This window comes from Pseudomonas sp. FP2338, from assembly GCF_030687515.1.
GTDB lineage: Bacteria > Pseudomonadota > Gammaproteobacteria > Pseudomonadales > Pseudomonadaceae > Aquipseudomonas > Aquipseudomonas salomonii.
This window is the reverse complement of record NZ_CP117436.1, coordinates 2,585,025-2,700,367: the sequence shown is the minus strand read 5'-3', so window position 1 is coordinate 2,700,367 and position 115,343 is coordinate 2,585,025. Positions and strand designations below refer to the sequence as shown.

The 115,343-nt window shown below is 60.5% G+C and carries 91 protein-coding genes and 2 pseudogenes (2 of these 93 cut by a window edge); 50 read left to right on the top strand and 43 right to left on the bottom strand.

The features are described from left to right. Positions 1–5,551 carry the 5' portion of an NEL-type E3 ubiquitin ligase domain-containing protein gene (locus PSH96_RS12360; protein WP_305459492.1) on the bottom strand. It extends 1,682 nt beyond the left edge of the window, so the window shows 5,551 of its 7,233 coding nt (coding positions 1–5,551); it begins with the start codon at positions 5,549–5,551; its stop codon lies beyond the left edge, outside the window. A 199-nt stretch (positions 5,552–5,750) separates the two neighbouring features. Here PSH96_RS12360 and PSH96_RS12355 point away from each other — a divergent pair, with 199 nt between their 5' ends. The 6 genes and pseudogenes from PSH96_RS12355 to PSH96_RS12330 all read left to right on the top strand — a co-directional run. Next, the gene (locus PSH96_RS12355) at positions 5,751–10,634 is read left to right on the top strand and encodes a hypothetical protein (RefSeq protein WP_305459491.1); all 4,884 of its coding nucleotides are present in this window, start codon (positions 5,751–5,753) and stop codon (positions 10,632–10,634) included. 294 nt (positions 10,635–10,928) lie between these two features. After that, positions 10,929–11,147 carry a DUF2970 domain-containing protein gene (locus tag PSH96_RS12350; protein WP_305459490.1) on the top strand — a complete coding sequence of 73 codons (219 nt, stop codon included), beginning with the start codon at positions 10,929–10,931 and terminating at the stop codon, positions 11,145–11,147. Positions 11,148–11,563: 416 nt separating this feature from the next. After that, positions 11,564–13,222 (top strand): nitrite/sulfite reductase, encoded by a 1,659-nt coding sequence (locus PSH96_RS12345; protein ID WP_003190712.1) that lies wholly within the window; start codon positions 11,564–11,566, stop codon positions 13,220–13,222. Continuing rightward, entirely contained in the window at positions 13,206–13,700 is a 495-nt protein-coding gene (locus PSH96_RS12340; protein ID WP_017136920.1) for a DUF934 domain-containing protein, read from the top strand. The genes PSH96_RS12345 and PSH96_RS12340 overlap by 17 nt, the downstream gene beginning before the upstream one ends. Before the next feature lie 162 nt (positions 13,701–13,862). Continuing rightward, positions 13,863–15,587 carry a ubiquinone-dependent pyruvate dehydrogenase gene (gene poxB / locus PSH96_RS12335; protein ID WP_305459489.1) on the top strand — a complete coding sequence of 575 codons (1,725 nt, stop codon included), beginning with the start codon at positions 13,863–13,865 and terminating at the stop codon, positions 15,585–15,587. Positions 15,588–15,674: 87 nt separating this feature from the next. After that, positions 15,675–15,896: pseudogene (locus tag PSH96_RS12330) on the top strand (NAD(P)H-dependent oxidoreductase); the annotation flags it as partial. Positions 15,897–16,247: 351 nt separating this feature from the next. Here PSH96_RS12330 and PSH96_RS12325 read toward each other — a convergent pair. Further along, positions 16,248–16,376 carry a hypothetical protein gene (locus tag PSH96_RS12325; protein ID WP_305459488.1) on the bottom strand — a complete coding sequence of 43 codons (129 nt, stop codon included), beginning with the start codon at positions 16,374–16,376 and terminating at the stop codon, positions 16,248–16,250. Positions 16,377–16,890: 514 nt separating this feature from the next. Beyond that, on the bottom strand, positions 16,891–17,448 hold the full coding sequence (locus tag PSH96_RS12320; protein WP_305459487.1) for an NADPH-dependent FMN reductase: 558 nt from the start codon (positions 17,446–17,448) through the stop codon (positions 16,891–16,893). Between the two features lie 227 nt (positions 17,449–17,675). On the opposite strand from PSH96_RS12320, the gene PSH96_RS12315 reads away from it, so the two are divergent. After that, complete coding sequence (locus PSH96_RS12315; protein ID WP_305459486.1) at positions 17,676–17,912, top strand: hypothetical protein; 237 nt, start codon at positions 17,676–17,678, stop codon at positions 17,910–17,912. Positions 17,913–17,973: 61 nt separating this feature from the next. Here the strand turns inward: PSH96_RS12315 and PSH96_RS12310 are convergent, their stop codons facing one another. Together PSH96_RS12310 and gspG are read right to left on the bottom strand one after the other, a co-directional pair. Further along, entirely contained in the window at positions 17,974–18,318 is a 345-nt protein-coding gene (locus PSH96_RS12310) for a hypothetical protein (RefSeq protein WP_305459485.1), read from the bottom strand. A gap of 103 nt (positions 18,319–18,421) precedes the next feature. After that, positions 18,422–18,868 (bottom strand): type II secretion system major pseudopilin GspG, encoded by a 447-nt coding sequence (gspG, locus tag PSH96_RS12305; RefSeq protein ID WP_305459484.1) that lies wholly within the window; start codon positions 18,866–18,868, stop codon positions 18,422–18,424. 154 nt (positions 18,869–19,022) lie between these two features. Between gspG and PSH96_RS12300 the strand changes: the two genes are divergently transcribed. Beyond that, entirely contained in the window at positions 19,023–19,928 is a 906-nt protein-coding gene (locus tag PSH96_RS12300; protein WP_305459483.1) for a LysR substrate-binding domain-containing protein, read from the top strand. Between the two features lie 156 nt (positions 19,929–20,084). Beyond that, on the top strand, positions 20,085–24,302 hold the full coding sequence (locus PSH96_RS12295; protein WP_305459482.1) for a glycosyltransferase: 4,218 nt from the start codon (positions 20,085–20,087) through the stop codon (positions 24,300–24,302). Between the two features lie 50 nt (positions 24,303–24,352). Here the strand turns inward: PSH96_RS12295 and PSH96_RS12290 are convergent, their stop codons facing one another. From PSH96_RS12290 to PSH96_RS12270, 5 genes are all read right to left on the bottom strand, one after another. Further along, positions 24,353–24,934 (bottom strand): GNAT family N-acetyltransferase, encoded by a 582-nt coding sequence (locus PSH96_RS12290; RefSeq protein WP_305459481.1) that lies wholly within the window; start codon positions 24,932–24,934, stop codon positions 24,353–24,355. Between the two features lie 8 nt (positions 24,935–24,942). After that, a complete protein-coding gene (locus tag PSH96_RS12285; protein ID WP_305459480.1) occupies positions 24,943–27,198 on the bottom strand; it encodes an arginine/lysine/ornithine decarboxylase in 2,256 nt (751 codons plus the stop codon). Between the two features lie 203 nt (positions 27,199–27,401). Then, entirely contained in the window at positions 27,402–28,142 is a 741-nt protein-coding gene (gene dnaQ / locus PSH96_RS12280; protein ID WP_163005484.1) for a DNA polymerase III subunit epsilon, read from the bottom strand. Between the two features lie 79 nt (positions 28,143–28,221). Next, complete coding sequence (rnhA, locus tag PSH96_RS12275) at positions 28,222–28,674, bottom strand: ribonuclease HI (RefSeq protein ID WP_003207474.1); 453 nt, start codon at positions 28,672–28,674, stop codon at positions 28,222–28,224. A gap of 32 nt (positions 28,675–28,706) precedes the next feature. Further along, entirely contained in the window at positions 28,707–29,465 is a 759-nt protein-coding gene (locus PSH96_RS12270; protein ID WP_305459479.1) for a class I SAM-dependent methyltransferase, read from the bottom strand. Positions 29,466–29,530: 65 nt separating this feature from the next. Here PSH96_RS12270 and gloB point away from each other — a divergent pair, with 65 nt between their 5' ends. The 18 genes from gloB to PSH96_RS12180 all read left to right on the top strand — a co-directional run bounded on the left by gloB (position 29,531) and on the right by PSH96_RS12180 (position 55,631). Then, positions 29,531–30,298 carry a hydroxyacylglutathione hydrolase gene (gloB, locus tag PSH96_RS12265; protein ID WP_305459478.1) on the top strand — a complete coding sequence of 256 codons (768 nt, stop codon included), beginning with the start codon at positions 29,531–29,533 and terminating at the stop codon, positions 30,296–30,298. A gap of 98 nt (positions 30,299–30,396) precedes the next feature. Further along, positions 30,397–31,803: a transglycosylase SLT domain-containing protein gene (locus tag PSH96_RS12260; protein WP_056859491.1), complete on the top strand. Its 1,407-nt coding sequence runs from the start codon at positions 30,397–30,399 to the stop codon at positions 31,801–31,803. A gap of 303 nt (positions 31,804–32,106) precedes the next feature. Further along, a complete protein-coding gene (locus PSH96_RS12255; protein ID WP_305459477.1) occupies positions 32,107–33,936 on the top strand; it encodes an extracellular solute-binding protein in 1,830 nt (609 codons plus the stop codon). After that, positions 33,933–35,765 (top strand): extracellular solute-binding protein, encoded by a 1,833-nt coding sequence (locus PSH96_RS12250; protein ID WP_305459476.1) that lies wholly within the window; start codon positions 33,933–33,935, stop codon positions 35,763–35,765. The genes PSH96_RS12255 and PSH96_RS12250 overlap by 4 nt, the downstream gene beginning before the upstream one ends. Next, a complete protein-coding gene (locus tag PSH96_RS12245; protein WP_305459475.1) occupies positions 35,766–36,839 on the top strand; it encodes a microcin C ABC transporter permease YejB in 1,074 nt (357 codons plus the stop codon). It begins immediately after the preceding gene. Position 36,840: 1 nt separating this feature from the next. Then, positions 36,841–37,860: an ABC transporter permease gene (locus PSH96_RS12240; protein WP_016972786.1), complete on the top strand. Its 1,020-nt coding sequence runs from the start codon at positions 36,841–36,843 to the stop codon at positions 37,858–37,860. 1 nt (position 37,861) lies between these two features. Continuing rightward, on the top strand, positions 37,862–39,472 hold the full coding sequence (locus tag PSH96_RS12235) for an ABC transporter ATP-binding protein (RefSeq protein WP_305459474.1): 1,611 nt from the start codon (positions 37,862–37,864) through the stop codon (positions 39,470–39,472). Positions 39,473–40,611: 1,139 nt separating this feature from the next. Beyond that, positions 40,612–40,893, top strand: coding sequence for a peptidylprolyl isomerase (locus PSH96_RS12230; protein ID WP_005788801.1), 282 nt, complete (start codon positions 40,612–40,614; stop codon positions 40,891–40,893). A gap of 130 nt (positions 40,894–41,023) precedes the next feature. After that, a complete protein-coding gene (locus tag PSH96_RS12225) occupies positions 41,024–42,886 on the top strand; it encodes an extracellular solute-binding protein (RefSeq protein ID WP_305459473.1) in 1,863 nt (620 codons plus the stop codon). Continuing rightward, the gene (locus PSH96_RS12220; RefSeq protein ID WP_069788428.1) at positions 42,886–43,944 is read left to right on the top strand and encodes a microcin C ABC transporter permease YejB; all 1,059 of its coding nucleotides are present in this window, start codon (positions 42,886–42,888) and stop codon (positions 43,942–43,944) included. Before PSH96_RS12225 ends, PSH96_RS12220 begins: the two co-directional genes overlap by 1 nt. Next, on the top strand, positions 43,944–44,966 hold the full coding sequence (locus tag PSH96_RS12215) for an ABC transporter permease (protein ID WP_056859498.1): 1,023 nt from the start codon (positions 43,944–43,946) through the stop codon (positions 44,964–44,966). The genes PSH96_RS12220 and PSH96_RS12215 overlap by 1 nt, the downstream gene beginning before the upstream one ends. A gap of 10 nt (positions 44,967–44,976) precedes the next feature. Continuing rightward, positions 44,977–46,548, top strand: a complete 1,572-nt coding sequence (locus tag PSH96_RS12210; protein ID WP_122257423.1) for an ABC transporter ATP-binding protein — start codon at positions 44,977–44,979, stop codon at positions 46,546–46,548. Positions 46,549–46,649: 101 nt separating this feature from the next. Next, entirely contained in the window at positions 46,650–48,056 is a 1,407-nt protein-coding gene (locus PSH96_RS12205) for a sigma-54-dependent Fis family transcriptional regulator (protein ID WP_305459472.1), read from the top strand. 289 nt (positions 48,057–48,345) lie between these two features. Beyond that, a complete protein-coding gene (locus PSH96_RS12200; protein ID WP_058421914.1) occupies positions 48,346–49,737 on the top strand; it encodes a GntP family permease in 1,392 nt (463 codons plus the stop codon). A gap of 7 nt (positions 49,738–49,744) precedes the next feature. Continuing rightward, positions 49,745–50,518 (top strand): 3-hydroxybutyrate dehydrogenase, encoded by a 774-nt coding sequence (gene hbdH, locus PSH96_RS12195; RefSeq protein ID WP_305459471.1) that lies wholly within the window; start codon positions 49,745–49,747, stop codon positions 50,516–50,518. Positions 50,519–50,678: 160 nt separating this feature from the next. Further along, complete coding sequence (locus tag PSH96_RS12190; RefSeq protein ID WP_305459470.1) at positions 50,679–52,637, top strand: acetoacetate--CoA ligase; 1,959 nt, start codon at positions 50,679–50,681, stop codon at positions 52,635–52,637. Positions 52,638–52,774: 137 nt separating this feature from the next. After that, on the top strand, positions 52,775–55,312 hold the full coding sequence (locus PSH96_RS12185) for a PAS domain-containing sensor histidine kinase (protein WP_305459469.1): 2,538 nt from the start codon (positions 52,775–52,777) through the stop codon (positions 55,310–55,312). Between the two features lie 43 nt (positions 55,313–55,355). Then, positions 55,356–55,631, top strand: coding sequence for a peptidylprolyl isomerase (locus tag PSH96_RS12180; protein WP_003174397.1), 276 nt, complete (start codon positions 55,356–55,358; stop codon positions 55,629–55,631). A gap of 120 nt (positions 55,632–55,751) precedes the next feature. On the opposite strand, the gene PSH96_RS12175 is transcribed toward PSH96_RS12180, so the two are convergent. The 8 genes from PSH96_RS12175 to PSH96_RS12140 form a co-directional block, all read right to left on the bottom strand. After that, complete coding sequence (locus PSH96_RS12175; RefSeq protein WP_305459468.1) at positions 55,752–56,657, bottom strand: sugar kinase; 906 nt, start codon at positions 56,655–56,657, stop codon at positions 55,752–55,754. A 128-nt stretch (positions 56,658–56,785) separates the two neighbouring features. Continuing rightward, a complete protein-coding gene (locus PSH96_RS12170; protein ID WP_305459467.1) occupies positions 56,786–57,994 on the bottom strand; it encodes an amino acid deaminase in 1,209 nt (402 codons plus the stop codon). 9 nt (positions 57,995–58,003) lie between these two features. After that, entirely contained in the window at positions 58,004–58,768 is a 765-nt protein-coding gene (locus PSH96_RS12165; protein WP_305459466.1) for an IclR family transcriptional regulator, read from the bottom strand. Positions 58,769–58,931: 163 nt separating this feature from the next. Next, positions 58,932–59,318: a RidA family protein gene (locus tag PSH96_RS12160; protein WP_016976584.1), complete on the bottom strand. Its 387-nt coding sequence runs from the start codon at positions 59,316–59,318 to the stop codon at positions 58,932–58,934. 15 nt (positions 59,319–59,333) lie between these two features. Beyond that, entirely contained in the window at positions 59,334–60,116 is a 783-nt protein-coding gene (locus PSH96_RS12155; RefSeq protein ID WP_305459465.1) for an amino acid ABC transporter ATP-binding protein, read from the bottom strand. Further along, positions 60,113–60,775, bottom strand: a complete 663-nt coding sequence (locus PSH96_RS12150) for an amino acid ABC transporter permease (protein ID WP_056859509.1) — start codon at positions 60,773–60,775, stop codon at positions 60,113–60,115. Before PSH96_RS12150 ends, PSH96_RS12155 begins: the two co-directional genes overlap by 4 nt. Before the next feature lie 11 nt (positions 60,776–60,786). Next, positions 60,787–61,449: an amino acid ABC transporter permease gene (locus PSH96_RS12145; RefSeq protein WP_305459464.1), complete on the bottom strand. Its 663-nt coding sequence runs from the start codon at positions 61,447–61,449 to the stop codon at positions 60,787–60,789. Positions 61,450–61,501: 52 nt separating this feature from the next. Beyond that, the gene (locus PSH96_RS12140) at positions 61,502–62,350 is read right to left on the bottom strand and encodes a transporter substrate-binding domain-containing protein (RefSeq protein WP_065929539.1); all 849 of its coding nucleotides are present in this window, start codon (positions 62,348–62,350) and stop codon (positions 61,502–61,504) included. Between the two features lie 334 nt (positions 62,351–62,684). Here PSH96_RS12140 and PSH96_RS12135 point away from each other — a divergent pair, with 334 nt between their 5' ends. Next, positions 62,685–62,933, top strand: coding sequence for a hypothetical protein (locus PSH96_RS12135; RefSeq protein ID WP_305459463.1), 249 nt, complete (start codon positions 62,685–62,687; stop codon positions 62,931–62,933). A gap of 95 nt (positions 62,934–63,028) precedes the next feature. Next, complete coding sequence (locus tag PSH96_RS12130; RefSeq protein ID WP_305459462.1) at positions 63,029–63,406, top strand: co-chaperone YbbN; 378 nt, start codon at positions 63,029–63,031, stop codon at positions 63,404–63,406. On the opposite strand, the gene PSH96_RS12125 is transcribed toward PSH96_RS12130, so the two are convergent. From PSH96_RS12125 to rpiB, 3 genes are all read right to left on the bottom strand, one after another. Continuing rightward, positions 63,401–64,984, bottom strand: coding sequence for a TerC family protein (locus tag PSH96_RS12125; protein WP_305459461.1), 1,584 nt, complete (start codon positions 64,982–64,984; stop codon positions 63,401–63,403). The two genes, PSH96_RS12130 and PSH96_RS12125, sit on opposite strands and share 6 nt — an antisense overlap. A 369-nt stretch (positions 64,985–65,353) precedes the next feature. Further along, a complete protein-coding gene (locus PSH96_RS12120; protein ID WP_017527998.1) occupies positions 65,354–66,334 on the bottom strand; it encodes a sugar-binding transcriptional regulator in 981 nt (326 codons plus the stop codon). Positions 66,335–66,397: 63 nt separating this feature from the next. Beyond that, the gene (gene rpiB / locus PSH96_RS12115; RefSeq protein ID WP_016969738.1) at positions 66,398–66,859 is read right to left on the bottom strand and encodes a ribose 5-phosphate isomerase B; all 462 of its coding nucleotides are present in this window, start codon (positions 66,857–66,859) and stop codon (positions 66,398–66,400) included. Positions 66,860–67,142: 283 nt separating this feature from the next. Between rpiB and PSH96_RS12110 the strand changes: the two genes are divergently transcribed. The 7 genes from PSH96_RS12110 (at position 67,143) to dhaL (ending at position 74,485) form a co-directional block, all read left to right on the top strand. Beyond that, positions 67,143–68,630 carry a sugar ABC transporter ATP-binding protein gene (locus tag PSH96_RS12110; protein WP_305459460.1) on the top strand — a complete coding sequence of 496 codons (1,488 nt, stop codon included), beginning with the start codon at positions 67,143–67,145 and terminating at the stop codon, positions 68,628–68,630. Continuing rightward, a complete protein-coding gene (locus PSH96_RS12105) occupies positions 68,627–69,604 on the top strand; it encodes an ABC transporter permease (RefSeq protein WP_017135922.1) in 978 nt (325 codons plus the stop codon). Before PSH96_RS12110 ends, PSH96_RS12105 begins: the two co-directional genes overlap by 4 nt. A 34-nt stretch (positions 69,605–69,638) precedes the next feature. Next, positions 69,639–70,646: a substrate-binding domain-containing protein gene (locus tag PSH96_RS12100; RefSeq protein ID WP_305459459.1), complete on the top strand. Its 1,008-nt coding sequence runs from the start codon at positions 69,639–69,641 to the stop codon at positions 70,644–70,646. 178 nt (positions 70,647–70,824) lie between these two features. Further along, complete coding sequence (locus PSH96_RS12095; protein ID WP_305459458.1) at positions 70,825–71,580, top strand: SDR family oxidoreductase; 756 nt, start codon at positions 70,825–70,827, stop codon at positions 71,578–71,580. A gap of 27 nt (positions 71,581–71,607) precedes the next feature. Next, entirely contained in the window at positions 71,608–72,723 is a 1,116-nt protein-coding gene (locus PSH96_RS12090) for an alcohol dehydrogenase catalytic domain-containing protein (protein WP_305459457.1), read from the top strand. Positions 72,724–72,832: 109 nt separating this feature from the next. Beyond that, a complete protein-coding gene (locus tag PSH96_RS12085; RefSeq protein ID WP_305459456.1) occupies positions 72,833–73,834 on the top strand; it encodes a dihydroxyacetone kinase subunit DhaK in 1,002 nt (333 codons plus the stop codon). Between the two features lie 3 nt (positions 73,835–73,837). Further along, positions 73,838–74,485 carry a dihydroxyacetone kinase subunit DhaL gene (dhaL, locus tag PSH96_RS12080; protein ID WP_305459455.1) on the top strand — a complete coding sequence of 216 codons (648 nt, stop codon included), beginning with the start codon at positions 73,838–73,840 and terminating at the stop codon, positions 74,483–74,485. Here the strand turns inward: dhaL and PSH96_RS12075 are convergent. Further along, entirely contained in the window at positions 74,442–75,341 is a 900-nt protein-coding gene (locus tag PSH96_RS12075) for a LysR family transcriptional regulator (RefSeq protein ID WP_305459454.1), read from the bottom strand. The genes dhaL and PSH96_RS12075 overlap by 44 nt on opposite strands. A gap of 150 nt (positions 75,342–75,491) precedes the next feature. On the opposite strand from PSH96_RS12075, the gene PSH96_RS12070 reads away from it, so the two are divergent. Continuing rightward, positions 75,492–77,006: an MFS transporter gene (locus PSH96_RS12070; RefSeq protein WP_305459453.1), complete on the top strand. Its 1,515-nt coding sequence runs from the start codon at positions 75,492–75,494 to the stop codon at positions 77,004–77,006. 167 nt (positions 77,007–77,173) lie between these two features. Here PSH96_RS12070 and sohB read toward each other — a convergent pair whose 3' ends face one another. After that, entirely contained in the window at positions 77,174–78,199 is a 1,026-nt protein-coding gene (gene sohB, locus PSH96_RS12065) for a protease SohB (protein ID WP_083357982.1), read from the bottom strand. Between the two features lie 193 nt (positions 78,200–78,392). Here sohB and PSH96_RS12060 point away from each other — a divergent pair, with 193 nt between their 5' ends. Further along, positions 78,393–79,103 carry a histidine phosphatase family protein gene (locus PSH96_RS12060; RefSeq protein ID WP_305459452.1) on the top strand — a complete coding sequence of 237 codons (711 nt, stop codon included), beginning with the start codon at positions 78,393–78,395 and terminating at the stop codon, positions 79,101–79,103. A gap of 56 nt (positions 79,104–79,159) precedes the next feature. Then, complete coding sequence (locus PSH96_RS12055; protein WP_016969749.1) at positions 79,160–79,474, top strand: SCP2 sterol-binding domain-containing protein; 315 nt, start codon at positions 79,160–79,162, stop codon at positions 79,472–79,474. Between the two features lie 63 nt (positions 79,475–79,537). On the opposite strand, the gene PSH96_RS12050 is transcribed toward PSH96_RS12055, so the two are convergent. Then, complete coding sequence (locus PSH96_RS12050; RefSeq protein ID WP_305459451.1) at positions 79,538–80,131, bottom strand: hypothetical protein; 594 nt, start codon at positions 80,129–80,131, stop codon at positions 79,538–79,540. A gap of 323 nt (positions 80,132–80,454) precedes the next feature. Between PSH96_RS12050 and PSH96_RS12045 the strand changes: the two genes are divergently transcribed. Then, positions 80,455–81,633, top strand: coding sequence for an IS481 family transposase (locus PSH96_RS12045; protein ID WP_305454243.1), 1,179 nt, complete (start codon positions 80,455–80,457; stop codon positions 81,631–81,633). A 602-nt stretch (positions 81,634–82,235) separates the two neighbouring features. On the opposite strand, the gene PSH96_RS12040 is transcribed toward PSH96_RS12045, so the two are convergent. Together PSH96_RS12040 and PSH96_RS12035 are read right to left on the bottom strand one after the other, a co-directional pair. Then, positions 82,236–84,872 carry a glucosidase gene (locus tag PSH96_RS12040; RefSeq protein WP_305459450.1) on the bottom strand — a complete coding sequence of 879 codons (2,637 nt, stop codon included), beginning with the start codon at positions 84,870–84,872 and terminating at the stop codon, positions 82,236–82,238. Between the two features lie 131 nt (positions 84,873–85,003). Then, complete coding sequence (locus PSH96_RS12035; RefSeq protein ID WP_305459449.1) at positions 85,004–86,413, bottom strand: OprD family outer membrane porin; 1,410 nt, start codon at positions 86,411–86,413, stop codon at positions 85,004–85,006. Positions 86,414–86,701: 288 nt separating this feature from the next. Between PSH96_RS12035 and PSH96_RS12030 the strand changes: the two genes are divergently transcribed. After that, a complete protein-coding gene (locus PSH96_RS12030; protein WP_305459448.1) occupies positions 86,702–88,078 on the top strand; it encodes a VOC family protein in 1,377 nt (458 codons plus the stop codon). Positions 88,079–88,224: 146 nt separating this feature from the next. On the opposite strand, the gene PSH96_RS12025 is transcribed toward PSH96_RS12030, so the two are convergent. Continuing rightward, complete coding sequence (locus PSH96_RS12025) at positions 88,225–88,449, bottom strand: DUF465 domain-containing protein (RefSeq protein ID WP_305459447.1); 225 nt, start codon at positions 88,447–88,449, stop codon at positions 88,225–88,227. A 174-nt stretch (positions 88,450–88,623) separates the two neighbouring features. Between PSH96_RS12025 and tkt the strand changes: the two genes are divergently transcribed. Further along, positions 88,624–90,687 carry a transketolase gene (gene tkt / locus PSH96_RS12020; RefSeq protein ID WP_305459446.1) on the top strand — a complete coding sequence of 688 codons (2,064 nt, stop codon included), beginning with the start codon at positions 88,624–88,626 and terminating at the stop codon, positions 90,685–90,687. Positions 90,688–91,677: 990 nt separating this feature from the next. Here the strand turns inward: tkt and uvrA are convergent. From uvrA to PSH96_RS11980, 8 genes are all read right to left on the bottom strand, one after another. Continuing rightward, positions 91,678–94,197: an excinuclease ABC subunit UvrA gene (gene uvrA / locus PSH96_RS12015; protein ID WP_305459445.1), complete on the bottom strand. Its 2,520-nt coding sequence runs from the start codon at positions 94,195–94,197 to the stop codon at positions 91,678–91,680. Continuing rightward, complete coding sequence (locus PSH96_RS12010) at positions 94,194–95,906, bottom strand: ATP-binding protein (protein ID WP_305459444.1); 1,713 nt, start codon at positions 95,904–95,906, stop codon at positions 94,194–94,196. The genes uvrA and PSH96_RS12010 overlap by 4 nt, the downstream gene beginning before the upstream one ends. 110 nt (positions 95,907–96,016) lie before the next feature. Then, the gene (locus tag PSH96_RS12005) at positions 96,017–99,088 is read right to left on the bottom strand and encodes an error-prone DNA polymerase (RefSeq protein WP_305459443.1); all 3,072 of its coding nucleotides are present in this window, start codon (positions 99,086–99,088) and stop codon (positions 96,017–96,019) included. Further along, positions 99,085–100,497 (bottom strand): DNA polymerase Y family protein, encoded by a 1,413-nt coding sequence (locus PSH96_RS12000; protein WP_305459442.1) that lies wholly within the window; start codon positions 100,495–100,497, stop codon positions 99,085–99,087. Before PSH96_RS12000 ends, PSH96_RS12005 begins: the two co-directional genes overlap by 4 nt. Before the next feature lie 7 nt (positions 100,498–100,504). Next, a complete protein-coding gene (imuA, locus tag PSH96_RS11995) occupies positions 100,505–101,119 on the bottom strand; it encodes a translesion DNA synthesis-associated protein ImuA (RefSeq protein WP_305459441.1) in 615 nt (204 codons plus the stop codon). After that, positions 101,119–101,736 (bottom strand): transcriptional repressor LexA, encoded by a 618-nt coding sequence (lexA, locus tag PSH96_RS11990; protein ID WP_058422526.1) that lies wholly within the window; start codon positions 101,734–101,736, stop codon positions 101,119–101,121. The genes imuA and lexA overlap by 1 nt, the downstream gene beginning before the upstream one ends. Positions 101,737–102,754: 1,018 nt before the next feature. Then, on the bottom strand, positions 102,755–103,342 hold the full coding sequence (locus PSH96_RS11985; RefSeq protein WP_305460051.1) for an NUDIX domain-containing protein: 588 nt from the start codon (positions 103,340–103,342) through the stop codon (positions 102,755–102,757). A 111-nt stretch (positions 103,343–103,453) separates the two neighbouring features. Then, positions 103,454–104,323, bottom strand: a complete 870-nt coding sequence (locus PSH96_RS11980; RefSeq protein ID WP_305459440.1) for an SDR family NAD(P)-dependent oxidoreductase — start codon at positions 104,321–104,323, stop codon at positions 103,454–103,456. 162 nt (positions 104,324–104,485) lie between these two features. Between PSH96_RS11980 and PSH96_RS11975 the strand changes: the two genes are divergently transcribed. After that, on the top strand, positions 104,486–105,412 hold the full coding sequence (locus PSH96_RS11975; RefSeq protein WP_305459439.1) for an alpha/beta hydrolase: 927 nt from the start codon (positions 104,486–104,488) through the stop codon (positions 105,410–105,412). Between the two features lie 192 nt (positions 105,413–105,604). On the opposite strand, the gene PSH96_RS11970 is transcribed toward PSH96_RS11975, so the two are convergent. After that, positions 105,605–106,765 carry an alpha-hydroxy acid oxidase gene (locus PSH96_RS11970; RefSeq protein WP_305459438.1) on the bottom strand — a complete coding sequence of 387 codons (1,161 nt, stop codon included), beginning with the start codon at positions 106,763–106,765 and terminating at the stop codon, positions 105,605–105,607. A gap of 121 nt (positions 106,766–106,886) precedes the next feature. Here PSH96_RS11970 and PSH96_RS11965 point away from each other — a divergent pair, with 121 nt between their 5' ends. Continuing rightward, entirely contained in the window at positions 106,887–107,672 is a 786-nt protein-coding gene (locus PSH96_RS11965; protein WP_056859560.1) for a DeoR/GlpR family DNA-binding transcription regulator, read from the top strand. Here the strand turns inward: PSH96_RS11965 and PSH96_RS11960 are convergent. The 3 genes from PSH96_RS11960 to PSH96_RS11950 are packed head-to-tail and all read right to left on the bottom strand — an operon-like array spanning position 107,637 to position 109,020. Beyond that, positions 107,637–108,365, bottom strand: coding sequence for a DUF72 domain-containing protein (locus tag PSH96_RS11960; protein ID WP_305459437.1), 729 nt, complete (start codon positions 108,363–108,365; stop codon positions 107,637–107,639). The two genes, PSH96_RS11965 and PSH96_RS11960, sit on opposite strands and share 36 nt — an antisense overlap. Next, a complete protein-coding gene (locus PSH96_RS11955) occupies positions 108,362–108,793 on the bottom strand; it encodes a DNA methylase (protein WP_305459436.1) in 432 nt (143 codons plus the stop codon). The genes PSH96_RS11960 and PSH96_RS11955 overlap by 4 nt, the downstream gene beginning before the upstream one ends. A gap of 2 nt (positions 108,794–108,795) precedes the next feature. Further along, positions 108,796–109,020: a hypothetical protein gene (locus PSH96_RS11950; RefSeq protein WP_305459435.1), complete on the bottom strand. Its 225-nt coding sequence runs from the start codon at positions 109,018–109,020 to the stop codon at positions 108,796–108,798. Positions 109,021–109,233: 213 nt separating this feature from the next. Between PSH96_RS11950 and PSH96_RS11945 the strand changes: the two genes are divergently transcribed. Beyond that, positions 109,234–109,794 carry a type 1 glutamine amidotransferase domain-containing protein gene (locus tag PSH96_RS11945; protein WP_056859556.1) on the top strand — a complete coding sequence of 187 codons (561 nt, stop codon included), beginning with the start codon at positions 109,234–109,236 and terminating at the stop codon, positions 109,792–109,794. 78 nt (positions 109,795–109,872) lie between these two features. Here PSH96_RS11945 and PSH96_RS11940 read toward each other — a convergent pair whose 3' ends face one another. After that, positions 109,873–110,076: a hypothetical protein gene (locus tag PSH96_RS11940; protein WP_138815709.1), complete on the bottom strand. Its 204-nt coding sequence runs from the start codon at positions 110,074–110,076 to the stop codon at positions 109,873–109,875. A 201-nt stretch (positions 110,077–110,277) separates the two neighbouring features. Between PSH96_RS11940 and PSH96_RS11935 the strand changes: the two genes are divergently transcribed. Further along, positions 110,278–110,532, top strand: a complete 255-nt coding sequence (locus PSH96_RS11935; protein WP_305459434.1) for a hypothetical protein — start codon at positions 110,278–110,280, stop codon at positions 110,530–110,532. Between the two features lie 82 nt (positions 110,533–110,614). On the opposite strand, the pseudogene PSH96_RS11930 reads toward PSH96_RS11935, so the two are convergent. From PSH96_RS11930 to PSH96_RS11920, 3 genes and pseudogenes are all read right to left on the bottom strand, one after another. Beyond that, positions 110,615–110,815 (bottom strand): annotated as a pseudogene (locus tag PSH96_RS11930) (cytochrome b); the annotation flags it as partial. A gap of 138 nt (positions 110,816–110,953) precedes the next feature. Then, a complete protein-coding gene (locus tag PSH96_RS11925) occupies positions 110,954–111,496 on the bottom strand; it encodes a putative natural product biosynthesis protein (protein ID WP_305459433.1) in 543 nt (180 codons plus the stop codon). Between the two features lie 62 nt (positions 111,497–111,558). Then, entirely contained in the window at positions 111,559–111,942 is a 384-nt protein-coding gene (locus PSH96_RS11920) for a DUF2946 domain-containing protein (RefSeq protein WP_305459432.1), read from the bottom strand. Positions 111,943–112,122: 180 nt separating this feature from the next. On the opposite strand from PSH96_RS11920, the gene PSH96_RS11915 reads away from it, so the two are divergent. From PSH96_RS11915 to PSH96_RS11900, 4 genes are all read left to right on the top strand, one after another. Further along, on the top strand, positions 112,123–112,731 hold the full coding sequence (locus PSH96_RS11915) for an SCO family protein (RefSeq protein ID WP_017134494.1): 609 nt from the start codon (positions 112,123–112,125) through the stop codon (positions 112,729–112,731). Beyond that, on the top strand, positions 112,731–113,207 hold the full coding sequence (locus tag PSH96_RS11910; protein ID WP_305459431.1) for a copper chaperone PCu(A)C: 477 nt from the start codon (positions 112,731–112,733) through the stop codon (positions 113,205–113,207). The genes PSH96_RS11915 and PSH96_RS11910 overlap by 1 nt, the downstream gene beginning before the upstream one ends. A gap of 314 nt (positions 113,208–113,521) precedes the next feature. Then, positions 113,522–115,147, top strand: coding sequence for an argininosuccinate lyase (locus PSH96_RS11905; protein ID WP_305460049.1), 1,626 nt, complete (start codon positions 113,522–113,524; stop codon positions 115,145–115,147). A 91-nt stretch (positions 115,148–115,238) separates the two neighbouring features. Then, a protein-coding gene (locus PSH96_RS11900) for a LysR substrate-binding domain-containing protein (RefSeq protein ID WP_305459430.1) crosses the window boundary here: on the top strand, positions 115,239–115,343 show its start. Its footprint extends 810 nt past the window's final position; the window shows 105 of its 915 coding nt (coding positions 1–105); it begins with the start codon at positions 115,239–115,241; the stop codon falls past the right edge of the window.

The window sequence follows — 115,343 nt, the reverse complement described above, 5'->3', positions numbered from 1 at the left end:
AGCCTTGCAGGCTCAGGCTTTCAACCGCGGCGCCGGTGCGGCCCGCGACCACGCCCTGCTGCCAGGAGGAGCGGATGGTGGCTGCAGCCTGGCTGCGACTCTGGGCGCTAATCAGCCCATTGGCCGTGCGCACCTGGCGGGTAAAGATCCAGCCATTCAACTGGCGCGTCAGCTCATCATGATCCCGGGACCATTGGTTGATCTGTGTGTCTATCGCCTCGGCGTCCATTCCCGTGTTGCGCAACTGTTCGAGCCTCAGCGCGGCCTGTTCGGGGGTCAATGTCGAATTCAACCGTAACAAGCGTTCGGCAGGTCCCATTGCGCCCTCGATTGCCGGAAGCGGCGGCAACAAATGAGCGGCAATCGAGGCCGCCGTTTCCGTCGGCGCAAACACCGGCGGCGCCGGCTCTTGGGCAAAACGACTCAATGTACCGCCAGGCAACCCCCTGGTCGTCTCGATTTGCCCCCGCGCGGTGTTCAGCGCAGCCTCACCCTCGGGGCTGAATCGGTTGCCTGCAAGTTCAGTGCACAGCAGTACGTCCGGGTGACTGAGGACGGCCGGTGTGAGCGTGGTCAACTGGTTGTCACGCAAATCCAGGCCGGTCAGTTGCCCCAGGCGCTCGACGCCCGTCGGCCATGCCTGCAGATGGGTCTGGCGCAGGTTCAACGCCGTCAACTTGGTCAGCTCGCTGACGTCTAGTGTGCCCAGCAGATTACTTTGCAGATTCAACACTTGCAGGTTTTTCAACTGATTGAGTCGAGCCTGTACGGCGGGCGTGACCACAATGGAGTTATCCGACAGATCCAGTCGCGCCAGTTCTGGCAGGCCAGCTGCGGGCGTCGGTATTTCGGTGAGACGACTGTAGCGTATCGACAGGTTCTCGACGCCTTCGAATGCCCGGACGAAACCGCTGACCTGGGCCTCGGGCAAGCCGTCCAACCAACTGAGATTCAAGGTTTTTACATGGGAAAAGGTACCGGCCGGCAATACCGGCAACTCGGTAATGCGCTCCTCGTTCAGATCCACGAGCGTCAGGTTATCATCGGGCAGTTGGAGCGTCGTAATGTCGTTATCAACCTCCAAGCCATAGCGTTTGCGCACGACGTCACGCCAGTTGCTCTCAAGGGCGCGCAATACCTTGGCATTGACGCCTGTCCTCCAGCCGTCCACCGCGAACTGGTTGCGGAACCCGGCGACAGGGGATTTGCGGTAGAACTTTCCGAAGATGCCTGCGTACTCAGCGCGCAGCACCTCAACGGCCGCCATCCGCGTTTGCGCGGTGTCCCACCGGGCCATCACGGCGTTCGTCAAACGCTCGCTGATCATGTTCATGTTCATCAGCACTGCCAGTTCTCCACGGGCAAACCCTCTGACCATCTCGTCCAGGTTCACCACGTGCAGCCCTGGCGTGCCTTTGTAGGTGGTGATGTAGCCGTAAGCAGGCATGAATGCCTCATGCGTGAACTTCGACCAGTCCAGGGACAGCCCCGCCCACAGCCATTCATGCCGGGTATATAGCGAAATGGGCAGCTCACAGATGGCTGTCTGCCCCAGGTCCAGGCGTTCAAGCGACCTGAGCTGCTGGACATACGCCGGCCAGCGCATCGGCACATTGGGAGCCTTTATGGTGAGCTTTTTCAACTGCCGCAATGGCGTTAGATCCAGGGCGTTGAACGAGTCGCCACTGAAGCCGAAGTAACCGACTTCAAGGCTTTCGAGCCGGGTCAATGCCGCCAGCCTCGAGGGCAACTCGGGTGCCAGGCGCGCGGCATTGAAATACAGGTCCAAATGCTTGAGGCCCTGCAGTTCACTCAGCGCCTGGGGTACGTTGGCCAGCGTCGGACTCGTCATTCGCGGTGGATCGATCGAGAGTTTTTCAACCTTGGGGAAACTGCTCAGCAGCCCATCGACACTACCGTCGTGTATGCCGGCGCCCCCTACCCATAACTCCCGCACATGGGAAAAATCCGCCGTCAGTGGCGGTAGAGGGTCAGCCAGCGTCATGGTCAGCACATCCGCGCCCGGCTCCTTGCCGGCGAGAAAAGACCTGCTCCAGCTGCGCTTGAGCATGTACGCGGCCGCTTCATTGTAGACCCGGTTAGATCCTGAGTTATTGGCCCATTGCTCAAGTGTCGACTCCAACTGGACCCGTTCGTTAAAACGCTCACGCAACAGAGTGGCAATCTCCCGGCCATTCTTGCCGGCCTTGGCTTGCTCGAAGAGAAACTGGCGGACGTGCTCTTCCTGCATGTCCGGATAAACTTTGTTCACTTCACGCGTGATCGCCGGGTTCAGGCCCGGACCACGTCCACTGGCGTAGTAACCCAGCAATGTGGCGCTGACCCTGACCGGTGGCTTGAAGGTGCGCCCGGGTGTTTCCAGCCAACCTGGCGCCTCAATACGATGCCGATCGGCCAACTCGATGATTTTTTGTTGCAACTCTGCATGCTGACTGACCTGCGGCAGCCCCAGACTCTGGCGGGCCTCGTCGGGCATGGCGTGCATCAGCGAAGCGAAGAAATTGTCGCCGACCCTGGGTATGCTGTTCAGCGCTTGCCGCTGTTCGTCGAACGCTTGAAAGGTGGGGCCTTGTTTGACCACATATTTTTTCTCGCTCGCGGTGTCTGCCCCAATACTGTCGAGCAATGTGCCGTGGGTACTACCGTCACGCACTTCCAGGCGTAACGTGCTCGGCCAGCCCGGAAGTTTTTCCAGCGCCCGCAGCGCCAATCGTCGACTGTCCCTTTGGCCCATGACCTCGCTGCGCAGCCCCGCATAGGCACGCGTCACCCGCCCTTCCCGTGCATACCAACGCGCCTCCTCCAACAGGTTCAAAGGCACGCGCTGCGTGGTGTCAAACCGCACGATTTCATCGGGGAGGGCATGGTCGATGACCGTTTGAGCGGCGGCCTCGCTGAGCCCCGGGCAAACACGCTGCAACCGTTGGATACGGCTGTTCACCGGTTCGGTGCCCTTGTAGATACTGTCAAAAATCGCCGGTTGGCGCTGGCGTGCGTAATCGACGAGCTGCTTGTCGAACTCCTGTGGCCTCGATTCGTAGACCCGTGCCGGCTCGGCTCCGAGTAACTGCACGACTTCGGTCTCATCGAGCCCTGCCAGCACCTGCCGGGACAGATTGCCGCCAAGCACGTCAGCGCGATGCACCTTGATGGAAGGTTTTACAGCAGCGCCCTTGGACGCCTGTCGAGCGGTGTACTTGCCCGATTTCCCCGACAGCTCATTGCCTTCGAACACCTCCAAAACCCGACCCGATGGCCATCTGGGCATATCCGTGATCAGCGGCAACGCATACAGGTACAGATCATCAATCGGCTGCGCCCCTTCCAGCTGCTTGATCACCCGTGCGACGTCCGCATCGGCTTTGAACAGGCGCAGACTGTCTTGCAGCTCAGGGGGTGCAACGGTGTGGTCCACATGCATCTTGCGCAGAGTGTTGTCGCTGACACCACTGACATCCGCGATCTTGAGTAACTCCTGATCGGTAAACATCTCGGTTTCATGCCCCATGCGACGCAACAACGTCGTGCGATCCCACTCCAAAGGCCGCTCCAGTGTATGCTGCCAGGCGCCTCGGCCGTTGTGATTGAGGATCGGTTGGTACGCCTCAGAGTCGCTGGGGTGCTTGATCCGCCACTTCTTCAGCGAGTCGTCGAAGTACTGCTCATACACCTTGCTGCCTTCACGAATATAGGTCCTGCCCTCTTTCACGTATTGGCCCATGGTATTGGGGCGCAGCTCGGCGCCCAAGGTTACCGGGCTCTCATAGCGGCTCAGGCTCGGCTTCCACAGCCGTACCTGTCCGTCGGGCTGCTTGACTTGGCTCAGCGCTTCAATCACCGGTTCAGGGTTGGCCGCTTTCCACTTGTTGACCCCGGCGCCTACACCCGCCATCAGGGCAATCTGTGCGAGGTTCTCGGCCACATCGATCAGGTGCGCTTTGGCTGCCTTCAGGTCGCCCTCGCCCCATTCAATCGCCCCCTCCAGGGTTTCGTAGAGCAATTGCCCGGCCATTACCACCATCATGACCTCTCCCAGGACCGGGACGAACATCGAGATCATGTTCAAGCCCAGCATGCCCAGCTCCAGCAAATGCGCAAGCTTGGCTTCGCGCGCGCGGGCATCGACATCCGCCGTAGGCACTGCGTGAGCGCGGGCGTCGGCGATGAGCCGCTCGCGATGTTGTTCGTAGGAGTACTTCCAGAGGTCGATATTTTCAGCCCATATGCCATGCCCGCGCCGCACCAGCGTCGAGGGCGAGAGGTACGGGTTGTTGTTCGGCTCCAGTTTCGCGGGCTTTTCGGGAGGCAGCTCTTTAATCCCGGTAATGGAGTGCGGCGTGACGAAGTCGATAATTTTCCTCCACGGCGAGCGCCAGACGTCTGTCGGTGAATCAGCGGCCTTCTGAGTGAACTGGCTGAAGTAATAGCCTCTCTTTTCGTAAGGCACGAACTGACTGAAAAACACCTGGTAAGGCGTCGGCGACGGATCATCGGGCTTTGCCGCGTCGCGGGCGGTGAACAGGCGCTTGAACTCGGCCTCCATCTGCGACCAGCGGTAGCGCTTGAGCGGATGCTCCGGATCCTGGGGGATATACAGAATCAGTTCATCGGGATAGGTGTATTTTTTGCAGATGACGAAGGCTATGCAGCCGGTCATCCTGAGCTTCATCAGGCTAAATGTCCTGAACCAGACTTGCTTGTCACCCATCCAGGGATGAACTTCACCATTGATCACCGACACAATCATCCGATGGTCCGCAGGCTCGATATCGCCCTTGAGCAGCGCCTGTTCGGCGGCTGCCTTAACAGCAGCCTTGTGGCTGGCGACAAAGTGCTCACGCAAGGTGACTTGCGTCGCGCCTTCCTCAGGGTAGAAAAAGCCCTGCAAATACGCCTGGTACTTGGCGCCGATATCCAGGCTGCGGCACAGGCTCAGAAACTGGCTGACCGTCAGGTTGACGGTCACTGCATGGTAGGTGCCGGGCGTAGGGGTGGCCTCGATAAAACCCGAGGTATTGTGGTACGCCCCTTCCTCGCACTCATAAGCCTCGAAGTTATGCAGGGCAGCGTCGAGCATGGACAATTTCAGGAAATCGAAGGACGCAAGTTCTATTTCGGCAATCCCGATTGCCAGGGGACGCCGCAGACAAAGCAGGGTTTTATCGACATCGACCTGGACCTGGACCTGGTATTGGTCCTTCAAGGCTTTAAGCAGCAAGGGCCTGGCAAAGTCATTGATGTCCTGGAAGGTGGACATCGTTTTGTCCAACCGGGTCTGCGCGATGAAACTGTCGAGCACACTGCTGGTTACCACACTGCGCTGTTCGGGCGAAGCGTTCTGGAAAAAGGCAGGCATTTTCGTGCCGGCTTCCTTGAGCGCTTGTTTGCGTGCCGGCGTGGCATCGATCAGCCATTGCGGGCTGGCTTTCTCAAGGAAGTCGCCGTGCAAGCTCTCGGTGGCATGAAGTTTTAAATGGGTTGCTTCGCCCGTTGGCGGAACGGGCGAAGCAGACTCGGGTGAATCGACCATGTTGTCACTCCTTTGAAATGGAATGACAGAACATCACGCCGCTCGCCGCGCCCGGTGGTGCATATGTGACGGCGTTTTCTGTGTATCTGCACGTACCCCATTACCGCCTGCCGAATCGTCCAGTGGGGTTTGCTGTGCCGCACCGATCACTGGAACCGGTGGCCGATACACCGGATACCCACAGAAAAAGGATTTCGTTATGCCCACCCCCACTACGTCCCCCATGCCCAGCGGCCTGGAGCAATTACCCGCGCAGGCTATCCACGCCCGTTTCGCCACGCGCCCAGCCTTGTTTTCAGTGGTGCTCAATGCACTGCGCAGCCGTATCCTGGAGCGCTATCCCTCGCTGAAACTGAACTTGCCAGCCACCCAACTGGGCATCCCGACGCCCTCTGGCCATTACACGTTCAAGGCGTTGATGGAGGTCGCTATCGAACATGTGTTGAAACCGCAACTGCTCGAGCTGCACAGTCAACGCGAGCTGCCGTACTTCCTCACTCAAAACCCACCCAAAATCCTCAAGCCCGAGACCCCGCCCCTCATCGACATGCAGGTCATTGCGAAGATCATCGACGAGTTGCCCTCTTCAATTTACCTGCATTTCCAGAACGACCTGGCCGCCTACTGGAGCACTCTCGATAGCCATGGCAGCAGCCGTTGGCAATGGCTGAGCGAATTTCTCAACTGTCAAATGACCGCCGCGGCAGCCGGCCCCTCGGACCTGACCGAAACACAGCGGGACATGCTGGCGGTGACCGCCGCCTGGCCGGAGCGCGTTGAACGCCTACCCCGCTCCACTCCTGCCACCTATGCCTATTTCATTGAAACTACCTTCTCCAAAGCCGGGCAAGACCAACGCCTGCTGACACCGGACCTGCTGCTAGTACGTGATAAACAGGTGCTGCTGTGCAGTGTGGCCGGGGTTATCGAGCCGTTTGACTCCATTGATGCCTTCGGTGACGCCTGGGGCAGCAGAATGCAGCTTCAGTTCCAGTGCGACAGCATCACCTGGGCCCGCAATGAGCCCGAAGCCAACGTGTTCGAACAGCAGGCCGGGCTTATTCTCAATCAGCAGCTCGAAGACCTGGCGACCCTGTCATTTCAGGGGCAAGACGAAGCCACGCTCGGACGCGCCCTGGAAAAACTGACGGACCCGGCCCTGCTTTTCATCAAGGCGCCCGTGGCCCCCACGGCGGTGCTGCAAAAGGTCAACGATCAACTGCCCGATTGGCTCAAACAGGCCAATGTCGACGACCGCTTTGCCTATCACCGCCATCTGCAGGACATGTCGCGGGTGATGAAACAGAACCAGGGGCGCTCTTTCAACGAGGGCATTGAAAACATCCACGACTTCACTCGCGACGCATTGCGCAAACAGATGCAGGTCGACCACGCAGATTACGACCCTGACACGGTGGAGGTGGACTTCGCCGTGTCTACCGGCACCCCTGACGGTTTCGGCATTACCGAGCATGTGATCATGTCGCTGACGGAGCTGGCCGTGAAAAACCTCTCCGATAAACCCAGAGGTACGCCGACGTACTCTTCGACAAGCGCCGAGCCGCTGCCGGACTGGTTGAACGACGACTACGTGTCGGGCAGCGATGGGCTGATCCAGCGTGTCGACATTGGTACGATCTACCCGCGGAAAATCAAGGACCTGCTGCTGTCCGACACCGACGAGGCGCACCGACGAGAGGCCGTGTTTACCCGCGAACTCAAGGTCAAACTGCCGATGCAGGCGCTGGAATACAGCATCAGGCAGCAGTACGGCGTCACCACCACCGGCTATCGTTATGTGAAGGCGCTGATGGGCGAAACACCCGCAGACCGACTTGTAGACGATCAAGAGGTCGTCCTGCGCCCATTGGCTCTGTGCCGCAAGCTGGGCGCCACACCCGATACCGTCAATAATATGTTCGTGATCGAGCCCAGGGACGCCAACATCGGCCCGCACCTGCTTTATCGACCGCTGTATACCGAATGCCTGTATCAATACCCGACGCGCCAGGCGCTGCTGGATGCAATTGCAGCCCCGGGCGCATTGCAAGACAGCGTATTGACTTGGCTAACGGAAAAAGCCCGTCCCATTTACGCTCATGGCGGTTTTAAAGAGCCGCATATCATTCGCTTTCTGCCTGGGGATGAATTCGATACAGCTGAACAGCCCGCCCCCGCAACACTGACCGTCGATGAAGGCGCCGACGAATGGCTGCAATCGCAGGTCAACGGCAAGCTGCTCAATCATTTGTTCGGCAGTGCCGCACGCGCCATGGTCGACCTGGCGGATCGCGAGTCGGTCTCCAACAGCGAAAGTCGTTGGGCCATTATGAAAGAAGGTTTCTGGCTGCTGTTCAGTATCGTACTGCCGCTGCTGCCGGAGCCAGCGATGTTGGCGGGTTGGCTCCTGACCCTGGCCAACAGCATGGAACAAGACGTGGCGGGGCTGGCCAGCACTGACCCGGCCACCCGTGAACTGGCGCTGATTGATCTGTTTCTCAATATCGCGCAGGTGCTACTGCATGTCGCCACGCCTTCCACCCGAGCACGACAGCCGCTAGTGAAACTTGGCCCGCAAGACAGTGCCCTGCACCTGAAATCCTGGCGCCGCCCCGAGGGTACGTCTGATGCGCAGGGTACTGTGCGGTTTCGACAGGGCGCGGTGACCCTGCCGGGCGAGCCTCTGGCGACAGGCCAGACCACAGTGGACTTGCGCAGCTCGCTGGCCAGCCCCAAGGCTGGCGCGACACTGCTCAAGGACTTGTTCGATGCGCGCGTGCCGTGGCCCGAGCCTCTGCCCACCCCAGAGCCCAGCGGGCGTCTCAGGGGCTTGTATAAAATTGGCAATGCCTGGCACGCCAGCGTCGGCGGGCTGTTGTTCCGGGTCAGTGTGGTGCCTGGCTTCGGCGAGGTTTTTCTGGCTGATCCACGGCGCCCGCGGCATCCCGGCTTCAAGCTGACCAACGATGGTCAAGGCCATTGGCGGTTGGACCGAAAGGTCAGACTGGAGGGGGGCATGCCTAAGGATCGGATCAATAAATTGATCAAAAAACGCGAAGATCGCATCAACCAGCTGAAGTCAGAGTTGACAATTTCCGATGCAATAACGGAAAAATTGAAATCTAAGGTCCAACCGTTTTTCGACGCCATAAAAAATGCCCAGGATGTATTGACTCGACGCAAGGCCGCGCTGAGAGCGGATTGGCAAATGCTCAACCGCACCGACTTGCAGCCGCAAGAGCGCGACAACGTCGTTACGCGTCATCAACAAAGACAACAGTCGGCGGCCCAAGCCGAGACCGAGTGGAACCGCGCAATCGCCAAGCACCGGGAAGAAACCCAAGCGCTGGTATCCGCACTTGAGCGAAGCGAAACAGCGGCGCGAGAACTCGAAGACCTGGATAGAAAGCAAACGCAAATACGATACGGGACAACTCGAGATAACGCCGCAGAAAACCTTTTCGGTCACTGGTTATCGACCTATAACACCCTGCTTGAAAGACTCATATTTCTTCAGGAAAACCGGCTCGGCGAGAACTACGTTGAAACGCTGCGCCGTGTCGACACAGAATTGTCCGGCGGCGGCACTAACGCCTACGTGGAGTTCATCGACGACGAGATGAAACGACTGGAGGCCCTCAATGGACTCTTCGAGGCCGCAGAAAAAATCGAAGCCGTCCTGCAGCGATCGACCACGGCACTGCGCGAGAAGCTTGTAAAAAATTTTACACCTGGGCGCACGGTATCCTCAGTTCTCATAAAACAACAAAAACTGATACCGCTTTTTGAGTTGATACTCAACCGCGCGCTTGGCTCCGGTACAGCAGAGGAACGTCCTTTCGTTGATACACTCGCCGATCGCCACGCAACTATCCGCACAATAAACGCGCATACGGAAATGCGTACAGCCAATGGTTACACAGCGGCCGAGCAAATTGCTGTGCTCAACGATGTGCTCCACCTGTATGAGCGACTGGAGAACGCCGTTAACTCGTTGACTGAAATGGATTCTGTGCTGTTGCGAGCGCGCTATCGAACGCTTTTCATGGAGCAACTCGGCGAGAGCCGAGCAAGTCTTGAAGCCCAACTGACGAGCTTGATCCTGGCCGAAGAAAAACTTGCCCCTCAACCGGCTCCCGACAAAGCCAAACGCTCGAAAAAACCTGATCGCAGAGTGATCAAAACCAGCGCCAATCGGAATCTGATTGGCGACTTGCGCCCCAGTCAGCCTGAGACACCCGGCAACTTCGTCGATATTCAAGATCCCATCACCGGGCAAACGCTCGCCACTTACCATGAACACGCCAATGATGGGCTTTGGCACAGCGTTGAGCCTGCCGCCCCAACGAGACCGGTTACCCCGCGTACGGTGCGTTCATTGAACACGATAAAACGCAGCGCGGAGACTGTGATAGCCCAAAGGGCGGGAATTGAAAGCACGATACGCGCCCAGAAGCAAAAACTCGGTGACCCCACCCGCAGAGAAGCCCTAAGCCCGCTGGATTGGGATGACATGTTGACCCAGCACGCCAACAAGGTGTCGGCCCTGGCCGATGAAGTCGAACGCGACCACAGTGTCAACCCGGCGTCCGCCGCACTGATAAAAACATACCGTGACGAGGCGAATAACCTGATAAAACTCGCCCATAAGGAATGCGCTGAGGGGTACATGCAACAGCGCCCCGAAGCCTTCAAGGTTGCCTATCTGTGGAGACACGGATTTGTCGATATCAATATCGTCCAACGTCGTAAAAAATTGAAGACCGGCTACCTTGACGAATACACGATCCGGGTTAAAAGCAAAATAAAAGCAGGCCTACCGATCGAGGACACCATCTTGTGGTACGCACACTTCCATTACCCGGACGTCAAGACCCCCGCATCGGAATCCAGCTTCGGTCACCTGAAGACTAAAGCCGAGCAGCTCGTTACACGTAGACAATTGATCGAGCAGGCACGCACGGACAATCGTGAAGTGATCAACCTGGCTAAAGCCACGATCAAGCCACCGCTGGATCGCGAACTCTTCCTGAATCTGGAAATCGCGCGGGAAGCACGGGAAGCTGCCCTGAATAAGCCCTGATACGCAAGATAGCCGCAAAAAATCCGATGCCATTTCTGTGGCATCGGATTCTTATGGCAACCCATCAAGCCCCATGCGCTTTCCGACCGTTGAAGGAAGTCGCTATCGCACACGTGCTAAGCCCACAACCGCTTGACCTGCACTCAAAACGTGAGCTGCCGTACTTCCTCACTCAACAAATCCCCAATATCCTCAAACCCGCAAATCCACCACCGGATCTGCTACTTGTGCGTGATAAACACACGTTGACAGATTGTCTATGCTCTTTTAGGAAACCTTCCTGACGAGGGCTATATGGACGATCCAATCGGCAACAAACCGCCAACCTTCTGGCAGATGCTTCACAGCGTGATGGCTGCAGCCTTCGGTGTACAAAGCGGCAAGAACCGTACCCGCGACTTCACCCATGGCAAACCCAGCCATTTCGTTGCCCTGGGCATTCTGTTCACGCTGGTATTCGCGCTGACGCTGTATGGCATCGTCACGCTGGTAGTGCACTTGGCGGGGGTGTAGCGCAAATAAGACGAGGGAGCGGTGTGATCGCTCCCTCATTTGCCTTACCTCAGGAGCTCGCCCTCTTCCCTATTGATGGCTTACCCAGAATACGGCGGTCCCGACCACCAGGATGATCAGAAACAAAATCGCCCAGGCATCCACGGTACTGTCGGGTTTACGGGCTTTAGTCGGATTGCTCATCGCATCGCCTCTTATCGGTTTTGTAGGTGATTGCACTCAAACACGCTCACAGTAAAGTCGATGATTGCCCGCATGACAAATGTGGGTATGGCGATAACGGTTCTCATTAGTCAGTTTGGTTATTTACATATACCCAAACATCACTTTTGCGCATATACGCAAACTGGTATCGTGCGCCGGCTCCGTTGGGAGTGCGCGGCCGTGCGCGCAGATTTGCCGAGAACAGGACCTATATGTACGTATACGACGAATACGATCAGCGCATCATCGAGGACCGCGTCAAGCAGTTCCGTGATCAGACCCGACGCTACCTAGCAGGTGAACTGAGCGAAGAAGAGTTCCGCCCTCTGCGCCTGCAAAATGGCCTTTATGTTCAGCGCTTTGCGCCGATGCTGCGGGTGGCCGTGCCTTATGGCCAGCTGACCTCGCGCCAGACGCGCATGATGGCCAAGATTGCCCGCGACTTCGACAAAGGCTACGCCCACATCAGTACCCGCCAGAACGTGCAGTTCAACTGGCCGGCGCTCGAAGACGTGCCGGACATCCTCGCTGAGCTGGCGACCGTGCAGATGCACGCCATTCAGACCAGCGGTAACTGCCTGCGCAACGTGACCACCGACCAATTCGCCGGCGTTGCCGCTGACGAGCTGATCGACCCACGCCCGTGGTGCGAAATCGTGCGCCAGTGGACCACCTTCCACCCGGAATTCGCCTACCTGCCGCGCAAGTTCAAGATCGCCATCAATGGCTCGACCTCGGACCGCGCAGCGATCGAAGTGCACGATATTGGCCTTGAGCCGGTGTACAACGCTGCCGGTGAGCTGGGTTTCCGCGTGCTGGTGGGTGGTGGATTGGGCCGTACCCCGGTGGTCGGCGCGTTCATCAACGAGTTCCTGCCGTGGCAGGACCTGTTGAGCTATCTCGACGCCATCCTCCGGGTCTATAACCGCTATGGCCGTCGTGACAACAAGTACAAGGCCCGGATCAAGATCCTGGTCAAGGCGCTGACCCCTGAGGTGTTCGCCCAGAAAGTCGACGCCGAGATGGAACACCTGCGCGGCGGCCAGACTACCCTGACCGAAGCCGAAGTACACCGTGTGGCCAAGCACTTCGTCGACCCTGAGTACAAAGCCCTGAGCAATCAGGACGCCGAACTGGCTGCCCTCGACCAGCAACACCCAGGTTTCGCCCGATGGCGCACGCGCAACACCCTGGCGCACAAAAAGCCGGGCTATGTGGCCGTGACCCTGTCGCTCAAGCCTACCGGTGTTGCCCCGGGCGATATCACCGACAAGCAGCTGGACGCCGTCGCCGACCTGGCCGAGCGCTACAGCTTCGGCCAACTGCGCACCTCCCACGAGCAGAACATCATCCTCGCGGACGTCGAGCAGAGCCAACTGTTCACCCTGTGGGGCGAGCTGCGCGAAGGCGGTTTTGCCACGCCGAACATCGGCCTGCTGACCGACATCATCTGCTGCCCGGGTGGCGACTTCTGCTCCCTGGCCAACGCCAAGTCGATCCCGATTGCCGAATCCATCCAGCGCCGTTTCGACGACCTGGACTACCTGTTCGACATCGGCGAGCTGGACCTGAACATCTCCGGTTGCATGAACGCCTGTGGTCACCACCACGTCGGCCACATCGGCATCCTGGGCGTGGACAAGAAAGGCGAAGAATTCTACCAAGTGTCCCTGGGTGGCAGCGCCAGCCGCGATGCGAGCCTGGGCAAGATCCTCGGCCCGTCCTTCGCCCAGGAAGCCATGCCCGAGGTGATCGGCAAGCTGATCGACGTGTACATCGAACAGCGCACCGAAGATGAGCGTTTCATCGACACCTACCAACGCATTGGCATCGACCTGTTCAAGGAGCGCGTCTATGCAGCGAATCATTAAGAACAACGAAGTCCTCGACGAAACCTGGCACCTGCTGCCCAAGGACGCGAGCTTCGACGGCATTTCCAACTGCGACGACCTGATTGTGCCGCTGGCCCTTTGGCGCGAACACGGACACGCCCTCAAGGCCCGCGACGGCGGCCTGGGTGTGTGGCTGGACGCCGACGAGGAAGCCGAAGAGATCGGCGACGACGTGCAGCACTTCCAGGTCATCGCCCTGAACTTCCCGGCCTTCACCGATGGCCGCAACTACTCCAACGCGCGCCTGCTGCGTGACCGTTATGGTTACAAGGGCGAATTGCGCGCGATTGGCGATGTGCTGCGCGACCAGCTGTTCTACCTGCGCCGTTGCGGGTTCGATGCCTTCGCCTTGCGCGCCGACAAAGACCCGTATGAAGCGCTGGAAAGCCTCAAGGATTTCTCGGTGACCTACCAGGCCGCCACGGATGAACCGTTGCCGCTGTTCCGTCGCCGCTGAGCCTGTTGCTGTGAAAAACCCTGGCTTGCCAGGGTTTTTTTATGGGCGGCGTTTAGTCGGCCCCATGACGCAATCTTCACATTTAAGGGTGAACATCCGTCGTGTTCGAACTGTCCTCTACTGATCAGCAGCCTTTAACCTCACTGACGATTGGAGTTCTTCATGGCGAAAATCAACCTGGCCCAGCAGTTGGCGACCACCCTTGAACAGGCGGGCATCAAGCGCATCTGGGGCCTGACCGGCGACAGCCTCAACGGCCTCACCGACGCCCTGCGTACCATGGACAGCATCGAGTGGATGCACGTGCGCCACGAAGAAGTGGCCGCCTTCGCCGCCGGCGCCGAGGCCGCTGCCACCGGCGAGTTGACGGTGTGTGCCGGCAGCTGCGGGCCGGGCAACCTGCATTTGATCAATGGCCTGTTCGACTGTCATCGCAACCATGTGCCGGTATTGGCCATCGCCGCGCAAATCCCCTCCTCCGAGATTGGCCTGAACTACTTTCAGGAAACCCATCCGCAGGAACTGTTCAAAGAGTGCAGCCACTTTATCGAGTTGGTCACCAACCCGGCGCAGATGCCCCAGGTGCTGCACCGCGCCATGCGCTCGGCGATCCTCAACCGTGGCGTGGCGGTGGTGGTGATCCCGGGCGATATCTCGCTGCTGGAAGTGGAAGACAAACTCAAGCCTTGGCCGGCCCTGCACGCGCCGCGCACCTTGCCGGCGGAACAAGACCTGCAGCGCCTCAGCGAGATCCTGCACAGCAGCGAGAAAGTCACCCTGTTGTGCGGCAGCGGCTGCGCCGACGCCCACGACCAGGTGGTAGCCCTGGCCGATGCCCTGGGCGCGCCAGTGGTGCATGCCTTGCGCGGCAAGGAGCATGTGGAGTGGGACAACCCGTTTGATGTGGGCATGACCGGCCTGATCGGCTTCAGCTCCGGTTACCACGCGATGCTCAACTGCGACACCCTGATCATGCTCGGCACCGACTTCCCGTATCGCCAGTTCTACCCGACCGATGCCAAGATCATTCAGGTCGACCGTAACCCGCAGGCGCTGGGCCGTCGCGCCACGCTGGACCTGGGCATCGCTGCCGATGTGAGCGAAACCATCGACGCGCTGTTGCCACGCCTGACACGCAAGACCGACCGCAGCTTCCTCGACACCTCGCTCAAGCACTATGAGAAAGCCCGCCAAGGTCTGGATGACCTGGCGCAGCCATCGAAGGCCGACCGACCGATTCACCCGCAGTACGTGGCGCGCTTGCTCAGCGAGCTGGCCGACGACGATGCGATCTTCACCGCCGACGTCGGCTCGCCCACCGTCTGGGCTGCACGCTATTTGAAGATGAACGGCAAACGTCGCCTGATCGGCTCGTTCAACCACGGCTCGATGGCCAATGCCATGCCCCAGGCCATTGGCGCGCAGGCCGCGTTCCCCGGGCGCCAAGTGATCTCGATGTCCGGCGACGGCGGCTTTGCCATGTTGATGGGCGACTTCATCTCGCTGGCGCAATTGAAATTGCCGGTGAAAGTCATCGTGTTTGATAACTCGTCACTCGGGTTTGTCGCCATGGAGATGAAGGCCGCCGGTTACCTGGACACCGGTACCGAGCTGAAAAACCCGGACTTTGCCGCCATGTCCAACGCCATGGGCATCCTCGGCATTCGCGTGGAGCAGTCCGAAGACCTGGAACCGGCCTTGCGCCGCGCCCTGGCCCATGACGGCCCGGTGCTGGTGGACGTGGTCACCGCTACCCAGGAACTGGTGATGCCGCCGACCATCAAGCTGGAACAGGCCAAGGGGTTCAGCCTGTACATGCTCAAGGCGGTGATGAGCGGGCGTGGCGATGAAGTGCTCGAACTGGCGCGCACCAACTGGTTGCGCTGAGCCTCAGTGGCGACGAACAGCGCCGTAGCGGACCACCACCTGGGTGATTATCTCAACCAGGCGCGGGTCCGCCTCCGGCGCGCTGAACAAAGCGCGGCCTGGACCACCCTCAAAGCGCTGGCGGCTCACCTGCATCAGGCCGATGTGCTGGTGTTTTCGGTGCCGCTGTGGAATTTCGCGATTCCCTACAAGCTCAAGCACTTTATCGACGTGGTGTCGCAGAAGGACGTGCTGTTTGAGTTCAGCCCGGAGCATGGGGTGCGGGGCTTGCTGCACAACAAGATCGCGGTGAATGTGTATGCGCGGGGGTGGCGCTTAAGCTTGCTGATCGATTGGGGGTTAGGATCTGCTGAGTGTATATCCGTTATTTAGGTAACGGCGGCTTATGGTTCCGCTCTTACAGCGGCTCACTTTTTGAAGGACCAAAAAGTAAGCAAAAAGTCCTCGCCCCAACACTCGGTGCCTCGCTGTGGCTCGGCATGCCCGCAATCCGACAGTGATTTGGGGGGCCGCCGCCACGCGCCATCCATGGCGCGGGGCGGCTAAACCGGCATCCCTGCCGGTTTACCCCCCAAATCACTGTCAGATTCCGGCCATCGTGTTTGACGGGGCGATTTCAGATCAAGATCAAAAGCGCAGATCAAAAGACCGCTGACTTCGTCATCGAAAAGGATGTAAGGGCCGGAGCAACAACAACAACAACAACAACAACAGCAACAGCAACAGCAACAGCAACAGCAACAGCAACAGCAACAGCAACAGCAACAGCAACAGCAACAGCAGAGCCATACTCGGTCAAAGGTGGGAGCGGGCTTGCTCGCGAATGCGGTGGGCCAGTGACAGATAAATTGACTGACCCACCGCATTCGCGAGCAAGCCCGCTCCCACATTTAGACCGCGTTGCATCAGGTAGATAGGCTTTTGACTTGCACTTGATCTGGCCTTTGATTCAACCACTCAGGTCGGCTTTCAGGCCGCCGTGCTCTGTTTTTGATCTTGATCTGCTTTTGATCTGAGGCGCCCCGTCAACCACGCTGGCCGAACGCAGGCTTGAATCCGTGGGTAACCCGGCAGGACGCCGGGTTAGCCGCGCTGGGCCAAGGATGGCCCATCGCGGCGGCCCACGGATTCAAGCCGGAGTGAGGGCATGCCGAGCCTAGGCGAGGCACCGAGTGGTGGGGCGAAGACCTTTTGGTTACTTTTGGGGCGTTTGCCAAAAGTGACCCGCCGTAAGGGCGGAACCCTAAGCAGCCGTTACCGCAGCAACGGATATGCCCCCAACCACCACGCCCTAACCCCCCCATCAGCCCAACTGTTTCTCAACCCACTTACCATACCCATCAATAAACGCCTGCAAAAACGGCCGGGTCTTCTCAGACACCTTACCCGCCTCATCAAACACACTCCCCGCCCCGCCCAGGTACGCCTCGGGCTGCTGCATGCAAGGCACATCCAGAAACACCAGCGACTGGCGCAGATGGTGGTTGGCACCAAACCCACCAATGGCCCCCGGCGACACACTGATAATCGCCCCAGGCTTACCCCCATAGGCACTTTGCCCATAAGGACGCGACCCAACGTCAATGGCATTCTTCAACGGGGCGGGCACGGAGCGGTTGTATTCCGGGGTCACAAACAACACCGCGTCGGATGAACGTACTTGCTGACGGAAAGTACTGTAGGCTGCCGGCGGTGCTGCACCGTCGATGTCCTCGTTGTAGAGCGGCAAATCGCCAATTTCCACAATGCTCAACTTGAGATTGGCGGGGGCCAGTTCGGCCAGTGCCAACGCGACCTTACGGTTGATCGAGTCTTTTCTAAGGCTGCCAACCAGGACGGCAATCGTGTAGACCTTGCTCATGAGGTTTTCCCGACGTCTGACTAAAGGAGCTTGTAGTTATAGAGACTTCACGACAGCTTCACCAGTGAGTTTTGATAATCTCAACGCCGTTTGCCACGCACTCACCAGCGTAGGAAACGTCGAAAAACATCAAAGAATAGTATTTTTTTTCCATAGGTAAACTACCCCGCTCCATGACGGTCTACAGAACCGCAAATCGAGTGTTTATCTCCAGAGGTTCTAAACAGATGGCTGCAGTACTTGTCGGACAGTTCCATGCCAGAGACGCGGAAGGACGCGTGTATTCCGTGCATGAGTTCCAGGAATCCAACCCGGCGCAGGACAGCCAGGCTGGCTCGCCGCCTACCACCACCTACAAGCTGGCCATTGGCGACCGTGTAGAAAAATTGGAAGGCGATGAATTCAAATTGATCCAGTCGGGGACCATCATCACCCGCGAATCGCAAACCATCCTCGCTTCATAAGATCCCGCCTTATCGACCTGCTCAGTCCTGGCCATTACTGGCGTTGACTGGGCCGGGGGGATCACGGGCGCCGCATCTGCGTCACCTCCACGTCCTGCTCGCCGTCCAGTTGCTTGAGCGTTACCAGCAACCGCCCCCGCTCGCCTTCAACGGCATACAGCGAACGCCTGTAGCCCGGCGTGCCGTAAGCGGGATACGCCACCACCTGCCTGACCAGCGCAATCTCCAGCACCGCCCCCACCTGCTCGCTCACCTGTTCCTGAGAACGGATAAACGCCTCAAGGGCGTGGTTTTCCGGGGTGCGTTCGTCTTGATTATTGAGGAGATAAGCAGCCACGCAACCAATGGTCACCAAGACCAGCAGTTGTTTGGCCCTTATCCCGAAAAACGTCGAGGGTAGAGGCATGTGAGACCAGACCTGTTGTTGTTTTAAGTGCCGTGCGAGCGGCATTGGTCGTTGATGATCAGCTGCGTCATTCTAATCGGGTCGATGGGGAATGCCAGGTGCTTCAGTGGTCGCCGTAAGTAATATCCTTGTTATCGCCGACGCCGCCGAGGGTCCGGTCCTTGCCGAATGAAAACAGATCGAAGGCGGTGTTGGGCTGGGTCGCCGGGTAGTGGTACTGATAGGCAATGCCCCAAGGGTCGGTCAATAGCTCTTCCTTGACATAGGGGCCTTTGCCGTTGGCCGACGGCGCAGATTGCGCGGTCAACACCTCCAGGCCCTCCTCATCCGTAGGATAGCGGCCGGTGTCCTGATGGAACTGCTCGACAGCCTTGCCCAGCTCAGCCACCTGAGCCTTGGCGGTAGCGATCTCTGCCAGCGTCACATCCCCGAACAGGCGTGGCCCCAGCGCCAGGGCCAACAAGCCAATGATGACCAGCACCACCAGCACAGCCCAGCGCGTGAAGCCACGCTGGGTGGGTATTTTTGCGGTTACAAGACTTGCCGGCATGATGAGGCTCCCCCTTTCCCTCGATTGATACATTCTTTGTATACCCTGCCCGTGACAGTGACATACACACTGACGGTAGCCAACACTCACCCAGGCCTGTGCTCTTTTTTACCCAGCCATTGAAACCCCACCACACTGAACATAGACTCCGGCGATGCGTTTACGTCATATCGAAGTGATTCAGGCCATTTTGCAGACCGGAAACCCAGGCTTGGCCGCCGAGTGGTTGCAACTCTCCGTGGGCGATGTGGACGCAACCCTCAAGGAGGCCGAGCAGCAACTGGGCTTCATGCTGTTTGCCAGCGTGCGCGGGCGTTTGCAAGCCACGCGCGAAACCCTTGAGTTGCAGGCTGAAATCGCCCACCTCTATGAGGCGCTGGAGCCGGTGCAGCGCCTGGCCAGCCGCCTGAAACACCATCATGCGCCGACTTTACGCACGCTGTGCACGCCGCCCCTGGCCAATCAACTCTTGCCGCAAAGCTTGGCGCTGCTGCGCCGGCGCTTTCAGGACACACCGTGCAACCTGTCGAGCCAGCCGACGCGGGAGATCGTCAGGAGCTTGTTATTGCGTGAAGCCGACGTGGGCCTTAGCTTGCATGATCCGCAACACCCGCAAATCCAAAGCACCGTACTGGCCCAGGGCAAGTTGCAACTGCTCGCGCCCCATGGCTGGCTCAAACCCAAACAAAAGTACATTGCGCTGCAGGACCTGGCCGGGCAGTCGATAATCGGGCTGGAAGGCCACGACCCCCTAAGCCGTGTGTTGGACGCCAAACTGCAAGCCCTGCGCCCGCTGCCGGTGGTGCAAACACGGGTGCAGACCTACCAGATGATGCGCAGCATGGTAGAGGCCGGAGAAGGTCTGGCGATTGTCGACCCGTTCACTGCCTACGGGGCTCGGGAAGCTGGGCTGGATGCGTGCCCGTTGTCACCGCCGATACCTGTGGTCCTTTACGCATTGACGCTGAAGGCGTCTGAAACCGCCCCAGCGCTGAATGCACTGCTGGAAATCGTCGCCTCTAAGGCCGACGCCTTGCTGGCGGGCACAGCTGCCACCTGACCCGTACTGCGCAACTTTTTGTATACCCTTTCACCGACACAAACGCTAAATAATCACGTAGGAACCTTGTTCTAGAGACGTCGCACTCACAGAGGCAGAAAGCACAGCTGCGTGCTTTCTACTGGACGACATACTCTAACCAAGGAAGCGTTTTCTATGACAACCCTCCAACCTGCCCTTTCTCATCAAGCGCTACAGAACTCTGCCAACCTCACTGCGTCGCAGGGCACCGGTGCGCTGATTACCGCTGAGCCGGCTTTGATTGAAGACTCAGCCAACGACGCAACACCTGATGAACTGGACAACCCGGCAGCGCTTAAAAAAGCCTTTGCCGATCGGTGTAACTGGGGAACCCTGGCGGCAAAACTGCGCACGATCCTGGAAGATCTGCACACCGCCTTCCCGCCCCCCGTTTCCAGTGAGCAGCAAAGCCTGCTTGAGGCCCAACTGACGTCGCACTTGAACAGCGCCTCAGTACCGGTCTGCGAAGGCTCCAGCTACTATCAGCAGCACAATCTGGCGCCCACCAGCATCGTCAAACTGGGCACCTTTCTCAGCGGCAGCGACCTGCCCCTTCCCAAAACCCTGGACGCGTTGCAGGCGCTTTATCAGTTAGCGACAAAGCACGTTCAGACACCGCCCCTGGGCAACTTCAGCGGCGCGCTGTCCTGGCCGACGCCGATTTCGGCGCAGGAAAAACAAGCCATCGTCGATCTGTTGAGCGCCCCTGATCCAACGCTGCCCGACCTGCCATTGACTGACAAACAAGGCCTGTTGGGCTATCTGTTATCTGCCTGCGAACTGTCCAACAGTGACTTCAAATTTCCCAGCAGCGCAGTCGAGACACTGCTCGGGTCAGCCAAGGCGCAAGCCCTGGGCCAGGCGATTGAGACCCGATTGGGCGGCATTGCCACCAATACCAGCGTCAATGACTACCTGCTCGCCGCAATCCAGCTGGGGCTTGACCCGCAATCCACCGGCACACCGGCGCGTAACAGCGTTGGCGGCTTTGATCTGGGCCAACAGTCACTCTGGAATCAAGCGCCCAGCGCAGTGATCGAGGGTTTGAGCCGTCACTTGGTCCAGGAAGGCCGGGCCTCTGCGGCATCGGCTGAACTGGCTGCGCGTATGTTGCTGGCTCGCACTGCGCCTGAATATCTGGTCAAGGACATTCCGGCCACCGTGACCTACGGCAGCATTCCCTGGACACAGCTGACTATCGCCACCGCCAAGCTGGAAGCCGAATCACCGGGACGTGTACTCGCAATGACCTATCGCGAAGTGCTCGCCGCCGCAGAGGGCATCGACGTCGGCACACCGCTCTCGCAGCATATCCATCGCGACGCGTTGCACAATTGGGGGGAGGTCAATGGCTACTTGATGGCTGGCACGACGCCCGACGACACGCAGATGCGCACTGTGCAGAGTGCCTTCAGCGTCCAGCAGACAGCCTTGCAAGCCACTGCCCTGGCACTTGCAACCCCCATTCCGATGCGTGAAAACATGGGAATGGATTTGCTCAGGGAGAAATTTCCAGGCGTACCGGATGAAGTCTTCAAGGCGAAAAACCTCACGAAAGCCCGATTGATCGAAGGGCGCCCCGGACGTTTCCCCGGTACGTACTCAATGCTGGATGTCGTCATGCACGGCGACACAGTCAAAAATGATGACAACGAACATTGGGTCACCAACGACAAGCGCATCCCCATCAAACAGTTTTGCGCGCTTTCCGATAGTGGCGAACTCTCTGTCGCAGACACCTTTACCCAGCGCTACAGGCCGGCCGTGGCAGAGCTGGAAAAAGGTCACACGGGAATGGCCAAGCACCTGATCTCGATGTTGCCCCCCGAGGATCGGAAAAACTTCGAATATGGGCAACTCGAATTTTTTCATACCGACAGCTATCTCATTGGCTTGGATTTCTCGACAAAAACCCTGACTCAAAAAGGCCATACACTGGATGTAAAAATCACCCGTGAGGGGCAGGTCAGTATTTACCGCATCGATACACTCGCCGGGACCATTTCAAAACACGACTATTTGCGCAATATCTACTCGCCGCCCTACTCCAGGCTCGATAGCAGAAACGCCAACGTACTGCATAGAACTGTACGATTTAACCCCTTCGAAGACGAGCACACCGAACAAGCCAGGGAAAAGCCGGCGGTCGCAGAAACGCCACACGCGTTCGATTCCGACCGCACCCGCTACATCGCCAAAGTACTCACCACACGCCTGGACTTGCAGGGCGATGACCTCCTGCAACATGCCCGCGGAACAACGTCCTACGATGAAACCCGCGCTGCTGACAAGGCCATCGGTGAGTTTTTCCTGAATATGATTCCGTTCAGGTCTGCGATTGTTAACTTCACGCAGGGCAATATCGGCGATGGCTTGCTTGACCTGGGCATGGATGTGATCGGCCTGGTGACCCTGGGGGCAGGCAAGGCCGCTCAGGCGAGCAAAGTGCTCGCCAAAGGCGTGGCCGGCCTCAAGGGCGTAGCCAGAACCGCTCGGTTTCTGGGTACCGTTGCCATCGACGCGCTCAACCCGTTAGGCGGTGCGGGTGACTTGCTCAAGGGCACCAGCCGCTGGACCTGGTCCAAGGGAAAGAGCGCGTTTAATGCCCTCAAAGGCGCCAGCGGCAGCTACGACGTGCTCAAAGCGGCCAGCACGCAGCATGGCTTGGTTGCCATAGGCACCTCCAAAGTTGCCGGTGAGACTCTGGAAGGTGATGCGTTGTTCCGAGGCGGTAACTGGTATGCCTTCGACGCGGCCAAGGGGCGGCCCTACGGTTCACCGTTGAAAGATTTCCAGCCTGCGGTGGCGGCTGCCGGTGAAAAGGTCAAAGTCTTCAATAAGCCATCGCTGCTTGACTGTGAGACCACCGTTTCACCGGGCCTGCTGCGGGTCAAAGGCTTGCAGGCGAATGTCTACGTCGGCCCGAACAATAAAGAATATATAAAAGTCGACGGCAAGCTCTATCCGTCCACTGTCAAGGATGGCCAGCGGGTAATCCAACACCCCAGCGGCCCCCGAGACGACATTGCGGTCAAGGACCTGGGCAGTGCCGGTTGGGAGCCGTCTGCCACTGCCAATCGCTTGTTCGGCGGTGACTCCCTCTCACCCTGGAAAATAAACGAAAACACCTACGTCGTGCCGGTAGACGACGTAAAAATAACCACGGGTTCCTCATACCCCTTCACCATCAATTGCCGAGGCATGAACTATGTCACCACCTTTGATACCAAGGTGGGTGCCTGGATGTTCGGTTCGGGTAACGCCAACGGCGTCACCACCAAGTACTTCTGGAGAAGCGCAAAGAACAAGTGGCAGATGGGCCCCCTGGAGGAACTTAAAAAAGCCCCAAAGATCCCCGAGCACAATTTCAGGTTTATCGAGATAACCCCGCCGGCCATCTTGCAGATGCCCAGGAATATCAGGCCCATCCCTACCGACATGCACTACTTCTGGGCCGGTGGCGAAATACCCGACAAGCTGATCAAGAATATCGCAGCCAACGCCGAAAAAATGCCAGGCTTCACATCCATTGTGCACGTCGACGCCGACACTCCAGAGTTGCTGCAAGCCATCAAGCTCAAGCTGGAAAAGGATGCGCCCGGCGTCACCGTCATGAATGTGCATGAAGAAGACTTTTTCCAACCCTTGAAGAACACCGAACTGTACGCCTACTTCCGCAGAGGCCAAGGAAAAAACCTTGCCGCCACTTCCGATGTAGCTCGCTATCCGTTGATGAATAAATATGGTGGCATTTATCTCGACACCGACGACACCATCAAAGGTGCGGTGGGATCCGCCGGTTTGAACGCGGGTGACTCGGATATGCTGCTCAGCAAACCAGTCGCTCACACAATCACTGACTACAAATCCTTCTACAACACCAGTAACTTCGCCACGCAACCGGATAACCCAGTTGTGACTGAGATGATCGCCGAGATGAACCGGCGCTTCACTAAAAACAAAGCGTACTTTGAGACCAATCGGCCAACCCTTTCCAGAAATATCACAGGCGGATTTGCCTACACCTCAGACTTCCTGGAGTACGAAGGCAAGATCTTTGAAACCGTCGGCCCAACGCTGTTTGACGATGTACTGAAAGCCAAGCGACCGGACATTTACTATGCGGGGTTCGATGGGCTGAACAACAAAAAAATGCAACAGGCCGACAGCAGGTTTCCGCAGGGCAAGGCGTTCAACGTGGAAAGTGATACGCGCCAGTACTATGCCAATCAAGGCCTGACGGCGCCGGAAGGGCTGAAACAGAGCGTGGATGAGGCCAAAAAGCACTACAGCCAGTTCCGTACCCAACTGCAGATCAACATCGGCGCCGAACACTCCTGGATTGATTCATGACCTAGGCGGCAACACCTCAACTCGGCCTGAAGCTGGGCAGTCAGCCGCGATCAGGCCGAGTTCGATTCAACGGTGAACAACCGATACCAGAAAATCGCCACTTCGCGGGTTTGTGGATCAATCCCGCGATAGCGCAATTGATCGATCCCGCCCATCACGTACCCGCAGCGCTCATACAGGCGGCAGGCACCGAGGTTGTTGTTCTGGGTCTCGAGCATCATGCCCGGCAGATTCTTTTTGCGCGCCCAGAACTGCGCCACATCCAGCAAGGCCTTGGCCACCCCATGGCGCCGCGCAGGCAAGGCCACCGCCAGTTCGTCGACATGGGCAAAACCGTTCCAGTTGGTGCTGACCACAATGTGCCCCACGGCGCGATCATCCAGGTATGCCATAAAAATCGCACTGTCGGGCGCATCGCGAAAACTGGCGAATTCTTCCGGGTCGATGCCATAACACTTGCGGTACGGCAGGATGCGCTCCACCGCCCATTGGTCGACACGCTTGCCCATCTCCGGCACGCCGTAGGCGCCGACCTCAAAGCTGAAGTCATTGCCCCACACATAGGCGTCAAAGCCCTCGTCGGCGATTCGAACGCTGAGCCCGGGATACTTCGGGTTCATTACAGCTTGCATAAACATCCTTAACCCTTGATGCAATCGACGGTGTAACAACGACCACTGCCGCCATCTTCGTGCTGCAACCCATGCACATCAGCGACAAAACCGGGGAAACTATTATCGAACGTGCGGGCAAATGCCAGGTAATCGATGATTGAACGGGTTGATTCGGTAAAGCGCTCGCCCGGCATGATCAACGGAATGCCCGGCGGATAAGGCACCAGCATCACGGCTGCGATGCGTCCTGGCAAGGCGTCAATGGAAACGGCTTCGACTTCACCCCTGACCAGATGATCGTAGGCATCGGCCGGTTTCATCGCAATGTCCGGCAACACCGTGTACATCCGCTTGAGGTGCTTGGCCGTGGCGTTGCTGCGGTAACAACTATGCAACTGGTCGCACAGGTCACGCAAACCCAGGCCTTGATAGCGCGCCGGGCCCTCTTTGAACACCGAGGGCAAACAGCTGGCCAGGCTGGCATTGGCGTCGTAGTTGCGCTTGAACTCCAGCAATTCGGTGAGCAAGGTGCTCCATTTGCCCTTGGTGATGCCCATGGAAAACAACACGAGGAAGGAATACAAGCCGGTCTTTTCCACCACCAGCCCACGCTCCCAAAGGAACTTGCTGACCACTGCGGCGGGAATCCCGCAGTCGCTCAAGGCGCCGCCGGCGTTAAGGCCGGGCATTACCAGGGTGACTTTGATCGGGTCCAGCAACACGTAGTCTTCGGCCACATCGCCAAAGCCGTGCCAGTCGTCCTGTGGGTGCAACAGCCAATCCGCCGTGGCGACCCGGTCGATGCCGGCCACCGACGGCGGCTGCCAGATCGAGAACCACCAGTCTTCGGCTGCAATATGCTGGCGCAAGTTGGCCAGGGCACGGCGAAAGCTCAGGGCTTCGTCGAACATCTCCTGCAGCAGCGAGCGCCCGGCCGGGCCTTCCATCATCGCCGAGGCCACGTCCAGCGAGGCGATGATGCTGTATTGCGGGGACGTGGAGATGTGCATCATGAAGGCTTCGTTGAAGCGGTCGCGGTCCAGCTGGCGCGCGCCGCCATCCTGCACATGAATCATCGAAGCCTGGCTGAAGGCCGCGAGCAATTTGTGGGTCGAGTGGGTAGTGAACACCAGCGGGCTGTCCGGGGTGCGCGAAGTGCCCATGCCATAACGCCCGGCGAAGAATTCGTGAAAGGCCGCGTAGGCGTACCAGGCCTCGTCGAAGTGCAACACCTCGACACTGTTGCCTAATTGCTGCTTGATCAGCTCGGCGTTGTAGCACAGGCCGTCGTAGGTAGAGTTGGTGACCACCGCCAACTTCACTTTCGCCGGCCGGCCACGGGTCAAGGGGCTGGCGTCGATTTTGGCGCGGATCGATTCGGGGCTGAATTCGCTTAAGGGGATCGGGCCGATAATCCCCAGCTCGTTGCGCTCCGGGCACAAATACAGCGGGATGGCGCCGGTCATGATGATCGAATGCAGCACCGACTTGTGGCAGTTTCGATCCACCAACACCAAGTCGTCGCGTGCCACCATGGAATGCCACACGATCTTGTTGGCAGTCGAGGTGCCGTTGATCACGAAGAACGTGTGATCGGCACCAAAGTTACGCGCCGCACGGGCCTCGGCTTCGGCCAATGGCCCCGTGTGATCGAGCAGCGAACCCAGTTCCGGCACCGACACGGACAAATCCGAACGCAGGGTGTTTTCACCGAAGAACTGGTGAAACGCCTGGCCCACCGGGCTTTTGCGATACGCCACGCCGCCGCCATGGCCGGGAGTGTGCCAGGAATAGTTGGAGTCGGCCGTGTGCTGCACCAGCGCTTTGAAGAACGGCGGCAACAAACCATCAAGGTAGGCGCGTGCGGCGCGTGCGACCTGGCGGGCCAGAAATGGCACGGTGTCTTCGAATAGGTACAGAATGCCGCGCAGTTGGTTGAGCTCGCTCATGGCGTCGGCCGGCGCGTTTTCCAGGGTGACCTGCTCGCCCAGGGCAAAGATCGGCAGGTTGGGCGCCCTCACCCGCGCCAGGCGAATCAACTCGACCATGTTTTGCAGCAGGTGGGTGTTTTCGCCAGCGCCCTCGGCGGCGATCAACATGCACGCCAGCCCATGATGGGTAGAGGCCACCAAGCGGCCTTCGGCGTAATCCACCGCGGAAAAAATACTGAAGCCCTCTTGCTCCAACTCCCTGGCGATGCCTCTGACCCGATCACCGGCAACGGTGTCGGCCTTGATGTCACGGTGCACGATAAGAACAGGGAACTTCAGGTCTTTGTACATGAGTGCTTGGAGTCCTGAGGGCTATGCACTCAGGGTAGAAGCTGGGAGTGGATGTGGCGAATGAAGATTTTACAGACGACGCAAATCTACTGTGGGAGCTGGCTTGCCTGCGATAACGGTGGGTCAGCGGGCTCAGCGGTGACTGATACACCGCTATCGCAGGCAAGCCAGCTCCCACATTGTTTAATTGCGATCAGCGGTGATTATTGCTGAGTCAGTTGCGACCACAACGCCGGCGCACCCGCCGACTTGGCAATCGCTTCCAAGCGCGCCGCATGCTCGGCCAGGTCCTGCTCGCTGGCACGGATGATGGTGGTCGGCTTGCGATCCGCCGCCAAACGACGGATTTCCGAAGGCCGGTTGCCCGAACCTTCCGCCGAGCCGCTGCCATCGGAAGCGTTACCGGCCAGGGACAGGCTGGTCTGCCCGCCGGTCATGGTCAGGTAAACGTCGGCAAGAATCTCGGAGTCGAGCAAGGCGCCGTGCAGTTCACGGCCGGAGTTGTCGACGCCATAACGTTTGCACAGGGCATCCAGGCTGTTGCGCTGGCCGGGGTGACGCTCACGGGCCATCATCAAGGTATCGAGGATCGAACAGTGCCGGGAGATATCCGCACGCTCGGTCTGCCCCATCAGGGCAAACTCGTTATTGATGAAGCCGACGTCGAACGCCGCGTTATGGATGATCAGCTGAGCGCCGTTGATGAACTCGAAAAACTCGTCCGCCACTTCAGCGAAGCGCGGCTTGCCCTTGAGGAATTCATCAGTGATACCGTGGACACCAATCGCGCCCTCGTCACTGTCACGATCCGGTTGCAGGTAGACGTGAAAGTGACGCCCGGTGAGACGGCGACCCATCAGTTCGACACAGCCGATTTCAATGATCCGGTGACCATCGGTCACCGGCATGCCGGTGGTTTCGGTATCGAGTACAACAGATCGGATCGCCATCAGGGTTCAGCTCTCAACGGTGGTGTGCAGTGTGGTGTGAATCAAGGGGCGCGATGTTAACACGTCAGCCGGCTCAGCTCTGTTTGTAGCCCCGCACTTCATCCACGCCACGATTGGCCAACTGGTCGGCGCGCTCGTTGCCAGGGTGGCCGATATGCCCGCGTACCCATTTCCAGGTGATGTTATGGCGATTGCATTGCTCATCGAGCAGTTGCCACAGGTCGGCATTCTTTACCGGCTCCTTGGCCGCGGTTTTCCAGCCGCGCTTCTTCCAGTTGACCATCCACTCGTTGATGCCCTTCATCACGTATTGCGAGTCGGTCACCAACAGCACGTCACAGCGACGCTTGAGTTCTTCCAGGCCGCGAATGGCGCCCATCAGCTCCATGCGGTTGTTGGTGGTGTTGGCTTCGCCGCCCCACAGTTCCTTCTCCACGCCTTTGCACACCAGCAACGCGCCCCAGCCGCCGGGGCCAGGGTTGCCCTTGCAGGCGCCATCGGTGAAGAGTTCTACGGTATCGGTCATCAGTTGCTCGGTCTTCAATCAGAAAAAGGGTTTTACGGTTCGCTTTGCTTGCGGTTGACCTTGGCCATCGGCATCGGCACCAGCTTGCCCATGGGCTGACGCGCGACCTGGCGCACCGGCCGCAGCCCGACCACGATCTTGCGCGCCACCAATAAATAGAAGCCACCGCCCGACAATTGCCAGGCACCCGCCCGGCGTTCCCAGCCGGCCAGACGACCTTGCCACTTGGCAGACGCAAGCGGCGGACGATAGCACCCGAAGCGGCGTTTCTCCAGCGCGAAGCCCAGCAGGTTCAACCAGTCGCCCACCCGCGACGGCGCGATGCAGCGCGCCAGGCGCAGGCCGTCATGGGCGAACACATGGCGCAGGCCCCAACTGCTCCAGGGGTTGATGCCGATGATCAGCAAATGGCCACCTGGGCGCACGCTGCTGGCAGCCTCGCGCAGCAAACCGTGGGGCGACAGGCAGAAATCCAGGCCATGCTGCAGCACCACCACGTCGGCGGCATGTTCGCTCAGCGGCCAGGCCTGTTCCTCGCACACAATCTCTACCCCAGGCAACGGCGCGCCCAGGCGCACATTACGTTGCACCTGCGGCGCAGCGGGCGGCGTCTGGGCCGACGGGCCGTAGTGCACCAGGTAGCCACCAAAGAACCGGCCCAGTTCGTCTTCGAGCATGCGCCGCTCTTCATCCAGCAAAAATTGCCCGATCGGCCCGGACAGCCAATCACGGGCTGCGCTGATCAGGGCCAGCCATTCAGGATCGGCCTGGGCGAACGCTTTATCAGTCATTGCATTCTCCAATTCGCCTAGACGTTCTAAGATGCACCAATGTGTTCAGCTTGGCGAATCGAAGAATGATACAGATCAGTGCCCTGCCCGCCTTCACCGATAACTACATCTGGTTGTTACAAGACCCTGATACCCAACGCTGCGCCGTGGTCGACCCCGGCGATGCCGCGCCAGTGCTGGCCTGGCTCAAGCAAAACCCGGGGTACAGGCTCAGCGACATCCTGATCACCCACCACCACCATGATCATGTCGGCGGCGTCGAACAGCTCAAACAGGCCACTGACGCCAAGGTTTACGGCCCGGCGAACGAGAAGATCCCCGCGCGCGACGTGGCCCTGCACGATAACGGGCGCATCAGCGCACTCGGCTGGGACTTCGACGTTTATAGCGTGCCCGGCCATACCCTCGGCCATATCGCCTATTACCACCAGGGCGTGCTGTTTTGTGGCGACACCCTGTTTGCCGCCGGCTGCGGGCGCCTGTTCGAAGGCACCCCGGAACAAATGCACACCTCCCTTGAGCGCCTGGCCGCCCTGCCTGCCGACACGCTGGTGTACTGCACCCACGAGTACACGCAAAGTAACCTCAAGTTTGCCCACGCCGTGGAACCGGACAATGCCGATATTGCCGAACGCGTCGAAAGCGTCAAGCAATTGCGCGCCCGTGGCGAGATGACGCTGCCGTCCAACCTGGCCCTGGAAAAACGTACTAACCCTTTTCTGCGTACCGCCGAAACATCCGTTAAACAAAAAGCGGACGAACGGAATGGTCGCGACAACCGCACTGGGGCCGAGGTGTTTGCTAGCTTGAGGGCTTGGAAAGATAAGTTCTAAGCGGATGCAATCTGATACGGAATTTCTGAATGGTTGACCGGAACCAAAGCGCTTTCTAGAATCGCCCGACATTTTTGCCCGGAACTTACTTCCAGCCAATGTCGTCATCTATTCGTAAATCCATTTCTTCAGACGCATTGACCCGCCTGGCTCAAGCCGTGGCGGTGGCCGTTTCCGCGACTCTGGCGGGCTGCCAATCGACAAATTTCGCTGCACAATCCACCGTGCAACCCAAACCGAATCTTGCTGCCAAGATCAAGCAAAAACCTATTTGGCTCTCAGAGAAGCCTAGCCCCGAAGTGCCCCAGGATGTCTGGGAACGCATGCGCCGGGGCTTTCAATTGCAGGACGGCCTGGGTGTGAACCCGCGCATCGAGCAACAACGCTTGTGGTTCGCCAGTAACCCGTCCTTTTTAGAGAACGCCGGAGAACGCGGCAGCCTCTACATTCATTACATCGTCGAACGCCTTGAAGAACGCAACATGCCCCTGGAGCTGGCGCTGCTGCCAGTGATCGAAAGTGCCTACAACCCGATGGCCTATTCGCGCAGCGATGCGGTCGGCTTGTGGCAGTTCATCCCCTCCACCGGGCGCTACTTCAACCTGCGCCAGACCCGCGCCTACGACGGCCGCCGCGATATCACCGCCTCCACCACCGCCGCCCTGGACTATCTGACGCGTCTGCATGACATGTTCAACGGCGACTGGCTGCTGGCCCTGGCGGCCTACAACGCCGGCGAAGGCACGGTCAGCCGGGCGATCGAGCGCAACGAAAAGCTCGGCCTGCCTACCGACTACTGGAACCTGCCCCTGCCCCAGGAAACCAAGGACTACGTGCCCAAGTTCCTGGCGCTGTCCCAAGTGGTGCTGGCCCCCGAGGCCTACGGCGTCAACCTGAGCCCGATTGCCAACACGCCGTACTTCGAAGTGGTTGAAGTCAAGCAAAGCATGGACCTGTCCCGGGTTGCCGCGCTGGCCGAGATCGACGAAGACGAACTGTTCCAGCTCAACCCGGCCCTGAAACAACGCACCACCCTTGACGGCCCGCAGCATTTGCTCGTGCCCAGCTCCAAGGCGCAGTTGCTCACCAGCACCCTTTCGACGATGAAGCCGGAAGAATTGCTGGCGATGCGTCCTAAAAAGCAGGTGTTCGACGAAGTTGAGAGCACACGGGTGGCCGGGCGTACCCGCAACTACAAGGTACGCAGTGGCGACAACCTCACATTGATCGCCAAGGCGAACAAGGTCGATGTGCATGACCTGCAGCGTTGGAACAAGCTCAACGGCCAGGCCCTCAAGGTCGGCCAGACCCTGGTGATGCAGGACACCCGCAAACTGGTGGCCAGCAGCAAAAAGCCGGTGCAGTACAAGGTCAAGAAAGGCGACTCGCTGTATATCGTCGCCAAGCGCTTCAACGTTGAGATGCAACATCTCAAGCGTTGGAACCCGCGTACTGGCCAGGCGTTGAAGCCAGGGCAGATGCTGGTGGTTTCCGGGCCGCGCTAATCCCCTTTCAGTGTTGAGCAGGCTTGTTGTGGCGAGGGAGCTTGCTCCCGCTGGGCTGCGCAGCAGCCCCAAACCAGACACCGCGTTTTACCCGGCATGATGGGGCTGCTTCGCAGCCCAACGCAGGGCAAGCCTGCTCGCCACAACAAGCCTGGTTACCACAACAAGCCCATCAAGCTCATTCCCCACAACAAGCCCACACACATCGGATCCCCCCGGTGTTTTCAGCCACCTTTTTCCAACCGGAACAAGCTGTTACTGTACCGATCATAAAGCCCAAGCCGCCTGGATCGGATCTCTGACTTGAAGCGTCCCCTCCTTCTACTAATAAGTCTGGCCTTGAGCTTTGCTGCGAACGCGACGATTACCGAGAGCCACGGTTACACGCAGTTCGGCACACTCAAGTACCCGGCCAAATTCACCCACTTCGATTGGGTAAACCCTGCAGCGCCCAAAGGTGGGACCTTGCGGGTCATGGCATTTGGCACCTTCGATACCCTCAACCCCTACACTTTCAAGGGCACCAGCCCGGTTTCCACGCCCAATTTCCTGCAATACGGCGTGAACGAGCTGAACGAGCCGCTGATGGTCGGCACCGGCCAGTATGCGCCGTCCGGTGACGAGCCCACCTCCAGCTACGGGCTGATTGCCCAATCGGTGGAGTACAGCGAGGACCGCAGCTGGGTGGTGTTCAACCTGCGCCCCGAAGCGCGTTTCCATGATGGCAAGCCGATCACCGCTTATGACGTGGCGTTTTCCTATCGCACCCTGCTTACCGAAGGCCACCCGCAGTACCGCACCAACCTGCAGGAAGTTGCACGGGTCGACATCCTCAACCGCCATCGCATCCGTTTTGTGTTCAAGCGCGCCGGCAACCCACTGCTGATCCTGCGTCTGGGCGAACTGCCGGTACTGCCCCAGCATTACTGGAAGAACCGCGATTTCAAGGCCACCACCTTCGAGCCGCCCTTGGGCAGCGGGCCGTATCGCATCACCAAAGTCACCCCAGGCCGCCAACTGGTGTTCGAGCGGGTCAAGGATTACTGGGGCAAAGACCTGCCGGTCAACCAGGGCTTCTACAACTACGACAAGGTCGAAGTGGAGTTCTACCGCGACAGCGACGTGGCCTTCGAAGCCTTCAAGGCCGGTGAATTCGATATCTATATCGAACACCAGGCCAAGAACTGGGCCACCGGCTACAACTTCCCGGCGGTCAACCGCGGCGACGTGATCAAGGCGCAGATCGCCCACCAGATCCCGACCCAGAGCCAGGGCCTGTTCATGAACTCGCGGCGACCGATTTTCAGTCAGACCAAAGTGCGTGAGGCGCTGGGGCTGATGTTCGATTTTGAATGGACCAACCGCACCCTGTTCAGCAACGCCTATAAACGCACGCTGAGTTACTACCCCAACAGCGAGTTTTCTGCGACGGGTGTGCCGGTGGGGCATGAATGGCTGATGCTCTCGCCCTACCGTGATCAGTTGCCGCCCAACCTGTTCACCCAAGCCTTCAGCCTGCCGCAGACCGACGGGCGGGGCATTCCGCGCGAAACCATGCGCCGCGCCCTGGCGTTGCTCGGCGAAGCCGGCTGGAAACTCTCCGACCAGCGCCTGCTCGACAGCAAGGGCCAACCGCTGCGCTTCGAGATTCTGCTGGTCAACCCGAACCTTGAACGCATCCTGCAGCCCTACGTCGAAAATCTCAAAAGCATCGGCATCGACGCCCGCCTGCGCACCGTTGACCGGGCGCAATACAAGCAGCGCCTGGATCAGTTCGACTACGACATGGTCCTGATCACCCTCAACCAGACCTTGAGCCCCGGCCTTGAGCAGTGGCAGTACTTCCACTCCAGCCAGGCGGCCATCAAGGGCAGCAAAAACTACGCCGGCATCGCCAACCCGGTGGTCGACCACCTGCTCGACCAACTGCTGGCGGCGCAGACCCGCGAAGAACAATTGGCCGCCGGCCGCGCCCTCGACCGGGTGCTGCTGTGGCAGCACTACAGTATTCCCAACTGGTACCTCAACTATCATCGCTTGGCGTACCGCAACCGGTTCGCCTTTGTCACCACGCCGCCCTACAGCCTGGGTTTGAGTGCGTGGTGGCTGAAAGCTGCGGAGAAAGCCCAATGATGACTTTGCGCACCGCCCTGTTTGGCGCGCTGTTAGCGTGCGGCGCAGCCAATGCCGCACCGCAACATGCGCTGACCCTGTACAACGAGCCACCCAAGTACCCCGCCGACTTCAAGCATTTCGATTACGTAAACCCCGACGCGCCCAAGGGCGGCACCTTCCGTGAATCGAGCATGGGCGGCTTCGACAGCCTCAACCCCTACATCAGCAAGGGCGTGCCCGCGGACAACCTGCCGCTGATCTACGACACGCTGGCCATGCAAAGCCTCGACGAGCCGGTCACCGAGTACGGCCTGGTGGCCGGCAAGATCGAAAAGGCCCCGGATAACAGTTGGGTGCGCTTCTACCTGCGCCCCGAAGCGCGCTTTCATGATGGCCACCCGATCCGTGCCGAAGACGTGGTGTTCACCTTCCAGGCGCTGATCAAGGACGGTTCGCCGCTCTACCGCAACTACTACGCCGACGTCGACGAAGTGGTCGCCGAAGACCCGCTGCGTGTGCTGTTCAAGTTCAAGCGCACCAATAACCGTGAATTACCGCTGATCCTCGGCCAACTGCCGGTATTGCCCAAACATTGGTGGGCAACGCGCGATTTTGCCAAGGGCAACCTGGAAATACCGCTGGGCAGTGGCCCGTACAAGGTCGCCGAGGTCAAACCGGGGCGCATGGTGCGCTATGAGCGGGTCAAGGATTACTGGGCCAAGGATTTACCGGTGGCCAAGGGGTTCTACAACTTCGATAACCGCATCACCGACTACTACCGTGACAGCACCGTGGCCCTGGAAGCCTTGAAAGCCGGGCAGTTCGACTATTGGCTGGAATTCAGCGCCAAGAACTGGGCCAACGCCTACAACATTCCGGCCGTGGCCCAGGGCCGGTTGATCAAGGAAGAAATCCCCAACGGCAACCCCACCGGCATGCAAGGGTTTGTGTTCAATACGCGCAAACCGATGTTCCAGGATGTGCGGGTACGCAAGGCCATCAGCCTGCTGCTGGATTTCGAGTGGAGCAACAAGCAGCTGTTCAATGGCGCCTACACCCGCACCCGCAGCTACTTCGAAAACTCGGAGATGGCCGCCACCGGCCTGCCCGGCCCGGCGGAAACCGCCATCCTGGCGCCGTTTCGCGACAAGCTCCCCGCCGAAGTCTTCACCCAAGCCTTCGAGCCGGCCAAAACCGACGGCAGCGGCATGATCCGCACCCAGCAGCGTGAGGCTTACCAGCTGTTGCAGGAGGCTGGCTGGAAGATCGTCGACGACAAGATGGTCGACGCCACCGGCAAGCCGGTAAACATCGAGTTTCTGTTGACCCAGACCGATTTCGAACGGGTACTGCTGCCCTTCAAGCGCAACCTGGCAGACCTTGGGATCAACCTGGTAATCCGCCGCGTTGACGTTTCGCAATACATCAACCGCCTGCGTTCACGGGACTTCGACATGCTGGTAGGCAGCTTTCCGCAGTCCACCTCGCCGGGTAACGAGCAGCGCGAATTCTGGTCGTCCGCCGCCGCCGACAAATCCGGCAGCCGCAACTACATGGGCCTCAAGGACCCGGTGGTCGACCAACTCGTCGAAGAACTGATCAACGCCGACTCGCGCCAAAGCCTGGTCGACCATGCCAAGGCGTTGGATCGGGTCTTGCAGTTTGGCTACTACGTGATTCCCAACTGGCACATCAAGACTTACCGCGTGGCGTACTGGGATCACTTGGGCCACCCCAAAGTGCCGCCACGTTACGACGTCGGCACGGCCACCTGGTGGGCCAAACCTGAAGTCAAACCTGCCGTCGACACTGTCCAGAGCGCCGATCCGGCGAGCGGAGGCGATTAAATGCTGGACTATATTGTTCGCCGCCTATTGCTGATCATCCCCACACTGTTCGGGATCCTGCTGATCAACTTCATCATCATCCAGGCCGCCCCCGGTGGCCCGGTGGAGCAGATGATCGCCAAACTCGAAGGGTTCGACGGCGCCACCAGCCGTATTGCCGGTGGCGGCGCCGAGGTCTCGGTGGCCGGTTCCAGCTACCGCGGCGCCCAGGGCCTGGACCCGGCGCTGATCAAGGAAATCGAAAAGATGTACGGCTTCGACAAGTCGGCGCCGGAACGCTTGTGGATCATGGTCAAGAACTATGCACGACTGGATTTTGGCGACAGCTTCTTTCGCGATGCCAAGGTCATCGACCTGATCAAGGAAAAAATGCCGGTGTCCATCTCCCTCGGGTTATGGAGCACGCTGATCATGTACCTGGTGTCGATCCCGCTGGGCATCGCCAAGGCCACGCGGCACGGCAGCCACTTTGACGTGTGGACCAGCTCGGCGATCATCGTCGGCTATGCCATCCCGGCGTTTTTGTTCGCGATCCTGCTGATCGTGGTGTTTGCCGGCGGCAGTTACCTGGACTGGTTCCCCTTGCGCGGGCTGACCTCCAACAACTTCGAGGAACTGAGCTTAAGCGGCAAGATCTTCGATTATTTCTGGCACCTGGCCCTGCCCGTCACGGCGTTGGTGATCGGCAACTTCGCAACCATGACCCTGCTGACCAAAAACAGCTTCCTCGACGAAATCAACAAACAGTATGTGGTCACCGCCAAAGCCAAGGGCCTGACCAACCACCGCGTGCTTTACGGCCATGTGTTTCGTAACGCCATGCTGCTGGTAATTGCCGGTTTCCCCTCGGCGTTTATCGGGATCTTCTTCACCGGCTCGCTGCTGGTCGAGGTGATCTTTTCCCTCGACGGCCTGGGCCTGATGAGCTTTGAAGCGGCAATCAACCGCGATTACCCGGTGGTGTTCGGCACGTTGTTTATCTTCACCCTGCTGGGGCTGATCGTGAAACTGATCGGCGACCTCACTTACACCCTGGTCGATCCGCGCATCGACTTCGCCAGCCGGGAGCATTGAGATGAACCTGTCCCCCCTCAATCGCCGCCGGTTCGAGCGCTTCAAGGCCAACAAGCGTGGCTGGTGGTCGCTGTGGCTGTTCCTGATTCTGTTCGTGCTCAGCCTGGGCGCCGAGTTGATCGCCAACGACAAACCGCTGGCCGTGCACTTTGACGGTGGCTGGTATTTCCCGGCGCTTAAACGCTACCCGGAGACCACCTTCGGCGGCGAATTCCCGCTGGAAGCCAACTACAAGAGCCCGTATATCCAGGAACTGCTCAAGGCCAAGGATGCCTGGACGCTGTGGGCGCCCATCCCGTTCAGCTACCAGAGCATCAACTACGACCTGAAAGTCCCTGCGCCAGCGCCGCCGTCTTCGGTGAACCTGCTGGGCACCGACGACCAGGGCCGCGATGTGCTGGCGCGGGTGATCTACGGCTTCCGTGTGTCGGTGCTGTTTGCCCTGACGCTGACCGTGCTCAGCTCGATCATCGGCGTCATCGCCGGCGCCTTGCAGGGCTTCTACGGCGGCTGGGTCGACCTGGCCGGCCAGCGTTTCCTGGAGATCTGGTCGGGCCTGCCGGTGCTGTACCTGCTGATCATCCTCGCCAGCTTTGTGCAGCCCAACTTCTGGTGGCTGCTGGGCATCATGTTGCTGTTTTCGTGGATGAGCCTGGTGGACGTGGTGCGCGCCGAGTTCCTGCGCGGGCGCAACCTGGAATACGTGCGTGCAGCCCGAGCGCTGGGCATGCAGAACGGCGCGATCATGTTCCGGCATATCCTGCCCAATGCGATGGTCTCGACCATGACCTTCATGCCGTTCATCCTTACCGGCGCCATCGGCACCCTCACCGCCCTGGATTTTCTCGGCTTTGGCCTGCCAGCCGGTTCGCCGTCCCTGGGCGAACTGGTGGCCCAGGGCAAATCCAACCTGCAAGCGCCGTGGCTGGGCATGAGTGCCTTTGCCGTGCTGGCGATCATGTTGAGTTTGCTGGTGTTTATCGGCGAGTCCGCTCGCGATGCCTTCGACCCGAGGAAATGAGATGAACCAGGACAATCTGATCGAAGTCCGCGACCTCTGCGTCGAGTTCGTCACCGGCGAGCATCACCACCGCGTGGTCAACCATGTCAGCTTCGATATCAAACGCGGCGAAACCCTGGCGCTGGTCGGCGAAAGCGGCTCGGGCAAATCGGTGACCGCCCACTCGATCCTGCGCCTGCTGCCCTACCCGCTGGCGCGGCACCCGGCCGGCACCATCAGCTATTCCGGGCATGATCTGCTGACCCTCAAAGAGAAAACCATCCGGCATATTCGCGGCAACCGCATTGCGATGATCTTTCAGGAGCCAATGACCTCGCTGAACCCGCTGCATTCGATCGAAAAGCAGATCAACGAAGTGCTCGGCCTGCACAAAGGCCTCACCGGCAAAGTCGCGACCCGACGCACCCTGGAACTGCTTGAACTGGTGGGCATCCCCGAGCCGCACAAGCGCCTCAAGGCTCTGCCCCACGAACTGTCCGGCGGCCAGCGCCAGCGTGTGATGATCGCCATGGCCCTGGCCAACGAGCCCGAACTGCTGATCGCCGACGAGCCGACCACGGCCCTCGACGTCACCGTGCAATTGAAGATCCTGGAACTGCTCAAAGAGCTGCAGGCCCGGCTGGGCATGGCATTGCTGCTGATCAGCCATGACCTGAACCTGGTACGGCGCATCGCCCACCGCGTGTGTGTGATGCAGCAGGGTTGCATTGTTGAACAGGCTGATTGCGAGACGCTGTTTCAGTCGCCCCAGCACCCCTACACCCAGGAACTGTTAGCGGCCGAACCCAGCGGTGGGCCAGCCAGTAACGAAGTCGGGGCGCCCCTCTTGGAAGTCGACGACCTGAAGGTCTGGTTCCCGATCAAAAAGGGCTTTTTGCGCAACACCGTCGATTACGTCAAGGCGGTGGACGGCATCAACTTCAGCCTGCCCCAGGGCCAGACGCTGGGCATCGTCGGTGAAAGCGGCTCGGGCAAATCCACCCTGGGCCTGGCGATTTTGCGCTTGATCGCCAGCAAAGGCGGGATTCGCTTTGAAGGCCAGCAACTTGACCGCCTGACTCAGCAACAAGTGCGCCCGCTGCGGCGGGAGATGCAGGTGGTGTTTCAAGACCCGTTCGGCAGCTTGAGCCCGCGAATGTGTGTGAGCGAGATTGTTGGCGAAGGCTTGCGTATCCACAAGATGGGCACGCCGGCCGAGCAGGAACTGGCGATTATTGCAGCGCTCAAGGAAGTGGGCCTGGACCCGGAGTCGCGGCATCGTTACCCCCATGAGTTTTCTGGCGGGCAACGGCAACGCATCGCCATCGCCCGTGCCTTGGTGCTCAAGCCCCGCTTGATACTGCTCGATGAACCGACATCCGCGCTCGACCGCACGGTGCAGCGGCAAGTGGTGGAGTTGCTGCGGGGCTTGCAGGCCAAATACAACCTGACATACCTGTTCATCAGCCATGATTTAGCGGTGGTGAAGGCGTTGAGTCACCAGTTGATGGTGGTCAAGCAAGGGCAAGTGGTGGAACAGGGCGACGCGGCGGGGATCTTTGCAGATCCGCAGCATGCTTATACGCGGCAGTTGTTGGAAGCGGCGTTTTTGGTGCCTGCTGGTGTGGTTTGATCGTGTACATATCCGTTATTTAGGTAACGGCAGCCTATGGTTCCGCTCTTACAGCGGGTCACTTTTGCAAGGACGCAAAAGTAACCAAAAGGTCCTCGCCCCAACACTCGGTGCCTCGCTGTGGCTCGGCATGCCCGCAATCCGACACTGATTTGGGGGGCCGCCGCCACGCGCCATCCATGGCGCGGGGCGGCTAAACCGGCATCCCTGCCGGTTTACCCCCCAAATCACTGTCGAATTCCGGCCATCGTGTTTGACGGGGCGATTTCAGATCAAGATCAAAAGCGCAGATCAAAAGACCGCTGACTTCGTCATCGAAAAGGATGTAAGGGCCACTGCAACAGCAACAGCAACAGCAACAGCAACAGCAACAGCAACAGCAACAGCAACAGCAAAGCCATACTCGGTCTAATGTGGGAGCTGGCTTGCCTGCGATGGCATCAACTCGGTGTACCTGATGTACCGAGGTGTCTGCATCGCAGGCAAGCCAGCTCCCACAGAAAAGCACATCTTCAATGCATGCAAATCTGCAGTGGACCTCATATTCAAAACTGCATGGGGTCAACTGTGGGAGCGGGCTTGCTCGCGAATGCGGTGGGTCAGTCAATTCATCTGTAACTGACCCACTGCATTCGCGAGCAAGCCCGCTCCCACATTTAGACTGCGTTGCATAAGGTAGATAAGCTTTTGCTTTGCACTTGATCTGGCTTTTGCTTCAACCACTCAGGTCGGCTTTCAGGCCGCCGTGCTGTAGATCTTGATCTTGATCTGCTTTTGATCTGAGGCGCCCCGTCAACCACGATGGCCGAACGCAGGCTTGAATCCGTGGGTAACCCGGCAGGACGCCGGGTTAGCCGCGCTGGGCCAAGGATGGCCCATCGCGGCGGCCCACGGATTCAAGCCGGAGTGAGGGCACACCGAGCCTAGGCGAGGTGCCGAGTGGTGGGGCACAGACCTTTTGGTTACTTTTGGGGCGTTTGCCAAAAGTGACCCGCTGTAAGAGCGGAACCATAGGCCGCCGTTACCGCAGCAATGGATATGTACTCAATCACCCCAACCCACCACAAGATGGAACTTTGCCAACAAAAAACCACCTGAATCCGGTAGGCTCACCCTTTTTACTTCAAGGAGTTACCCCCATGGCCAAAGCCACCGCCCGTCACATCCTCGTTTCCACCGAAGACAAGTGCAACGAACTCAAGGCCCAGATCGAAGGCGGCGCCGATTTTGCAGAAATCGCCAAAGCCAACTCCAGCTGCCCATCCAGCCGTCAAGGCGGTGACCTGGGCTCGTTCGGCCCTGGCCAGATGGTCAAGGAATTCGACACCGTCGTCTTCAGCGCCCCCGTCAACACCGTGCAAGGCCCAGTAAAAACCCAGTTCGGCTACCACCTGCTGGAAGTCACCAGCCGCCAGGACTGATCCCGTCCGCGCTGATGCTATAAACAACGGCCCGCCTTTTGGTGGGCCGTTGTGCATCAAGTGACTGGCAACCCATAAGCCGTTAACGTACAAATCCCTATTACTGTTCACCCGGCGCTCAAGGCTGATAATGCGATTGGTTTTTTCCACAAAACTCTTCAGCTCCACCCTGGCCCTGCTACTGGCCAGCACCGCCGTGATCGCGGCCCCGCAAACCTACCTCACGGTCTACGGCGAGCCGGCCAAGTACCCCACCGGCTTCACCCATTTCGACTACGCCAACCCCAGCGCGCCCAAAGGTGGCAGCCTGCGACGCTCGGCCATCGAGATCGGGCGGTTTGACCACGTGCTGCCGTATATCGACAAAGGCATCGGCGTCTCCCAGGTCGACGGCTGGCTCTACGCCCCACTGGCCCAGCGCTCCCTGGATGAGCCCTACACGGTTTACGGCCTGGTCGCCGAAAAAATGGAACGCGCCGACGACGGCCTTTTGCTGCGCTTCTACCTCAACCCCAAGGCACGTTTCGCCGATGGCACGCCGATCACCGCTGAAGACGTGCGCTACAGCTTCGACCTGCTGATGACCCAAGGCAGCCTGCGCTTTCGCACGCTGTTCGCCGACGTCAAACACGTCGAAGTCGAAGGCGAGCGCCAAGTGCGCTTCGACTTTTCCAGCAATGAAAACCGCACCCTGCCGCTGGATATCGCCACCCTGCCGGTGTTCCCCGAGCACTGGTGGAAAACCCGCGACTTCGCCAACGGTGGCGGCTACGAAGCGCCGTTGGGCAGCGGCCCGTATAAAATCAGCAAGATCGACTCCGGCAGCACCATCACCTTCACCCGCGACCCCGACTGGTGGGGCAAGGACTTGCCCGTCAGCCGTGGCCTGTACAACTTCGACCACCTGAGCCTGGAGTACTTCGGCGACACCGAGGTGGCCCGCCAGGTGCTGCGCGGCGGCGCCTATGACTTCAACCGCGAGTTCTCCGCCACCGGCTACTCCATCGGCTACAACGGCCCGGCCCTCGACGATGGCCGCCTGCAACGTGCGCACTTGGCCAAGGAGATGCCGCAACCGGCCCAGGGCTATGTGTTCAACGTGCAAAAGCCGATGTTCAAGGACCGCCGCGTGCGCCAGGCGCTGGCGATGTTGTGGGACTTCGAATGGGCCAACCGGCAGATGATGCGCAATATGTACATCCGCCAGCAGAGCTTTTTCTCCAACAGCCCGCTGGCCGCCAGCCAACTGCCGACCCAGGAAGAACTGGCGATTCTTGAGCCACTGCGCGGCCAGGTGCCCGATGAAGTATTCACCCAAGTGTTCAAGGCGCCGGTTACCGACGGCAGCGGCATGATCCGTGACAAACAGCTGCAAGCCCTGGCACTGCTCGAAGCAGCCGGCTGGACACCCAAAGGCGACAAGCTGGTCAACGCCGACGGCGAGCCACTGGAGTTTACCTTCCTCAATGCCCAGGCCGGCCTGGAACGCCTGTTGCTGCCATACAAGCGCAACCTGGCGCAGATCGGCATTACCCTCAATATCCGCCGCATCGACTCGTCCCAGTACGTCAACCGCATCATGGCCCGCGACTACGACATGATCGTCATCGGCTTCCCGGTTACCACCTCGCCGGGCATGGAGCTGTATAACTACTTCGGCTCGCAGGCCGCCTACGACCCTGGCGCGAACAACTACATGGTGCTTAAAGACCCCGCCGTCGACAGCCTGATCAGCGGGCTGGTAAAAGCCAACACCCAGGCGCAGATGCTCACTTACGCCCATGCCCTGGATCGCGTGCTGCAATGGAACTACCTGTGGATCCCCAACTACTACCCGCCCGGCACATCGGCTGCCTGGTGGAACCGTTTCGGTCGCCCGGCCATCGAGGCCAAAAACGACGAAGCGCTGGAAACCTGGTGGGAAATCAGCCCCACACCACTGACCAATGAACAGATGAACGCCGAGTTGAAAAAACGCGGAGGTACGCGCTGATGTTTGCCTATATCGTGCGGCGCCTGCTGCTGATCATCCCCACGTTGGTGATCATCCTGCTGGTCAACTTCGTGATCGTACAGGCCGCGCCCGGCGGCCCGGTCGAACAAGCCATTGCGCACCTGCAAGGCATCGGAGGCGGCGGCATCGGCGGTGGTGGCGGCGAAGCCGTCAACGGCTCGCGCGCCAGCCGTGGCCTGGACCCCAAATTGATCAAGGACATCGAAAAACAATACGGTTTCGACAAGCCCGCGCCGGAACGCCTGTGGTTGATGCTCAAGAACTACGCCCAACTGGACTTCGGCAACAGCTTCTTTCGCGGCAAAAGCGTGATCGACCTGATCCTGGAAAAAATGCCGGTGACCATTTCCCTCGGCTTATGGGCCACCTTGATCACCTACCTGGTGTCGATCCCCTTGGGGATTCGCAAGGCGGTGCGCCACGGCAGCAGTTTTGACGTATGGAGCAGCACCGCGATTGTCATCGGTTATGCCATGCCAGCCTTCCTGTTTGCGATGTTCCTGATCGTGCTGTTCGCCGGTGGCACCTCGCTGAACTGGTTCCCGGTGCGTGGGCTGGTCTCGGAGAACTTCGACGAACTCAGCACAATCGGCAAAATTGCCGACTATTTCTGGCACCTGGTGTTGCCTGTCAGCGCGTTGGTGATCGGCGGTTTCGCCACGCTGACCATCCTGACCAAAAACTCATTCCTCAATGAAATCACGCGCCAGTACGTGGTCACCGCCCGCGCCAAGGGTTTGAGTGAACGCCGTGTGCTCTACGGCCATGTGTTTCGCAACGCCATGCTGTTGGTGATCTCGGGGATTCCCCAGGCATTTATCAGCGTGTTTTTTGCCGGCTCCCTGCTGATCGAGGTGATCTTTTCCCTCGATGGCCTGGGCCGCATGAGCTACGAAGCCGCCGTGTCCCGCGACTACCCGGTAGTGTTCGGCTCGTTGTTTATCTTCACCCTGTTCGGCCTCTTGATAAAACTCATCGGTGACCTCTGCTACACCCTGGTGGACCCGCGTATCGACTTCGCCGCGAGGAACGCCTGATGCTTAATCTGTCTCCGGTGGCCCGTCGGCGTTTCGAGCGTTTCAAGAAGAACCGCCGCGGCTGGTGGTCACTGTGGCTGTTTATCGGCCTGTTTATCCTGACCCTGGGCGGCGAGTTGATCGCCAATGACAAACCTTTAGTGCTGAGCTTCAAGAACGAGCTGTATTTCCCGGTGTTCAAGCGCTACACCGAGCAGCAGTTCGGCGGCCAGTTGCCCTTCCAGGCCGACTACCGCAGCGACTACGTGCAAAAGCTGATCAAGCAGGACGGCGGCTGGATGCTGTTCCCGCCGATCCCGTTCAGCGACGACACGCCCAATTACGAATTGACCCGCCCTGCCCCCAGCCCGCCCTCGACGGTGAACTGGCTGGGCACTGACGATCAATCCCGCGATGTGCTGGCACGCGTGATCTTTGGCGCACGGGTGTCGATCCTGTTTGCCCTGGCGCTCACGGCCATCAGCGCGGCAATCGGCATTGCCGCCGGCGCCTTGCAGGGTTACTACGGCGGCTGGGTCGACCTGCTCGGCCAGCGCATCCTCGAAGTGTGGTCGGGGTTGCCGGTGCTGTACCTGCTGATCATCTTGTCGGGTTTTGTCGAGCCGAATTTCTGGTGGCTATTGGGGATCATGGCGCTGTTTTCCTGGCTGGCCCTGGTGGACGTGGTGCGCGCCGAGTTCCTGCGCGGGCGCAACCTGGAATACGTCAAGGCCGCACGCGCCCTGGGCCTGGGCGATGGCAAGATCATTCGCCGGCATATCCTGCCCAATGCCATGACCGCCACCTTGAGCTACCTGCCGTTTATCCTGACCGGTGCGATTTCGACCTTGAGCGCCCTGGATTTTCTCGGTTTCGGCATGCCCGCCGGCAGTGCGTCCCTGGGCGAGTTGATCGCCCAGGGCAAGCAGAACCTGCAAGCGCCGTGGCTGGGCCTGACGGCGTTTTTCACCTTGGCGCTGATCCTGTCGCTGCTGGTCTTTATCGGCGAGGCATTGCGTGATGCCTTCGACCCACGCTCATGAGTAATTGCGTATGAACCTGATCGAGATCCGCGACCTCAGCGTCGCCTTCAGCGGCCAGACCGTGGTGAGCAAACTGTGCCTGGACGTACGCCCTGGCGAATGCCTGGCATTGGTCGGCGAGTCGGGCTCGGGCAAATCGGTCACCGCCCACTCGATTCTGCAATTGCTGCCCGAGGCCGGCACGCACACCACCGGCTCGGTGAAGTATCGCGGCCAGGAGCTGATCGGCGCCTCGGCGGCCACCTTGCAAAAGCTGCGCGGCAACCGTATTGCGATGATTTTCCAGGAGCCGATGACCTCGCTCAACCCGCTGCACAGCATCGAAAAACAGATCGGCGAAACCCTGCTGCTGCACAAGGGCCTGGGCGGCAAGGCGGCACAGGCGCGTATTCTGGAATTGCTCGAACTGGTGGGCATCCAGAAACCCCAGGAGCGCCTCAAGGCTTACCCGCATCAACTCTCCGGCGGCCAGCGCCAGCGGGTAATGATCGCCATGGCCCTGGCCTGCGAGCCGGAACTGCTGATTGCCGACGAACCCACCACTGCGCTGGACGTGACCGTGCAGCGCAAGATCCTGCTGCTGCTCAAGTCCTTGCAGCAGCGCTTGGGCATGTCGCTGCTGCTGATCAGCCACGACCTAAACCTGGTGCGCAGCATCGCCCAGCGCGTGTGCGTGATGCGCGCCGGGGAGATTGTCGAGCAAGCCGACTGCGAGACGCTGTTCACCGCGCCGCAACATCCCTACAGCCGCCTGCTGCTGGATGCCGAGCCGGCCGGTGATGCGCTGTGCAGTGATGAACGCGAAACGGTGTTGCAGGTCGACGACCTGAGCGTGCAATTCCCCCTCGGCGGCGGGCTGTTCAGGCGCAAAACCTGGTTGCGCGCAGTCGACGGCATCAGCCTAAGCGTGCAACGTGGCAAGACCTTGGGGATTGTCGGCGAGTCCGGCTCGGGCAAATCCACCCTCGGCCAGGCGATCCTGCGCTTGCTCGATTCCACCGGCAGCATCCGTTTTCAGGGTGAAGCCCTCGACCCGCTGAACAATCAGCAGATGCGCCCGTGGCGCAAACAGATGCAGGTGGTGTTTCAGGACCCGTTCGGCAGCCTCAGCCCGCGCATGTCGGTGCAGCAGATCATCAGCGAAGGCCTGGAAGTGCATGCGCCCTGCAGCCTGGCCGAGCGTGATGCGCAAGTGATCCAGGTGCTCAAGGATGTGGGGCTCGACCCCGAAAGCCGCCACCGTTACCCGCATGAATTTTCCGGCGGCCAGCGCCAACGCATCGCCATCGCCCGCGCCCTGGTGCTCAAGCCGGCGCTGATGCTGCTGGATGAACCCACCTCGGCCCTCGACCGCACCGTGCAGAAACAAGTGGTGGCGCTGTTGCGTGAACTGCAGGAAAAATACGGCCTGACCTACCTGTTTATCAGCCACGACCTGGCGGTGGTGCGGGCCATGGCCCATGACATGATCGTGATCAAGGACGGCAAGGTGGTGGAGCGCGGCGCGAGCCATGTGGTGTTCGATGCGCCGCAACATCCTTACACCAAAGAGCTGCTGGCGGCGGCGCACATTCCCTTGTAGGAGCTGGCTTGCCTGCGATGGCGATCTTGAGGACGCCATCGCAGGCAAGCCAGCTCCCACAGGACCGTATTCCAATCATATTTTGCGTTGGCAGTGTGAGCATGAACATCAGCGACAGCCTCAAGGACTACCAGCAGGTTCGCGGCCTGGCCATCCAGTCGCTGTTCGAGATCATCGAGCAGTCCAGCGAAGGCACGGTGATTGTCGATCGCGACGCGAATATCGTGTGGATGAACGAACGCTATGCCAAGCGTTTCGGCCTAAAAAGCGCCGATGAAGCCATCGGCCAACCGTGCGAGCAGGTGATTTCCAACAGCCTGCTACGCCAGGTAGTGCGCAACGACCAGCCGATTCTGCTGGATATCCAGGACACGCCCAAAGGCCCATTGGTGGTGATGCGCCTGCCGATCCACGATGACGCAGGCGCGGTGATCGGCGCGATCGGGTTTGCGCTGTTTGATGAGCTGCGCAACTTGTCGCCGCTGATCGAGCGCTACCTGAGCATGCAGCAGGAACTGGCCTCCACCCGCTCACTGTTGCGCTCGCGGCAGAGCAAATACAACTTCGCGCATTTTATCGGCACCAGCGCGGCCAGCCTGGAAGTCAAACGCCGGGCACGACGCAGTGCGAGCGCGGAGTCGCCGGTGTTGCTGCTGGGCGAAACCGGCACCGGTAAAGAGTTGCTGGCCCAGGCCATCCACGGCGCATCCACGCGCGCCCATAAAGCGTTTGTCAGTATCAACAGCGCGGCCATTCCCGGCGACCTGCTCGAAGCCGAGTTCTTCGGCACCGCGCCGGGCGCCTTCACCGGTGCCGACCGCAAGGGCCGCCCCGGCAAGTTGCAGATCGCCCAGGGCGGCACGCTGTTCCTCGATGAAATCGGCGACATGCCACTGCCGCTGCAAAGCAAACTGCTGCGGGTGTTGCAGGAAAAGGAATACGAGCCGGTGGGTTCCAACGAAATGGTGCACAGCGATGTGCGGGTGATCGCCGCCACGTCCATGGACCTGGAAGCGGCGATCAAGCGCGGCGAATTCAGGGCGGACTTGTATTACCGACTGAACGTACTGCCGATCCAGGTGCCGCCGTTGCGTGAGCGCCTCGAAGATATTCCGGCGTTGAGCGAGGCGATTCTTGAAGAACTGCGCAGCCAGCATGAGCTTGACCGCGAAGCCCTGGCGTTGCTGGCGCAGCACGCGTGGCCGGGGAATATCCGTGAACTGCGCAACGTACTGGAACGCGCGGCGTTATTGAGTGATGACCTGGTGCTGGATGCCGAAGAGATTCGCGCGGCGATCGGCACGTTCAGCCCGGTGGCGCGTGGGCGGGTGGAGACGGTCGAGGGCGAGACATTTGCGGCGGCGCGGGAGCGCTTTGATCGGCAGGTGATTGCGGTGGCACTCAAGGCCTGTGAAGGCAATGTGGTGGAAGCGGCCAAGCGGTTGGGGCTGGGTAGATCGACCCTGTACAAAAAAATGGTGGCATTGGGCATGAGCGAGTCTCAATAAATAGACACAATTCCACAAACAAAGACAGTCCACTGTGGGAGCTGGCTTGCCTGCGATAGCGCCGCCTCAGTCAATACCTATTCAACTGAACCACCGCTATCGCAGGCAAGCCAGCTCCCACCTTTGATCCTTGTCAGTCTCAAAAAAGAGATAATCTCAAGAATCGCACGCGCGTAAAATAATAATACTCATATATTTCAATGACTTATTGATTTGGCACACATCTCGCTATAGCCCCTCTCCAACGCACTACCCCCACAAAAATAACAATTCGATCTGGAGACACACCATGAGTGTGATCATTGCCCTGGCAGCCCTCGCGCTGCTGATGCTGGCTGCCTACCGTGGCTACAGCGTGATCCTGTTTGCCCCCATCGCCGCCCTCGGCGCCGTGCTGCTCACCGACCCTTCCGCCGTCGCCCCTGCGTTTACCGGGGTGTTCATGGAAAAAATGGTCGGCTTTATCAAACTGTATTTCCCGGTGTTCCTGCTCGGCGCGGTGTTTGGCAAGCTGATTGAGCTGTCGGGCTTTTCGCGCTCGATCGTGGCCGCCGCCATCCGCTTGCTCGGCACGCGCCAGGCGATGCTGGTGATTGTGCTGGTCTGCGCCCTGCTCACCTACGGCGGCGTGTCGCTGTTTGTAGTGGTGTTTGCGGTGTACCCGTTTGCGGCGGAGATGTTCCGCCAGAGCAACATTCCCAAGCGCCTGATCCCGGCAACCATCGCCCTCGGTGCATTCTCGTTCACCATGGACGCCCTGCCCGGCACGCCGCAGATCCAGAACATCATCCCCAGCACCTTCTTCAACACCACCGCCTGGGCGGCGCCGTGGCTGGGCTTGATCGGCACGGTCTTCGTGTTCTGCACCGGCATGCTCTACCTGGCGCGCCAGCGCAACAAGGCGCAACGCGCCGGTGAAGGCTATGGCACCGAGCTGCGCAACGAGCCGGAAACCGCCGACAACCTGGCGCTGCCCAACCCGTGGGTCGCGCTGTCGCCGTTGATTCTGGTGGGCGTGATGAACCTGCTGTTCACCCACTGGATCCCGCAGTGGTATGGCAAGACCCACAGCCTCAGCCTGCCGGGCATGAGCACGCCGGTGACCACCGACATCGCCAAGCTCACGGCGATTTGGGCGGTGCAGGCGGCGTTGCTGGTGGGCATCGTCATGGTGCTGGTGTTCGGCTGGTCGGCGATCAAAAGCAAGCTCGCCGAAGGCAGTAAAAGCGCGGTCAGCGGCGCGCTGCTGGCGGCCATGAACACCGCCTCGGAATACGGCTTTGGCGCGGTGATCGCCTCGTTGCCAGGCTTTCTGGTGCTGGCGGACTGGCTCAAGGGCATCCCCAACCCGCTGGTCAACGAAGCGATTACCGTGACCCTGCTGGCCGGTATTACCGGCTCCGCGTCAGGCGGCATGAGCATCGCCCTGGCGGCGATGTCCGAGAGCTTTATTTCGGCGGCCCATGCGGCCAATATCCCCCTTGAAGTGCTACACCGGGTCGCGGCCATGGCCAGCGGCGGCATGGACACCCTGCCCCACAACGGCGCGGTGATTACCCTGCTGGCGGTCACCGGGCTGACCCACCGCGAAGCCTACAAGGACATTTTCGGCATCACGATCATCAAGACCCTCGCGGTGTTCGTGGTGATCGGTACTTTCTACGCCACCGGCATTGTGTGAGGTTTTCATGACGACTTTGAATGGCAAGACCGCCCTGGTTACCGGCTCCACCAGCGGCATCGGTTTGGGCATCGCGCTGAGCCTGGCCAAGGCCGGTGCCAACCTGATCCTCAACGGTTTTGGCGATGCCGGCGCGGTGATCGCCCAGGTGCAGGCGTTTGGCGGCAGGGTCGGGCATCACCCGGCCGACGTCAGCGACCCGGCGCAAATTGCCGACATGTTTGCCTACGCCGAGCGCGAGTTTGGCGGCGTCGACATTCTGGTCAACAACGCCGGCATTCAGCACGTGGCGGCCGTGGAAGACTTCCCGGTGGAGCGCTGGGATTCGATCATCGCGATCAACCTGTCGTCGGTATTCCACAGCACGCGTTTGAGTCTGCCGGGCATGAAGGCCAAGGGCTGGGGGCGCATTGTCAATATCGCGTCGGTGCATGGCTTGGTCGGCTCGGTGGGCAAGGCCGCCTATGTGGCGGCCAAACACGGTGTCATCGGATTAACCAAAGTGGTGGGCCTGGAGACCGCCACCGGTAACGTCACTTGCAATGCCATCTGCCCCGGCTGGGTGCTGACGCCGCTGGTGCAAAAGCAGATTGATGATCGCGCGGCCAAGGGCATTGATCCGCAGCAGGCCCAGCATGATTTGCTCGCGGAAAAACAGCCGTCGCTGGAGTTTGTGACGCCGCCGCAGCTGGGTGAGTTGGTGTTGTTCCTGTGCAGTGAAGCTGGCGCCCAAGTGCGCGGCGCCGCGTGGAACATCGATGGCGGCTGGCTGGCCCAGTAAATCAGGCACTGAAGGTCACATGTGGGAGCTGGCTTGCCTGCGATAGCGGTGGGTCAGTAACCAATGAGCTAACTGACCCACCGCTATCGCAGGCAAGCCAGCTCCCACAGTTTCGACCTGTGTTGGCTGGAGGTTTTGTACAAAAACAAGAGACTTCCCCATGTCCGAGATCCTCTGGCAACCCTCCCCCGAACGCATCGCCAACACGCGAATGGACCAGTTCCGGCGTTTCATCAACCAACGCTACAGCCTGCAGCTGGGTGACTACCCCGCCCTGCACCAATGGAGCATCGACCAGCGCGCCGACTTCTGGCAGGCGATCGTCTCCTTTTTCGACGTGCAGTTTGGCAGCCCGCCCAGCACCACGCTGATCGAAGGCGCGGCAATGCCCAGCGCCGAGTGGTTCCCCGGCGCGACCCTGAACTTTGCCGAACACCTGCTGCGCCGTCGGGATGCTCACCCGGCGGTGGTGGCGGTCAGTGAAGACGGCCAGCGCGAACAGCTGACCTATGCCGAACTGGCCGAGCATGTCGCAGGCTTGCAGCGTAGCTTGCGGGCAGCCGGTGTAACCCGGGGCGACCGCGTGGCCGCGTGCATGCCCAACACCTGGCAAACCCTGGTCGGCATGCTTGCCACCACCAGCCTGGGCGCGATCTGGTCGTGTTCCTCGCCGGACTTCGGCACCCAAGGCGTGATCGACCGTTTCGGCCAGATAGAGCCCAAGGTGTTGATCACCTGCGCGGGCTACCGCTATGCCGGCAAGGACATCGACCAGAGCGCCAAACTCAATGAAATCCTCGAACGCCTGCCGACCCTGGAACAGTTGATCATCGTGCCGTATGCCCGGCCCCAGGCGCGCAGCGAGGACTACCGCACCCACGCCAGGGTCGCACTGTGGAACGACTTCTACCAACCCGGCGGCGAGCCTGAATTTGTCCCGGTGCCGTTCGATCATCCGCTGTATATCCTCTATTCCAGCGGCACCACCGGCGTGCCCAAGTGCATCATCCACGGCACCGGCGGCGTGCTGCTCACCCACCTCAAGGAACACGGCCTGCACGCCGACCTGTCGCGCGAAGACTGCCTGTTCTACTACACCACCTGCGGCTGGATGATGTGGAACTGGCTGGTGTCGGTGCTGGCCCTGGGTGCCACGGCGGTCCTGTATGACGGCTCGCCGTTTCACCCCGGCCCCGAGCGGCTGATCGACCTGATCGACGCGGAAAAAATCAGCGTGTTCGGCACCAGCCCCAAGTTTCTCGCCACTCTGGAAAAGGCTGGCCTGCAACCGCGTCTGAGCCACGATTTGGGCAGCCTCAAAGGCCTAATTTCAACCGGCTCGCCGCTGTCGCCGCAGAGTTATGACTATGTATACCGCGAGATCAAGGCCGAGCTGTGCCTGTCGTCAATGTCGGGCGGCACCGATATCGTCTCCTGCTTTGTGATCGGCAACCCGGTGCTGCCGGTGCGGCGCGGCGAAATGCAGTGCAAGAGCCTGGCCATGGCCATCGAAGTGTGGGACGACCAGGGCCAGCCGCTGATCGGGGAAAAAGGCGAGCTGGTGTGTACCCGGCATTTTCCGGCCATGCCGATTGGCCTGTGGAATGACCCCGACCAGCAAAAACTGCGCGCCTCGTATTTCAGCCAGTTTCCCGGCGTGTGGGCCCAGGGCGACTACGCCGAGCAGCGCGCCAATGGCAGCCTGCTGATTCACGGGCGCTCCGACGCGGTGCTCAACCCCGGTGGTGTGCGCATCGGCACGGCAGAGATTTATCGCCAGGTGGAAAAAGTCCCGCAAGTGCTGGAGAGCCTGGCCATCGGCCAACGCTGGCAGGACGATGTGCGGGTGGTGCTGTTTGTGCGGCTCAATGACGGCATCACGCTGGATGACGCCCTGGAGCAGCAGATTCGCCAGGTGATCCGCGCCAACACCACGCCGCGCCATGTCCCGGCGAAGATCCTCGCGGTCAGCGACATACCACGCACTATCAGCGGCAAGATCGTCGAACTGGCGGTGCGCAATGTGGTGCATGGTGAGCCGGTCAAAAACACCGATGCCCTGACCAATCCGCAGGCACTGGAACAGTTTCGCAACCGGCCTGAACTGGCGGACGGATGAAAGGTTTCAGCGCTGACGCACGCAATTGAAGACAAACCCTCAAGGCATGCTATTTTTCGAGGGGTAGTCAGCCGTTCCCGTCTCGCGGGATAATCGGCTTTTGTCGTATTTCAAAGTGTCAGGTGCAGGGCTTTTTCATGAATGGAACATCCACCGGTAGCGAAGCCGCCGCATTGATTGCGCGGCTGGACTGGGCGCAAAGCCCGCTCGGTGAGGCCGGTGACTGGCCGCAGAGCCTGCGCACAGCCGTCGATATCGTCGTCCATTCACCGATGCCGATGCTGCTGTTGTGGGGCCGCCAGCTCACCCAACTCTACAACGACAGCTTCGCGGTGCTCGCGGGCAACAAGCACCCCGAGGCGCTGGGCCGACCGGCCCATGAAACCTGGCCGGAGCTTGAAAGTTTTACTGCGCCGATCTACGACGCGGTGCTCGACGGCCAGGTGCGCACCTTCAGCGAACAGCGCTTTGTGCTGCAACGCAATAACCGCGACACCGACATCTGGCTCGACCTCACCTACAGCCCGGTGCGCGACGAAGGCGGCAGCGTGGCCGGGATCCTGGTCACCGCCATCGAGACCAATGAGCGGCGCAGCAAAACCCTCGAACTGCAACAGCGCTCCGAAGACAGCCTCAAGGCCCAGCACAACAGCGAACAGCGCCTGCAACTGGCACTGGCGGCAACCGATGCGGTGGGCACCTGGGACTGGGATATCAGCGAGGACCGCTTTATCGCCGACGCCCACTTTGCCCACTTGCACGGTGTCGACCCGCAAGACGCCGGCCTGCTGCCGATCAGCGACTACCTGCACGGCGTTCACCCCGAAGACCGCGGCATGGTCGCGCGCAGCATCAAACATTGCATCACCTTCGGCACCGAATACGCCGAGGAATACCGCCTGCTGCAAGCCGACGGCCAGGTGCGCTGGGTGTTTGCCCGCGGCCGCTGCTACAAGGACCATCAAGGCCGCCCGGCGCGGTTCCTGGGGGCCGCGCTGGACCTGACCGAGCGCAAGCAGACCGAACAGGCGCTGCGCCAAAGCCAGACCGAGCTGCAACTGATCATCAACGCCATGCCGGTGCTGATCGGCTATGTCGACCACGAGCAGCGCTTTCGCCTCAACAACAGCGCCTACCTGGAGTGGTACGGCATGACGCCCCAGGAGCTGTACGGCAAGAGCATCCGCGAAGTGCTGGGCGACGAGGTGTATGCCGGGCGCGTGGACAAGATCGACGCCGCGCTGCGCGGCAAGGCCTGCAGCTTCATGACCATCACCCCGCACCGCGACGGCAGACCGCGCCATGCGCTGATGAAATACTTGCCGCGCTTCAGCAATGACGGCTCGGTGAATGGTTTCTACATTTTTGTGATCGATGAGACCGAACGCAAACTCACCGAAGAAGCCCTGCGCCACCTCAACGAAAACCTTGAAGAACGCGTGGCCCAGCGCACCCAGGCGCTGGCCGAGGCCAACCAGCGCCTGCAAAACGAGATGTTCGAGCGTGAGCGCGCCGAAGACGCACTGCGCCATGCACAAAAAATGGAAGCGGTCGGCCAGCTCACGGGGGGCATCGCCCATGACTTCAACAATATGCTCACCGGCATTATCGGCAGCCTGGACTTGATGCAGCGCTATATCGCCGCCGGGCGCAGCGACGAAATCGGCCGCTTTACCGACGCGGCGGTGTCGTCCGCCCACCGCGCGGCCGCCCTCACCCACCGGCTGCTGGCGTTCTCCCGCAGGCAGTCGCTGGACCGTCGGCCACTGGACCCGAACGAGCTGGTGGCGTCCCTGGAAGATTTGTTCCGCCGCACCAAAGGCGCACATATCGAGCTCAAGGTGCAACTGGGCAAGGATATCTGGCCGGTCAACACCGATGCCAGCCAGCTGGAAAACGCCTTGCTCAACCTGGTGATCAACGCCCGCGACGCGATGCCCGACGGCGGCCAATTGCGCATCGAAACCGCCAACAGTTACCTGGACGGCACCGATATCACTACCCTGGAGCCCGTCAAGGCCGGCGACTATGTGATGCTCGGCGTCTGCGACAACGGCACCGGCATGGCGCCGAAGATTCTTGCCAAGGCGTTCGACCCGTTCTTCACCACCAAGCCCATCGGCCAGGGCACCGGCCTGGGGTTGTCGATGATCTACGGCTTTGCCCAGCAATCCGGCGGCCATGTGACCATTCAAAGCGAACCCGGCCAGGGCACCTGCGTGCGTCTGTACTTGCCGCGCCTGCATGGCACCGCATTGGAAAGCAGCTTGCCGCCGCACTTGGGCGAAGCGCCGCTGGCACTCGCCGGTGAAGCGGTGGTGGTGGTCGAGGATGACCCGGCGGTGCGCATGCTGGTGGTCAACGTGCTCGGTGAGCTGGGCTACACCGCCCATCAGGCAGCGGATGCTCGCACCGCGCTGCCGCTGCTGGAGTCGGACCTGCGCGTGGACCTGCTGGTCACCGATGTCGGCCTGCCGGGCATGAATGGCCGACAGTTGGCGGAAATCGCCCGTCAGCACCGGCCGGGCCTGCGCGTATTGTTCATGACCGGTTACGCCGAACAAGCCGCCGAGCGCCAGGGCTTCCTGGAGGACGGCATGGACATGGTGGCCAAGCCGTTTTCCATTGACCTGCTGGCGACTAAAATCCGCAGCATGATCAACGTTGACGAATGAGTTCAGGCATAATCGCGCGCCGTCGCACAGCTGGTAGAACGTTATGAAAGCCCAAGCCCGTCATATTCTGGTGAAAACCAGTGAAGAAGCCGAACAGCTCAAGCAGCGCATTGCCAAGGGCGAAGCGTTTGATGTGCTGGCCAAAAAGTACTCCACCTGCCCGTCCGGCAAGCGCGGCGGTGATTTGGGTGAAGTGCGGCCTGGGCAGATGGTGGGGGCGATTGATGCGGTGATCTTCAAGAAGCCGGTGAAGGTGGTGCATGGGCCGATCAAGAGCAAGTTCGGGTATCACCTGGTGCAGGTGTTCTACCGCGACTGAGGGGTTGGCTCAGGACCGCTATCGCAGGCAAGCCAGCTCCCACACTTGAGCGCATTTCAACTGGAAAAATGCAGTCAAATGTGGGAGCTGGCTTGCCTGCGAACCGCCGCAGGCGGCCATTCACCGCGCAATCAAAGCCCCCGGCACCTGAATCACCCGGCTCGCCAACCGATGCCCAGCCAATGCCGCCTGTTCAGGCGAGCCGCCCGTGAGCCGACTGGCCAAATACGCCGCGCTGAACGAATCCCCCGCCGCCGTGGTGTCCACCACCTTCTCGACCTTAAGCGCCGGCACCGCAAAGCGCTCGCCATCACAACGGATCAAACACGCATCCGCGCCACGCTTGAGCAGCACTTCTGCAATCGCCGGGTACGCCGCGAACACCTGCTCGCTGTCGGCATAACCAAACAATGCGCGCTCGTCATCCTCGGTCAGCAAGGCGATATCCACCTCGGCCAGCACCTGGTGATACGCCGCGCGCGCCGCGTCGATGCTCGTCCACAGGCGCGGGCGATAGTTGTTGTCGAACACCACCTTGCCACCGCGCCGGCGCGTTTCGATCAGGGTTTGCAGCAAGCGCTTACGCCCGACTTCACCCAGTACCGCCAGGGTGATGCCGCTGAAATACACCACGTCGTAGTCCGGCAACGCCGCCAGGATCGGCTCGGCTGCCGGTGTGGTGAAGCAGTCGCGCACGGCCGCTTCGTTGCGCCAGTAGAGGAATTTGCGCTCGCCCTTGGCGTCGGTCTGGATGCAGTACAACCCCGGTAGACGCCCGGGCAGGCGCTGGACCATGCCCAGCCCGAGGCCTTCGGCGGTCCATTGCTGGCACATGGCATCGCTGAAACTGTCATCGCCCAGGGCGGTCACGTAGTCGACCGTGCCGACGGCGCCCAACTCGCGGCGCAGGTACACCGCCGCGTTCAAGGTGTCGCCGCCGAAGCTCTGTTGCAGGCTGCCATCGGCGCGGTGTTGCAGTTCGATCATGCATTCGCCGATCAGGGCGATGCGAGGGTTTGTGTTCATGCCTTGGGTCTCTCGGTGTTCTGGAGGGCCATCGCAGGCAAGCCAGCTCCCACAGTTGGAGTGCATTTCAACTGTGGGAACTCGGTCAAATGTGGGAGCTGGCTTGCCTGCGATAGCTACGACGCGGTCTAGAAGCAGGTATGCAAGGATTCAACGACCTGCAACTGCTCATCCACCAGGCAGCCCACCTGCCACTTGTCAAAGGTCAGGCACGGGTGCGAAGTACCAAAGGAGATGATGTCGCCGATACGCAACTCAATCCCCGGCGCCACCGTCATGAACGCATGCTGGTCCATCACCGCCGTGACTTTGCACGCAGTCACATCATCGCCTTCGACCGGCACAATCCCGGCCTTGTAGCGCTTGAGCGGCACCGGCAAGCCGGCGTCGTAGGCCACGTCACGCTTGCCCAGGGCAACTACCGCAAAGCCAGGCTCGGGCATCGATTGCACGTGTGCCCAGACTTCCAGGGCCGGACGCAGGCCCTCGTTGAGGTCGCTGCGACGGTCGAGCACGCAGCATTGCGCCTCTTTGTAGATGCCATGGTCGTGGGCCACATAGCTGCCGGGGCGCAACACACTGAGGAAGCGGCCGGCGGCGTTTTGCGCTTCAAACGACTCGGCGATCAGGTCGTACCAGGCCGAACCCGAAGCGGTGATGATCGGCTTGGGCAAATCGAACGCGCCATTGTTTTGCAGGTCCACGGCCAGGCGCACCAGGCTGGCGGCGAAGTCACGGATGCCGCTGACGGCGTGTTCGCCGTGGATCACACCTTCGTAGCCTTCAATACCGGTCAGGGCCAGGGCCGGTTGGGCCTTGATCGCCTTGGCCAGCTCGCGCACTTCCTGCTCGCTGCGGCACCCGCAACGGCCGCCGACCACGCCGTATTCGATCATCACGTTCAGGCGCAGGCCACGGGCGGCGAAGAACAGGCCCAGGTCGGCGACGTTGTCCGGGTGATCGACCATGCAGTGGAAGTCAAAATCCGGGTCCGCCAGCAGGTCGGCGATCAGCGCCATGTTCGGCGCGCCCACCAGCTGGTTGGCCATCAGTACGCGGCGCACGCCGCCGGCATAGGCGGCGCGGGTCTGCACGGCATTGGCCAGGGTGATGCCCCAGGCGCCCGCCTCGATCTGACGCTGAAACAACGCCGGCATCATGCTGGTTTTGCCATGGGGCGCGAGCTGCGCACCGCTGTTACTGACAAATGCCTGCATCCAGCGGATGTTGTGTTCCAGCGCGTCACGGTGCAGCACCAGGGCCGGCAGGCTGACGTCGCGCACCAGGTGGGCACCGACGGCGGCGGCGCCTTTTTCAACGGCATTGAGGGCAGACATGAAGTACTCCTATTCGTTGATACGCCGGGCCAGGTTATTGGCGCTGTCGATCAACACCCGGCGATAGTCGTTGTAGTTTTTGAGCGCATCGGCGCGCGGTGCAACGATGCACAAGGTCGCAATGCTGACGCCCTGCGCGTCCCGCACCGGGGCGGCAAAGCAATGGGTGAAGGTGTCGGCCACACTGTCGAAGGAGAAAAACCCATCGAGGGTAGCCTGACGAATTTGTGCCAGGAAGGTCTCCAGTGGCAGGCGCTGGCCGTCCGGCAGGATGAAGTCGTCGTGGTCGATCAGGTCGATGATCTGCTGGTCGCTCAAGTGCCCCAGCAGCAAGCGCCCGGAAGCGGTCCAGGGGATTGGCGCGTTTTCGCCGATGTCCGAGGAAATTCGAAAATGCCGCTCGCCTTCGCGCATCAGCGCCACCGTGTATTTGCGCCCGTTGAGCAGGCACATCTGCGCGGTTTCGTGGGTCTGGCTGACGATCTCCTGCAAGGCGTGGTCGGCCTCGCGGGTCAGGTCGAAATGGCGCAGGTGCGCCTGGCCGAGAAAGTACAGCTGGCGGCCGAGGTAGACGTGACCGTCCTTGCCCACCGTCTCCAGAATGCGCCGCTCCAGCAACGACGCAACCAGTTCATAGACCGTGGACTTGGGGCTGCCGATGCCGCTGGCAATATCATTCGGGCGCAGGGGCTGGCCGATCTCCTTGAGAAAATCGAGGATATCGAATGCACGGTCCAATCCTTTGGCGCGGCGTTTGATGGTGTCTTCGGTCATGGCAGTCGTCGGTCCGGTCAAAGTCTAAAAGCGAGTGGAAATCCTGTGGCGAGGGAGCTTGCTCCCGCTGGAGTGCGCAGCGCTCCCTTTTTTGGGGCCGCTTCGCAGCCCAGCGGGAGCAAGCTCCCTCGCCACGACAGCGTGCTCTACAAGGCAGCCATCTTTACTTCTTCTTGTAGGCCACGCAATCGATCTCGACCTTGCAGTCCACCATCATGTTGGCCTGCACACAGGCGCGTGCCGGGGCATGTTCGGGGGTGAAGTACTCGCCGAATACCTTGTTGAAACTCCAGAAGTCCCGTGGGTCTTCCAGCCAGACGCCAACGCGCACCACGTCTTTGAGTTCGTAACCAGCCTCTTCCAGAATCGCCACCACGTTGCGCATAGTCTGGCGGGTTTGCTCGATGATGCCGCCGGTGATGATTTCACCGTCCACCGCCGGTACCTGGCCCGACACGTAGAGCCAGCCGTCGGCTTCCACGGCACGGGCGAAAGGACGCGGCTGGCCACCACCGGCGGTGCTGCCGGCGCCGTAACGAGTAATGCTCATAAAAATTGCTCCTGATTAAAAACGAATGTTCTTCAAAAATTCCGCCAGGCGCGGCGATTGCGGGCGTTCGAAGATCTCCTTCGGCGCGCCCTGCTCTTCGATGCGGCCCTGGTTCATGAAGACGATCTTGTCCGACACTTCATAGGCAAAACGCATTTCGTGGGTGACCAACAACATGGTCATGCCCTCTTCCGCCAGACCCTTGATCACACTGAGCACCTCCCCGACCAATTCCGGGTCGAGGGCCGAGGTGACTTCATCAAACAGCATCAGGCTGGGGTTCATGGCAATGGCGCGGGCAATCGCCACGCGCTGTTGCTGGCCGCCGGAAAGTTGACCGGGGAAATGATTGCGCCGCTCCAGCAGGCCCACGCGGTCCAGCCATTTTTCGGCCAGGGCCACGGCCTCGTCCTTGCCCATCTTCTTGACCTTGAGCAGGCCGAGGGTGACGTTTTGCAACGCGGTGAGATGCGGAAACAGGTTGAATTGCTGGAAGGCCATGCCAGTCATTGCGCGGTGTTGGGCAATCACCCGTTCGGGGTGACGCACGCGCTTGCCGGCGATTTCGCTGTAGCCGATGGACTCGCCGTCCAGGCTGATCTGCCCGCCCTGGAACTCTTCGAGCAGGTTGACGCAGCGCAGCAAGGTGGTCTTGCCCGAGCCGCTGGAGCCGATCAATGTCACCACGTTGCCACGCTGCATGGACAGGTCGACGCCCTTGAGCACCTCGACCTGGCCATAGTGTTTGCGCAGGCCACGAATGTTCAGCAGCGGTTGGTTGGTTTGAGGTTGGTTCATGGCAAGGCCACCCGCTTTTCAATGTAGCGCCCGAATAACTCGATGGCGTAGTTGATGACAAAGAACAGAAACCCGGCGAACAGGTAGAACTCCAGGGTCATGAAGGTACGTGCGATGACTTGCTGGGTGCTGAGCAGCAATTCGGCCACGCCGATCACCGAGAGCAAGGTCGAGGCCTTGACGATTTCGGTGGAGGAATTGACCCAGGTCGGCAGGATCTGGCGCAACGCCTGGGGCAACAGCACGTAGGTCAGCGACTGTTTGAACGTCAGGCCAATCGCCCGGCCCGCTTCCAGTTGCCCACGGGGAATGGCTTGCAGCGCACCGCGCACGATTTCCGCTACGTGGGAGCCGCAGAACAGCGTCAACCCGACCGCACCGGCCTGGAACGCGCTGATCTGCCAACCCAGCGCCGGCAGCATGTAAAAACACGCCAGCACCAGCACAAACACCGGCGTACCGCGCACCAGGTCGACGTACAGACGAAACGGCGCGCGCATCCAGAACTTGCCGTAGGTGAGGATCAACCCGGCAAAAATGCCGATCAGCGTGCCAAAGATAATCGCCAGCACCGAGCAATAAATACTGGTTTGAAACCCCGCCCAGAGGGTATCTCGGGCGATCCACAATTCATGCAGCCAGCTTGGGGACTCGTACATGCAAACCCTCCTTAACGACGGATCGCCAGACGCTGTTCCAGGTAACGGAGCAGCATGGCAATGAGGTAACAGGCCGCCACATAGAGCGCGGTCGTGACCATCCAGGTTTCAATCACCCGGTAGCTTTCGACGTTGATCTTGCGGGCGTAATAGGTCAGCTCCGGCACCGCAATCGCGGCCGCCAGCGACGTGTCCTTGAACAGCGAAATAAAGTTGTTCGACAGCGCCGGCAACACGTTGCGCAGCATCACCGGCACGGTGATGTAGGCGCGGATCCGCCACTCGCCCAAACCGATGGCCAAGCCGGCTTCACGCAAGCCCTTGGGAATATTCAACAGCCCGGCGCGGAACACTTCGGTCAGGTAAGCACCGGCATACAGCGACAGGGTGATGATGAACGAGGGGATCTTATCGAGCCGAATCCCAAGTGTGGGCAAGGCAAAGTAAATCAACAGGATCAGCACGAGGATCGGCGTATTGCGGATCACCGTCACATACACCGAGGCGAAGATTCGCAACGCCCGGTGTTTGGACAGCATCGCAAACGCCATCATCAGGCCGATCACGCAACCGATGGCGATCGACAGCAAGGCCAGTTCAAGGCCCAGGCCGAGCCCCGCCAGCAAGCTGGGGAAATCACGCCACACGGCGGCAAAGTTCAACTGATAGTTCATGGTCGGCAGTACCTGATCGGGGCGCCGTCAGCGACGCCCCAGGATTTACGATTTACTTGAACTCAACCGGGAAACCGATCGCAGGTTCTGGCAAATCCACACCGAACCATTGTTTGAACGAGGCTTTGTAGGTTGGGAACTCCACGCCGGTCATGGCTTCATGCAGCGCGGTGTTGACGAAGTTCAGCCAGTCCTGATCGCCACGCTTGACCGCGCACGCATAGGTTTGCGGGCTCCAGGCGTAGGTCGGGCTGCGGTAGCGGCCCGGGTTTTGCACCATCAGGTACTTGACCGAGGACTGGTCGGTGGCGGCGGCATCGGCACGGCCGGAGTTCACCGCCTGGTACATCAGGTCGACACTGTCGTACTGGTCAACCTTGGCTTTTGGCAGGGCCTGGTGCACCAACTCTTCGGCATACACGTTTTGCAGCACGGCCACGGTCACGCCATCGCCGGCCGCTTGCAGGTCTTCAATTTCTTTGTATTTGCTGTTGTTCGGCAGCAACAGGCCCACGCCTTCACGGTAGTACGGCAGGGTAAAGGCAACCTGCTGCGCACGGCTGGCGGTGACGGTGATGAACTGGCAACTCATGTCGACCTTGTCGGTCAGCAGGTTGGGAATACGCGCGTCGGACGACTGCACCACAAACTCAACCTTGCTTGGGTCGTTGAACAACCCTTTAGCCACGATACGGCCGATGTCGATATCAAAACCCTGCAACTTGCCATCCGCTCCCTGGAAGTGCCACGGCGCATTGGTACTGCCTGTACCCACGATGAGATGCCCACGTTTGAGCACATCATCGAGCTTGCTGTCCGCCGCGTGCACAACGCTTGCGAGGGAAGCCGATGCGGCGAAGAGAAAAACACACGCTTTAAACACGGAAGGTCGGTGATGCATGACAAGCACTCCAGGAGTTGTGTATTCCGCTATACCGGAACTTAGTATGTAACAACGGAATAGACAGCAGAAAGTGTGCCACACGCAGTAACAGAAAAACATGCCAGGGATATATTCGTTTTAAATCAGATAGATAGTTAACAGGGCAGGATGCGGCGCTACGCCAGCATTTCGAATCGGCTTGCTACCCAAGGCCCCACACACCGGTGACAGGCCCCAATCGAGTGCGCCACAACGGTGTTACCGCGCCCCCTTGCAGTGCGCGCGCGCCATGGATAAATCCTCACACTGGACTAGCCTTTGCACATCCACGCCAACAAGGACGCCCTTCCCCATGAAGCTCAGTCTCGCTCTGGTTTTGCTTTCATTGCTGGCTGCCGGCAGCGCTTCGGCCGCCAACGATCGGCACGAATGCAAGGAAGAACTGCAAAAGCTCAAGGAAGCCTTCGGTACTGACTACACCAGCCAGAACCACCACGGCTATCGCCGGGCCAAGGCTTCCAGGGATAACGAGGAATACAGGAAGTGTGCAAGTCAGGCGCGCAAGGCCCGCGAGCGTGTGGAGCGGGACAAGAATGCGTGAGCATGCTACCTGTGAAGGTTGACAGTAGACGGCGGTGATCTCCCGATTTAGCGTACCCAACAGCAGCATTTCGATGGGCACACAAGGAGATCGCCATGGGCTTGGCAAATACCGTTATCGATCACCCTGACGAATATTGGTCGTTAGTGAACCAACATCCACTGGTTTTCGTGCTGTTTGTGTCTGAGTACTGCGAAGCGTGCCTGGGCGCCAATAAGCGGTTTGAGAATATTGCCGCAAACCACACCGACTCAGCCAAAAGCATGGTTCTGGATACGAGACAGACCCCAAAAATCGAGGCATTAGGAGATATCGGTACACCTACCCTGGTGGTGTACCAAAATGGCAAGGAGGCCGGAAAGTTCCAGGGAATCGGCTTTCCGGAAGATCAAGAAGAGTACCTGGCGGGAGTTTTCGCACACTTTGTAAACGGCGCACCGCTTCCCGAACTTCCGGCTTATCTATTGCTATGAGCCTGCGATACCCCTTTCCTGGGCAACCACCGGCTCAAGCAACACCTGTGTAACACGGCGCTCTTCAACCGCCAGCACGGTGAGGCGCCAGCCCTCATGCTCCAGGCTATCACCCACCACGGGCAGGCGATCGAGCAAGCTCATCACCAACCCCGCCAGGGTTTGATAGTCCTGGGTTGCGGCAGCCTTGAAGCCGGTACGCTGACGCACCAGGTTAAGGTTCACGGCCCCATTGACGCGATACCCCTCGCCTTCCTCAATAACATCCGGCCCTTCGATTTCACTGGCATCGGGCAATTCACCGGCGATGGACTCGAGAATGTCGGTCATGCTCAACACGCCCATGAAGTCACCGAATTCGTTGATCACGAAAGCAATATGGGTCGACTCCTGGCGCATCTGTTCCAACGCATTGAGGATCGAAAAACTCTCCAGCAAATTGACCGCCCGGCGCGCCAGGTGCTCAAGGTTCGGCTCGTTACCGGCCAGGTATTCCTTGAGCAGTTCTTTTTTGTGCACAAAACCCAATGGCTCATCCACCGCACCGTTGCGGATCAACGGCAGGCGCGAATAGGACGATTGCATCAGCGTTTGCCGGATGGTGTCGGCATCGTCCGCCAGATCAATACAGTCGACTTTGGCCCGCGGCGTCATCAAGGTACGGATCGGCCGCTCGGCCAATTGCAGCACGCCGCTGATCATCACGCGTTCACGTCGATCAAACAGCGGGCCCTGGCCGGCCTCCGGCTCGCCGAGCAGGTCAGCCACGTCATCATCCACGCCCTCCACCGCCAAACTGCGACCACCGAGCAAACGCATCACCGCATGGGCGGTACGCTGGCGCACTGGCAAGGTGCCTTGCGCCGACTTCTTGCGACGCGCACGCGCCAACTGGTTGAACAACTCCACCACAATCGAGAAGCCCATGGCCGCATACAGGTAGCCTTTAGGCACATGGAAGCCCAAGCCTTCGGCGGTCAGCACCAGGCCGATCATCATCAAGAAGCTCAGGCACAGCATGATCACGGTCGGGTGCGAGTTGACGAAACGCGTCAGCGGCTTGCTCGCCACGATCATCAGGCCGATGGAGAAGACCACGGCGATCATCATCACCGCCAGCTCATCGACCATGCCCACGGCCGTCACCACCGCATCCAGGGAGAACACCGCGTCGAGCACCACGATCTGCGCGACGATCGGCCAGAACATCGCGTAAGTGGCATTGCCGGTGCGTTGCGCCACATGCCCCTCAAGGCGCTCATGCAATTCCATGGTGGCTTTGAACAGCAGGAACACACCCCCGAACAGCATGATCAGGTCACGCCCGGAGAAACCTTTGCCGAACACTTCAAACAGGGGCTGGGTGAGCGTCACCATCCACGAAATACTTGCCAGCAAGCCCAGGCGCATCAGCAATGCCAGGGACAGCCCGATCAACCGCGCACGGTCGCGCTGCTCCGGTGGCAACTTGTCCGCCAAAATCGCAATAAACACCAGGTTGTCGATGCCCAGCACCAGTTCCAGCACAATCAAGGTCAACAGGCCGAGCCAGGCCGTTGGATCCGCTAACCATTCCATTTATAAAAGTCTCGTAAGTGATTTCAGAATGCCGGGCACGGCAAGGCGCGGTCAGTGGACCGGGACAAGGTTAGCAGTCGGAATACGGGGTGCTTGAGCAGGAACGGCGACAGCGAATGTCTTGGGGAAAGACGACTGGGAGGCTCCGAGAGGGTGTTCATGCAAGTCCTGCAGTGAGAAAAGGACTTGAATCGTACAGTCGAAACTCAAATTTCCCACACTGCAAAACTATTACAAAATCTGTAAGCCCAACCCATAACCTCTGTGGGAGCTGGCTTGCCTGCGATAGCATCACCTCGGCGTGACTGAAAGACCGAGTTGTCTGTATCGCAGGCAAGCCAGCTCCCACAGTTTTTGACCTTTGTACATTCAGGATTTACGCGTCGCATCATCCAGCGCCAGAATCGTGTGCGCATTCGTCACCGTGGTCGCCAACGTATTGATCACCCCCGAGCGCAACGCACCCAAGGTCGCCGCCGCCTTGGTGTTCTCGCTGGCTATTGCCACCACATCCGGGATGCGAAACAACTCCTGCACGGTCAGCCCGATCACCCGTCCTTGAATCGCGTTGACCGCCGGCTGCCCATGAATGTCGATAAAGTCATACCCCATCATGTCGCCCACCGTGCCGGACAGCCGCGCCTGGGCGATTTCCTGGGGCGAGAACCAGCCCATGCGCACCATGTTGCTGTTCTCGCTCATGTCACCAATGCCGATCAGCGCAATATCTGCGCGCCGCGCGCGATCAAGGGTTGAGCGCACGGTGTCATTGTTGATCAGCACGCCACGCAATTCCGGGTTGGCCACCAGCGCCGGCGCATACAGACTTTCACTCTCGCCACCAAAACGCAGGGCCAGGCGTCGGCAGATATGGTCAGGGTTCATGTATTCGCCCGCCTTGAGCGAACCGCCGATTGCACAGACAAATGTGCAGTTGCGCGTCACCGGCAAAAACACATTGTCGGCAACCGCGCCGACGTTACGGCCCATGCCGACGGCGACGATCATGCCGTCGCTCAAGGTTTTGTTCAGGTAATTGGCCACCAGGCTGGCGACGGCCGAGCGCTGGGTGTCGGGGTCGCTGTGGTCGACTGCGATCAACGCGCGGTCGAGCTTGAAGCGCTCCACCAGCGCGCGCTCCAGTTCGTTGTTCATTGCCGGGTGCTGCAACACCCGCACCTCGACAATCCCTTCATCGCGCGCACGTTTGAGCAAGCGGCTGACTTTGGCCCGCGACAGGTCGAAGCGCTTGGCAATCGCCTCCTGAGTGACGTTCTCAAGGTAATAGAGCATCGCCACTTCGGTCATCTGATCGATATCGCTGGCGATGCGCTGGGTACTGTCACTCATGGGGACGGGCTTCCGTTTCGGCGTCAAAAACCCATTCTCCCGACTCTTGCCCCGTCCCGTCCACTACTGATGCCCATCGCGCTCGATCGCATTGATACGCTCGACCTTGGCCCCGGAACGCGCCGCCTCGAACTCCGACTCCAGAAACGATTTGACGATGCTTTTGGCCAGCTCGGCGCCGATCACCCGCGCACCAATAGAGAGGATTTGCGCATCGTTGCTCTTGCGGGCGCGCTCCGCCGAGTAGGTGTCGTGGGCCTGGGCTGCACGAATGCCCAGCACTTTATTCGCCGAGATAGCCATGCCAATCCCGGTGCCACACACCAGCACCCCGAGGCGTTGCTGCCCGGCATTGATGGCGGTAGCCACTGCCAGCGCGATGTCCGGGTACAGCACCGGCGCGGTGGAATGGGTGCCGAAGTCGGTCACCGGGTAACCCAGCGCCTCGATATGGCGCTTTAACAGCTCTTTGAGCTCAAAACCCGCTTCATCGCATCCGATAGCCACCGGGAAAGGTGTGTTCATGGCGTCTGGCTCCGCTGCCGTTTAGGTGCTTTAGACTGATCATATGATCACTCAATGAAATTTCGATCAGTTATTTCTCGGGTATTCCGCCCTTTCTGTCAAGCGAGTTTTAGCTGACCTCCCAGTCAAAGCCGTCTAAACAGGGGTACTTTGCGCAAACAGGCGTATTTATAACTTTTTAATGAAAGCGATTGACTGATCAGAATTTCATTTGGTACACATATGATCACAGCAAAACATGACTGTGCGACCTAATAAGAATTCACAGCACGAGGACACGCCGATGGCCACGCCATTACTGCTCCAGGCTGAACACGTCGCCAAGGCCTACGCCGGGGTGCCTGCCCTGCGTGATGGGCGCCTTTCTCTGCGGGCCGGCAGCGTGCATGCGCTGTGCGGCGGCAATGGCGCCGGCAAGTCGACCTTCCTGAGCATCCTGATGGGCATCACCCAGCGTGACGCCGGGACCATCCAGCTCAAAGGCACGCCCGTACAGTTCAACCGCCCAAGTGAAGCGCTGGCGGCGGGGATCGCGATGATCACCCAGGAGCTGGAGCCCATCCCTTATATGACCGTCGCCGAAAACATCTGGCTGGGCCGCGAACCGCGCCGCGCCGGTTGCATTGTCGACAGCAAGACCCTCAACCGCCGTACCCGCGAGCTGCTCGAAAGCCTGGAGTTCGAGGTCGATGCCACCAGCCCCATGCACCGCCTGAGCGTGGCGCAGATCCAACTGGTGGAAATCGCCAAGGCGTTCAGCCATGACTGCCAGGTGATGATCATGGACGAGCCGACTTCGGCGATCGGCGAGCGCGAAGCGCAAACCCTGTTCAAGGCCATCCGCCGCCTCACCGCGCGCGGCGCCGGCATCGTCTATGTGTCGCACCGCTTGAGCGAGCTGGCGCAAATCGCCGACGACTACAGCATCTTCCGCGACGGCGCCTTTGTAGAAAGCGGGCGCATGGCCGATATCGACCGCAACCATTTGGTGCGCGGGATTGTCGGCCAGGAGCTGACACGCATCGACCACAAGGTCGGCCGCGAATGCGCCGCCAGCACCTGCCTGCAAGTCGACAACCTGAGCCGCAATGGCGAGTTCCACGACATCAGCCTGCAACTGCGCCAGGGCGAGATCCTCGGCATTTATGGGCTGATGGGTTCGGGGCGCAGCGAGTTTCTCAACTGCATTTATGGGCTGACCGTTGCGGACTCCGGCAGCGTGACCCTGCAAGGCAAGCCCATGCCCATCGGCCTGCCCAAAGCCACGATCAACGCCGGCATGTCGCTGGTCACCGAAGACCGCAAAGACAGCGGCCTGGTGCTCACCGGCAGCATTCTGTCCAACATTGCGCTGTCGGCTTACAAGCGCCTGTCGAGTTGGTCGCTGATCAATGCACGCAAGGAAACCCAGCTGGCCGAAGACATGGTCAAGCGCCTGCAGATCAAGACCAGTTCCCTGCAATTGCCGGTGGCCTCCATGAGCGGCGGCAACCAGCAGAAAGTCGTGCTCGCCAAATGCCTGTCGACCGAGCCGGTGTGCCTGCTCTGCGATGAGCCGACCCGCGGCATCGATGAAGGCGCCAAGCAGGAGATCTACCACCTGCTCGACCAGTTCGTACGCGCCGGTGGCGCTGCCATCGTGGTGTCATCCGAAGCCCCGGAACTGCTGCATTTAAGTGATCGCATCGCCGTATTCAAGGGCGGCCGGCTGGTGACCATCAGCACCGACGCCGCCCTTTCCCAGGAAGCCTTGTTGAGTCTTGCCTCATGAATGCCAAAACCATCGCACCGCCCATGACCACCGCGCCGCGCAATCGCCTGCGTTTGTCCCTCGACCGCTTCGGCCTGCCGCTGGTGTTTATCCTGCTGTGCGTGGTGATGGCGTTTTCCAGCGAATACTTCATGACCTGGCGCAACTGGATGGACATCCTGCGCCAGACCTCGATCAACGGCATCCTGGCCGTGGGCATGACCTACGTGATCCTCACCAAAGGCATCGACCTGTCGGTGGGCTCGATCCTGGCCTTTGCCGGGCTGTGCAGCGCCATGGTCGCCACCCAGGGCTACGGCCTGCTCGCGGCGGTGAGCGCGGGGATGTTTGCCGGCGCAATGCTCGGTGTGGTCAACGGTTTTATGGTTGCCAACCTGTCGATCCCGCCGTTCGTGGCCACCCTCGGCATGCTCAGCATTGCGCGCGGCATGACCTTCATCCTCAACGACGGCAGCCCGATCACCGACCTGCCCGACGCCTACCTGGCGCTGGGCATCGGCAAGATCGGCCCGATTGGCGTGCCCATCGTGATCTTCGCGGTGGTCGCGCTGATCTTCTGGATGGTGCTGCGCTACACCACGTACGGCCGCTACGTATACGCGGTAGGCGGCAATGAAAAGAGCGCGCGCACCTCGGGTATCGGCGTGCGCAAGGTGATGTTTTCGGTGTACGTGGTCTCGGGTTTGCTCGCCGGGTTGGCCGGCGTAGTGCTGTCGGCACGCACCACCTCCGCCCTGCCCCAGGCCGGGGTTTCCTATGAGCTGGACGCGATTGCCGCCGTGGTGATCGGCGGCACCAGCCTGTCGGGCGGCACCGGCAGCATTGTCGGCACGCTGTTTGGTGCGCTGCTGATCGGCGTGATCAACAACGGGCTGAACCTGCTCGGCGTGTCCTCCTATTACCAGCAGGTCGCCAAGGGCCTGATCATCGTGTTCGCAGTACTGATCGACGTGTGGCGCAAGAAAAAACGCTAGAGAACGACCCACAACAATAACCGGAGTTCTACTCATGAAACTTGGTACCACTTTGGCCGCCGCGGCGACCCTCACTCTGCTCGCCAGTAGCATTGCCTTTGCCGCCGATGGCAAGACCTACAAGATCGGCGCCGCCGTCTACGGCCTCAAGGGCCAGTTCATGCAGAACTGGGTCCGCGAGCTCAAGGAACACCCGGCGGTCAAGGACGGCACCGTGCAACTGACCGTGTTCGACGGCAACTACGATGCCCTGACCCAGAACAACCAGATCGAAAACATGGTGACCCAGCGCTACGACGCCATCCTGTTCGTGCCCATCGACACCAAGGCCGGGGTCGGCACAGTGAAAGCCGCCATGAGCAACGACGTAGTGGTCATCGCCTCCAATACGAAAGTAGCCGATGCCTCCGTGCCTTATGTGGGCAACGACGACGTAGAAGGCGGCCGCCTGCAGGCCCAGGCCATGGTCGACAAGCTCAATGGCAAAGGTAACGTGGTGATCATCCAGGGCCCGATTGGCCAGTCGGCGCAGATCGACCGGGAAAAAGGCGAGCTGCAAGTGCTGAGCAAGCACCCGGACATCAAGATCATCGAGAAAAAGACCGCCAACTGGGACCGCGCCCAGGCCCTGACCCTCACCGAGGACTGGCTGAACGCGCACCCCAAAGGCATCAACGGCGTGATCGCGCAAAACGACGACATGGCCCTTGGCGCCGTGCAGGCACTGAAGTCCCACGGGCTGACGTCCAAGGACGTGCCGGTGACGTCTATCGACGGCATGCCGGACGCGATTCAGGCGGCGAAAAAAGACGAAGTCACCACCTTCCTGCAAGACGCCCAGGCTCAATCCCAAGGCGCGCTGGATGTGGCGTTGCGTGCCCTGGCCGGCAAGGACTACAAGCCGCAATCGGTGATCTGGGAGCGCTACGCCAAGGACGTGAAATGGGGCGATGGCACCGCCAAGAATTACATCCTGCCGTGGGTGCCCGTCACTAACGCGAATGCCGATGCGCTGTACCAGCAGGTCAGTGGCGGCAAGTAGTTCTCACCTTGAAATAAGGTCAAGTGTGGGAGCTGGCTTGTGTGGGAGCTGGCTTGCCTGCGATGGCATCAACCGTATGTAACTGACACACCGAGGTGTCTGCATCGCAGGCAAGCCAGCTCCCACATAAGCCGGCTCCCACATTGGATCTCTACTGTTTTCGAAAATGGAGTCATTCATGTCTGGATTCTGGAACCAAGCCTTCGACCTCACCGGCCGTTGCGCGGTGATCACCGGCGGCGCCGCCGGCATTGGCCTGGCCTGCGCCCACCTGCTGGTGGAACGCGGCGCGCGCGCGGCCTTGCTTGACCGCGACCCGGCGGTGGTGCAAGTCGCGGCCGGCCTGGGCGACGGGCATTTGGGGATTGCCGTCGACCTCGGCCAGATCGGCCAGATACAGCGCACCATCGACAGCATATTCGAACACTTCCAGCGCCTGGATTACCTGATCAACAGCGCCGGCGTGGTGTTACTGGACAAGGCCGTCGACGTCAGCGAGAGCGCCTGGGACACCACCCTGGACATCAACCTCAAGGCCAGCTTCTTTGTGGCCCAGGCCTGCGCCAGACACATGCTGGCGCAGGGCGGCGGGCGCATCGTCAACCTGGCCTCCCAGGCTGCCGTGATTGGCCTGGACCGTCACGTCGCCTACTGCGCGAGCAAGGCCGCCATCGTCGGCATGACCAAAGTGCTGGCCATGGAGTGGGCGCCACAGATCAACGTCAACGCCATCTCCCCGACCATCGTCGAGACCGCCCTGGGCAAAAAAGCCTGGGCCGGTGAAGTGGGTGAAAAGGCCAAATTGCAGATCCCGGCCGGCCGCTTTGCCCAGCCGGAAGAAATCGCCGGGCTGGCGCTTTACCTGCTCAGCGACGCCGCGCAGATGATCACCGGCGCCAACATGGTGATCGATGGCGGCTACAGCATTCAGTAATTCATCTTTTGCCGTGAGGTTTTTGTCATGTCCACCATCACCGAACGCACACCTGAACACCTCTCCCCGGTCATCCCGAAAACCATGCAGGCCGTGGTCTGCCATGGCCCGGAAGACTATCGCCTGGAAACCGTCGACGTGCCCACGCCCGGCCCCGACGAGATTCTCACCAAAGTCGAGCTGTGCGGCATCTGCATGGGTGACATCAAGACCTATCGCGGCGCGCCGTCGTTCTGGGGCGATGCCGAGCAACCGCGTTATGTGAAGCCGCCGATGATTCCGGGGCATGAGTTCGTCTGCCGGGTGGTCGCCCTCGGCCCAGGTGCAGAAAAACGTGGCGTGGCGGTGGGTGATCGAGTGATCTCCGAGCAGATCGTGCCATGCTGGGGCTGCCGTTTCTGCAACCACGGCCAGTACTGGATGTGCCAGAAGCACGACCTGTATGGCTTCCAGAACAATGTGCAGGGCGCCATGGCCCAGTACATGATCTTCACCAAGGAAGGCATCATCCACAAAGTGCCGGAATCCATCGCCCCGGATGAAGCCATTCTGATCGAGCCGCTGGCCTGCTCGCTGCACGCGGCCGAACGCGCGAATGTCGACCATGACGATGTGGTGGTGGTCGCCGGCGCCGGTACTTTGGGCCTGGGCATCATTGGTGCCGTGCGCTTGCGCAACCCGAAAAAACTCATCGTGCTGGACATGAAACCCGAACGCGCCGCCCTCGCCCTGCGCATGGGCGCCGACGAAGTGTGGAACCCGGCTGAAGTCGACGTGATGGCCAAGATCCGCGCGATCACCGACGGCTATGGTTGCGACATTTATATCGAAGCCACCGGGCACCACAAGGCGGTAAACCAGGGCCTGGCGATGCTGCGCAAGCTGGGGCGTTTCGTCGAATTCAGCGTGTTCAATGACGAGGCCACGGTAGATTGGTCGATCATCGGCGACCGCAAGGAATTGGATATTTTGGGCTCACACCTGGGGCCGTACATGTACCCGCGCGCCATCGACTTTATCGGCAACCGCAAGATCGACATGCGCGACGTGGTGACTCACACGTTTGCGCTGGCGGACTTCAAGGAAGCGTTTGCGGTGATGGAGCGCGGGGACAAGTCGCTCAAAGTAGTCCTGCAACCCTGACTTCAGCGACACCACCTGATCCTGTGGAGGCCGGGCTTGCTCGCCACAATAAGCCAGCTTTCACAATTAACTGTGTTGCCCTTTAAGAACAAGAACAGGAACCCGTGTTATGAATCGAGTCATCAACGATCCGGACCAAGTGGTCGAGGACATGCTGCGCGGCATCCTGGTCGCGCACCCCGAGCTGCGCCAATTCGAAACCAACCCACGGGTCATCACCAAGGCCAGGCCCTCGGCAGCCGGCCGTGTCGGCATTGTCACCGGCGGCGGCTCCGGCCATGAGCCGGCCTTCCTCGGCTACGTCGGCCCGGGCCTGGTGGACGCCGTGGCCGTCGGCGAGATTTTCTCCTCGCCCACCGCCAAGAGCTTCTTCGACGCCTTCCGCGCCGCCGACCATGGCGCGGGCGTGGCCTGCCTGTACGGCAACTACGCTGGCGACAACATGAACGTGAAGCTGGCAATGAAAATGGCCGCCAGCAAAGACATGCGCATCCGCACCGTGGTCGCCAATGACGACGTGGCTTCTGCGCCCAAGGCCGATATCGCCAAGCGCCGTGGCGTGGCCGGCGAAATCTTCATGTGGAAGGTCGGCGGTGCTGCGGCCGCCCAGCATTACGACCTGGATGGCGTAATTCGCGTCGCGCAGAAAACCGTGGATAACTGCCGCTCCATCGGCATCGGCCTCACGCCCTGCACCATCGCCGCCGTGGGCAAGCCGAACTTCCAGATTCCCGACGGCCAGATGGAACTGGGCATCGGCCATCACGGCGAACCGGGCATTGAAGTGATCGCCATCGAACCGGCCGCCGCCATGGCCGAGCGCATGCTCGCGCCGATCCTGGCCGACCGCGATTTCAGCCAGGACGACAGCGTGGTGGTGCTGGTCTCGGGCCTCGGCGCCACGCCGGTGATGGAGCTGTATGTGTTCTACGCCGAGGTCGAAAACCAACTCAAGGCCAAGGGTTTGAAGATTCACCGTTGCTACGTCGGCAACTACTTCACCTCCCTGGAAATGATGGGCGTGACCCTGACCCTGCTCGGCCTCGACGCCGAGCTTAAAACCCTGATCGACCAACCCTGCCGCTCCATCGGCATGACCCAGGCGGAGTGAACCATGAGCCAGCATTTTTCCACCCGCGACGGCAGCGCCATTGTCGCCGACCTGGTCAGCGTGATCGTGGCCAACCGTGAATACCTCAGTGAAATCGACGGCGCCATTGGCGACGGCGACCACGGCATCAACATGGCCAAGGGCTTTGCCCATTGCGGGCGCAGCCTCGAAGGCCGCCAACTGACCCTGGCCGAAGCCCTGGATGAACTGACCTTGAGCCTGATGGAAGGCATCGGCGGTTCCATGGGGCCGCTGTATGGCAGCCTGTTTATCGGCATGGCCGACGAAGTGCGCAGCAGCGACGCGATCGACGCGGCAACCTTTGCCCACCTGTTGCGCGGCGGTTTGACCTCGTTGCAGGACATCACCGAAGCGGGCGTGGGCGACAAGTGCCTGATGGACACGCTGATCCCGGCGGTTGAAGCCTTTGAGCGTGCGCAGGCCAGTGGCGCGTCCTTCAGTGATGCACTGGAGGCGATGAAAACCGCGGCGTCACAGGGGCGTGATTCGACCAAAGACCTGATCGCCAAAATCGGCCGCGCCAGCCGCCTGGGCGAGCGCTCGCTGGGGGTACTGGATGCCGGGGCGGTGTCGTGCTGCCTGATTCTTACGCGCCTGGCCGATTCCGTGCAACCACGGCTGACTGCTTGACCTGCTGGATATACCGCGCCACCGCCGGCGCTTTCTCAAAGCGCCGGTGAATCAGCGACAGCCACGAAGACGCTGCATCATCCTGATGAATCGTGCGGTACACCACGCCCGGCAAACTCACATGCCCGACCATCGACGCCGGCACCACCGCCACGCCCTGCCCTAACGACACCAGCGCCACCACCGCGACCAGCCCGCCCGGCTGCGCCCCCAGGCGCGGCGCGAAACCACCTTGCGCCGCCACCTGCAAGGTGCCGTTGATTTGTTCCGGCAATATAAACGTCTCATTTTTCAGGTGTTCGCAGCCGATGACCTTAAGCCCCAGCAGCCAGGAATCCTGAGGCAGCGCCAACACAAAGCCTTCGCTGTCCAGGCGCACCGCCTCCACGCCATCGGGCAAGGTCATGGGCGAGCGGATATAGCCGATGTCATAACGCCCGTCGGCCACCGCGCCAGGCAAGGACGCCATGGCGCATTCGCGCACATTCACGCTCACATCGGGAAACGCCTGGCTGAACGCCTGCATCTGTTTTTGCAGCAGCCCCGAATACACCGCCGACGCCACATAGCCCAATTCGATATGCCCGATGTCTCCCCGCCCGGCACGCTGGGCGTTGCGTTGGGCAAACTCGAATTGGCGCACGGTGGCTTCGGCCTCAATCAACAACGCGGCGCCAGCTTCGGTGAGGCTGACCTCACGTTGCTGACGGATAAACAGGCGCGTGCCCAGCGTGGCCTCCATGTCCTGAATCTGGCGACTCAAGGTCGGCGGCGCGATGCCCAGTTGCTCAGCCGCGCGGGTGAAATTGCGCTGCCTGGCGACGGCGAGGAAGTAGCGGAAATGGCGGATTTCCATTATTGCATTAGCTCAAAGGTAATGAAGTGCAGGGTTACAGCTAATAAAACCGAGCATGGCCGGAGATAAGCTCAACGTACTCCCACACTAGAGAGCCCCTGCGATGCACGTCAACTGTCTATCCCATATTACCTGTAAGGCAATCAAGCCATGAGCCGGGTCAGCCCGCGCCTCACCCTGCTGACCGCCTCCGGCGTCTGCTCGCTGATCGTGCTCGACACCAATATCGTCGCCGTCACCCTGCCGAGCATTGCGCGCGACCTGGGCGCGAACTTCGCCGATATCGAGTGGGTGGTCAGCGCCTACATGCTGGCGTTCGCCGCGTTATTGCTGCCCGCCGGCAGCATCGCCGACCGCTTTGGCCGCAAACGGTCGCTGATCTGGGGCTTGAGCATTTTTATCCTCGCCTCACTGGGCTGCGGCGCTGCACCGAATGCGTTGTTCCTGGACATTGCCCGCGCTGTCAAAGGCGTCGGCGCAGCTTTGCTGCTGACCTCTGCCCTGGCCTCCATCGGCCACACCTTTCACGATGAAGTCGAGCGCGCCAAAGCCTGGGCATTCTGGGGCGCGTGCATGGGCGTGGCGATGACCGCCGCGCCGACACTGGGCGGCGTGATCACCCAGTACCTGGGCTGGCGCTGGATCTTCTACCTCAACCTGCCCGTGGGCCTGGGGTTGATGGCGTTGGCGCTGCGGGCGATTCCCGAATCACGCGACACTCAATCGGCACGCCTGGACCCATGGGGCAGCCTGGCCTTCAGTGCCAGCCTGTTGTGCCTGATCTGGGGTTTGATCGAGGCCAATCGCATCGGCTGGGACAGCCCGCTGACCTACGCGCGCTTGATCGGCGGCGCAGTGTTGCTGGGGGTGTTTGTGCTGGTCGAACGTGTGCAACAGCGGCCCATGGTCGACTTGCAACTGTTCCGGCACCCGCGTTTTATCGGCGCGCTGCTGGGGATGTTTGCTTACGCCGGTTGTGCCCAGGTGATGATGACTTTGTTGCCGTTCTACTTGCAGAACGGCCTGGGGTTTTCCGCAATCGCCTCAGGCCTGGGCATGTTGCCATTTGCCTTGACCATGTTGATTTGCCCACGCATCGGCGCACGGCTGGCCGGGCGTTTTGCGCCAGCGACGATGATGGCAACCGGTTTGGCTCTAGTGGGCTGCGGCAACCTGTTAAGCGCCTGGGCGGTGAATGTGGGCGGTTATCTGCCCTTCGCGCTGGCGATTGCCGTGACTGGCGCCGGTGCGGGCTTGCTCAATGGCGACACGCAGAAAAACATCATGGCCTGCGTGCCCCGTGACCGTGCGGGCATGGCGTCGGGCATGAGTACCACCATGCGTTTCAGCGCGATCATGTTGGCCATCGGCGTGTATGGGGCGCTGTTGAGCAGCCATAGCGAGCAACTGCTCAGCGCGAGTATCGACGTGCAATGGCAGGCGCAAGCGGCGGGGATTGCATCGAGGGTAGTGGCCGGGGATATGCCGGCAGCCATGGCTTTGTTGCCGGAACCGGCGCGGGCGCTGGTGCAGCCGCTGGCGCGGCAGGCGTTTGTGGGTGGGTTCAGCGGGGTGTTGTGGGTGGCGGGGTTGTTGGGTTTGCTGGGGGCGTTGGTGGTGGGAACGTTGATGCGAAAACCGATTCCCGCCCTGCCCCAAAACTAAATGTGGGAGCGGGCTTGCTGTGGCGAGGGAGCTTGTCGAATCGTCGAACCGTCCCGTTTGACAGCGCAGCTGGAGCCGGCTTTTGGGGGCGCTTCGCACCCCAGCGCAAGCAAGCTTGCTCGCCACAGCAAGCCCGCTCCCACACTGGGATCACCTACAGCCTGTAGTTACCAGAACCGCTGCTGGGTCAACCGGCTCCACCAAGTCAGCAACACGCGGTCCACCGAGCCGCTGGCCGCCAGGCCTACGCGTTCTTGCAGGCTTTTACGCTCGGCGTAGTGCAGGTGGAACACCTCGGCCGTCTTGGCCTTGGTCGCCAGGTATTCGTCACTGGTTTGCAGTTCGTCGACCAGTTGTTTATCGAGCGCTGCAACACCCAGCCACACTTCTCCGGTCGCGACTTCATCAATTGCCAGCTGCGGGCGATAGCGCGACACAAAGTTTTTAAACAACTGATGGGTGATGTCCAGGTCTTCCTGGAACTTCTCCCGGCCCTTCTCGGTGTTTTCGCCAAACACGGTGAGGGTGCGTTTGTATTCACCGGCGGTCAGCACTTCAAAGTCGATGTCGTGCTTTTTCAGCAGGCGGTTGACGTTGGGCAGCTGCGCCACCACGCCAATGGAGCCGAGGATGGCAAAGGGTGCGCTGATGATCTTCTCGCCAATGCACGCCATCATGTAGCCGCCGCTGGCCGCAACCTTGTCGATGCACACGGTCAGCGGCACGCCGGCCTGACGGATACGCGCCAGCTGCGACGAGGCCAGGCCATAGCTGTGCACCATGCCGCCGCCGCTTTCCAGGCGCAGCACCACTTCGTCTTTCGGCGTGGCCAGGCTCAACAGCGCGGTGATTTCATGACGCAGGCTCTCGGTGGCCGAGGCCTTGATGTCGCCGTCAAAATCCAGCACAAACACCCGTGGCTTGGCCTCGGGCTTCTTCTTGCTGTTCTTCTTTTCGGTCTTGCTTTCGGACTTGCGCAGGGCCTTGAGCTGGTCCTTGTCGAGCAGGCTCGATTCGAGGCGTTCACGCAGGCCTTTGTAGAAATCATTGAGCTTGCTGACCTGCAATTGGCCGGCGGATTTGCGCCGCCCCTTGCTGCGCAGCGCGGCGAAACTGATCAGTACCACCAGAATAGCGACCACCAGGGTGACGGTCTTCGCCAGAAAGCTCGCGTATTCGGCCAAAAAATCCATATGTCTCCTTAAAAAAGCACGGCGCCAGGCGCGGATGGCCCCAGCATACCGGCGGCACCGCCTTCGGACCAGTGCTCAAACCGCCAGCAGTCGGCCTCTAACGCGCTTTTAAAACAAGCGTATGTTTTTTCATTGACAGCTCCCTGCCATCCTCATAACCTCGCCAGACTTTCAACGTACCGGGAAAACGGACGTGGGCAGCATCTATCTGATTCGACATGGCCAGGCCTCCTTCGGTGCAGACGACTATGACGTCCTGTCGCCCGTCGGCGTGGAGCAAGCACAGGTACTCGGTCGCCACCTGGCCGACCTGGGCCTCACGTTCGAGCGTTGTGTCTCGGGCGACCTGCGTCGCCAGCAACACACCGCCACCGCCGCGTTCGATCAATACCGCGCCCTCGGCCTGCCAGCCCCAACGCTGGAAATCGACACGGCCTTCAACGAGTTCGACGGCGAAGCGATCATCCGCGCCCTGCTCCCCGACCTGCTGACCACCGAACCCCACGCCGTGGATATCCTGCGCAACGCTGCGCAAAACCGCAGTGAGTTCCAGCGCATTTTCGCCCTGATCATCGAGCGCTGGCTGGCCGGCACCTACGACCCGCCTGGGCTGGAAAGCTGGCTGGGCTTCGTGGAGCGTGTGCAGGGTGGCCTGCAGCGCATTCTGGAAGCGGCCGACAACAGCGACAAAATCGCCGTGTTTACTTCCGGCGGCACCATTACCGCCCTGCTCCACCTGATTACCCGAATGCCTGCCGCGCAGGCCTTCGAACTGAACTGGCAAATTGTTAACACCTCGCTCAACCAGCTGAAATTCCGTGGTCGCGAGGTGGCACTGGCTTCCTTCAACAGTCATACCCACTTGCAACTGTTGAAGGCGCCGCAGCTCATCACGTTCCGATGAATTGCGGCCAACCGTGACCCCAAGGTCACTGGACTCTACCTTAAAGGATCGAAACCATGACTGACGTAGCCAAAGCTGTAGAAGCAATGAAAGCCAAATTCAACCCGGCCGCTGCCGACGGCCTGGACCTGGTGTTCGGTTTCCGTATCGACGACACCCAGAACTTCTCGCTGGTGGTGAAAAACAACACCTGTGAACTGCTGGAAGGCGAAAACCCTGACGCCCAGGTGACCCTGGTGACCGACGGCGAAACCATGGAAGGCATTGTCAGCGGCGATACCGACGGCATGCAGGCTTTCATGAGCGGCAAACTGCGCACTGAAGGCGACATGATGCTGGCCATGAAACTGAGCGAGCTGTTCCCGGCCTGATAACGCCGCGCTCAAAAAAAATCCCGCCTTCCGGCGGGATTTTTCGTTCAGCCAGCCTCCCGGTCAGCGGGTGTTGGCGTTATCCATTTCTTCGAACGTGTCCATGTACGCAGGGTCATTACCATCGTTTTCACGAATCACACGCCCTTCATACTCGGCGGTGATTTCACCGGTATTGACGTCAAGCCCAACCACGATCACCAACTTGTATTTGCCCACCTGCAAGTACATGTCATAGAGGTCCCGGGGTTCATCAGGCGCCATAAAAAAGCTGTAGCTGTAACGTACGCGCTTGGTTAACACGGGCCACTGTGCTTCAAACGTGCGGGTATCGAAGGATGGGAGCACATCGCTGATTCCACGCAGCGCGGCCTCTACCAGTTGGTCATTGTCCTTGGCTTTGAAGACCACCGGATGAGTGCGAGTCATCGACCGCATCGGGTTGGGAACAATATCCGTTTCTAGGCGGTACATACCGCTGCTGAACCATTTTGTTGCATCGAAGGTGTTCTCACCTTTCTCGCATTCGCGGCAATGCATCATCAGCGCGGCCGCAGCGCTTTCTCGGGAATACAGTGAAGTGATGGACACACCGAAGGTGATCAGCAATGCCCACAATAGGCCTGCACTGCCAACTCGCGCGATAACATTAGCCATCGTCTACATCCTTGTCTGGAGGGGCGGCGAATTTACCTGATTCAGACCTTTTGGTGACGGGATTTTTTGGCTGCCATTTCGCAAGCAATGTAGTTTTAATGTGGGAGCTGGCTTGCCTGCGATAGCGGTTTGTCGGTGTGTATATCCATTTCTGCGGTAACGGCTTCTATTGGTTCCGCTCTTACAGCGGGTCACTTTTGCAAGGACGCAAAAGTAACCAAAAGGTCCTCGCCGGTATGACTCACCCACATGGGTTACAAATCAGTTCACGCACATAGGTAACAGTTTTTAACTGGCAGGGTCGATTTCGTGAGGATCTGACCATGCCCTGGAAAGAGCTGAAACCTATGGACCTCAAAGTGATGTTTGTCGCTGAATACCTGACTGGAAAACACAGCCTTAGCCAGCTATGTCGAGACTATGAAATCAGCCGAAAGACCGGCTACAAGTGGATCGAGCGATACAAAGCAGAAGGCCCCAGTGGGCTTGATGAGCGTAGTCGCCGTCGGCACCACCAGACTTATGTGGTGCCTTTGGCGGTAAAGCAGGCGATTATCGAACTTCGTTCTATAGGCGAGACAATCCCTGGTCCGAAAAAGATCCAGAGTGATCTGATAAAGCGCTTTCCGGGCCAGGATCCGCCCTCGAAAACGACTATTTATAACATCCTCAAAGCAGCTGATCTGATCACGCAGCGACCCTTGCGGCCAAGAGTTGCGGTCTATCCAAAACCTTTACGTAAGGCAGATGTGCCCAATCAGCTTTTTAGTGCCGACTACAAAGGCCAGTACCTGACAGGTGCGGGCGTATGGTGTTATCCGCTAACAATCATGGACCATGCCAGTCGCTTCTTGCTTGCCTGTCAGAGCATGCCCAGCACCAATTTCAAGGAGACCCAAGAGACGTTCGAACGGGTGTTTCGCGAGTATGGTTTGCCTGAGCGGATCCGTACTGACAACGGAGTGCCGTTTGCCAGCACAGGGCGCGGAGGGCTGTCACAGTTGTCGATCTGGTGGCTACGGCTGGGGATCATTCCTGAGCGTATCGAGCCTGGTCGGCCAGACCAAAATGGCAGGCACGAGCGTATGCACCGAACACTGAAAAGCACTTTGCCCAATCCACCTGCGGTTGCTTGGGAGTCTCAGCAGAAACATTTTGATCGTTTCATACAGCACTACAATTACGAGCGAGGGCATGAAGCGCTGAGCCAGAAAACACCGGCTTCATGCTATTCACCTTCACCTCGAGCCTATCCTGAGAAACTGCCGGAGATGGGTTATGCAAGTCATATTGAGTGTTACCGGACTGACTCAAACGGGATGATTTATCGGTCAGGTCTGCGGATTTATGTGGGGCATTTACTGAAATACCAGACTATTGGAATGGAGATGCTGAGCGACGATGTGTGGGCTGTTATTTTCGGCCCAGTGATCCTCGGACAAGTGGATGCGAGGAATGCAGACAAGGACGGCTATATTTCACTCAAAGTGTTACCTATGTGAATGCACTTTTGTGTAACCCATGTGGTTGTTCCATACACGCCCCAACACTCGGTGCCTCGCTGTGGCTCGGCATGCCCGCACTCCGGCTTGAATCCGTGGGCCGCCGCGATGGGCCATCCCTGGCCCAGCGCGGCTAACCCGGCGTCCTGCCGGGTTACCCACGGATTCAAGCCTGCGTTCGGCCATCGTGGTTAACGGGGCGCCTCAGATCAAGATCAAGATCTACAGCACGGCGGCCTGAAAGCCGACCTGAGTGGTTGAAGCAAGAGCCAGATCAAGTGCAAAGCAAAAGCCTCTCTGCAAGATGCAACGCGGTCTAAATGTGGGAGCGGGCTTGCTCGCGAATGCGGTGGGTCAGTTACAGATGAGTTGACTGGCACACCGCATTCGCGAGCAAGCCCGCTCCCACAGTTGACCGCATACAGCTTTGAAAATGAAGTCGGCTGCGGATTTGCATACACCGAAGGTGTGCTTTTCTGTGGGAGCTGGCTTGTCGAATCGTCGCACCGCTGCGATGCAGACACCTCGGTACATCGGGCACACCGAGTTGAGGCCATCGCAGGCAAGCCAGCTCCCACAGAAAAGCAGAGCAGTGGTGTGGCTTAGCTTTTGGGCTGCAGCAACAACGCCACCAACGCACTCCATCCCGTCTGATGCGACGCCCCCAGGCCACGCCCGGTCTCGCCGTGGAAATACTCATGAAACAACAGCAGATCGCGACTGGCCGGGTCCGCTTCCAATTGCGCGTACCCCGCCATCGAAGGGCGCAGGCCATTTTCATCGCGTAAAAACAAACCGGTCAGGCGCTGGCTGAGGCTGTCGGCCACCTCCTCAAGGGACGCCAGATAACCGCTGCCCGTGGGGTACTCCACCGAGAAGTTATCCGCGTAGTAGCGGTGAAACTCGCGCAGCGATTCGATCAGCATGTAGTTCACCGGCATCCACAGCGGCCCGCGCCAATTGGAGTTGCCGCCGTACAAACGTGAGTCGGACTCGCCAGGCTGGTAGCGCGCACACAGGGTGTCGCCATTCATCTTCAGCGCCAATGGCTGTTCGGCAAAGGCCTTGGATAACGAGCGCACGCCAAACGTCGACAAAAACTCATGGTCATCGAGCATGCGCCGCAGCAGGTCCTTGGTGCGCTCGCCGCGCAGCAAGGCGAGCAACAGACGGTTGCCCTGCCCCGGTTCGTTCCAGCGCGACACCAGCTTGGCCAGGTCCGGCCGGTGTTTCATAAAACCCAGCAGTCGCTCACGCAGGCCTTGCAGCCCTTCGTGCTCGCGCTGCTCCAGTACCAACACGGCAAACAAAGGCATCAGGCCGACGATGGAGCGCAGGCGCACCGGCTCGTTCTGGCCGTCCGGGCGGTGCAGCACATCGTAGAAGAACTGGTCCTGCTCATCCCACAAGCCTTCGGCGCTGTCGTCGACGCGGTTGATCGCGCCGGCGATGTAGAGGAAGTGCTCAAAGAACTTCACCGCGATATCCACGTACACCCCATTGCGCTTGGCCAGCTCCAGGCCGATGCGCATCAGGTCCAGGGCATACGCCGCGACCCACGCGGTGCCGTCGGCCTGATCCAGCTGGTAGCCGGGCGGCAAGGTGGCAGAGCGGTCGAACAAGGCGATGTTGTCCAGGCCCAGGAAGCCGCCCTGGAACAGGTTGCGGCCCTCGGCGTCCTTGCGGTTGACCCACCAGGAAAAATTCAGCAGCAGCTTGTGGAAAATCCGCTCGAGAAAGTCCATGTCGCCCATGCCGGTCAGCGCCTTGTCCTGCTGATACACGCGCCAACTGGCCCAGGCGTGTACCGGCGGGTTGGCGTCGTCGAAACGCCATTCATACGCCGGCAGTTGGCCATTGGGGTGCATAAAGCGATCTTTAACCAGCAACAACAACTGTTGCTTGGCATACCCCGGATCAATCAGCGCCATCGCCACGGCCTGGAAGCCCTGGTCCCAGGAGGCGTACCACGGGTACTCCCAGGTGTCGGGCATGGACAAAATGTCGAAGTTGGACAGGTGCCGCCAATGGGTATTGCGGATATGCAGGCGTTCGGGCGGCGGCGCGGGTTGGGCCGGGTCGCCGTCGAGCCACTGGTTTACATCAAAGTAGTAGAGCTGCTTGGACCACAGCAACCCGGCCAGGGCCTGGCGCTGCACATTGCGCGCGTCATCATCGGCAATGCCTTGCTGCAAGGCGGCGTAGAAGTCGTCCGCCTCTTGGCGGCGCAGCTCGAACAACTTGCGTGCATTGACCTCGGGCGCGTCCACCGGCGCAAACCGCAGGTACAGGGTCTTGCTCTCCTGGCCCGCCAGTTCGAGGCTGAAACGCGCGGCGACCTTGGTGCCCGTGTCGCGGCGAATTGCCGAGTCTGCGCCGCCCACCACGTAGTCGTTGATGCCATCCTTGAACGGCCCCGGCGCCGGTTGCCCATCGAGCTTGGGGAAGTTGCTTTCGTTTTCGCAGAACAGCCACTCCAGGCCGTCCTGGCCCCAGGCGCTGAGGTGGCGGTCGGTCAACTCATGATGCCGGGCCAGCACCCGTTCACCGTCCAGGCGCAACTGCGGCTTGGGCGCGTCCAAGGTCCAGCTCCAGTCATTGCGCGCCCACAGTTGGGGCAGCACCTGCACGCGCGTCGGCTGGTCTGCGCGGTTGTGCACGGTGACGCGCATGAAAATATCGTCGGGCTGATGCTTGGCGTATTCGACCGTTACATCACAGTAGCGGTTGTCTTCGAATACGCCGGTGTCGAGCACTTCGTACTCGGCATCCTCAAGCCCACGGCGGGCGTTTTCGGCGAGCAGGTCGGCATAGGGGAACGCCGCATGCGGGTATTTGTAGAGCATGCGCATATAGGCATGGCTGGGCACGCCGTCGACAAAAAAGTACAGCTCCTTGACGTCTTCGCCGTGGTTGCCCTCGGCGTTGTTGAGGCCGAACAGGCGCTCCTTGAGGATGCTGTCACGCTCGTTCCACAACGCCAAACCCAGGCACCAGCGCTGCGCCTTGTCGCTGAAACCCGCCAGGCCGTCCTCGCCCCAACGGTAGGCGCGGCTGCGGGCGTGTTCGTGGGGGAAGTAGGCCCAGGCATCGCCATCGGCGCTGTAGTCTTCGCGCACTGTGCCCCATTGGCGTTCACTTAAATACGGGCCCCACTCGCGCCAGTGCTCAGCGTCCTGGGCGGCCAGGCGCTGGCCTTCAATAGTTGCAAGGATGTTGGTTGCGGGCGTGGCCGTCATTGGGTCCTCCATCACTGACACAGTGGGGGCAGTGTAAAACCCATCCGTGCGCGGATGCACATGAAGTCGTGTTCGCGCGCGCAAAAAAAGAGGCCGCTGTTCAGGCGGCCTCCGTTTGTGGCGACGCGAGCTTAGAAGATCGCGTAGGTGTAGTTGAAGATCAGGCGCGTCTGGTCCTGGTCCGCAGTGCCGGTGTTGTGACCTTTGTAAGTACCGGTACGGAAGGTGGTGCCGAAGCCTTTGAGCGGGCCTTGCTGCACCACGTAGTCCAGGCGGAAGTCGGTTTCGTTTTCTTTTTGATCCGACCCACCGGCCACTTTGGACTTGATGCCCGTGCCGTCCAGGTACGCCACGGAGGCTTTCAAGCCGGGTACAAAGGCCTTGAAGTCATAGGAGTACTGGCCAAAATTGACCTGCTCGCCCGCGCGGGAGAACTGGCCCACCACGGCGTCGGTGAACAGGTAGAAGTCGCTGCCGCCCGCGCCTTGTGCGTTTGGATCAGCGATGCTGCCCTGGTTGACCCAGACGAAGCCGCCGTCATCGCTCACACCGATGTGACCGAGCATCAAGCTGCTGCCGCCCAACTGGTAGGTGAACGCGGCGCTGTAGGTTTTGTTGTCCACTTCGCCGGCGTGCTTGGCGTAGCCGCCGTTGTTGTTGAACTGGTAGCCGGCTTCGCCATTTTTGCCGTCGCTGGTGCTGTCGAAGTAACGCAGGTCAGTCTTGAACGACTGGTCGTTGCCCAATGGCAGCACGTGAACCAGGCCGAAGTAGTTCTGTTTGTAGAAGTCCTGCAGGTCGGCGTAGTAGTACTGCAGCGTCAGGTTTTTAGCGATGGCGTTGTCGGACGAGCCAAACGGTTTGTAGTCCACACCGCCGAACTTGAAGCTGTCGCTGTCGCGGGTACCGCCGGCAACGCTCAAGCCCGTGGCGTTGCTGGAAGCACGGCCTTCGGCACGGTTGAGCTCACCACCGGTGAAGGTCACGTTGGGGATGTCGTTGGAGGTCAGGATGCCGCCGTCAAAGGTCTGCGGCGCCACACGGCTGTCGTTGGAGACCAGGATAGGCAACACCGGGGCCAAACCGCCACCGACGTGCAACTCGGTCTGGGAAATGCGGAACTTCACGTTACCCGCAGCGCGACCGAAACTGTCGGCGGGTTCGGTGCCGTTGTTTTTGGTCGGGAAAAAGCTGTTGCCGTTACCCGCCAGGCCCGGGCCTGCGGCGTGGCCGTCGCCACCGTCCAGACGCAAGGCGCCGAACGCCATCACGTCGAAACCGACGCCGAGGGTGCCTTGGGTGTAACCGGATTTGTAGTCAAAGCGCAGCAAAGTCGCGGCTTCGCGCAGATCGTTGTTGGTGCCCGAACGGTTGTCGGCGCTGTAATACATGGTCCGCGAACTGATAGCCGCATGGCTGTCTTCAAGAAAGCCGCTGTGACCCGTGCCCGTGCCCAGAGAACCGAGCCCGAAGTCATCAGCGCACGCGTGTTGCGCGAGCAACGCTGCGGTGATGGATAACGCCAGTGTAGAAATTTTCATGTGTAACGGCCCCTAAACATTTTTTTATGTGCGTTGTGTGCAAACGGCGTTTTCATCCCTACAAACGTAACGATTGTTTCATGAGGACCGGGGCGCGCCTCGTGAAGAATTAGTTAGGAAAGTAGCCGCGAAAATGAAATTTTCCTGGCGCTGATTTTTGTCATATTTGCGTCATTTCATTCATTTGCAGAATGAAGTCCTGAGGATTCTTCGTTTGCCAGCCCCCTTAAAGCCCAACAGAATCCAGAGAAAGGCCGCACCCTCACCACCGTGTTCAGGAATTTTTCTATGCCAGGCGCCGCGTATGTCAGCCCCGACGAGATTCGCAAAGACTTTTCCAGGGCCATGTCCGACATGTACCGAGATGAAGTTCCGCTTTACGGCGCGCTGATGGCGCTGGTGGCCGAGACCAATACGCGGGTGCTGGAGAGTGATTCCGGCCTGGCCAAACACTTGCAACGCACCGGTGAAATGGATCGCCTGGCCATGGAGCGCCACGGCGCCATCCGCCTGGGCACCGCCCATGAGCTGGCCACTATCGGCCGTCTGTTTGCGGTGATGGGCATGCAGCCGGTGGGCTATTACGACCTCACACCCGCCGGCGTGCCGGTGCATTCCACGGCCTTTCGCGCCGTGCATGAACAGGCGCTGCAGGCCAGCCCGTTCCGCGTCTTTACGTCCCTGCTACGTCTGGAATTGATCGAAAACCTCGAGCTGCGCGCCTTCGCTGAAAGCGCCTTGGCCAAACGCTCGATTTTCTCCCCTGGCGCCTTGGCGCTGATCGAGCAAGCCGAACGCGACGGCGGCCTCAACGCCGCGGATGCCCAAGTGTTTATCCGCGAGGCTCTGGAAACCTTTCGCTGGCACCACACCGCCACCGTGACCGGCGCCCAATACCAGCAATTGAGCGACCAGCATCGCCTGATCGCCGACGTGGTGGCGTTCAAAGGCCCACACATTAATCACCTGACGCCGCGTACCCTGGACATCGACCAGGTACAGGCCGCGATGCCCGGCAAAGGCATCACGCCCAAAGCCGTTATCGAAGGCCCACCACGTCGCCAGTGCCCTATCCTGCTGCGTCAGACCAGCTTCAAGGCGCTCGACGAGCCCATCGCGTTTACCGACGCAAAAGGCAGCCACAGCGCGCGTTTCGGCGAAATAGAACAACGGGGTGTGGCGTTGACGCCAAAGGGTCGCGCCCTGTACGACCAGTTGCTGAACGCGGCGCGCGACGAACTGGGCGCCTTCCCGAATGAGGGCAACGCTGCACGTTACGTCGAATTGATGGCGCAACACTTCCAGGCCTTCCCCGATAACCACGCGCAGATGCGTGAACAGGGCCTGGCGTATTTCCGCTACTTCGTCACCGAGCAAGGCTTGGCGGCACGCGGCCAGGCTAATCAGCCGCAAACGTTGGAGGCCTTGATGGCATCTGGGCACGTGGCGGTGGAGCCTTTGGTGTATGAGGATTTTCTGCCGGTGAGTGCGGCGGGGATTTTCCAGTCGAACCTGGGCGATGCCGCGCAAAGTCACTACACAGCCCATTCGAACCAGGCTCAATTCGAGCAGGCACTGGGCCGTCGGACGATTGATGAATTGAAGCTGTATGCCGAGACGCAGCAGCGCTCCATGGATGAATGCATCCAGGCGCTGCGTGCATGAGATAGGATGCCCGCCCGGCTCAGCAGCGCAATCCTTGCGCCGCAACAGTCCCCAGAGCCGGGTGGACGGCCGGCATCATAAGCAGTGAAACGCCGGCTGTCGCTTAGACAATTCTGAACAAATATGTCCGCGTCCTGTAGGACGTTTTATTGCAGCAAGTCCCTGATCTCGTCTTTAACCAACAGGCGTTTATCCTTCAGCTTCTTCAACACCTCATCACTACCGGATGCCTTTTCGGCGCTCACCACCTGCTCATCGACGGTGTTGTACTTATCAAACAGCGCGTTCAAATGGGGATTTTTCGCCCGACGCCCGTCGACCTCTTCCTTGCTCAAACCCAAATCCTGATACAGGTCGTGTTTCACTGGCATGGAGTACCTCCGCAAGTTGATCAATGGCCTACGCCTTGAAACTAGCCCATTCCAAGGGGTCTTGTCATGTCTTGGGTCAAGGCGGTCCCGTTCGTCGTAATGCGCACGATGGGATCAAACCTTTGCCGTGCCCTGCCCTCCACTGTAGATCGCCACCCGAGGGAGAACGGTTTCATGACTCACGCTGCCACTGCTGTCGACACCCAATGCATCAACACTATTCGTACCCTGGCCATGGACGCCGTGCAAAAGGCCAACTCCGGCCACCCCGGCACGCCCATGGGCCTGGCACCGGTGGGCTACACGCTGTGGAGCCGCTTCCTGCGTTACCACCCCGAACACCCGGATTGGCCTAACCGCGACCGCTTTGTGTTGTCGGTGGGGCACGCCTCGATGCTGTTGTATTCGCTGCTGCACCTGGCCGGTGTGGTTGAGATTGATGCCCACGGCAAGCGCTCCGGCCAGCCGGCGATCAGCCTGGACGACATCAAGCAATTCCGGCAGATGAGTTCCAAGACCCCCGGCCACCCCGAGTACCGCATGACCACCGGCGTGGAAACCACCACCGGCCCGCTGGGCCAGGGCTGCGCCAACAGCGTCGGCATGGCCATGGCCGAGCGCTGGCTGGGCAAGCGCTTTAACCGCGACGGCGAGGTGCTGTTCGACTACAACGTCTACACCCTGTGCGGTGATGGCGACATGATGGAAGGCATCAGCAGCGAAGCGGCGTCGATGGCCGGGCACTTGAAGCTCGATAACCTGTGCTGGATCTACGACAACAACACCATCAGCATCGAAGGCCACACCGAGCTGGCGTTCAGCGAAGACGTGATCAAGCGCTTCCAGGCCTATGGCTGGCACACCTTGCACGTTACCGATGCCAACGACCTGCAAGCCCTGAGCGCAGCGTTGGAAACCTTCCAGGCCAACACCGGCGCGCCGACCCTGATTGTGGTCGACAGCGTGATCGGCTACGGCTCACCGCACAAACACAACACCGCCGCCGCCCATGGCGAGCCATTGGGCGACGAAGAAATCCGCCTGACCAAAGAGGCCTACGGCTGGCCGCAGGATTCCAGCTTCCTGGTGCCCGACGACGCCCGCACGGTGCTGCGCGATGCGCTGCTGGAACGCAGCCAGCCGCTGTATGAAACCTGGCAGCAACACTTGGCGCAGCTGGAGCAGTACGAACCGGAACTGGCCGATGAATTGCACCGCATGCGCGCCGGCGAAATGCCGAAGCACTGGCAGGACGAATTGCCCCACTTCGACACCGACGCCAAGGGCGTGGCCAGCCGCGCCGCCGGCGGCGAGGTGCTGAATGCCTTCGCGCAACAAATCCCCTGGCTGCTGGGCGGCTCGGCGGACCTGTCGCCCTCGACCAAGACCAACCTCACCTTCGACGGCGCCGGGCGTTTCAGTGCCGATGACTACAGCGGGCGCAACCTGCACTTCGGCATCCGCGAACACGCCATGGGTGCGATTGCCAATGGCATGGCGCTGTCCTACCTGCGGCCGTACACCTCGACCTTCCTGGTGTTCAGCGACTACATGAAACCACCGATCCGCCTGGCGGCGATCATGGAATTGCCGGTGGTGTTTGTGTTTACCCATGACTCGATTGGCGTAGGTGAAGACGGCCCGACGCACCAGCCCATCGAACACCTGACACAACTGCGCGCCACGCCAGGGTTGCTGACCCTGCGCCCAGGCGATGCCAACGAAACGCTGGAACTGTGGAAGGTGGCCCTGGCGCAAACCCATCGGCCGAGCTGCGTGGTGCTGTCGCGCCAGGCGCTGCCGACCTTGGATCGCACAAAATATGCGGCGGCGTCTGGGGCGGCCAAAGGCGCTTATGTGTTGGCGGGTGCTGATAAACCTCAGGTGCTGCTGTTGGCGACGGGCAGTGAAGTGAGCCTGGCGGTGGCGGCTTATGAGCAGTTGCAAGCTGAAGGCATTGCCGCTCAGGTTGTGTCGATGCCCAGCTGGGAATTGTTTGAAGACCAGGATCAGGCGTACCGCGACAGCGTCTTGCCGCCAGCGGTAAAAGCCCGCGTAGTGGTGGAACAGGCTGGGCCCCTGGGTTGGGACCGCTACGTCGGGCAGACCGGCGCTAAAGTGGTAATGAACAGCTTTGGCGCGTCGGCACCGCTGGCCAACTTGCAGGAGAAGTTCGGGTTTACGGTGGAGAATGTGGTGAAGCAGGCCAAGGAGCAGATTCGCCTGGCTGGGCGTTGAGGGGGCATATCCGTTATTTAGGTAACGGCGGCGTATGGTTCCGCCCTTACGGCGGGTCACTTTTACAAGGACCGGAATGCCGGCCCAGTCAAAAGTAACCAAAAAGTCCTCGCCCCAACACTCGGTGCCTCGCTGTGGCTCGGCATGCCCGCAATCCGACACTGATTTGGGGGGGCGATTTCAGATCAAGATCAAGATCACAAGCGCAGATCAAAAGACCGCTGACTTCGTCATCGAAAAGGATGTAAGGGCCACTGCAACAGCAACAGCAACAGCAACAGCAACAGCAGGAGCAAAGCCATACTCGGTCAAAGGTGGGAGCTGGCTTGCCTGCGATAGTATCAACTCGGTTTACCTGACACACCGAGGTGTCTGCATCGCAGGCAAGCCAGCTCCCACAGAAAAGCAGCTCTTCAGTGCATGCAAATCTGCAGTCAACCTCATATTCAAAACTGTATGGGGTCAACTGTGGGAGCGGGCTTGCTCGCGAATGCGGTGGGTCAGTCAATTCATCTATAACTGACATACTGCATTCGCGAGCAAGCCCGCTCCCACATTTAGACCGCGTTGCATCAGGTAGATAGGCTTTTGACTTGCACTTGATCTGGCTTTTGCTTCAACCACTCAGGTCGGCTTTCAGGCCGCCGTGCTGTAGATTTTGATTTTGATCTGAGGCGCCCCGTCAACCACGCTGGCCGAACGCAGGCTTGAATCCGTGGGCAACCCGGCAGGACGCCGGGTTAGCCGCGCTGGGCCAAGGATGGCCCATCGCGGCGGCCCACGGATTCAAGCCGGAGTGAGGGCACACCGAGCATTAGCGAGGTGCCGAGTGGTGGGGCACAGACCTTTTGGTTACTTTTGGGGCGTTTGCCAAAAGTGACCCGCCGTAAGGGCGGAACCCTAAGTAGCCGTTACCGCAGCAACGGATATGTACACCAACAAACCGCCATCGCAGGCAAGCCAGCTCCCACAATTAATCGGCGTTGAAACTTACACTAACTCCCGCGCCAAAAACGGTGCAGTACGGCTGGCTTTGCTTTTGGCGACCTTCTGCGGCGTACCATGAGCCACCACCTTCCCGCCCAAATCCCCAGCCCCCGGCCCAATATCAATCACCCAATCCCCCTGGGCCACCACGCGCATCTCATGCTCCACCACAACCACCGTGTGCCCCGCGTCCACCAGATGATTAAGCTGACTCAGCAAACGGTCCACATCCCGTGGATGCAAACCCGTAGTCGGCTCATCCAACACATACAACGTCGCGCCTCTGGCATTACGTTGCAACTCGGTCGCCAACTTGATCCGCTGCGCCTCACCGCCGGACAGCTCGGTCGCCGGCTGCCCCAGACGCAGATACCCCAAACCGATATCCCGCAACACTTGCAACGAACGCAACACCCCAGGCTGCTCGGCAAACACCTCGACCGCCTGCTCCACCGTCAACCCCAGCACCTGGGCGATGTTCAAACCTTGCCACTTGATCGCCAACGTCTCAGGGTTATAACGCGCCCCATGACACGTCGGGCACGGCGCATACACGCTGGGCATAAACAGCAACTCGACACTGACAAACCCTTCCCCCTCGCAATGGGGGCAACGGCCCTTGGCGACGTTGAACGAGAACTGCCCGGCATCGAAATGACGCTTCCTGGCCGCCGGCGTTGCCGCAAACAATTTGCGCACGTTATCGAACAACCCGGTGTAAGTCGCCAGATTGGAGCGCGGCGTGCGGCCAATGGGCTTCTGGTCCACCTGCACCAAACGTCGAATCTGTTCCAAACCGCTGCTGATCCGCCCGCCACTGCTTTGCGGGGCATCGTCTTCAAGGCTCGGTTCTTCGTCGCTTTCCAGCACACGGCCCAAGCCCGTGCCCACCAGTTCCAACAGCGCCTGGCTGACCAGGCTGGATTTGCCCGAACCGGAAATACCCGTCACCGCCGTAAAGCAACCCAGCGGGAAATCCACGCTCAGGTCCTTGAGGTTATTACGCGTCACGCCTTCAAGCTTCAGCCAGCCGGACGGCTCACGTCGCGTACGGCTGCAAGTGCGCCGCTCGGCGAACAAATACTCGCGCGTCTGCGATGCCTGCACATCGGCCAACCCGGCGGGCGGGCCGCTGTACAGCACTTGCCCGCCGTGCTCACCGGCAGCCGGGCCCACGTCGATCAGCCAGTCGGCGCGGCGCATGGTTTCCAGGTCATGTTCCACCACAAACAACGAATTGCCGGCGGCTTTCAAACGCTCAAGCGCAGTGAACAATGCTTCGCCATCCGCCGGGTGCAGGCCCGCCGAGGGCTCATCCAGCACATAGATCACGCCGAACAATTGCGAACCCAATTGGGTGGCCAGGCGCAGGCGCTGCAATTCCCCGGACGACAATGTGGGCGTGCTGCGCTCCAGGGACAGATAGCCCAGGCCCAGCTCGGTGAGGGTGCTGACCCGCTCCAGCAAGTCCTGGGCGATACGCTGGGCCGCCAGGCGTTTTTCCACCGACAGCTTCATCGTGTCCCGCCCCGCCGCCACCGGACGCAGCAGCTCGGCCAACTGCGCCAGCGACAGCTGCGACAGCGCGCCGATGTCCACCCCGGCAAACTTCACCGACAGCGCCGCCTTGTTCAAGCGCTTGCCCTCACACGCCGGGCAGGCGCTGCCCTGCATGAACTGCGACACGCGCTTTTTCATCAGGGCGCTTTGGGTGTGGCTGAAGGTGTGCAGGATATAGCGCCGCGCGCCACTGAACGTGCCCTGGTAGCTCGGTTCCAGCTTGCGTTTCAGCGCGTCGCGGGTCTGCTGCGGGGTGAAGCCTGCGTACACCGGCACGGTCGGGGTTTCTTCGGTGAACAGAATCCAGTCGCGCTGCTTTTTCGGCAGGTCGCGCCACGGGATGTCCACGTCATAGCCCAGGGTCACAAGGATGTCGCGCAGGTTCTGCCCCTGCCACGCCAAGGGCCAGGACGCCACCGCACGCTGGCGAATGGTCAAGGACGGATCGGGTACCATCAGCGCCTCGGTCACCTCATACACGCGGCCCAAACCGTGGCAGTGCGGGCAAGCGCCCTGGGGCAGGTTCGGTGAAAAGTCCTCGGCATACAGCATCGCCTGCCCCGGCGGATAACTGCCGGCACGCGAATACAGCATGCGGATCAGGCTCGACAAGGTGGTGACGCTGCCCACCGACGAGCGCGCACTCGGCGTACCGCGCTGCTGTTGCAGGGCCACGGCCGGTGGCAAGCCTTCGATAGCATCCACATCGGGCACGCCGACCTGGTCAATCAGGCGCCGCGCATAGGGCGCCACCGATTCAAAATAACGGCGCTGAGCCTCGGCATACACCGTGGAAAACGCCAGGGATGATTTGCCCGAACCCGATACGCCGGTAAACACCACCAGGGCATCCCGGGGAATGTCCACATCGACGTTACGCAGGTTGTGTTCGCGGGCGCCGCGCACACGCACAAAGCCTGGGCGCTGGGCAGTGATCGGGGGGATGTCGCGCTGTGACGTCATGGGCAACCTTGTCTGGCGGTGAGCACGCTGCGCACCCGTTGCGTGAGGGCTTCGGGGCTGTAGGGCTTGCTCAGCAGATGAATGTCGGGGCTCAGCAAATGCGTGCTGGAAAGAATGTCGCGGGTGTGGCCGGAAGTGAACAGCACCGCCACCGGCGGGTGCTGCACGCGGGCCCAGTCGGCCAGGTCGGTGCTTTTGACCCGGCCGGGCATCACCACGTCGGTAAAGATCAGGTCCGGGCGCACGTCGTTTTGCAGGGCCTGCATGGCCCGGTCGCCGTCTTCGGCGGTCAGTACGGTGTAGCCCGATTGCTGCAGCAACTCGACCACGGTCAGGCGCACGCCTTCGTTGTCCTCGACCACCAGGATGGTTTCCTGGCCGCCGCTGTGAGTCGCCTGCTCGGTGTCGACCTCACAACATTCGGGTTCCAGGCTGTGGGGGAAATACATCTGCACCACCGAGCCTTTGCCCTCCTCGCTCCACACCTCCACATGCCCGCCGCTTTGGCGCACAAAACCAAACACCATGCTCAAGCCCAGGCCGGTGCCGTGCCCTTCGCGCTTGGTGGTGAAGAACGGCTCGAACGCACGCTTGAGCACCTCCTGGGGCATGCCGACACCGGTGTCGGTCACCGCCAAACGCACGTATTCACCGGGTTTTATGCTTTTACCGATGCAATCGCCCGGGTTGAGGATGACGTTTTCCCCACTGATGCGAATCACGCCCTCGCCTTGCATGGCATCACGGGCATTGATCGCCAGGTTGAGCAGCGCGTTTTCCAGTTGGTTGCGGTCGACATTGATGCACCAGGAATCCTGGGGCAGTTGCACGTCGATATGAATGGTCTCACCCAACGCCCGTTGCAGCAGTTCGCCTAAACCGGCGTAGATACGTTGTGGGTTGTACACCGCCGGCGACAACGGCTGGCGACGCGCAAACGCCAACAGTTGCGAAGACAGCTTGGCGCCGCGCTCCACCGCCGCGATAGCCGCCGTGACCCGACGCTGCACCTGGGGGTTGTCCGGCTCGTGGCGGGCCAGCAGGTGCAGATTGCCGGCGATCACTTGCAGCAGGTTATTGAAGTCATGGGCCACGCCGCCGGTCAGGCCGCCGATGGCTTCAAGCTTCTGGGATTGGCGCAACTGGTCTTCGGCGGCGGAACGCGCTTGCACTTCGGCGGCGACGCGTTGCTCCAGGTTATGGGTGAGTTCCTGGCGCAGGCGCTCGGAATGCACATGCTCGGTGGTTTCCACCACAATCGCCAACACCCCGGCCGGCTGCTGATTGTCCCCGGCGACGGGGCTGTAATAGAGGTCCAGCCAGACGGTTTCCGGCTTGCCGTTACGCAACAACACCAGGTCTTTGTTGTTAAACGTCAAGGTGCCGCCCGCCAGGCAGGTGTCAACCACGTGGCGATTGAACTCGGCCACCTCCGGCCAGCCTAGCTCCACCGGCGTGCCGAGCAAGTACGGATGCCGGCCGCCGGCAAACACCGAATAGCTGTCGTTATAGATCATGTAGCCCGCCCGCCCCCACAGCATCACCATCGGCACGGGCGAGGCCAGCATCATTTGCACGTTGCAGGCCAGGCTGGCGCTCCAGGTGTCAATCGGGCCAAGATCCGTGGCGGACCAATCGAAAGCACGGATACGCTGGGCCATTTCACCGGACCAGCCTTCACAGCCATAGGGGTTGGATAAAAATTGCATCGGTTGGCTCTGTGCAAAGAGAGGGTATTTGCAACGTTTTGGAGCGCGCCAGCGGCAGATGGTTTCACTTGTTATAAGTTAGGAGGTAATGGCGGCAAAAACCACTGCCCTCAATGAAAATCCCGGCTGCGCACATGGATGCCTTCCAGCAGTGGCGTCAGGTCGGTCAGACGCCCGGCGATCAGGTGCCGCACCTCACCCACCGCCTCCCAGCGCCCGTCGACTTTGAGCAACCGCGAACCCACTAATGCTGGGCGCTGGCGTTCTGCCAGGTCGCGCCACACCACCACATTGAGGTTGCCGAATTCATCCTCCAACGTCACAAAGGTCACGCCACTGGCGGTGCCAGGGCGCTGACGCCCGGTCACCAGACCGGCGACGCTGACATTGCGCCCATGCTCTACCGCCATCAACTCCAAAGAGCTGCGGCAGCGGCGTTTGCGCAACTCATCACGCAGCAACGCCAGCGGATGCGGGCCCAGGGTGGTGCCGACAGTGGCGTAGTCGGCCTGCAGGTCTTCGCCAACCGTCGGCGCCGGCAATTGCACCGCCGCTTCGTCGGGGCTCGGCAGGCCCGCGAACAACCCCAACTGTTTATGCACGCCCGCCACTTCCCAGCGTGCCCTGTGCCGGTTGCCCGCCAACGCACGCAAGGCTCCGGCATCCGCCAGCAACGCCTGGGCCCGCGCATCCAGGCCGGCGCGGTCGTCCAGGTCGGCAATGTCGCTGAACACACGACGCTGGCGCGCCGCCTCGATGCGCCGCCCATCCTCCTCACGAAACCCCGAGATCATGCGCAAGCCCATGCGAATCGCCGGTTGCTGGCCGTCGACAGGCTCCAGGCTGCAATCCCAGTCACTGGCCAGCACGTCCACCGGGCGGATCTGCAAGCGATGGCGCCGCGCATCCTGCAGGATCTGGTCCGGGCTGTAGAAACCCATGGGCCAGCTGTTGATCAGGGCGCAGGCGAACGCCGCCGGTTCATGGCACTTGAGCCAGCAACTGGCGTAGGTCAGCAAGGCAAAACTGGCCGCATGGGACTCGGGGAAACCATAGCTGCCAAAGCCTTTGATCTGCTCGAAGATCTGCGCGGCAAATTCCTCGCTGTAGCCGTTCTTGAGCATGCCGGTGCGCAGGCGCTGCTGATGCGGTTCGAGGCCACCATGGCGTTTCCACGCGGCCATGGAGCGGCGCAACTGGTCGGCTTCGCCGGGGCCATAGTCGGCGGCGACCATGGCGATCTGCATCACCTGTTCCTGGAACAGCGGCACGCCCAAGGTGCGCTTCAGCACCGCCTCAAGTTCCGGCGATGGATAAGTGGTGGGCTCTTCGTTATTCCGGCGCCGCAGGTACGGATGCACCATGCCGCCCTGGATCGGCCCAGGCCGCACAATCGCCACCTCAATCACCAGGTCGTAGAAATTCTTCGGTTTGAGCCTGGGCAGCATCGACATCTGTGCCCGCGACTCGATCTGGAACACGCCGATGGTGTCGGCCTTGCTGATCATTGCGTAGGTTGCCGGGTCCTCCTTGGGGATCGTCGCCAACGCAAGATCGCGGTTGCGGTGACGGCGCAGCAAGTCGAAGCAGCGGCGGATCGCGCTGAGCATGCCCAACGCGAGGATATCCACTTTGAGCAGGCCGACGGCGTCGAGGTCGTCCTTGTCCCACTGGATAATGGTGCGCTCGGCCATGGCGGCATTTTCCACTGGCACCAGGGTGTCCAGCGGGTATTCGGAAATCACAAAACCGCCAGGGTGCTGGGACAAGTGCCGGGGGAAGCCGATCAGTTGTTGAGTCAATGTCAGCACACGCCGCAGGATCGGGCTTTGCGGGTCGAAGCCGCCTTCGCGCAGGCGTTCCAGCGGCGGCGCATCTTCACTCCAGCGTCCGCAACAGTCGGCCAGCGCGTTGATCTGGTCCGGCGGCAAACCGAGGGCCTTGGCCACATCACGCACCGCGCCGGACGCGTGATAACTGCTGACCACCGCCGTCAACGCCGCACGGGTGCGGCCGTAGCGTTGGAACACGTACTGCAGCACCTCTTCACGGCGTTCATGTTCGAAGTCCACGTCGATATCCGGCGGTTCATTGCGCTCCTTGGACAGGAAACGCTCGAACAGCATGCTCGTCAGGCTCGGGTCGATTTCGGTGATGCCCAAGGCAAAACACACCGCCGAGTTGGCCGCCGAACCCCGGCCCTGGCAAAGGATTGAACGGCTGCGGGCGAAGCGCACGATGTCGTGCACCGTCAAAAAGTAGCTTTCGTAGCCCAGTTCGCTGATCAAGCCCAATTCCTTATTGATCTGCTGCAAGGTCTTGGCGTCGACACCGTGTGGCCAGCGTTGGGCAATGCCTTCTTCAGTCACCGCGCGCAGCCAGGATTGGGCGTCATGGCCGGCGGGCACCAGCTCGCGTGGGTAGTGGTAGCGCAGCTGGCTGAGGTCAAAGGTGCAACGTTTCGCGATGGCCAGGGTTTCGTCGCGCAAGGCTTGCGGGTACAGCGCGGCCAACGCCTCGAGGCTGCGTAAATGTCGCTCGCCATTGGGGTGCAGGCGCGTGCCGGCTTCGGCCACCGGCACGTGATGGCGGATCGCGGTCATGGTGTCTTGCAAGGCGCGGCGACCCCGCGCGTGCATGTGCACATCGCCGCAAGCCACCGCCGGGATCTGCAGGCTGGCGGCCAGGGCCAGACGCTGTTGCAAATGGCGCGCATCGTCCTGGCCGCAGTGCAGGTGCACCGCCAGCCACAGGCGTTCGGCGAAGGTGTGTTGCAGCCATTGGAGGGTGGCCTGGGTGTCGCTGTCTTCGGCCACCCACAGCGCCAGCAGGCCGGGCATCGGTTGTTCGAAGTCGGCGTGCAACAGGCGGTAACGGCCTTTTTCGGCGCGGCGGCGAGCCAGGGTAATCAGCCGGCACAGGTGTTGATAGCCGCTGAGATCTTCGACCAGCAACACCAGTTTCGGGCCGTTTTCGATGCGCATCTCGCTGCCGATAATCAGCGGCAAATCCACCGCCTTCGCCGCCTGCCAGGCCCGCACGATGCCCGCCAAGGTGCATTCGTCGGTGATCGCCAGGGCGCTGTAGCCTTGGCGCTTGGCACGTTCGAACAGCTCCAGCGCACTGGACGCGCCGCGCTGGAAACTGAAATTGGACAGGCAATGCAGCTCGGCGTAGCTCATGCGAACCAGCCTTGCAGCCACAGCCCGTCGTTTTGCCCCACGCAGCGATAGGCCCAGCCTTGCTGGCCGGCACGGGTGCGGATCAGGTAATAGTCGCGGCGGATATCGGCGCCGTCCCACCAGCCGGATTCGATACGTTCCGGCCCCATCAGGATCTGCACGCCCTGCTCGGCCAGCAAGGTCGGTTCAGCCAGCAACCAGCCGGGGCGCTGCACCTTGTGCAAGGTCGGGCACGCACGGCTGTCGGCGCTCGCCTGCCAGGCACATTCGGGGCGATGGTCGGCGTGAAAGCGCAGGCTCTGTACGGCCTCATCGCCAAGCCGTGCGCGCAGGCGTTCGCGCAGTTGCTCCCAAGGCAAGGTTTGTTGTGGGCGATCGTCGAACAGGTCCTGGCGTTGCGGCACAAACGCCGGCAGGTCCTGGGCCACCAGGCGACAACCGCGCACCGGTGAGGTGACTTGCACTTGTTCCAGGCGACCACGGGCCAGTTCGAACAGCATCGACGGTTCACGCTCGGCGCTGAGCAGGCCGACCTTGATCACGCTGTCGGGCGCCTGGGCGTGTTCCAGGTGCAAGTCGAAGCGCTGCACGCCACTGTCGCGTCCACAGAGAAAGGCGGACAAGTCACCGGTCAGGCGCCGTAACGGGAACAACAACGCCTGATGGGATTGCACGTCGAAATTCAGCTCGATGCGCACGTCGAACTGATCCGGCGGCTGGTAAAACGCCAGGGCCAGTGGGCGCTGCCCGCTCAGGGCATCCAGGTGCTTGAGCAAGCCGGCGTCAAAGCGCCGCGCCAGGGTATGCCGAGGCAACGCCTGCACCTGGGCCAAAGTGCGCAAGCCCATACGCGACAAGGCCGTGGCCGCCTGCGGGTCAAGGCCGGCGCGGTCGATGGGCAGTGGCGCCAGCGCCTGCTGCAAGGCGTCCTCACCGATCGCCAAACCATCGTAAATATTCGCCAGCACCCGCGCCGCCGCCGGGTTGGGCGCGGCGACGATACGGTGGCGAAAACCCAATTCGCTCAACTCCTGACGCATGCGCGCCTCGAACTGCGGCCACGGCCCGAACAGGCCCAGGCTCGACTCGATCTCAAACAGCAACGCACGCGGGTAATACACGCTGACCTGGGAGCTGAAACGGTAGGCCCAGGCGGCGAGGAACTGCTGCCAACGCTCGATTTCGGCAGGGTCGTATTCGGCGCTGGCAAAGGTTTTGGCCAGGGCATGCGCGGCCGTCAGCGATTGACCTGGTCGCAGCCCCAAGGCCCGGGCAGCAGCATTGACGGTTTGCAGCACGCGACGCTGCGGAGTGCCGGCCAGCAGTACCAAGGGTTGGTCCGGCTCGGGGTGCACACGCTGCACCCCGTCCAGCGCCAATTGCGGGAAGACAATACACACCCAGCGCATGGCAACCTCAGTGCCCCGCCAGTGCAATCGGCGCCGGGTGGGCCAAACCGCCCCGGCACTTGAGCACTCGCACTTGCGCAGGTTTTGCCTCGACGGCCAGGCGCAAAGCGGCGGGCGATGAATTGACCGCCTCGCTCAAAGCGCGCCAGGCAAACGCCAGGGTCTGGCCGGTCTCGGCCGCCACCTGCAAGCGCCGCAAGGCACGGTCATCGGCCTTGCGCGGCCAGCACAACACCGCGCCGCAACTGCCGGAACGCAGGCACTGCTCCACCGCCCACAACACGTCATGCGCCTCGGCCTGGATTACCGAAAGCTGACGCAGATCCACCCCGGCATTCTGCCAGGCGTGGGGGTACGGCGTGTAAGGCGGCGCCACCAGCACAATGCGCTCGCCCGCCGTTGATAAGCGTGCCAGGGTGGGCAACACCAATTGCAACTCGCCAACGCCCTCCTTCGCCATCAGGATTTCACTCAGCGCCGATTCCGGCCAACCGCCCGAGGGCAACACCGCGTCCAGCGCCGCCAGCCCAGTGGGGTGCACGCTGGCGGGTGGCGCGGCGGGCCGGCCTTTCCAGACGCGGCCGCCATTGAACAGCGTGTCCAGAGCAACGACGGCGCCCATCAACCTTGCCTCACCAGGCCGCAGAACACCCCTTCGATGGCCAGGTCCTGATCCGGCCCGACCACAATCGGTTGATACGCGGGGTTGCGCGGCAGCAGGCGCACCTGCTCGCCGTGGCGCTCAAAGCGTTTGATGGTGACTTCGCCGTCCAGGCGCGCCACCACAATCTGCCCGTTCAAGGCTTCGACGCTGCGGCGTACGCCCACTAGGTCACCGTCGAGGATGCCGTCTTCGATCATCGAATCGCCCTGCACACGCAGCAGGTAATCCGGGGTTTTGGCGAAAGTGGCAGGGTCCAGTTGCAGACGGTTGTGCACTTCGGCATCGGCGCCGATGGGCAGACCGGCGGCGACACGGCCGAGTACCGGCACGTCCAGCCACTCAGGGCGCGCCGGCTGGTTGAGCAGCCGGATGCCACGGGCCTGGTTGGGGTTGACCTCGATAAAGCCGGCTTCGGTCAAGGCCACCACATGTTTGCGTGCGACGCTGCGCGAGGCAAAACCGAACGCCTCAGCGATCTCGGCGAGGCTTGGGGGCTGACCTTGTTGCGCGATGCGGTCGCGGATAAAGGTCAGGATGGCGGTACGGCGGGGGGTCAGGGTTGTCATGGAGTACATTTGTACTCTTGTGGGAAATTTCTGACAATAGCCGGTAGTCGGGATGGGGTTGGGGTTGCGGTTGTCGCGGGGTTGCTGAGTACATATCCGTTGCTGCGGTAACGGCTGCTATTGGTTCCGCTCTTACAGCGGGTCACTTTTGCAAGGACGCAAAAGTAACCAAAAAGTCCTCGCCCCAACACTCGGTGCCTCGCTGTGGCTCGGCATGCCCGCAATCCGACAGGGATTTGGGGGGCCGCCGCCACGCGCCATCCATGGCGCGGGGCGGCTAAACCGGCATCCCTGCCGGTTTACCCCCCAAATCCCTGTCGAATTCCGGCCATCGTGTTTGACGGGGCGATTTCAGATCAAGATCAAGATCAAAAGCGCAGATCAAAAGACCGCTGACTTCGTCATCGAAAAGGATGTAAGGGCCAGAGCAACAGCAACAGCAACAGCAACAGCAACAGCAACAGCAACAGCAGAGCCATACTCGGTCAAAGGTGGGAGCTGGCTTGCCTGCGATAGCATCAACTCGGTTTACCTGACACACCGAGGTGTCTGCATCGCAGGCAAGCCAGCTCCCACAGAAAAGCAGCTCTTCAGTGCATGCAAATCTGCAGTCGACCTCATATTCAAAACTGTATGGGGTCAACTGTGGGAGCGCGTTGCATCAGGTAGATAAGCTTTTGCTTTGCACTTGATCTGGCTTTTGCTTCAACCACTCAGGTCGGCTTTCAGGCCGCCGTGCTGTAGATCTTGATCTTGATCTGAGGCGCCCCGTTAACCACGATGGCCGAACGCAGGCTTGAATCCGTGGGTAACCCGGCAGGACGCCGGGTTAGCCGCGCTGGGCCAAGGATGGCCCATCGCGGCGGCCCACGGATTCAAGCCGGAGTGAGGGCACACCGAGCATTAGCGAGGTGCCGAGTGGTGGGGCACAGACCTTTTGGTTACTTTTGGGGCGTTTGCCAAAAGTGACCCGCCGTAAGGGCGGAACCCTAAGTAGCCGTTACCGCAGCAACGGATATGTACTCAATCACCAACCCTCTTTAAGCATCCGCAATTCCAGATGCTGCAACAGCATAATGGTCTTGCCATCAACAATCTCCCCACTGCGCACCATCGCCAGCGCCTGCTCAAACCCCAGCTCCAGCACTTCGATGTCCTCACCCTCTTCTTCCAGCCCGCCCCCCGTACCAATCTGATCCGCCTGCGTATACTCACCGATAAAAAAGTGAATCCGCTCAGTCACCGACCCCGGACTCATAAACGCCGCATAGATTTTTTCCACATGCCCCACGCGATACCCGGTCTCTTCCTCAGCCTCCAGGCGAATACGTTCTTCAGGGCTGGCATTGTCCAGCAACCCGGCAGCCGTTTCGATCAAGTAGCCGGGGTAATCGTTGACAAACGTAGGCATGCGAAACTGCCGGATCAACAGCACCGTGCGCTGCCAACGGTTGTACAACAAAATGGTCGCGCCATTGCCCCGGTCATACACCTCACGGGTCTGGGCCTGCCAGCTGCCATCCTGGCGACGCAGGTCGAAGCTGTACTTTTTCAAGTTGTACCAGCTGTCTGAAAGGGTTTCTTCAGCGGTGATGCGAATAGGGCTGTTGTCCATGGTCGGGCCTTTGCTCATAGAAGCCGGGAGCATGTCGCGCCAGCAATGTCAGCGTCAAGCGGCCCGCTTACGGCACATTCGCCCCCCAAGAACGCAGGGACGCAACCGGGTTCAACGGGGCACGCCGGCCTGAGCCAGCGGCTGCTTGATGCGCGACCACGCGGCGGCGACCTCTTGCGCATTGGCCGCCTTGATGCGTGCGAGATTGCGCGGGTACTCCACTCCGGGGTTTTCCGTAAAACGCGTGGCGGTAAATTGACCATTGCTGGCGCGCAGGATATAGCCGGTGTCCTGGCACTGCTCAGAGGCCAGGAACACTACGCCCGGCGTCACCCACTCAGGCTTGAGTTCATCCGGTTCGTCGGTCACGCCCCACATGCGCGTCTTGGCCACCGGCGAGATCGCGTTGACTTTGATGCCTGCCTCGGCGCCTTCATGGCTCAGTGCGTTCATGATGCCCAATTGCGCCATCTTGCCGGCGCTGTAGGCCACCAGCCCGGTTTGCTCGTATTGCACGTACATGGCGCGGTCAGAGGTGGTCAGGATGATGCGCGGCGCCGCCGAGCGCAGCAGGTGTGGCCAGGCGTGCTTGCACAGCCAGAGCGGCGCGTAGAGGTTGATGTCCATGGCGCGCTGGAGGAACGCGGCGTCGAGGTCGGCGATGTTCTGGTAACCGACCCAACCAGCGTTATGGATCAGGATATCGAGCTGGCCGTAAGCCTCGAGGGTGAAGCTGATCAGTTGTCGGCAGCCCTCGTCCGTAGACAGGTCGCCGCCATGCCCGAGTACCGCCAGCCCTTCGGCCTGCAAAGCTGCGGCCGCCGCGTGCACCACCGACGCATCGGTGCCGGCGCCCAGCTTGTCGGCGCCGATATCACTGATCACCACGCGCGCGCCGCCTTGGGCGAGCGCCCGTGCATAACTGAGACCCAGCCCGCGCGCGCCGCCGGTGATAATTGCCGTTTTGCCGGTGAAATCCATGTCTGTGCTCTCCTGTTCGGCCGCCCACCCTAACAACCCGAGCAGGGGTTGTTCAAGGCTGCAACACTTTGCAAGCAATCCCCGTCTACGGCCGTCGAATTAATGCCTGCCTGCCCACGCCATCTGGTAAAACGCCTGCTTCACCTTTGTCCTGGAACCTTCATGTCCGCACGTTTTCTGTCCCGCATGGGCCTGCGCTGGTTTCCCCTGCTGTGCATGGCCATCCTGATTGTCGGCCTGCCGGTGGGGTGCGCCGTGCTGCAACACAAGGAGCGCGAACTGGTGTTTCGCATCGAGCCGGGCACCGCCGGCTGGTACACCGGCCTGCCCAAGGCGGTGCAGGAATTCGATATCAAGCCGGCCAGTTTCAAATCGGGGCAGAACCTGCACGGTTGGTGGTACCCGGCCGACCACAAGGATGCGCCGGCCATCCTCTACCTGCACGGCGTGCGCTGGAACCTCACCGGGCAGTTGCTTCGCATTGAACAGCTGCACGCGCTGGGCTTCTCGGTGCTGGCCATCGACTATCGCGGGTTTGGCCAGAGCCACGGTGATTTGCCGTCGGAAACCAGTGTGTATGAGGACGCGCGCATTGCCTGGGAACGTTTCCAGGTATTGCAGCCTGACCCCGCCAAACGCCTGCTCTATGGGCATTCGCTGGGCGGCGCCGTGGCCATCGACCTCGCCGCTGAGCTGAGCAGGCAAACGCCTGTGCCGGTGCGCGGGCTGGTGATCGAGTCCACCTTTACTTCCCTGGGGGATGCGGCCACCGCCGTGGCCAATACCTCGTTGCCGGTGCGTTGGCTGCTGTCGCAGAAATTCGATTCCATCGACAAGATTGCCGATGTGCACATGCCGTTGCTGGTGGTGCACGGCCTGGCCGACCAGTACGTGCCACCGCGTTTCAGCCAGCAGTTGTTTGAAGCCGCCCAGGAACCCAAGCGGTTGTTGCTCGTACCCGGCGCCACCCATAACAACAGCATGAGCCTGGCGGGTCGCAGTTATGGCCAGGCATTGGAAAAACTGCTGCAGGCGAAGAAGCCAGCAACCATCGCCACGCACTCCACAGGTCGAGACGGCGAGTCGTAACCGCACTTTTCGGCACTGGGTTCGCGCTTGGCTGTCAAGCGCCAACCCTGCCCATACTGGCCCAAAACCAATTCTGATCAAATATTAACCGAAGGTTAAATCGCCAACCCTGCCGGGCCTTCGCAAAGTTATCCACAGAGATACCCACGGTTTTCGTGGACAACTCTTTTTACTTTTTTACGATTTTTTTGCTCAGCAAACCCCTGTGGGAAAGCTACCCGGCAGCAAAATCTCGCGATTCACATCGCGTATATCGTTATAGCCACACAGTGCCATCGACACATCCAACTCGCGGGCGATGATGTCAAGGGCCTTGGTCACACCGACTTCACCCAGCGCGCCCAACCCATACAAATGCGCGCGGCCGATCATGGTGCCTTTGGCGCCGAGTGCCATGGCCTTGAGCACGTCCTGGCCGGAGCGAATGCCGCCATCGAGCCACACTTCAATTTTTTCGCCAACCGCGGCCACAATCGCTGGCAATTGGCTGATGCTCGACGGTGCGCCATCGAGCTGGCGGCCACCGTGGTTGCTCACCACCAGCGCATCCGCACCGCAATTGGCGGCCAGCCGCGCGTCTTCCACATCCAGGATGCCCTTGATAATCAGCTTGCCGCCCCAGCATTGCTTGATCCATTCCACATCGTCCCAGCTCAGGCGCGGGTCGAATTGCTGGCCGATCCAGGATGACAGCGAAGTGATATCGGCCACACCTTTGACATGCCCGACGATATTGCCGAAGCCATGGCGCTTGGTGCCGAGCATGCCTGCTACCCAACGCGGCTTGGTCAGCATGTTGAGGATATTCGGCACGGTCAGCTTGGGCGGCGCCGACAAGCCGTTGATCAAGTCCTTGTGGCGCTGGCCAAGAATCTGCAAATCCAGGGTCAGCACCAGCGCGTCCACACCGGCAGCCTTGGCGCGCTCGATCAACTGCTGCATAAACGCGCGATCACGCATCACATACAACTGGAACCAGAACGGTTTGCCAACGTGGGCGGCAATGTCTTCCAGCGAACAAATGCTCATGGTCGACAAGGTATAACGCAGGCCGAACGCGGCGGCGGCGCGGGCGGTGAGGATCTCGCCGTCGGCATGCTGCATGCCCGCCAGCCCGGTGGGCGCCAGGGCCACGGGCATGGCCATGTCCTGGCCGATCATAGTGGCGCGGATTGAACGCTCATCGATATTGCGCGCCACCCGTTGGCGAAACTGGATGCGGGCGAAATCGCTTTGATTGGCGCGGTAGGTGCTTTCAGTCCAGGAGCCGGAGTCGGCGTAATCGTAGAACATCCGTGGGACACGTTTTTGCGCGAGCCTGCGTAAATCTTCGATGGTTGTGATCAACGGCATCTAGGTCACCTCTCCCTGAACTGAGCCTGGAGAGTAACCGCCCATCGGCTTGGCAGCCAGCCATTGCGTTTGCAGTGGCGGGCGACTAATCTCGCACAAAACCGCAAAAAGACGCATAAACATGCATAACACCCATCAAGCCATTGACCTGCCCTCGTTGCGCAAACAGAAGATTTTGCTGCTGCTGGAACGTGACGGCAAAGTCACCGCATCCGAATTGGTCGAACACTTTGCCGTGTCCCAGGACACCATCCGCCGCGACCTCGGCGAACTTGCCGCCGCCGGCCTGCTGCAACGCGTGCACGGTGGCGCCCTGCCCAGGCCCAAAGACACCGGCAAAGACTTTTTCACCCGCGTCGGCGAAACCAACGAGATCAAGCGTCACCTTGCCCGACTGGCCGCCGACCGGGTGCAGGACGGCCAGATCGTGCTGTTCGATTCCGGCTCGACCACGCTGCAGATTGCCCAGTCTTTGCCGCGTTCGATCCGCCTGACCGTCGTCACTCCATCGCCGATGATCGCCATCGCCTTGGCCGATCATCCCGAGGTCAAGGTGATTCTCGCCGGCGGCCAACTCAACCCCGCCACCTTGTCCACCAGCGGCCAGGAAGCCGTGCGCCTGATCCAGAGCATCAAGGCCGATTTGCTGTTTACCGGCGTATGCGCGCTGCACCCGCAAGTGGGCATCAGCTCGCTGCATTTCGATGAAGTGGCGGTCAAGCAAGCCTTGCTCGACAGCGCCTCCCACGTGGTGGCCGTGACCCTGGCGGACAAGCTCGGCGCAGTGGAGCCCTTTGTGGTGGCGCCGTGTAACCGCATTCATACGCTGATTACCGAGTGGCATGTGCCCAATGTCGAGGCGTATGAGCAGCTAGGGTTGGAAGTGCTGCGGGTAGAGGTCGAGTAGCAACAAGCCATCGGTCACGGCGTGGCCGCTGGCGGTGTTGTCGAAGATGCACCAGGCGGGCATGCCTGATTCGGCACATTGAAGCAGCTGTTCCGCCAGCGCCTGCAACCGTTGCGGGCCATAGGCGCTGTGGTAGATACGCGGCGAGCCATGCAGGCGCCAGTACTGCACGCCCTGCCAACCTGCGCCGGCATCGAGCACCGCTGGGTCGGCGGTTACGCGGCCTATCTGCAGGTCCACCAGCAAAGCCTGCGCCTCAAGCCAACTGGCGTGCCGTGGTTCAAGCACCACCGCACCAGCAAACCGCTGGCGCAATGCGCTGAAAAAAGCCAACGCCACGCTGGGTTCATAACGCAGCGAAGGCGGCAATTGAATCAGCAGGCAACCGAGTTTTTCACCCAGGTGCAAGCACTGCTCAAGGAACTCGTCCAGGGCCGTCTCGCAGTGCTGCAAGCGCAGTTCATGGGTGATGACCTTGGGCGCCTTGACCGAAAACCGAAACGCCGGCGGCACCGACTGCGCCCAGCGCTTGTAGGTGTTGGGCTGGTGCGGCCGGTAAAAGGAGCTGTTGATTTCCACCGCGTTGAAACGCGATGCGTAGCGCTGTAAATGCGTGCCCTCGCCCGTAAAGTCCGGCCAGTGCGCGCGCGGCAAACTCCAGCCGGCACAGCCCACGTAGAGCGGCGCTATCAAAACAGGACCTTGGCCGCGTCACGCATGAAAATTTCAACGGTCTTGGGGCCCACGCCGTCGAATTCGGCCAGGCGCTTTTCGAATGCCTGGCGGTCAGGGCTGGCGCTGCGGATATGGCTGATCTTGCCCGCGTACTCGGCATTCAACTTGGCACTGAGGTCGAGCAGACGCTGCGCCGTGCTTTCGTCGTAACGCACGTAATGGGCACGCCCGAGCATCGAAACCAGTTCACGCGACGTGCAATGTTGCAACTTGCGTGCAGTGTCGCGGCCCTCCTCCTCCACGATCACCTTATAAGCCTGCGCGGCGATGGGCGCCTGAATACGCTTGCCCATCAGGAAGCTGGCGATAAACCATTTGAACAGGCTGGCGTCATCGTCGGGCGCCAGTTCAATCCCCAGTTCAGCCGCCGTGATCGACCGGGCCATGCTCAGTGGCCCAGCTTGCGCTCGGCCTTGGCGGCCTGCTCGTTGATGGCGTCAGTCTGGCGTTCGATGTCCTTGATCGAGGTGGGCGTGAGCACCTTGTCCACGGTTTTGGTCTTCGGGTTGGGCTGTTCCAGCGTCTGCCCCTTGGCAGGTTGTTGACGGCCTTTCTGGGCGTCTTCAGAGCTGATGGGTTCCGGGGTTTTGTCGACAGTCTTGGGGTCGGTCATGGTCAATCTCCTGGCTATTGAACGCCCGCAAAAAGCAGCAGGCACCTATGCAGCAGAGGCCGGCGCTTTTCGATAGTTCAGGATTTTTGCAGGCCGGGCTTTCTCGAAAACCACCCACGAAAAAAGTCCAAATTAATTTAAACCTTTGCCGCCCACGCTCGATCCACTCTCCCACACAGCATGATTAATCCATCCAGCAGGAGAGACTCGACCATGAGCTCACAACTCAACGGCAAGAACATCCTCATCATCACCTCCAACACCGGCATCGAGCGCGACGAGCTGCTCAAGCCTCTGCAAGCACTGCGTGGCTATGGCGCGACGGTGACACACGGTTCCAGCGAAGGCGGCACCGTGCAGACATTCGTCGGCGACACCGAGAAGGACCAGACCGTGGAATCCGAGGTCAAGCTGTCGCAGGTGGTGAGCAGCAACTTCGACGCGCTGGTGATTCCCGGTGGAACCGTGAATGCCGACACCCTGCGCCAGGACGCGGCTGCGCTGAAGCTGATCAACGACTTCGTCAAGGCGGGCAAAACCGTCGCCGCCATCTGCCACGGGCCATGGACGCTGATCGATGCCGGCGTAATCAAGGGCAAGACGCTCACCGCGTACAAGAGCGTGCGCATCGACCTGGAAAACGCCGGCGCTGCAGGCGTGGTGGATGCCCAGGTCAAGGAGTGCAAGGCCAACGGCTGGACCTTGATCACCTCGCGCACACCGGATGACTTGCCGGCATTCAACGAGGCGATTGCCAAGGCGGTCGCAGGTTAACGGGCAGGCTTAAATGCAAACAGGCGCCCGTGGGCGCCTGTTTGCTGTGTGGCTTGTGTTCAGTGTTTACGGTGCTATTTATTTATGGTGCTGGGCCATCTCACGTTTTGGCCCGAACATGGCCCAGGCAATCAGCCCGAACAGCGGCACAAAAATCAGAATGATCAACCACAACCCCTTGGTCTCCCAGCCGCCGGTGCTGCGCAACACGATGTTGATCGCCCACAGCTCCAACACCAACAAAATCACCGCCAGCACGATCCAGATATAGTCTATTTGCATGCATCACCTCCTGAGGTCGTATGCATTAGGTCAAGGGATCGGCGTGAGGGTTCATTAAAATTATCGGTACGTGGCCTTTCGTCGTGGCGGCGAAAAAAATCCAAACTTTGCCACATCCCCTGCACTCCCAATTAACGCCTCCCTTGAGATTCACAGGAAGGGACGCTTTTGACAGGTGAAGCATGGAAAAGGATTCTCGTGATGAAGACCGGTATTTCCTGCAAGATCGTGTTAGTCATTTGCCTGACCGGATGGTTGGCAACCCCCGCCTACGCAGCCTTTGGCGATGCCATACCCGGCTCGGCCCTGCCTCCGGGCACCTACCCCAGCACCCCGTCGGACAGCAACAAAAAAGCTCAAACGCCGCCGAAGGAAAAGACCTCCTCCAGCGGCTCGTCAACTCAGCAGCAAGGCGGGAAGAAAACCCAGAAAAAAGCCCCCAAAAAAGCCCGTTGATCCAGCGCCATAACCGGCGGGCGCCTCCCGTCATGCGTCGCAACACCTGTGGGTTACCGCACAGGTAATGCACGATCATCATGCCGATATGCCCCACAATCAACGCCAGCATTGTCCAGCCCAGCAAGCTATGAAAGTTAAGCCCCAGGTCAATCATCCACTGGATTTTTTCGCCCTCGAACCCCGCCATTATCGGCATGCCAAACGCCGAAAACTCACGACCGGAGCCGTACTGGCGTACCAGCCCGATAAAGGGGACCAGGAACATCAGCGCATACAGCACAGCATGCCCGACAGCTGCCGCACGGTTCACGCTCGGTGGGCGGTTGTGCCGGTTCAGCAGGTTCCAGCCGGCTCGCACACCACAGTGATGGTGATCGTCCCTGGAGCCGCAGTGTCACGCCATGGATTCGCCAGAACCTCAAGGTACCGGCAACCAGCCACTGAAACCGTTTTTGGCCAGCGGGCACCAGGCAAAGTCGCCTGCCGGGTCCGGCAGTACCTGATGCTCAACGCCCGTCAAGGCGTCGCCCTTCCAGTCGAACACCCTTGCATTTCGCCAGGCCAGGACCACGCCTTGGGCCTGGCTTTCATCGGCACTGATCCAACGTGCCGCCGCGGCCGCCATAAAGGCCTCTATCGGTTCCTCATCGATGCGCGCCCGATACGAAGACGCCAACAGCCAGCGGCACACATTCAGGTGGTAGGTCCAATCCTGGGCGACCTGGTTGCGATAGGCCCAGGTCATGAAGCTGCGAAACAGGTTCAGGCCCTCTGGCGGGTCGAGCTTGAGCAGCGCCGGGCAGATATCGAACAAGGTGTGCCAATACGGCAGCAGGCGTGCATCCAGGTGCACAAAGCAGCGCGAGTTGCTGGGGTATTCAGGGCGCAAGGGGTCGGCGTGCAAACGCCGGGATGCCTTGCTGACCAGGCGGCTGGCGCCTGCTGGCAATGGTGGGTTCATGAAACGCACTCACAGTCGTGACGATAGAACGCCTCCTGATCACAGGAAGCCCAAGGCACACGTCAGAAAGTGGGGGAAGCGCGAGGGTTGGCCGACGGCCACGAATAGCGGGGTGGGGCTTTGTTGCGCCGGTCATGGGCCGGGCGTGGGGTTGACCCAAGGCCGAGCAGCCAGGCCAGGCCGATCATGAACACGATGGCCACGGTCACGGCCGCGCACACCGGGCAGGCAAAGTAGTTCGAGATGTTGCTGGAGGCCGTATTTCCCAACCCTTTGTCGGAAAGCGGCGCCTGGCTGCCGTCCACCGAACAGAACGCCCCGCCGATACCATTGAGCTGCAGGCCCATCATCTGCCCATGCCCCAAACCGCAGACGAACAGGTTCATCAGCACGCAGAAGTACAGGGCCCAGGCGATCAGTGAACGGTCGGGGTGGCTCAATTTCATGGCGGCGACTCTACCACCGAAGCCGCAAAAGGATGAAGCGCCACGCGCCCCTGTGGCAGAACGTCGCAGATTACGTGGGCTGGCCGGGGTTGGTAGACTGTGCGCCCGCATCATTACTCCTTTTCAAAGCCTGAACTGTCGATCCAGAGCAATGCAGGCGTTTCACAGGATGCACAGTTGATGAGTACGTTATTCACCCGCCGCAAAGTGCTGACCGGTATGGGCCTGCTGGGCCTGGGCAGCCTGCTGGGCGGCTGTGACTACAGCCCCAAGCTGAACTTCAAGTACGGCAAGGACCTCAGTGACAAGATCATGGGCCGCACCTTCAAGCTCAAGAATACCGACGGCGAAACCGTCACCCTGAGCTCGTACCGTGGCCTGATGCCGGTGGTGTTCTTCGGCTTCACCCAATGCCCGGCCGTGTGCCCCACCACCCTCGCCCGCGCCGCCCAGGCCAAGAAGCTGATGGGCCGCGATGGCAAGATCATGCAGGTGGTGTTTATCACCCTCGACCCCGAGCGCGACACTCCCGAATTGCTCGACCGCTACGTCAAGGCCTTCGACCCCAGCTTCGAAGCGCTGTACGGCACCCCGGAAGAAATCGCCGTGGCCGCCAAGGAGTTCGGCATCTTTTATGAAAAGATCCCGGCCGGAGACACCTACACCCTGTCTCACACCTCCACCAGTTTCGTGTTCGATACCCGTGGCAACCTGCGCCTGGGCCTGTCGGCATCCCTTACCGCTAAAGAGTGCGCAGAAGACCTGCTCACCGTCATGGAGGTCTGCTAATGACTGCCGTTCAAACCCTCAAGCGCCTGACATTCGGCCTCACCCTGCTGGGCCTCGCGGCGCACGCCAGCGCTCAGGTACAGGTCAGCGACGCGTGGGTACGCGCAACCGTGGCGGGCCAGACCTCCAGCGGCGCGTTCATGACCGTCACCGCCGACAGCGACAGCAAACTGCTCAGCGTGGCTTCGCCTGTGGCCAAGGACGTGCAGATTCATGAGATGAGCATGAAGGACGACGTCATGCGCATGGGCCCGGTGGATTCGGTGGCCCTGCCTGCCGGCAAAGCGATCAAGCTCGACCCGGAGGGCTACCACGTGATGCTCATGGGTCTCACCGGCCAGATCAAGCAAGGCGACGTGGTGCTGCTGACCCTGACCGTGGAAAACGCCAAGGGCGAGAAGCAGACGATTGAAGTAAAAGCCCCGGCCCGCGCGCTGACCGACATGGGTGACATGGACCACAGCAAAATGCACTGAGAACCGCTGATGAATGTGGGAGCTGGCTTGTCGAATCGTCGCACCGCTGCGATGGCATCAACTCGGTGCGCCTGATGTACCGAGGTGTCCGCATCGCAGCGGTGCGACGATTCGACAAGCCAGCTCCCACAGAAAAGCAGTTCGCGGCGCACACAAATGTGCTTTTGATCTTAATCTGGCAAGCGCTATCAGCCATATCCAAAACCTCTGCCATCAACACTTTCTATATATTTTCAATCTACCCGCACACCCGCTAGCCTGATTGCGCCGCAACGACGGCCCATAATGCCAACAATAAATCAGGTGCCCCCGTGATCAACACATCTCCCCAACGTGCGGTGAAAAGCCTGCTTTCCCTCGCCGTGACCTTCGCCCTGTGCAACAGCCTCAGCGCCTATGCCGCCAACACCGGCGAGCTGCCCTGCACCACCACCGAACAATGCGCGGCCCAGGCGGCCAAGGTCGGCGCCACGCCCGACAGCTCGCAAACCGAGCACAAAGCCAAGGGCGACCCCACCCAGACCCAGTTCGCCTGGCTCAACCGCATCAACAAAGCCTCGATCGTGATGCTCACCGAAGCAGGCATCGTCGAACCCGAGATGGGTCAGAAGATCGCCGGCGGTGTGCGCTACGCCATCGCCCAGGCCGACCAGCCCGGCGGCACGCGCCCCAGTGATGTGCTGCAACTGGAAAAAATCATGACCGACAAGATCGGTCCCGAAGCCTCATTGATCCACTCCGGCCGCAGCCGCCAGGACATGCTCGCCACCTACCGCCTGGCCGCCCTGCGCAGCCAGGTGCTGGCCTACAGCGAAGCGCTCAACGCCACGCGCCAGCGCTTGCTGAACATTGCCGATAAAAACGTCGACACCCTGGTGCCCGCCTACACCAACGGCGTGCAGGCCATGCCCATCAGCTATGCGCATTACCTGCTGGCGTTTGAAGCCGCTTTCGACCGCGACGGCCAGCGCATCCGCGAGCTGTACACGCGCTTGAACCAGAGCCCGATGGGCACCGCCGTGCTGGCGAACTCGGCGTACCCGCTGAACCGCGAGCGTCTGGCTGAGCTGCTGGGCTTTGATGGCGTGCGCGAGAACTCGCTGGATTCCAGCCAGGTCTCGACCTATGACATTCCCATCGAAGCGGCCAATATGGCGTCTTCGTCCGCCATCCGTGTGGGCGCGATGATTGGCGATATCCACACCCAGTACCATCAAATCCGCCCCTGGCTGTTGCTCGATGAGGAAGCCACCTACACCAGCAGCGCCATGCCGCAAAAGCGCAACCCGGGCTTGCTGATGCGGGCGCGTGAGAGTGCCTCGGACGTGGTGGGGCTGGCCCAGGCCGTGACCTTGCGCGCGCATAACGTCACCACCGGCATGACCGACTACAAGTTCGCCTTCGACTCGCTGGGCGTGTTCCGCTCGACCCAGGAAATGTTCCACAGCCTCGACGCGGTGCTCGACGCGCTGCAGATCAACCCGCAGCGCGCGCTCGAAGAACTGGAGTCGGAATGGACCACCTCGATGGAACTGGCCGACACGCTGGAGCGCCAGTACAAAGTGCCGTTCCGCATCGGCCACAGCTTTGCCTCGCTGATCGTCACCCAAGCGCGCAGCAACGGCACCACGCCGAAGACCTTCGCCTATGCCGACGCGCAGAAGCTGTATAGCCAGGCGGCGGACAAGTACAAATGGACGCCCAACACCCTGCCGCTCGATGAAGCGGGCTTTCGCGCGGCGCTGTCGCCCACCAACATGGTCCAGACCCGCAAAGGCACCGGCGGCCCGCAGCCGCAAGAGGTCAAGCGCATGCTGGTGGAGGCGCGCAAGACGCTGCAGGCTGATCAGCAGTGGCTCAAGGAGCGGCGTGAAAAGCTCAAAGGCGCCGAAACCCATCTCGACCAGGCCTTCGATAAGCTGGCCGACAGCAAACGCTGAACGGATTGTGGTGGTCGCAGGCTTTGGGCATATTGACGGCCGGGCCGCTTGCGGCCGCCCACCACTGCGTCTTGTCACGGGATAGGCCACCATGGAACTACGCCATTTACGCTATTTCATCATGGTGGCCGAAGAACGACATTTCACCCGCGCCGCCGCACGCCTGAACATGCAACAACCGCCCCTGAGCCAGCAG

Coding starts and splice junctions, on each gene's coding strand:
- PSH96_RS12355 (WP_305459491.1), top strand. CDS start 5,751: ATGCCCACCCCCACTACGTCCCCCATGCCCAGCGGCCTGGAGCAATTA.
- PSH96_RS12350 (WP_305459490.1), top strand. CDS start 10,929: ATGGACGATCCAATCGGCAACAAACCGCCAACCTTCTGGCAGATGCTT.
- PSH96_RS12345 (WP_003190712.1), top strand. CDS start 11,564: ATGTACGTATACGACGAATACGATCAGCGCATCATCGAGGACCGCGTC.
- PSH96_RS12340 (WP_017136920.1), top strand. CDS start 13,206: ATGCAGCGAATCATTAAGAACAACGAAGTCCTCGACGAAACCTGGCAC.
- poxB (WP_305459489.1), top strand. CDS start 13,863: ATGGCGAAAATCAACCTGGCCCAGCAGTTGGCGACCACCCTTGAACAG.
- PSH96_RS12325 (WP_305459488.1), bottom strand. CDS start 16,376: ATGGCTCTGCTGTTGCTGTTGCTGTTGCTGTTGCTGTTGCTGTTGCTG.
- PSH96_RS12320 (WP_305459487.1), bottom strand. CDS start 17,448: ATGAGCAAGGTCTACACGATTGCCGTCCTGGTTGGCAGCCTTAGAAAA.
- PSH96_RS12315 (WP_305459486.1), top strand. CDS start 17,676: ATGGCTGCAGTACTTGTCGGACAGTTCCATGCCAGAGACGCGGAAGGA.
- PSH96_RS12310 (WP_305459485.1), bottom strand. CDS start 18,318: ATGCCTCTACCCTCGACGTTTTTCGGGATAAGGGCCAAACAACTGCTG.
- gspG (WP_305459484.1), bottom strand. CDS start 18,868: ATGCCGGCAAGTCTTGTAACCGCAAAAATACCCACCCAGCGTGGCTTC.
- PSH96_RS12300 (WP_305459483.1), top strand. CDS start 19,023: ATGCGTTTACGTCATATCGAAGTGATTCAGGCCATTTTGCAGACCGGA.
- PSH96_RS12295 (WP_305459482.1), top strand. CDS start 20,085: ATGACAACCCTCCAACCTGCCCTTTCTCATCAAGCGCTACAGAACTCT.
- PSH96_RS12290 (WP_305459481.1), bottom strand. CDS start 24,934: ATGCAAGCTGTAATGAACCCGAAGTATCCCGGGCTCAGCGTTCGAATC.
- PSH96_RS12285 (WP_305459480.1), bottom strand. CDS start 27,198: ATGTACAAAGACCTGAAGTTCCCTGTTCTTATCGTGCACCGTGACATC.
- rnhA (WP_003207474.1), bottom strand. CDS start 28,674: ATGACCGATACCGTAGAACTCTTCACCGATGGCGCCTGCAAGGGCAAC.
- PSH96_RS12270 (WP_305459479.1), bottom strand. CDS start 29,465: ATGACTGATAAAGCGTTCGCCCAGGCCGATCCTGAATGGCTGGCCCTG.
- gloB (WP_305459478.1), top strand. CDS start 29,531: ATGATACAGATCAGTGCCCTGCCCGCCTTCACCGATAACTACATCTGG.
- PSH96_RS12260 (WP_056859491.1), top strand. CDS start 30,397: ATGTCGTCATCTATTCGTAAATCCATTTCTTCAGACGCATTGACCCGC.
- PSH96_RS12250 (WP_305459476.1), top strand. CDS start 33,933: ATGATGACTTTGCGCACCGCCCTGTTTGGCGCGCTGTTAGCGTGCGGC.
- PSH96_RS12245 (WP_305459475.1), top strand. CDS start 35,766: ATGCTGGACTATATTGTTCGCCGCCTATTGCTGATCATCCCCACACTG.
- PSH96_RS12240 (WP_016972786.1), top strand. CDS start 36,841: ATGAACCTGTCCCCCCTCAATCGCCGCCGGTTCGAGCGCTTCAAGGCC.
- PSH96_RS12235 (WP_305459474.1), top strand. CDS start 37,862: ATGAACCAGGACAATCTGATCGAAGTCCGCGACCTCTGCGTCGAGTTC.
- PSH96_RS12230 (WP_005788801.1), top strand. CDS start 40,612: ATGGCCAAAGCCACCGCCCGTCACATCCTCGTTTCCACCGAAGACAAG.
- PSH96_RS12225 (WP_305459473.1), top strand. CDS start 41,024: ATGCGATTGGTTTTTTCCACAAAACTCTTCAGCTCCACCCTGGCCCTG.
- PSH96_RS12220 (WP_069788428.1), top strand. CDS start 42,886: ATGTTTGCCTATATCGTGCGGCGCCTGCTGCTGATCATCCCCACGTTG.
- PSH96_RS12215 (WP_056859498.1), top strand. CDS start 43,944: ATGCTTAATCTGTCTCCGGTGGCCCGTCGGCGTTTCGAGCGTTTCAAG.
- PSH96_RS12210 (WP_122257423.1), top strand. CDS start 44,977: ATGAACCTGATCGAGATCCGCGACCTCAGCGTCGCCTTCAGCGGCCAG.
- PSH96_RS12205 (WP_305459472.1), top strand. CDS start 46,650: ATGAACATCAGCGACAGCCTCAAGGACTACCAGCAGGTTCGCGGCCTG.
- PSH96_RS12200 (WP_058421914.1), top strand. CDS start 48,346: ATGAGTGTGATCATTGCCCTGGCAGCCCTCGCGCTGCTGATGCTGGCT.
- hbdH (WP_305459471.1), top strand. CDS start 49,745: ATGACGACTTTGAATGGCAAGACCGCCCTGGTTACCGGCTCCACCAGC.
- PSH96_RS12190 (WP_305459470.1), top strand. CDS start 50,679: ATGTCCGAGATCCTCTGGCAACCCTCCCCCGAACGCATCGCCAACACG.
- PSH96_RS12185 (WP_305459469.1), top strand. CDS start 52,775: ATGAATGGAACATCCACCGGTAGCGAAGCCGCCGCATTGATTGCGCGG.
- PSH96_RS12180 (WP_003174397.1), top strand. CDS start 55,356: ATGAAAGCCCAAGCCCGTCATATTCTGGTGAAAACCAGTGAAGAAGCC.
- PSH96_RS12175 (WP_305459468.1), bottom strand. CDS start 56,657: ATGAACACAAACCCTCGCATCGCCCTGATCGGCGAATGCATGATCGAA.
- PSH96_RS12170 (WP_305459467.1), bottom strand. CDS start 57,994: ATGTCTGCCCTCAATGCCGTTGAAAAAGGCGCCGCCGCCGTCGGTGCC.
- PSH96_RS12165 (WP_305459466.1), bottom strand. CDS start 58,768: ATGACCGAAGACACCATCAAACGCCGCGCCAAAGGATTGGACCGTGCA.
- PSH96_RS12160 (WP_016976584.1), bottom strand. CDS start 59,318: ATGAGCATTACTCGTTACGGCGCCGGCAGCACCGCCGGTGGTGGCCAG.
- PSH96_RS12155 (WP_305459465.1), bottom strand. CDS start 60,116: ATGAACCAACCTCAAACCAACCAACCGCTGCTGAACATTCGTGGCCTG.
- PSH96_RS12150 (WP_056859509.1), bottom strand. CDS start 60,775: ATGTACGAGTCCCCAAGCTGGCTGCATGAATTGTGGATCGCCCGAGAT.
- PSH96_RS12145 (WP_305459464.1), bottom strand. CDS start 61,449: ATGAACTATCAGTTGAACTTTGCCGCCGTGTGGCGTGATTTCCCCAGC.
- PSH96_RS12140 (WP_065929539.1), bottom strand. CDS start 62,350: ATGCATCACCGACCTTCCGTGTTTAAAGCGTGTGTTTTTCTCTTCGCC.
- PSH96_RS12135 (WP_305459463.1), top strand. CDS start 62,685: ATGAAGCTCAGTCTCGCTCTGGTTTTGCTTTCATTGCTGGCTGCCGGC.
- PSH96_RS12130 (WP_305459462.1), top strand. CDS start 63,029: ATGGGCTTGGCAAATACCGTTATCGATCACCCTGACGAATATTGGTCG.
- PSH96_RS12125 (WP_305459461.1), bottom strand. CDS start 64,984: ATGGAATGGTTAGCGGATCCAACGGCCTGGCTCGGCCTGTTGACCTTG.
- PSH96_RS12120 (WP_017527998.1), bottom strand. CDS start 66,334: ATGAGTGACAGTACCCAGCGCATCGCCAGCGATATCGATCAGATGACC.
- rpiB (WP_016969738.1), bottom strand. CDS start 66,859: ATGAACACACCTTTCCCGGTGGCTATCGGATGCGATGAAGCGGGTTTT.
- PSH96_RS12110 (WP_305459460.1), top strand. CDS start 67,143: ATGGCCACGCCATTACTGCTCCAGGCTGAACACGTCGCCAAGGCCTAC.
- PSH96_RS12105 (WP_017135922.1), top strand. CDS start 68,627: ATGAATGCCAAAACCATCGCACCGCCCATGACCACCGCGCCGCGCAAT.
- PSH96_RS12100 (WP_305459459.1), top strand. CDS start 69,639: ATGAAACTTGGTACCACTTTGGCCGCCGCGGCGACCCTCACTCTGCTC.
- PSH96_RS12095 (WP_305459458.1), top strand. CDS start 70,825: ATGTCTGGATTCTGGAACCAAGCCTTCGACCTCACCGGCCGTTGCGCG.
- PSH96_RS12090 (WP_305459457.1), top strand. CDS start 71,608: ATGTCCACCATCACCGAACGCACACCTGAACACCTCTCCCCGGTCATC.
- PSH96_RS12085 (WP_305459456.1), top strand. CDS start 72,833: ATGAATCGAGTCATCAACGATCCGGACCAAGTGGTCGAGGACATGCTG.
- dhaL (WP_305459455.1), top strand. CDS start 73,838: ATGAGCCAGCATTTTTCCACCCGCGACGGCAGCGCCATTGTCGCCGAC.
- PSH96_RS12075 (WP_305459454.1), bottom strand. CDS start 75,341: ATGGAAATCCGCCATTTCCGCTACTTCCTCGCCGTCGCCAGGCAGCGC.
- PSH96_RS12070 (WP_305459453.1), top strand. CDS start 75,492: ATGAGCCGGGTCAGCCCGCGCCTCACCCTGCTGACCGCCTCCGGCGTC.
- sohB (WP_083357982.1), bottom strand. CDS start 78,199: ATGGATTTTTTGGCCGAATACGCGAGCTTTCTGGCGAAGACCGTCACC.
- PSH96_RS12055 (WP_016969749.1), top strand. CDS start 79,160: ATGACTGACGTAGCCAAAGCTGTAGAAGCAATGAAAGCCAAATTCAAC.
- PSH96_RS12050 (WP_305459451.1), bottom strand. CDS start 80,131: ATGGCTAATGTTATCGCGCGAGTTGGCAGTGCAGGCCTATTGTGGGCA.
- PSH96_RS12045 (WP_305454243.1), top strand. CDS start 80,455: ATGCCCTGGAAAGAGCTGAAACCTATGGACCTCAAAGTGATGTTTGTC.
- PSH96_RS12040 (WP_305459450.1), bottom strand. CDS start 84,872: ATGACGGCCACGCCCGCAACCAACATCCTTGCAACTATTGAAGGCCAG.
- PSH96_RS12035 (WP_305459449.1), bottom strand. CDS start 86,413: ATGAAAATTTCTACACTGGCGTTATCCATCACCGCAGCGTTGCTCGCG.
- PSH96_RS12030 (WP_305459448.1), top strand. CDS start 86,702: ATGCCAGGCGCCGCGTATGTCAGCCCCGACGAGATTCGCAAAGACTTT.
- PSH96_RS12025 (WP_305459447.1), bottom strand. CDS start 88,449: ATGCCAGTGAAACACGACCTGTATCAGGATTTGGGTTTGAGCAAGGAA.
- tkt (WP_305459446.1), top strand. CDS start 88,624: ATGACTCACGCTGCCACTGCTGTCGACACCCAATGCATCAACACTATT.
- uvrA (WP_305459445.1), bottom strand. CDS start 94,197: ATGACGTCACAGCGCGACATCCCCCCGATCACTGCCCAGCGCCCAGGC.
- PSH96_RS12010 (WP_305459444.1), bottom strand. CDS start 95,906: ATGCAATTTTTATCCAACCCCTATGGCTGTGAAGGCTGGTCCGGTGAA.
- PSH96_RS12005 (WP_305459443.1), bottom strand. CDS start 99,088: ATGAGCTACGCCGAGCTGCATTGCCTGTCCAATTTCAGTTTCCAGCGC.
- PSH96_RS12000 (WP_305459442.1), bottom strand. CDS start 100,497: ATGCGCTGGGTGTGTATTGTCTTCCCGCAATTGGCGCTGGACGGGGTG.
- imuA (WP_305459441.1), bottom strand. CDS start 101,119: ATGGGCGCCGTCGTTGCTCTGGACACGCTGTTCAATGGCGGCCGCGTC.
- lexA (WP_058422526.1), bottom strand. CDS start 101,736: ATGTACTCCATGACAACCCTGACCCCCCGCCGTACCGCCATCCTGACC.
- PSH96_RS11985 (WP_305460051.1), bottom strand. CDS start 103,342: ATGGACAACAGCCCTATTCGCATCACCGCTGAAGAAACCCTTTCAGAC.
- PSH96_RS11980 (WP_305459440.1), bottom strand. CDS start 104,323: ATGGATTTCACCGGCAAAACGGCAATTATCACCGGCGGCGCGCGCGGG.
- PSH96_RS11975 (WP_305459439.1), top strand. CDS start 104,486: ATGTCCGCACGTTTTCTGTCCCGCATGGGCCTGCGCTGGTTTCCCCTG.
- PSH96_RS11970 (WP_305459438.1), bottom strand. CDS start 106,765: ATGCCGTTGATCACAACCATCGAAGATTTACGCAGGCTCGCGCAAAAA.
- PSH96_RS11965 (WP_056859560.1), top strand. CDS start 106,887: ATGCATAACACCCATCAAGCCATTGACCTGCCCTCGTTGCGCAAACAG.
- PSH96_RS11955 (WP_305459436.1), bottom strand. CDS start 108,793: ATGGCCCGGTCGATCACGGCGGCTGAACTGGGGATTGAACTGGCGCCC.
- PSH96_RS11950 (WP_305459435.1), bottom strand. CDS start 109,020: ATGACCGACCCCAAGACTGTCGACAAAACCCCGGAACCCATCAGCTCT.
- PSH96_RS11945 (WP_056859556.1), top strand. CDS start 109,234: ATGAGCTCACAACTCAACGGCAAGAACATCCTCATCATCACCTCCAAC.
- PSH96_RS11940 (WP_138815709.1), bottom strand. CDS start 110,076: ATGCAAATAGACTATATCTGGATCGTGCTGGCGGTGATTTTGTTGGTG.
- PSH96_RS11935 (WP_305459434.1), top strand. CDS start 110,278: ATGAAGACCGGTATTTCCTGCAAGATCGTGTTAGTCATTTGCCTGACC.
- PSH96_RS11925 (WP_305459433.1), bottom strand. CDS start 111,496: ATGAACCCACCATTGCCAGCAGGCGCCAGCCGCCTGGTCAGCAAGGCA.
- PSH96_RS11920 (WP_305459432.1), bottom strand. CDS start 111,942: ATGAAATTGAGCCACCCCGACCGTTCACTGATCGCCTGGGCCCTGTAC.
- PSH96_RS11915 (WP_017134494.1), top strand. CDS start 112,123: ATGAGTACGTTATTCACCCGCCGCAAAGTGCTGACCGGTATGGGCCTG.
- PSH96_RS11910 (WP_305459431.1), top strand. CDS start 112,731: ATGACTGCCGTTCAAACCCTCAAGCGCCTGACATTCGGCCTCACCCTG.